The sequence below is a fragment of the Nocardioides sp. S-1144 genome, from assembly GCF_005954645.2.
Lineage (GTDB): Bacteria > Actinomycetota > Actinomycetes > Propionibacteriales > Nocardioidaceae > Nocardioides > Nocardioides dongxiaopingii.
Map to the genome: position 1 here is coordinate 1823715 of NZ_CP040695.2, position 113839 is coordinate 1937553.

Here is a 113839-nt window from a genome sequence, read left to right on the forward strand (position 1 = left end):
GCATGAGCCCACCGGAGGACACCATGACCCAGTCGGAGGCCGCACTCGCCGAGCGCCTGCGCCTCGGCGACCCCGAGGCCGTCGCCGAGCTGTTCGACCGGCACGCCGACCGCATCCACCGGCACTGCTTCCGGCTCACCGCCGACCGGGCCGACGCCGAGGACGCCACCGCGACGACGTTCCTCGAGGTCTGGCGGCACCGGCACCGGGTGCAGGTCCACGACGGCTCGCTCGCCCCGTGGCTGCACGGCGTGGCCACCAACGTGTGCCGCAACCTGACCCGCGGACGCCGTCGCCACCTGCGCGCCGTGGCCCGGCTGACCGCGCCGGGCGACCAGCCCGACCACGCCGACCGGGTCGGCGAGCGGCTCGACACCGAGCGGCGGATGCGGGTCGTGCTCGACGCCGTCGCGACGCTGCCGCCGCACGAGCGCGACGTGCTCGCCCTCGTCGTCTGGTCCGGCCTGTCCTACGAGGCAGCCGCGGCCGCCCTCGAGGTGCCGGTCGGCACCGTCCGCTCCCGACTCTCCCGGGCGCGCCGGCGCCTGACCGCCCTCGCCCCGACCGACGCTGGAGGAACCCCCTGATGGACGACGACCTCACCACCCCGCCCGACCAGCCCCTCGACGACGCCGCCCGGGCCCGCCTGCGCGGCCGCGTCCTCGCCGGGCTCGCCGAGCCCGCGGCGTCCGGCTCGGGACGGCGGTGGGCGGCGCCGGCGGCCGCGGCCGCCGCGGTCGTCGTCCTCGCGGGTGCGACCGGCTGGGCCACCCTGGCCCCGGGCGCCGAGGACGTCGCGCCCGCCGACCGCGGCACCTCCTCGCCCGAGGTGCTGCCGACCCCGACGCCCGCCGACGACGTCGCGGTCCCCGACCCGTCCGACGGGTCCGACCGGCCGGACGACCCGACGGGGCAGGGCGGGGTCACCCCGCACGAGGGCCCGGCGGTCGAGCCGACGCCGTCCGGCGCAGGACCCGCGGGTGGCCCGGCGGTGGCCTGCCGGCGCGACCTGGACGACGTCCTGCCCGGCGCCGTTCCCGCGCTCACGCTCGGGGGCACGCTCGGCGCGACGTCGTTCCTCGTCGGGGGTGACCGGTTCGTCCTGTGCGACACCGCCGGCGGCACCGTCACCCTGCACGGCGCCCAGCCGCTCGACGGCCGTCACGCGCCGGACGACACCACGCCGTGGCGCGTCAGCACCAACGCGGTCGACCCCCAGGACGGCACCGGGGGCCTCGACCTCGTCCTCGTCGCCGGCGGGATCGTCCCGCCACGCGCGGAGGGGTGGGGGATCAGCTACACCTTCCCCGACGGGCACGTCGAGGAGGCGACCACGGGCACGGACGCCGAGGGACGCACCTGGTGGCGGATGGAGCACGTCGCCACCGACGGCGTCCTGGTCGCGCGGGGCACCGACCAGACGACGCTCGAGCCGATCCTCGTCGACGTGCGGGTCGCCGGCACCAGCACCGAGCACGAGCTGCGCTGGGGCGAGGACACCTGCGCCCAGGTCAACCACGGCTGTTGAGGAGTGAGCCGCGGGTCGTCGGGTAGACACCGGTCATGACCCTCCTGATCGCTGTCGTCGTGGCCGCCGTCGTGGCCGTCGCCGTGGTGCTGACCGTGGTGGCGGTCGCGACGGGCTCGGGCCGTCGCCCCGGACGCCGGCCCACGAGCGGCGCCGCCGACGGCGGCGGCGACGTCGGTCCCTTCCCCCACGAGACCCGTGGTGACTCGGGCGGCGGCTGGTTCGGGGGCGGGTCCGACGGCGGCGGCTCGGACGGCGGGGGAGGCGGCGGCGACGGTGGCGGTGGCGACGGTGGCGGTGGCGGTGGCGGCGGTGGCGGCGACTAGCCTCCGAGGGTGCGGGTAGGACTCACCGGCGGCGTCGGTTCGGGCAAGAGCACCGTCTCGGCGATCCTGGCCGAGCTCGGGGCGGTGATCATCGACGCCGACGTGCTGGCCCGCGAGGTGGTCGAGCGCGGCACCCCCGGCCTCGAGCAGGTCGTCGCGGCCTTCGGGCCCGAGTTGCTCACCGCCGACGGCGACCTCGACCGGCCACGGATGGGCGCACTCGTCTTCGGCGACCCCGACAAGCGGAGGCTGCTCGAGTCGATCGTGCACCCGCTGGTCTTCGAGCGCTACGCCGCCCTGGAGGCCGCCGCCGGTCCCGACGACCTCGTGGTGCACGACATCCCGCTGCTCGCCGAGTCGGGCCGGGCGGGCGAGGACGGCGGCTTCGACGCCGTGGTGGTGGTCGACGTCCCCGACGAGCTCCGGATCGAGCGGATGCTGCGCGACCGCGGCTGGACCCGCGCGGACGCCGAGTCGCGGATCGCCGCGCAGGCCACCCGCGAGGAGCGCCTGGCCGTCGCGACCCACGTCATCGACAACAGCGGCACCCTCGACGAGCTCCGCGCGCGGGTCGAGGCGGTCCACGCCGAGCTCACCGCCCGTTGAGCGGGCCGTCGAGCGGCTCGCTGCGGGGGCGGGTGCTCGTCCTGGTCGGCATCGTCGTCCTGGCCCTCAACCTGCGGCCGGCGGCGGTCAGCGTCGGACCGGTGCTCGACGACGTCCGCGGCGGCCTCGGGATGTCGGGCACCGAGGCCGGCATCCTGACCGCCCTGCCCGTGGTCGCCTTCGCGCTCTTCGGCGCCCTGGCCCCGCGGATGGCCGAGCGGCTCGGCACGCACCGGCTGACCGCGCTGGCCCTCGGCTGCGTCGGCGTCGGACTCCTCGCCCGCAGCCTGGTCGACGACGTCGTCGTCTTCCTCCTGCTCTCGCTGCTGGCCCTGGCCGGGATGGCCACCGCGAACGTCGTCCTCCCGTCGCTGGTCAAGCAGCACTTCCCGGAGCGGGTCGGCACCCTGACCGCGGTCTACTCGACCGCGCTCGCCGTCGGCATCACCGGCTCCTCGATCCTCACCGTCCCGATCAGCGAGTCCGCCGGCGGGCCCGACGGCTGGCGCACCGGGCTGGCGGCCTGGTCGGTGCTGGCCGGCATCGCGCTGCTGCCCTGGCTGGCGCTGCTGAGCCGCGACCGCCACCGCCCACCTCTCGTGGCGGGCGAGCGCATCCCGCTGCTCGCCGTGGGTCGCACCCGGCTCGGCCGGCTGATGGCGGCGCTGTTCGCGCTGCAGTCGCTCCAGGCCTACGCGGTCTTCGGCTGGTTCGCCGACGTCTACCGCGAGGCCGGCTTCTCGAGCGGGTCGGCGGGCCTGCTGCTCGGCGTCATCACCGGCACCAGCATCCCGCTGTCGTTCCTGATCCCCTCGCTCGCCGGCCGGATGACCAACGTCGCACCGCTCGTGCTCGCCCTCGGTGCCTGCTACCCGGTGGGCTACCTCGGGTTGATCCTCGCCCCGAGCGACGGTGCGGTCGTGTGGGCGCTGTTCGTCGGCACCGGCACCTCCACGTTCCCGCTCGTGCTCACCCTGATCGGCCTGCGCGCCCGGACGGAGGCGGGCACGGCGTCGCTGTCGGCCTACACCCAGTCGGTCGGCTACCTGTTCTCCGCCGTCGGCCCGTTCGGCGTCGGCGTGCTGCACGACGTCAGCGGAAGCTGGACGCTGCCGCTGGTCGTGCTGACCGTGCTGGTCGTCCCGCTGGTCCTCTGCGGCCTGGCGGTCTCCCGCCCGGCCCACCTGGAGGACGAGCTCGCCGCGCGCGCGCCGTGACCGGGAATGACGCCGGCCCGCCGCAGGGATCTACGGCGGGCCGGCGGACGACGGTGGTGCGGGTGCTACGGGTGGTACGGGGTGCTGCGGGTCAGGCGGCGAGGTCGGGGTCGCCCAGGCGGCGCAGCTTCTGCAGCGCCTCCCGCTCGAGCTGGCGGACCCGCTCGGCGGAGATGCCGTGCTTGGCGCCGATGTCGGCCAGCTTGTGCTGGCGGCCGTCGGTGAGGCCGTAGCGGGAGCGGATGATGTCGGCCGCCCGCTCGTCCAGCGAGCCGACCAGCGTGTTGAGCCGGTCGCGGGACTCGACGTCGAGCACCGTCAGGTCGGGGGACGGGGAGGTCTCCTGGGCCATCAGGTCACCCAGCGAGGTGTCGCCGTCCTCGTCGACGGGCGTGTCGAGGCTGACGTGCTCACGGCCCCACGCCATCAGGTCGAGGACCCGCTCGACGGTGAGGCCGAGCTCGACGGCGATCTCGGCCGGCTCCGGGTCACGACCGAGCTGGCGCTCGAGCGTGCGGCGCGCGCCGCCGACCTGGTTCAGCTCCTCCACGACGTGCACGGGGAGCCGGACGACGCGGGCCTGCTGGGCGATGCCGCGGGTGATCGCCTGCCGCACCCACCAGGTGGCGTAGGTGGAGAACTTGTAGCCCTTGGTGTAGTCGAACTTCTCGACCGCACGGATCAGGCCGGTGTTGCCCTCCTGGATCAGGTCGAGCATCGGCATCTGTGCCCGCCCGTACTTGCGGGCGATCGAGACGACCAGCCGCAGGTTGGCGGTGATGAACGTGTCGACGGCCTTGCGGCCCTCCTCGGCGAGCCACTCGAGCTCCTCCTGGGAGGCCCGCATGGGGGCGCCGCCCTTGCGACGCCCGACCCGTCCCTCGGCCAGGAGGGCCTCGGCCATCAGGCCGGCCTCGATGGTCTTGGACAGCTCGACCTCCATGGCGGCGTCCAGCAGCGGGTTGCGGGCGATCTCGTCGAGGTAGAGGCCGACGCTGTCGCGGCCTTCGATCTCGCGCGAGACTCCGCCGGTCTTGGTTGCGGTCCGAGCTGCCATGGGGGACCCTCCTTCGATTCTGCGGCCGACCTTGCGACCACGTCTTGACCAACGTTCGCGGGGGGAGGTGGATTCCCACCTCACCCCGAAGGCTCGATAGGCCTTCGTCATCAAGGACGTACCGGATCGGTGCAGAGTTGCCATCCGCGGCAAGTCTCAGGGACTTCTCAGGGCGCCGGGTGAAACGTTCAGATAGAGGGCGTTCCCGGGGCGGTCTCGAGGCCCTCGGCGAGGCCCATCGTGTCCAGGATCCACGCCAGGGTGAAGGCACGGTCCTTCCAGGCCTGGTAGCGCCCGCTGACGCCCCCGTGGCCGGCGGCCATCTCCACGCGGAGCAGCACGTCGGGCTCGACCGCCCGCTCGCGCAGCCGGGCCACCCACTTCGCGGGCTCCACGTAGAGCACCCGGGTGTCCTGGAACGACGTCTCGGCGAGGATCCGCGGGTAGCGCTGGGCGCTGACGTTGTCGTAGGGCGCGTACGCCGCGATCGTCGCGTAGGCGTCCGGGTCGTCCTCCGGGTTGCCCCACTCGTCGTACTCGGTGACCGTCAGCGGCAGGGTCGCGTCCAGCATCGTCGTCAGGTTGTCGACGAAGGGCACCCCGGCCACCAGGCCGGCGAACGCCTCCGGGGCCTGGTTGGCGACCGCGCCGATGAGCAGGCCGCCGGCGCTCGCGCCCTCCCCGACGAGCCGGTCGGCCGTCGTCCAGCCCTCGGCGACGAGGTGCCGGGCGCAGGCGGCGAAGTCGGCGAAGGTGTTCTGCTTCTGGTCGAGCTTGCCGGTGTCGTACCAGCGGCGGCCCATCTCGCCGCCGCCGCGCACGTGCGCGATCGCGAACGCCGCGCCGCGGTCGAGCAGCGAGAGGCGGGCGATGGAGAAGGCCGGGTCGATCGAGGTCTCGTAGGCGCCGTAGGCGTACAGGTGCAGCGGCACCGGACGGCCCGCGGCCCGGACGTCGCGGCGCACGACCAGCGAGATCGGCACCGGCTCGCCGTCCTCGGCGGTGGCCCAGAGCCGGTGCTCCTCGTAGTCGGCCGGGTCGTAGCCGCCGAGCACGGGCGCGCGCTTGAGCAGCGTCAGCTCGCGGGTGCGCACGTCGTAGTCGTAGACCGACGAGGGCACCGCCATCGTCACGTAGCCGAGGCGGACGGTGGGCTGCTCGAAGCGCGGGTTGCCGCCGGAGCCGACGGTGTAGACCTCGTGGTCGAACTCGACGAGGTAGTCGTCGGACACGCCGAGGCCGTCCGCGGACCCGCCGAGCTCGAGGATCCGCAGCTGGGTGAGCCCGTTGCTGCGCTGGTGGACGACGAGGTGCCCGGCGAAGGCGTCGACGTCCTCGAGCCGGACGGCGGGGTCGTGGGCGACGAGCGGCACCCAGCCCTCGCGGGGTGTCGGCTCGGGCGGTGCCACGGCGAGCTCGAAGTCGGGCCCGGCCGCGTTGTGGAGCACCAGGAACCGGTCCTCGCCCGCGAGCACGGCGTGCTCGACGGAGTACTCCACGCCCTCGACCCGCGGCGAGAAGCAGCGGAAGCCGAGCTCGGGAGCGTCGGCGTCGAGCACGTGGTACTCCGACGTCGTCTTCGAGCCGCTGGCGATCACGAGGAAGCGGTCGCTGCGGGTGCGGCCGCAGCCGACCCAGAAGCGGCCGTCGGTCTCGTGGAAGACCAGCTCGTCGGCGTCCTGGGCGGTGCCGAGGCGGTGCCGCCAGATCTTGTCGGCGCGCCAGGCGTCGTCGACGGTCGTGTAGTAGAGGTGCTCGCCGGCGCGGTCCCAGGTGGCGCCGCCGAGCGCGCCCTCGATGACGTCGTCGAGCAGGTCGCCGGTGCCGACGTCCTTGACGCGGATCGTGTAGCGCTCGTCGCCGACGACGTCGGTGGCGTAGGCCAGCAGCCGGCTGTCGGGGCTCATCGCCGACCCGCCGAGCGAGAAGAACTCGTGGCCCTCGGCCAGGGCGTCGAGGTCGAGCAGCACCTCCTCGCCGGGCAGGGCCGGCTGGTCGGGCGCGGCGTCCTCGGCGGGCTGCGGCGGGGTCCAGTCGTCGGGGCCGGTGACCGGCACGCGGCACGACGCGCCGTACTCGCGGCCCTCGAAGGACCGGCCGTAGTACCAGTGCGCGCGGCCGCGGGTCGGCACCGACAGGTCGGTCTCGCGGGTGCGGGCCTTGATCTCGCCGAAGAGCCGGTCGCGCAGGTCGGCCAGGTGGGCGGTGCGGTCGGCGGTGAAGGCGTTCTCGGCCTCCAGGTGCGCGACGACCTCGGCCGAGTCCTTGGCGCGCAGCCAGTCGTAGTCGTCGACCCGGGTGTGGCCGTGGTGCTCGGTGGTGACCGGGCGGCGCGGGGCCACCGGTGGGGCCGCGGCGGAGGCGGGTGGCACGGGCGGGGCGTCGGGCATGTCGGGAACGGTAGCCAAGTGGCAGAGTCGCGGCGTGAGCGACCTGACCCTGCACCACGACGCCGCCCGCAGCACCGAGGCCCTGGTGCGCCGGCTCCAGCACCGCCGGTTCCTCCACGAGCACGCCGACCTCGACGCGGCGCACGGCGCCGCGACCGCCTTCGTCGAGCGCACCGCCGGGCGTGGCCGCCTGCTCGAGGTGCGCGACGGCGACGCGCACGCCGGCGAGCTGTGGGTGCTCTCGCGCGGCGACGAGCTCGCCGTCGTCGACCTCGCCCTGGTGCGGGCCCAGGACGCCGTCGCCACCCGCCTCCTGCTCGAGGAGCTCGCGCGCGCCGAGTCGGTCGCACGGCTGACCGTGACGGTCTCGCCCGGCGACCCGGTCGCGACCGCGCTCGTCGCGGGCGGCGGGTTCGAGCTCGCGGCGACCCAGATGCTGCTCGACCTCGACCACCGGCTCCCGGCCGAGCCGGACGTCGTCCTCGAGCCGATGGACGAGGCCACCTTCGCCCGGTGGGAGGCCGACGAGCTCGAGAACTACGCCCGGGAGCGGGCCCGGGCGGGGGAGTCGCCCGAGCGGGCGCGCGAGGTCTCGCGCCAGCAGCACGCCGAGCTGCTCCCCGACGGCGTCGACAGCGAGCACCACCACTTCTTCGTCGGCCGGGCGGCGGGCGAGGACGGCCGGCCGACGGTCGGCACGCTGTGGTTGAGCACCGAGCGGCCGATGGCCTTCGTCTACGACGTCGCCGTCCACGAGGAGCGCCGCCGCCGCGGTCACGGCGCCGGGTTGATGCGCGCCGGCGCGCTCTGGGCCCGCGAGCGGGGCGCGCACGCCCTGGGCCTGAACGTCTTCGGCCACAACCACGCCGCCCGGGCGCTCTACGACCGGCTCGGCTACCACGTGACCGAGGAGTTCCTGGGCAAGCGGCTGTGACCGTCGACCTCAACGCGGACCTCGGCGAGGAGGTCACCGACGACGCCGCCCTGCTCGCCGTCGTCACCAGCGCGAACGTCGCCTGCGGCTACCACGCCGGCACCGGTGCGATCATGCGCGCGGTCTGCGCGCAGGCCGCCGAGCGCGGCGTCGCGGTCGGCGCCCAGGTGTCCTACGCCGACCGGGCCGGGTTCGGGCGGGTGGCGCTCGACGTCCCCGGCGCGGTGCTGCGCGAGCAGGTGGCCGACCAGGTCGGCGTCCTGACCGCGATCGCCCGGGCCGCCGGCACCGACGTCCGCTACCTCAAGGCGCACGGCGCGCTCTACCACCGCACGATGGACGACGAGGAGCAGGCGGCCGCGGTCCTGGCCGGCTCCGGCGACCTGCCGGTGCTGGGGATGCCGGGCGTGCTGCTCGACCGGGCGGCGGCGTCCGGGCGGCGGGTCGTGCTCGAGGGCTTCCCCGACCGGGGGTACGGCTCCGACGGGCGGCTGCTGCCGCGCGACCGCCCCGGCGCCCTGGTCACCGACGCCGCCACCATCGCGGCGCGGGCCGTCGAGCTCGCCGACCCGCCGGCACCCGGGCGGCCGGTGGCCTCGGTCTGCGTCCACGGCGACAGCCCGGACGCCGTGGCCCACGCCGTGGCCTGCCGCACCGCGCTCGAGGCGGCCGGGCACACGCTGGCGCCGTTCGCCTGAGCCTGGACACCGACGTCCCGGGTCGACATCGTGGAGGTCATGCGTCGCACCCTCGGAACCCTCGCCGCCCTGCTCCTCGCCGTCGGGCTCGTCCCCGGCTCGACCTCGTCCTCGGTGGGGGCCGAGCCGGGCTCCGACCCCGCCCGCACCCGGTGGAAGCCGGTGCCCGTCGACACCGACCAGCAGCTGCGCGGCCTCGACGCCGTCAGCGGCCGGGTCGCGTGGGTCGGCGGGAGCGAGGGCGGGGTGTGGCGCACCACGGACGCCGGCGCGACCTGGCAGGACGTCAGCCCGCCCGGCGCCGACGGGCTGCTGTTCCGCGACATCGAGGCCGCCGACGCCCGGACGGCGCTGGCGATGACCATCGGCGAGGGACGCGACAGCCGGATCTACCGCACCGACGACGCCGGCCGCACCTGGACGAGGACCTTCGTCAACCGCGACCCGAGGGCGTTCTACGACTGCCTGGCGATGTGGCCCGGCGACCGTCGCGGGCTGGCCATGAGCGACCCGGTCAACGGCCGGTTCCGCATCCTGTCGACCACCGACGGCGGCCGCTCGTGGCGGGTGCTGCCGCGGGCCGGGATGCCGCGGGCCGAGGGCGAGTTCGGCTTCGCCGCCAGCGGCACCTGCCTGGTGACGGCCGGGCGGCACCGCGCCTACCTCGCCTCCGGCGGCGCCCGCGCCCGGGTGTTCGCGACGCGCGACGACGGCCGCACGTGGCGGGCGACCGACTCGACCCTGCCGGCGTCCGAGGCCGGGGGCGTCTTCTCGCTGGCCTTCCGCGGCCGCGGCGTCGGGGTCGCCGTCGGCGGCGACTTCGAGCTCGAGGACGACGGCGTCGACCGGGCGGCCCTCACCCGCGACGGCGGTCGCACCTGGACCAACGCCGGCGACCTCTCGGGCTACCGCAGCGGCGTCGACTTCTGGCGCTCGTGGGTCGTCGCGGTCGGGCCGGGCGGCGTGGACGTCTCCCGCGACCGCGGCCGCACGTGGAAGCCGTTCCGGGCCGGCCCGGCGGGCGGGTACGACAGCGTCCAGTGCGTGCCGGCCGCCTGCTGGGCCTCGGGACCGGCCGGCCAGGTCGCGCGCCTCGTCGTCCGGACCGGGCAGCCGGCCTAGACCACCGGGCGTCGTCGTCCACAGGGTGTGGCCGATCCTGTGGACGACGGGACGGGTGTGGTGGAGAGACCGTCGTTTCCTGTGGATGACCCCGGGGGGCACCGGTGGGTGGGAGATCGGTTGGCCCGAGCCCCTTGCGGCAGGCGGTCGCCCCCCGTAGAACTCTCCCTACCGAAGCCGAGGGAACCCGCGAGGGGGATCGGAGCGACGGGGATCGGCAGGCACGAAGACCCACCCCGCGAGGCAGCTCGCGGCGTCGGACCGGTGACGGGGACGGCGGGGTCGGAGGGTCCGCAGGTCGCCCGGCACGTCACCTCGCCAGGCACCCCGAGGGCCTCGTGGAGCTCATACCTACACGAGGCCCTCACCCATCTCCCTCCATCCCGGCGCCCCCTCGCGGAGCGCGCCCGCCGGCGGTCCCGGCCCGCCGGTGCCGCGGGGGTCGCCGCGTCGGGAACACTTCCCCCATGCCGCCCTCCCTGCTCCCGGTCGGACCGACCGCGCTGCTGGCCGAGGTCGCCGACGCCGGGCAGGCCCTGTCGCTGGCCCTCTTCGCCCGCGCCGCGGCCGTGCCCGCGCTCGAGGTGGTCCCGGCCGCGGCCACGGTGCTCTTCGACGGCCTCGCCGGGCCCGACGACGTGGCCGCGGTGCACCGCCTGGTCGCGGACTGGTCGCCGGCCGTGCCCGTGGCGGAGGGCGACCTGGTCGAGCTGCCGACGACCTACGACGGCGCCGACCTCGACGACGTGGCCGAGCGGTGGGGCACCGACCGCGACGGCGTGGTCGCGCGACACGCGGGGACGACGTTCGTCGCGGCGTTCTGCGGCTTCGCGCCCGGCTTCGCCTACCTCGACGGGCTGCCGGCCGACCTGGCCGTGCCCCGGCTCGACACGCCCCGGACCCGGGTGCCGGCGGGCTCGGTGGGGCTGGCCGGCGCCTGGTGCGGCGTCTACCCGACCGGCTCGCCCGGGGGCTGGCGGCTCCTCGGCCGCACCGACGCCGTGCTGTGGGACCCCGCGCGGGCCGGCGACCGGGAGGGCCGGGGGCGCGGACCGGCGCTGCTCGCACCGGGCACCCGGGTGAGGTTCGTGCCGGCGTGAGCACGTGGGAGGTCCTCGACGTCGGCGGGCTGGTCACCGTGCAGGACGCCGGCCGCCCGGGCCTGGCCCACCTCGGCGTCCCGCGGGCGGGCTGGCTCGACGCTCCTGCGGCCCGGCACGCGCACCGGCTGGTCGGCAACGACGACCGGCCGGTGGCGCAGGCGCTGCTCGAGGTCACCCTGGGCGGTCTCCGGCTCCGGTCGACGGCGTCGCGCTGGGTCGCGGTGACCGGGGCCGCGTGCCCGGTCAGCGTCGACGGGGCGGCCCGCGGCCACGGACGGCCCGAGTGGCTCCCGGCGGGCGCCGAGCTGCGGCTGGGCCCGGCCACGGCCGGGGTCCGCTCCTACCTCGCCGTCGCCGGTGGCCTGGACGTCGAGCCGGTGCTCGGCTCCCGCTCGACCGACACCCTCGCCTGGGTCGGCCCGCCGGTCGTCGCGGCGGGCACGGTGCTCGCGCTGGGCGAGCCGGTGGGGTCGCCGGTGCCGGTCGACGTCCCGGCCGTGGTGCGGCCCGGCCCGCTGCGGGTCCGCCCCGGGCCGCGGGCGGACTGGTTCGCCGCCGACGCCCTCGACCGGCTCTGCGCGACGTCGTACGTCGCCGGCCCGGCCTCCGACCGGGTGGGTCTCCGGCTCGAGGCGGGCACCGCGCTGGAGCGGGTCCGTCCCGGCGAGCTGGCCAGCGAGGGCATGGTGCTCGGTGCCGTCCAGGTCCCGCCGGACGGCCGTCCGGTGGTGCTGCTCGCCGACCACCCGACGACCGGGGGCTACCCGGTCCTCGCGGTCGTCGAGCGCGACGACCTGGCCCGCTGCGCGCAGGTGCGACCGGGCGGTGCGGTGCGCTTCGTAAGGGTGCCCTAAGTTGGTCCGGTGCCAGAGACCGGGTGGGGCGTCGTGCGCCGTGCGCTGCGCCGCAACCGGCGGCTGCTGAGCCCGTACGTCGCGCTGCTCGTCTCCTGGCAGGTCTGCGAGGCGCTGGTGCCGGTGGTGATCGGCCTGACCATCGACCACGGCGTCGCGACCGGCGACGGGTCGGCCTTCCTGGCCTGGGCGGCCGGGCTGTGCGTGCTGTTCGCGGTGCTCAGCTACAGCTACCGGTTCGGGGCGCGGTTCGGGGTGCGCGCCATCGAGGGCGAGGTCCACGAGCTCCGCTCGGAGGTCGCCGCGCACGCGCTCGACGCCCGCGGCCTGCGCACCGACCGACTCGCCGGTGAGACGCTGTCGTTGGCGACGTCCGACGCCGAGGAGGTGGGCTACGCGCTGCGGATGGCCGGCTACGCGGCCGGCTCGATCGTCGCGGTCGGCATCGCCGCGGTCGTCCTGCTGCGCACCGACCTGCTGCTCGGCCTGGTGATCCTCGGCGGCCTGCCGCTGTGCCTGGCCGTGACCCAGGTGGCCACGCCGCGGATCGGGCGCCGCAGCCGGGTCCAGCAGGAGCGCGCGGCCACCTCGGCCGGGCTCGCCGTCGACCTGGTGCGTGGGCTGCGGGTGCTCCAGGGCATCGGCGGGCAGTCGGCCGGGGCGGCCCGCTACCGCGTGGCCAGCGGCGAGACCCGCGACGCCGCGGTGCGCGTCGCCGGGGCCCGCGCCGCGCTGGCGGGCCTGGCGCAGGTGCTCAGCGGCCTGTTCCTCGCCGTGGTCACCCTCCTCGCCGGCCGGCTGGCGCTCGAGGGCGAGATCTCGGTGGGTGAGCTGATCGCCATCGTCGGGCTCACCCAGTTCCTCGCCGAGCCGATCGCGATCCTGGCCGACATGAGCGCCCAGCTCGCCTCCGCCGTCGCCTCGGGCCGGCGCATCGTCGACTTCCTCGCCTCGCCGCACCTCCCGGCCGGTGCCGCCGACCCGGCCGGCGCGACGTCCCACGGCGCGACCCGGGGGACCACGCTGAGCCTGGCCGGCGTCGCCCACGGCTCGCTGCGCGGGCTCGACCTGCACTCGCCGCCGGGTGAGCTCCTCGGCGTCGCCGTGGCCGACCCGGCCGACGCGCAGGCGCTGGTGCGGCTGCTGGGCGGCGACGCGCACCCCGACGACGTCGTCGGCGACGTCTGCCTGGGCGGCACGCCGCTGGGCGACCTCGAGGTCGGCGTGCGACGGGGCACGCTGGTCGTGGTGCCGCACCGCGTCGACCTGTTCGAGGGCACCCTGCGCAGCAACGTCGACCCCTGGGGCCGCCTCGACGACGACGCCCTGGACCGGGTGCTGCTCGCCTCGGCCGCCGACGAGGTCCTCGCGCTGCGGCCCGGCGGGCTCGACGAGCCCGTCTCGGCCTCGGCGACCACCTACTCCGGCGGGCAGCGCCAGCGCGTCGCGGTCGCCCGCGCCCTCGCCGCCGACGCCCCGGTGCTGGTGCTGCACGACCCCACCACCGCCGTCGACCCCGTCACCGAGCAGCGCGTCGCGGCCGGCATCCACGACCTGCGCGGCCCCGCGGCCGGTGACCTCACCACCTGGCTGGTCACGTGCAGCCCCACCCTGCTCGCGCGCACCGACCGGGTCGTCCTGGTCCGTGGCGGTCGCGTGGTGCTGGAGGGCACCCACCACGACCTGCTGGCCCACGAGAGCTACCGGGAGACGGTGCTCCGATGAGGTCGCGATGATCCTGCCGATCGCCCCGGCGCGGGAGTCCTGGCGGGTCTCGCGCGGCTACCTGGGCCGCCACCGCGGCGTCCTGACGCTGGCCGCGCTGGCCTTCGCCGTCGTCGGCCTGGCCCAGCTGGGCGGACCCTGGTTGATGGGTCGCACCGTCGACGCCGTCCTCGACGACTCCGGTGGCTCGGGGCCCTCGACCATCGCCCGGTACGCCGTCGGCATCGCGGTCGCCGGGCTGTTGGTCGGCCTGGCCACCTGGGCGGCCGAGTCGCTGCTGGCGCGCGCCGTCCAGCCCGCCCTCGCGGCGCTGCGCGAGGACGTCGTCGACCGGGCCCTGCACCTCGACCACGGCGTCGTCGAGGACGCCGGCGTCGGCGACGTCGTCAGCCGGGTCGGTGACGACGTCCGTGCGATCAGCCGCTCCCTGGAGCTGGTGGTGCCCACCGTCGTCGGGTCGGCGATCGCGGTGCTGTTCACCGTGGCCGGGCTGGTCGCCCTCGACTGGCGGCTCGGCCTCGCCGGCCTCGTGGCCGGGCCGGCGTACTGGCTCTCGCTGCGCTGGTACCTGCCGCGCTCGGGCCCCTACTACCAGCGCGAGCGGGTCGCCCAGGGGGAGCGGGCCGAGGCCCTGGTCACCGGGTTCCAGGGCGCCGCGACCCTGCGCGCCTACGGGCTGCAGGACCGGCAGGTCGGCCGGATCCGGGATGCGTCGTGGGCGGCGGTCCAGATCACCCTCGACGTCTTCGGCCTCCTGATGCGCTTCGGCGCGCGCAACAACCGGGCCGAGCTGGTGGGCCTGCTCGCGGTGCTCGGCACCGGCTTCCTGCTGGTGCGCTCGGAGGCGGCCACCGTCGGTGAGGTCACCGCGGCGGCGCTGTTCTTCCACCGCCTCTTCAACCCCATCGGCGCGCTGATCTTCCTCTTCGACGAGGTGCAGTCGGCCGGGGCGTCGCTGACCCGGCTGGTCGGCGTCGTGCTGGTGCCGCGTGCGGCGGAGCCGGCCGAGACCGCCCTCGAGCCGGGGCCGCTCACCGTGCGCGGGCTCAGCCACTCCTACGTCGCCGACCACCCGGTGGTGCGCGACGTCGACCTCACCGTGGCGCCCGGGGAGCGGGTCGCGCTCGTCGGTGCCAGCGGCGCCGGCAAGACGACCCTCGGGGCCGTGGCGGCCGGCGTCCTCGACCCGACGCGCGGCGAGGTCCGGGTGTCCGGGACGCCGCTCGCCGAGATCGGGCGGACCCGGCTGCGTCGGTGCGTGGCGCTGGTCAGCCAGGAGGTGCACGACTTCTCCGCCACCCTGCGCGACGCCGTCCTGCTCGCCGACCCCGGCGCCGACGACGAGCAGGTCCGCGCCGCCCTGGAGACGGTGCTGGCGTGGGGCTGGGTCGCGGCCCTGCCCGACGGGCTCGACACGGTGGTCGGCGAGCACGGCCACGCCCTGACCCCCACCCAGTCGCAGCAGGTCGCGCTGGCCCGCGTGGCCCTCCTCGACCCGTGGTTCGTCGTCCTCGACGAGGCCACCGCCGAGGCCGGGTCGGCCGGTGCCCGCGAGCTGGAGACGGCCGCGCTCGCCGTCACCGAGGGCCGCGGGGCCCTCGTGATCGCGCACCGGCTCAGCCAGGCCGTGGTCGCCGACCGGGTGCTGGTGATGGACGACGGCCGCATCGTCGAGCAGGGCACCCACGAGGAGCTGGTCGCCGCCGGCGGCCGGTACGCCGACCTGTGGTCGGCGTGGTCGGGCTGAGCCCGCCTGCGCTCACACCCGCTTGATCAGCTCGACCGAGGCCTCGACCGGCTCGAAGCCCATCAGCTCGTTGATGGAGACCATGTGGTCGTTGGTCTCGGCGTTCTGGGTGACGATCCGGCGCATCTCGGGGTGCGCCTCCTGCACGGTGCGCAGGTTGGCCGCCTTGACGGCGAGGCCGAGGCGTCGGCCGCGGTGCTCGCGGTGCACGAAGGTGCCCCACTGGGAGGCGTCCGTGCGCCCGCCGGCCGGCGGGACCGAGATGGTCGACTGCGCCGCGACGGTGCCGTCGGGGGCGATCGCGACGGTCTCGTAGATCCGGCGTCCGGCCGCGACGAGCGAGCGCTGGTTCTCGCGGTACCGCTCGGGGGTGATCAGCTCCTCCTCCCACTCGGCCTCGCCTGTGGGCGCGTCGACCGCCAGCTGGCCCAGCAGCACGCACAGCGACGGGACGAGGTCGTCGGGCACCTCGTCGAGGTAGGTCTCGAGGCGGTAGCCGTCGTGGCGGGGGGCGGCCTGCCCGGCCCAGGCCTCCAGGTCGCGGGTGGGGACCGGCAGCCGGAGGTGGCGCACGACCTCGACGTTGGAGAGCGTGAAGCCCGCCGCCTCGGCGAAGCGTCGCGCGCGGTGGCTGGCGACCTCGTCGAAGGGCAGCTTCACCTCGGCGAGCAGCTCCGTGCGGCCCTCGGCGACCGCGAGCGCGCACACGGCGTCGAGCATCTCCCGTCCCAGCCCGCGCCCCTGGTCGGCGGGCTCGACGGCCACGCCGAGCCAGCACTTGTCGGTGTTGTCGAGCAGCGGCATGAAGAGCACGGCCACGGCGACCACCCGGCCGTCCTCGGTGCCGTCGAGGAGGACCGCCCTCTCACCCGGGTCGGGGAGCTGCCACACGGCCGCCATCTCCGGCCACGACCAGTGCGGCATGTCCTCGCGACCGACCAGCACCGCCCGCCGCTCGAGGTCGAAGCACGCGCGCAGGGCGAGGTCGCTGGTCACGTCGACGGGTGAGATCTGCACGGGTCGACGCTACGGCGCGACGGGCTCCTCGGTCACCGGGTTATCGGGCAGCCACAGCCGCAGCGCCGCGTCGTCGACGGCGAAGGACCGCACCGGACCGGGGGGAGTCTCGGCGGTCTCGAACCGGACCGTGACGACGCCGCGCCCCGACCCCCACACCCAGCCCCGGCCCATCTCGTCGTGGACGACGTCGAGGCCGGGTGCGTAGACGACCCGGCGGGTGCTCGGTGCCTCGGGCAGGTCGAGCGGCTCGGGCTCGTCCTCGGTCTCGCCGAACAGGTCGTCCTGGATCCAGTCGGCCAGGCCGGAGACCCCGACGCCGAGCAGCCGCACGCCGCCGGAGGTGTCGAGGTCGGTGAGCAGCCGGCGCGCCAGCCGGGCGACCACGGCGGTGCTGTCGGTCGGCTCGGGCAGCGTGGTGGAGCGGCCGAGCGTGGTGAAGTCGTGCAGGCGCACCTTGATGGTCACCGTGCGCCCGGCGAGCCCGTGCTTGCGCAGCCGCGTCGCGACCTCGCCGGCCTGCCGGGTGAGCAGGCCCTCCATCAGCCTGCGGTCGGTGAGGTCGGTCTCGTAGGTGCCCTCCGAGCTGACCGACTTGGCCTCGCGCTCGGCCACGACCGGCCGGTCGTCGCGGGCCCGGGCGAGGGAGTGCAGCCCGGCGCCGTGGGCCTTGCCGACCAGGCCGACCAGGTCGTCGAGGCCGGTCGCCTCGATGTCGGCGACGGTGAGGATCCCGGCCCGGCGCAGCCGCTCGGCCGTCGCCGGACCGACGCCGGGGATGACGGTCGCGCTCATCGGGCGCAGCAGGTCGCGCTCGGTGCCGGGCGGGACGACGGTCAGCCCGTCGGGCTTGTCGAGCTCGCTGGCGACCTTGGCGATGAACTTCGACGTGCCGATGCCCACCGACGCCGTCAGCCCGCCGGTGACCTCGGCGACCCGCTCGCGCAGCCGCTCGGCGTAGGTCGTCACGCTGGCGACGCCGAGGTCGGGCAGCTCGGCGGGGTCGGCCTGCGCGAGGTCGACGAACGCCTCGTCGAGCGAGAGCGGCTCCACGAGCGGGGAGACCGAGCGCAGCAGCGTCATCACCTGGTGGCTGGCCTCGCGGTAGGCGTGGAAGCGGCCGGACAGGAAGGCCGCGTGCCCGCACCGCGAGCGCGCCTCCCGGGTCGACATGGCCGAGCGGACGCCGAAGACCCGGGCCTCGTAGGACGCCGTCGCGACCACGCCCCGCCCGCCGGTGCCGCCGACGACGACCGGCTTGCCGCGCAGCGACGGCTTGTCGCGCTGCTCGACGGAGGCGAAGAAGGCGTCCAGGTCCAGGTGGAGGACCGAGGCCGTGTTCCGCACGCCGCCGAAACTACCTCCGCCGGACCGGCGCGGTGCGGGGCAGGTACTAGGACCACCGGACATCTGGGAACCGCGACCCCCGCGGGCCTTGACTGAGGTCGTCGAGAGGGACGGCCCGCGGCCGTCCGCCACCCACCGAAGGAGCTCCCATGACCAGTAAGATTCGCACGGCCACCGCGACGGCCGCCGTCACCGCCGCCCTCCTCACCCCGCTCGTGGCGGGGTCGCCGGCGCACGCCGGGGACGACGACGACCGGGTGGAGCGCACCGGCACGTGCTCCGACGGCGCGCGGTGGAAGATGAAGGCCCAGCAGGACGACGGCCGGATCGAGGTCGAGGCCGAGGTGGACAGCAACCAGGCCGGCCAGCGCTGGACCTGGACGCTGCGCCACGACGGCGGTCGGGCGGCGAGCGGCGCCTCCCGCACCACGGCCCGCAGCGGCTCGTTCGAGGTCGAGCGGAAGGTCGTCGACCAGCCCGGCCAGGACACGTTCGTCCTCCGCGCCCGCCACGCCGGCCAGCGGTGCGTGGCCCGGGTCACCTACTGAGGCGTCATGATCGTCGGGACATGACGCGACTCGCCGGCACGGTGCGGAGCCCGGTGGCCCAGTTCCTGGCCGCCGGGCTCCTCGTGCTGGTGGTGCTGCTGGTCGTGACGAACGCCCTCGCCGGCCGCGCGGCGCGCGAGGAGGCGCTCTCCGACGCCGGCGCCACCACCGAGGTGCTGGCCCGGTCGGTCGCCGAGCGCTCGCTCCCGCGCGGTCTCGTCACCGGTGAGCCCGGGGCCGTCGACCGCTTCGACCACCAGGTGCGGACCCGGCTGGTCACCGACCAGGTGCGGCGGGTGAAGATCTGGAACCGCGAGGGTCGGATCGTGTGGTCCGACGAGGCCCGGCTGTTCGGTGAGGACTTCGCCCTCGACGAGGAGGAGCTCGACGTGCTCGACCACGGTGGCACCGACGCCGAGGTCTCCGACCTCGCCGAGCCCGAGAACCGCTACGAGCGCGACGGCGGGAGCCTGGTCGAGGTCTACACGCGCATCGAGTCGCCCGAGGGCGAGCCGCTGCTGTTCGAGGCCTACTTCGACGCCGACGAGATCCAGGAGCGCCAGGCCGAGCTCGTCGCGCCCTTCCGCACGATCACGGTCGGCTCCCTGCTCCTGGTGCTCGTGCTGGCCACGTCGCTGCTGTGGGTGCTGACCCGGCGCCTGACCCGGGCCGCCGTCGAGCGCGAGCGGTTGCTGGTCGCGGCCGCCGACGCATCCGACGCCGAGCGCCGCCGGATCGCACGCGACCTGCACGACGGCGTCGTCCAGGACCTGGCCGGGACGTCGTTCGCCCTGTCGGCCCTGGCCCGGCGCCCGGGGGACCCGGCCGAGCGCGAGCAGCTGCTGGACGCGACGACGAGCCTGCGGTCGAGCATGCGGAGCCTGCGCTCCCTGCTCGTCGAGATCCACCCGCCCGGGCTGGGCGCCGACGACCTGGAGGCCGCGCTGCACGACCTGACCGCCGGCGCCGCGGACCTCGGCGTCGAGGTCGCGATCTCCGTCGCGGGCCTCGGTGGCGTCCCCGACGACACCGTGGCCCTCGTCTGGCGGGTCGCGCAGGAGGCCACCCGCAACGCGCTGCGCCACGCACGGGCCCGGCGCCTCGAGGTCACCGTCGTCCGCCCCGGCGCCGAGGTGGTGCTGACCGTCAGCGACGACGGCGTCGGCTTCGACCCCGCCGCGGCCGGTGACGGGTCGTTCGGCCTGCGGGGGCTGGCGAGCCTGGCCCGCGACCACGGCGGTCGCCTCGACGTCGTGTCCTCGGTCGGGTCGGGCACGACGGTGCGTCTCGAGGTGGGCGCGTGAGCGGGCCCACGCCAGGGCGCGCGGTCCGGGTCGTGCTGGTCGACGACCACGCGGTGGTCCGGGGCGGGCTCGCGCAGCTGCTCGGCGCCGTCGACGACATCGACGTCGTCGGTCAGGCCGCGACCGGCGCCGAGGCGCTCGTGGTGGTCGCGGACGTCGCGCCCGACGTCGTGGTGATGGACCTGCAGATGCCCGACGTCGACGGCGTCACCGCGACGCGCCGGATCCTCGCCGAGCACCCCGTCACCCAGGTGCTGGTGCTGACGTCGTACTCCGACGCCGAGCGCATCGTCGCCGCGCTCGACGCCGGCGCCGTCGGCTACCTGCTCAAGGACGCCGATCCCGACGACCTCATCGAGGGCGTGCGTGCCGTCAGCCGGGGGGAGTCCCCGATCCACCCGCGGGCCGCACGGTCCCTGCTCACCGCCCGCGCGCAGGGCCCGGGCCGGGCGGGACGCGTCGAGCTCACCCCCCGGGAGACCGAGGTGCTCGCGCTCGTGCGCGACGGCCTGGCCAACAAGCAGGTCGCCCGACGCCTCGGCATCACCGAGCGGACCGTCAAGGCCCACCTGACCTCGGCCTTCGCCCGGATCGGCGTCCAGGACCGGACCCAGGCGGCCCTCTGGGCCGAGCGCAACGACCTGGGATGACCACGTCCGCGGGCGACGGCCTGTGGAGGAGCCCGTCGTCCACAGGGCCGCGTCGGCCCGGCGCGCGCCGGCGGGCCCGGGAGGGACCGTGGCCCATGACCCCGAAGCCCTCGCAGCCCGCGACTCCCTCCACCGGCGCCACCCGCACCACCCTCACCGCCCGCACCCCCGAGGACCTGCTGGCGGCCGCCGCCGTCGTCCTCGGGTTCTGGCCGACCGAGTCGGTGGTGCTGCTGACGCTCGACGCCCGGCACCGCTTCCACGCACGCGTCGACCTGCCCCCACCCGACGACCCGGTCGCGCTGGCCGAGGTGGCCGACTCGCTGCTGCGTCCCGCCACCCGTCACGGGGCCGGCCGGGTCGTCCTGCTGGTCTACACCGACGACGCCCGGGCGGCCGCCGCGGCGTGGACGGCGCTGCGCGAGGCCTTCGCGCGCAGCCCGGTGGTGGTCGTGGAGGCGGTGCGGGTGGCGGCGGCGCGCTGGTACCCGCTGCTCGCCCGCGACCCGGCCCTCCGCACGGCGGGGGTCGCCTACAGCACCGACGCGCTGGCCACGCACCCGTTCCTGGCGCACGCCGTCCTCGACGGCCGGGTCACGCACGGGTCGCGCGGCGACCTGGCCGCCACGCTCGCGCCCGACCCGGCCGGCGTCGCGGCGGTCGCGGCCCTGCTCGCCCCGGCCCACGACGACCCGGCCCACGACGACCCGTCCGGCGACGACCCGGCCGAGGACGCGTGGGCCGAGGTGCTGGTCCGCACCCACCTCGACGCCGGCACCTGCTGCAGCGACCCCGAGGCCGCCCGGCTGCTCCGGGGGATGCGGTCGCGCCGGGTGCGCGACGCGGCGTGGTCCGGGATCGCCCCCGGGCGGGCGCGGGCGGCCGTCGTCCTGCTGAGCGACCTGGTGCGACGCAGCCCCCCGCACCTGCGCTCCGCCCCCGCCGCGCTGCTCGGCTGGGCCGCCTGGCAGGCCGGCGACGGAGCGCTCGCGTGGTGCGCCGTCGACCGGTGTCGCGAGGTCGACCCCGGCTGCACGCTGGCCGACCTGGTGGCCGAGGCGCTCGAGCGCGCGGTCCCGCCGACGGCCTGGTCGGCGACGGCGCGCGACCCCGGCCGCGCGGAGGGCCTGGACTCGGCCTGAGCAGGCGGCGCGGATGGCTCTATTGTCTGGCCATGGGCGAAGAGGTCGACCTCCAGGAGTTCACCCCCGCGGACCGCACCCGGCACCGCGAGAAGGTGCGTCGGTGCCTCGACGTCTTCGCACGGATGCTGCGCGAGGCGGCGTTCGACACCGACGACCCGATGACCGGGCTCGAGGTCGAGCTCAACCTCGTCGACGAGGTCGGCGACCCGGCGCTGCGCAACGCCGAGGCGCTGGCCGCGATCGCCGACCCCGACTTCCAGACCGAGCTCGGGCAGTTCAACATCGAGATCAACGTGCCGCCCGCCAAGCTGCGCGAGGGCGGCCTGGAGACCTTCGAGGAGAACCTCCGGCGCAGCCTGAACGACGCCGAGGAGAAGTCGGCCGCGGTCGGCGCGCACCTGGTGATGATCGGCGTGCTGCCGACGCTGGCCGAGGGCCACATGGGCATGCACAGCATCAGCGCCAACCCGCGCTACAAGCTGCTCAGCGAGCAGATCCTGCACGCGCGCGGCGAGGACCTGATCATCTCGGTCAAGGGCGGCAGCGGCGCCGGCGCGGAGTCGCTCGAGACGACGTCCGACTCGATCGTCCCCGAGGCCGCCTGCACCAGCACGCAGCTGCACGTGCAGACCTCGCCGGACCAGTTCGCGGCGTACTGGAACGCCTCCCAGGCGATCTCGGCCATCCAGCTCGCGGTCGGCGCCAACTCGCCGTACCTGCTCGGCCGGCAGCTGTGGCGCGAGACCCGGATCCCGCTCTTCGAGCAGGCCACCGACACCCGCGGCGAGGAGCTCAAGGCCCAGGGAGTCCGGCCCCGCGTCTGGTTCGGGGAGCGCTGGGTGACCTCGGTCTTCGACCTCTTCGAGGAGAACGTGCGCTGGTTCTCGGCGCTGCTGCCGATCACCGACGAGGAGGACCCGCTCGCCGTCCTCGAGTCCGGCGGCACGCCGTCGCTGTCCGAGCTGCGGCTCCACAACGGCACCATCTACCGCTGGAACCGGCCCGTCTACGACATCAACAACGGCGTGCCGCACCTGCGCGTCGAGAACCGGGTCCTCGCCGCCGGCCCCACGGTCGCCGACACGATGGCCAACGCCGCGCTGTACTTCGGCCTGGTCCGCGCGCTCGCGGAGAGCGAGCGGCCGCTGTGGTCGCAGATGTCGTTCAGCGCCGCCGAGGAGAACTTCCACGTCGCCGCCCAGCACGGCATCGACGCCCAGGTCTACTGGCCCGGCGTCGGCCAGGTGCCGGCGACCGAGCTGGTGCTGCGCCGGCTGCTGCCGCTGGCCCACGAGGGGCTCGCGTCGTGGGGCGTCGAGACCGAGACCGCCGACCGGCTCCTCGGGATCATCGAGCAGCGCTGCCTGCTGCGCACCAACGGCGCGGAGTGGTTCGTCGACGCGATGCGCGCGCGGGCGACGTCGGGCGGCGACCGGTTCGACGACCTCCGGGCGACGCTGCTGGAGTACCGCGAGCGGATGCACACCAACGAGCCGGTGCACACCTGGTCGTGAGGCTCACGCGCCCGGGTGGCCGGCCCGCCGGGCGTCGGCGGCCCGCAGGCGCGACCAGCTGCGACCGACGCCGGTCGACGGGTCGCGCCAGCTGCGGCGGGTGACGACGACCATCGGCAGCGGCCGGTCGAGCTCGGCGGCCGCACCCCTGGCCGCGGCCAGCCAGGCGAGGTCGACGTCGAGGGCCTGGACCGGTCCGCAGCGGGCCAGCCACACCACCGGGGCGGTGCCGGGGCGCTCGACCGCGCGCAGCATGGCCTCGAGGACGTCGGTGCGCAGCGCGTGGTCGAGCCGGCCCACCCGCCGGTCGAGCTCGACCGCGGTCGACACCGCACCCGGGACGCCGACGTGCACGCTGGGCGGGTAGGCCCGCCGGGGCTCGTGGAGCACCTGGTGGACGACGGCGCGCCGCAGCTGCTCGCGCAGGTCGCGGGGGACCGGCTCGAGGATCGCGCTGGCGGTCGGCGGCAGCATCGGGCCAGCGTTCCACGGCGACGACACGTCCACCGGCGCCCTCCACAGGTGCCGCGAGGGCCGCGGGCGGTATAGCCTGCCCGACATGTCGACCGTGGTCGTGGGATACGTGCCCAAGCCCGAGGGCGAAGCTGCCCTCGACAAGGCCATCGAGGAGGCGCGGCTGCGGGGCTCCGACCTCGTCGTCGTCCACTCCTACCGGGCGCAGGGCGACGAGGGGGAGCCGGACCTCGTCGGCGCGCGCGCCAAGCTCGACGCGTCCGGCGTCGCCTACGACCTGCGCCAGCTCGTCCGCGGGCTGGAGGCCTCCGAGGACCTCGTCAGCGTGGCGGCGTCCAGCGACGCCGACCTGATCGTCATCGGGCTGCGCCGCCGCACGCCGGTCGGCAAGCTGATCCTCGGGTCCAACGCCCAGCGGGTGCTGCTCGACGCGCACTGCCCCGTGCTCGCCGTCAAGGCCTGACCTGGACGTCCCGGGCTCCGACCCCTGGTTGGCAGCCGAGCTCGCGCGGCTGCTGCGCTTCGGCGTCGGTGCCCGCCACCGCGACGGCGGCTTCGGCTGGCTCGACGACGACGGCGTCCTCGACCCCGACCGGCCCCGGGCGCTGTGGATCACCGCCCGGATGACCCACGTCCACGCACTGGCGACCCTGCTCGACGTCCCGGGCGCGGCCGCGCTTGCCGACCACGGGCTCGCGGCCCTGGCCGGCGTCTTCCACGACGACGCGCACGGCGGCTGGTGGGCCGGCCTGGACGCCGCCGGGGCGCCGACGACGCGGGACAAGACCGCCTACGAGCACGCGTTCGTCGTGCTGGCGGCGTCCTCGGCCGAGGCGGCCGGGCGTCCCGGCGCCGGCGAGGTGCTGGACGAGGCGCTCGAGGTCCTCGACCGCTTCGTCGACCACGAGCACGCGATGGTGGCCGAGCAGTGGGACGAGGGCTTCGAGCGCCTCGACGACTACCGGGGCCTGAACGCGACCATGCACGGGGTGGAGGCGCTGCTCGCCGCCGCCGACGTCCGTGGCGACGCCGTCCTGCGCGACCTGGCGACGCGGATCACCACCGCCGTCGTCCGCGACCTCGCTCCGGCCCACGCGTGGCTGCTCCCCGAGCACTTCACGCCGGCGTGGGAGCCGGTGCTCGACCACCACCGCGACCAGCCCGCCCACCCGTTCCGCCCCTACGGCGCCACCCTGGGCCACTCCTTCGAGTGGGCCCGGCTCGCGCTCCAGGTGCACGCCGGCGCCGGCCCCGACGCCGAGGCCTGGATGGTCGACCACGCGGTCGCGCTGGCCGACACCGCGACCCGGCTCGGGTGGGCGGTCGACGGGGCCGACGGTTTCGTCTACACCGTCGACTGGGACGGCACGCCGGTGGTGCGCGAGCGGATGCACTGGGTGGCCGCCGAGGCGGTCGCGGCCACGTCGGCGCTGCACCGGGCGACCGGGAACCCCCGGCACCGGGAGCGGTACGACGCCTGGTGGGCGCACGTCGAGGCCTGGTTCGTCGACCGCGACCGGGGCTCGTGGGTGCACGAGCGCTCACCGTCGGGTGGTGCGAGCACGCTCACCTGGACCGGCAAGCCCGACCTCTACCACGCCGTGCAGGCGACCTTGCTGCCCCGGCTGCCGCTCGCGCCCGCCCTCGCCGCCGCCCTGGCCGGGCGCGATGGGGGAGGATGAGCTCCATGGCGATCCACATCACCGGTGACGACACGGCCGACGACATCCTCACCTCGAGCCCGTTCGCGCTGCTCGTGGGGATGATGCTCGACCAGCAGTACCCGATGGAGCACGCGTTCCGCGGCCCGGCCAAGGTCGCGGACCGGTTCGGCTCGTTCGACCCGCACCGGATCGCGGCCGCCGACCCCGAGGAGTTCGCCGCGCTCTGCGCGGTCACGCCGGCCATCCACCGGTTCCCGGGCTCGATGGCGGCCCGGCTCCAGGAGCTCGCCCGGATCGTCGTCGACCGGTACGACGGCCACACGGAGCGGCTGTGGACCGAGGCGGCCGACGGCAAGGACCTCGGTCGACGGATCCAGGCGCTGCCCGGCTTCGGGGCGCAGAAGGCCAAGATCTTCGTGGCCCTGCTCGCCAAGCAGCTCGACGTCCGCCCGCAGGGCTGGGAGGCCGTCGCCGGCGACTACGCGCTCGAGGGCTACCGCTCCGTCGCCGACGTCGTCGACCCCGGCTCGCTGCAGAAGGTGCGCGACTTCAAGAAGGAGAAGAAGGCCGCCGCCAAGGCGCAGGCCTCCTGACCTGCGCCGCAGCACGCGAGGAAGGTCAGCGGCCCGCTGTTCGAGCCGCGGTCGACCTACCGTGCCAGCGTCGACCGGTGGCGCCGACGGGCCGTCGCCCGGACGCCGGTCGGGTCGTTCCTGCCCGTCCAGGCACCGGGGACGCCGACCGCCACGGACAGCAGCCCGTGCACGGAGCCCCAGACCGCGGCCTGCGACCGCGTGCGCGCACCGATCTTGCGGTAGCCGCTGCGGACGTGGGTCTTGACGGTGTTGAGGCCCAGGAAGAGCCGCTCGGCGATCTCGTCGTTGGACAGGCCCTGGGTGACCAGGACGATGACCTGCCACTCGCGGTCGGAGAGGTCGACCGGGGTGACGGCGGCCTCCACGGGATCGTGCTGCCAGGGCAGCGGGGGAGGGGCGGCCGGCTCGGCGGGAGGAGGCGGAGCGCAGATGACACGCGCGGTCGGGGGCTGAAGCACAACGTGCTCCTTCGAACGACAGTCGGCAGGCGGCTGTTGCACCACAGGCCGTCGATCTTGCCACAACCTGCCACCACCCGGGCCACTCGGGCGGGCGAGCCGTGTCGACGTCGCCGACGTGGGCACCGGGAGGGATCGCGACCACGAACGAGGAGGCTCTGATGGCTGTGGCTGCCCGCGACATCATGACCGGCGGCGTGCAGTGCGCCCGCGTCGACGAGACGGTCACCGAGGCCGCGCGCACGATGCGGGACCTGCAGGTCGGGTCGCTGCCGATCTGCGGCGCGGACGACCGGCTGCAGGGGATGATCACCGACCGCGACATCGTGCTCCGCTGCGTCGCCGAGGGCCTGGACACCACCCAGGCCGAGGTCCAGGACCACGCCGGCGCGGAGGTCGTCACCATCGGTGCCGACGACTCGGTCGAGGAGATGCTGAGGACGATGCGCGAGGCCCGGGTGCGGCGCCTGCCCGTGATCGACGGCCACGACCTCGTGGGCATGATCAGCCAGGCCGACGTCGCCCGGAACCTGCCCGACGAGCTGGTCGGCGCCCTCGTCGAGACGATCTCGGAGTTCCCGAGCAGCGGCTGAGTCCCGCGGGCGGCGCGGCGGGGCGGGCGCGACCGACCCCCGCGGGCGGGTCCGAGGACGAGGCCGATGGGGGGTCCGGGCGGGTCTGGGTCCGGACCTCACCCGGCGCGTGGCAGAATGTCGCAAGCGGCTCTTGACGACAGCGGTCCTTGTCGCGCCTTGAGTCCAGGTGGTGTCCACCGGCACCACCACCGCCCAGCAGCCAAGCGCATGTTCCACGAGAGGTGTTCGTGTCCTCGAACGCACGCAAGATTCCTTCGGAGGTGCTCGAGCACCCCGCCGTCCTCGCCCTCATCGAGCGCGCCACCCCGACCGGGGCGTTCAGTCCCGACGAGGTGCGTCTCGCCAGTGACCGGGCCGGCGTCGAGCCCCGCCACCTGAAGTCGCTCCTGGCGCACCTGAGCTCGCTCGGGCTGAGCGTGGCCCTGCCGGCCGAGGCCCGCGTCGCCGCGGCTGCCGGCACGACCCGCAAGACGGCCACGGCGGCCGCGAAGAAGGCGGCTCCCGCCGAGGCCGAGACCGCCGAGGCCCCTGCCCCGGCGAAGAAGGCCGCGCCCGCCGCCAAGAAGGCTCCGGCCAAGAAGGCCGCGCCCGCCGCGAGGACGACCGCGGCCGCGGCGAAGAAGGCGGCAGCGGCCGGGGCGGTCGGCACCATCGGCGCCGACGGCAAGAAGATCCTGCCCGACGTCCCCGACGAGCAGTTCGAGAAGGACGTCGAGGCCGACCCGACCATCAAGGCCGACGAGCAGGAGGCGACCGCCACCTCGTCGTTCGTGATCTCCGCCGCCGACGAGTCCGACGAGCCGGTCCAGCAGGTCATGGTCGCCGGCGCGACGGCCGACCCCGTCAAGGACTACCTCAAGCAGATCGGCAAGGTGCCGCTCCTCAACGCCGAGATGGAGGTCGAGCTCGCCAAGCGGATCGAGGCCGGCCTGTTCTCGGAGGAGAAGCTGGCCAAGGGCGGCAAGCTGACGCCGAAGGTCCACGAGGAGCTCGAGTGGATCTCCGAGGACGGCCGCCGCGCCAAGAACCACCTCCTCGAGGCCAACCTGCGGCTCGTCGTGTCGCTGGCCAAGCGCTACACCGGTCGCGGCATGCTCTTCCTCGACCTGATCCAGGAGGGCAACCTCGGCCTGATCCGTGCGGTCGAGAAGTTCGACTACACCAAGGGCTACAAGTTCTCGACCTACGCGACCTGGTGGATCCGTCAGGCCATCACCCGCGCGATGGCCGACCAGGCCCGCACGATCCGCATCCCCGTGCACATGGTCGAGGTCATCAACAAGCTCGCCCGCGTCCAGCGGCAGATGCTGCAGGACCTCGGCCGCGAGCCCACGCCGGAGGAGCTCGCCAAGGAGCTCGACATGACCCCGGAGAAGGTCATCGAGGTCCAGAAGTACGGCCGCGAGCCCATCTCGCTGCACACGCCCCTCGGTGAGGACGGCGACAGCGAGTTCGGTGACCTCATCGAGGACTCCGAGGCGATCGTCCCGGCCGACGCCGTGTCGTTCACGCTCCTGCAGGAGCAGCTGCACGCCGTCCTCGACACGCTCTCCGAGCGCGAGGCGGGCGTCGTCAGCATGCGGTTCGGCCTCACCGACGGCCAGCCGAAGACCCTCGACGAGATCGGCAAGGTCTACGGCGTGACCCGCGAGCGGATCCGGCAGATCGAGTCGAAGACCATGTCGAAGCTGCGCCACCCGAGCCGGTCGCAGGTGCTGCGCGACTACCTCGACTGACGGCTCGCCACCGGACGCCGCTCACCGCGAGGTGGGCGGCGTTCGTGCGTCCGGGGGATGCGCGGCCCGGAGACTCGAGCCGGACGCAGAGCGCCAGGTCGGTCCGACGGCTGGGGGGCAGTCCGTCGGCGCGACCTGGCGCTCGTCCAGGATGGCACGGCCGCGCGCCACGCGCACGGGATCCGCGAAGAATTTGCCTGGCCCGGTCGTCCGGGGACGACGACGGCCCCGGACCAGGAGGTCCGGGGCCGTCGGTCGTGCGCGACTACTCGGTGGGCGGGGTGGCCGCCGTCGGGGCGAGCTTGTGGGTCTCGTCCTGGACGGTGGCGGCCACCTCCTTGAGCTTGTCTCCGTGCTCGCGGGCGTGGTGGGCGCAGAAGAGCATCTCACCGCCGCTCTGGAGCTCGACGCGAAGGTAGGCCTGGGCACCGCAGCGGTCGCAGCGGTCCTCAGCAGTCAGTGCAGCGCTGGGGGCGGTTGCAGTCGTCATTTCCTGGCCTCATCTCTACTCGGTCTGTCGCCAACTCCAACGGTACGACCGGACCCAAGATTCCCGGCATCCGGTGTGACGCACGATCCCATCACGCGTGTCCTTCCCCCGTCGGACCGGTCCCACGCCCCGGACGACGGCGTCAGAGGGGTGAAGATCGTTCGGAGGTGTTGAGTTGTCGCTGGTGCGGAGGTGCTGCTGTCACGAGTGTGACGGCGGAACGGGCCCTGCGGATGCGGAACGCGACGAGCGCTGTCGGATCGTGTCCACATCGTGACGCGGTCGCCAGACTATGCGGGGCCGGGGGCGTGCCTGCACCGACGGGCGGCGTGTCGCTAGTAGATTCGACACCGTCCCCGTCCCGGATGGGGGCGAGGTTCCCGCAGGCCCCAGCAGCTCGTCCCAGGAGTCCCACGATCGCCGACAACACCTACAACGCCGCCCACCTCCTCGTCCTGGAGGGGCTCGAGGCGGTGCGCAAGCGTCCGGGCATGTACATCGGGTCGACCGACACCCGGGGCCTCATGCACTGCCTGTGGGAGATCATCGACAACGGCGTCGACGAGGCGCTGGCCGGCGCCGCGCGCCGCGTCGAGGTGACGCTGCACCCCGACGGCTCGGCCGAGGTGCACGACGACGGCCGCGGCATCCCGACCGACAAGGAGCCGAAGACCGGGCTCCCCGGCGTCGAGGTGGTCGCGACCAAGCTGCACGCCGGCGGCAAGTTCGGCGGCGGTTCCTACGTCGCCACCGGCGGCCTGCACGGCGTCGGCCTCTCGGTCGTGAACGCGCTCTCGGCGCGGATGGACATCGACGTCGACCGCTCGCCCAGCAGCCAGGGCCTCAGCTTCCGGCACGGGGCGGCCGGCGTCTTCGTTGGCGAGGGGCCCGACGCGGCGTTCGAGGAGCGCAGCGGCCTGACCCGCAAGGGCCGGCGCGTCGCCAAGGGCGCCTCGGGCACCCGCATCCGGTTCTGGCCCGACCGCCGGATCTTCACCAAGGACGCCACCTTCGAGCTCGAGGGCCTCGTGGGCCGGGCCCGCCAGACGTCGTTCATCGTGCCGGGCCTCGAGCTGGTCATCCGCGACCTGCGCGGCGAGACCCCCACGGAGGAGAAGTTCCGCCACGACGGCGGCATCGCGGAGTTCACCGAGTTCCTCAGCACCGACGCGCCGGTCACCGAGGTGCTGCGCATCCAGGGGTCGGGCTCGTTCACCGAGACGGTCCCGATGCTCGACGACAAGGGCCACATGACCCCCCAGGACGTCGAGCGCGAGCTCGGCGTCGACATCGCGCTGCGGTGGGGCACCGGCTACGACACCGAGCTGCGCTCGTTCGTCAACGTGATCGCCACCCCGAAGGGCGGCACGCACGTCGCGGGCTTCGAGGCCGCCCTGACCACGCCGTTCAACGAGGCGATGCGCGCCGCGAAGGTGCTCAAGGTCAACGACCCGCCCGTCGAGAAGAGCGACATCCTCGAGGGGATGACCGCGGTGGTCACCGTCCGGCAGGCCGAGCCGCAGTTCGAGGGCCAGACCAAGGAGATCCTCGGCACGCCGGCGGTGCGCTCGGAGGTCCGCAAGATCGTCGCCCGCGAGCTGACCGCGTTCCTCGGCTCGACCCGTGCCGCCGACAAGCGGCAGTCGCGTCCGCTGATGGACAAGGTCCACGGGGCCGCGCGCACCCGGATCGCGGCGCGCCAGCACAAGGACACGCAGCGCCGCAAGAACGCCCTGGAGTCCTCGACGCTGCCGTCGAAGCTGGCCGACTGCCGCTCGGGCGACAACGACCGCACCGAGCTGTTCATCGTCGAGGGCGACTCCGCCCTCGGCACCGCCAAGCTGGCCCGCAACTCGGAGTTCCAGGCGCTGCTGCCCATCCGCGGCAAGATCCTCAACGTCCAGAAGGCCTCGATCGGCGACATGCTCAAGAACGCCGAGTGCGCCTCGATCATCCAGGTCGTCGGTGCCGGCTCCGGCCGCACCTTCGAGCTCGAGGCCCGGCGCTACGGCCGGATCATCTTCATGGCCGACGCCGACTCCGACGGCGCCCACATCCGCTGCCTGCTGGCGACGCTGTTCTTCAAGTACATGCCCGACCTGATCACCGCCGGCCGGGTCTACACCGCCGTGCCGCCGCTGCACCGCATCGAGGTCTCCAACCCGCGCAAGGGCCAGGAGAAGTACGTCTACACCTACTCCGACGACGAGCTGCAGCGCAAGCTCGCCGAGCTGAAGAAGAAGAACATCCGCTGGAAGGACCCGGTGCAGCGCTACAAGGGTCTGGGCGAGATGGACGCCGACCAGCTGGCCGAGACCACGATGGACCCCCGCCACCGCACCCTGCGCAAGCTCACCGTCGACGACGCCGACGTCGCCGCCAGCGTCTTCGAGCTGCTGATGGGCTCCGACGTCGCACCGCGCAAGGAGTTCATCGTCCAGGGCGCCTACGAGGTCGACGTCGAGGCGCTCGACGCGTGACGCCGGGCGACGCCGCGGCGCGCACCGACCGCGTGTGGCACCGGGCGCTCGGGTGGCGACCGGCCTCCGAGCTGCCGGGGGACGTCGCGGCGCACGTCGCGCTCGAGTTCCACGGCCTGGTCATGAACGGCGGCGTCCTCAACGCCGTCGAGGACCGCGAGGACGCCCACCTCGCGTCCGTGGTGGCGGCCTACCGCTGGCTCCGCCTGGCGGGGGTCGCCGACCTCGTCGACGAGGTGCGCCGAGCCGTGGCGGAGGGAAGGACCGAGGTGCCGGCGCAGGCCGAGGCACTCGAGGTGGACGCCGACCGCCGCCACGACGAGCACCTCCCGGACGACAGCGCCCTCGAGGCCGCGCTGCACCGGCGCGTCGTGAACTCGCCGGAGGCGTTCAGCTGAGGGCAGGGGGCCTCAGTAGTGCTGCTCGAGCAGCCCGGAGTCGACGTCGTAGAGGAAGCCGCCGACCTGGACGTGGTCGGGCACCAGGTGGTGGGTGCGCACCTTCTGGACGTCGTCGGCGAGCGAGTCGAGCTGGTCGCGCACGACGTGCATCGGCTCCCAGGCGCCGATGTCGCCGGCCGAGGCCGCCACCCGCTCGCGGACCTCCTCCTGGGTGCTGGTGGCCACCGCGCACCGCGTGTGGGGCACCACCAGGATCCGGTCGACCCGCAGCAGGTGGACGCCGAGGACCAGGGCCTCCAGCGTGGAGTGGTCGACGCGGCCGCCGGGGTTGCGCAGGATCTTGGCGTCGCCGGGCTTCAGCCCGAGCATGCCGAGGGGCTCGATGCGCGAGTCCATGCAGGTCACGATCCCCACCCCGGCGTGGGCGATGCCGTCGAAGCCCCCGAAGTCGAACTCCGCGGCGAAGACGCGGTTGGCGGCCAGCAGGTCGTCGAAGTCGTGCACGGTTTGAAACGTATCGGATCAGCTCGGCGCGCGCAGCGCCCGGGCCGCATCGATCTCACGGGTGGGTGCCCCGCGGAACAGCACCAGGGCCAGGACGGCGGCGACCAGGGCGAAGACCGCGGCGCCCTGGAACACCTCCTGCTCCTGGAAGACGGCGGCGGCGCGGATGTCCTCGGCCAGGGAGGGGTCGTCCCGGATGGCCTCGGAGAGGCGGCGCAGGCCCCACGTGGTGAGCACCGAGATGCCGATCAGCATCCCGACCGTCCGGGCGGCCACCACGAGCGCGCTGGCGACGCCGTGGGCGTCGTCGGGGGTGCTGGCCAGGATGGCGGCGTTGACCGGGGCCAGCGCCAGGCCGAAGCCGAGACCGCCCACGACCAGCGCGAGGTTGCTCGCCGGGTGGTCGAGGCTGCCGGCGTCCCAGCCGGACATCACCTGGAACGCCGCGGCCGCCATCACCATCCCCGCGGCGGTGATGACCCCGGCCGGTGCGCGCCGCACCAGCCAGCCACCGACGACCGCGCCCACCGGGAGGGCGACGAGGAAGCGGAGCAGGAAGAGCGCCGCGTCGAGCTGGGTGCGGCCGCGCTGGGTCCGGGCGAGGAGCGGGATGTCGACCAGGGCGGCGATCAGGGCCCAGCCGACGAACAGGCTGACCAGGAGCGCACCCCACGCCGGCACCGCCGACAGGGCACCGCGGGGCACCAGCGGGGCCTCGGTCCGGCGCAGGTGCACCACGAGCGCGACCACCGCGACCGCGGACCCGAGCAGGAACCACGGACCCTGCGCGGAGAAGACCGAGACCTCGGGGTCGGCGGTGGCGAAGGCGAGCACGATGCCGCCCAGCGCCACCGCGAGGTACGTCGCGCCGACCAGGTCGGCCTCGAGCATGCTGCGGCCCCACGAGCGGACGTCGACGAGCGGGCGTCGGGCGAGGACGCACCGCAGGCAGAAGAGGAGGAAGGCGCCGATGGCGACCAGCCCGATCGGGCACAGCCAGCGGCCGCCGCCGTCGACGACCGGCACGTAGTACTCGCCGTAGGTGAGGTCGGTGATCAGCGCCTGCGGCGGGTAGACCACCAGCCAGGCCCCCACCGCGGCGACCAGGAGGGCCAGGGCGCCGACCAGGTCGGGCAGGCCGCGCCGGGCGCGGGGCTCGCCCTCCGAGGCCGCCGGCTCGCGGTTCCAGAGGACCCGCACGACGACGTACAGCAGGACGCCGGCGGCGACGTTGATCGCGAAGATGCCGCGCCACGTGGTGAAGGAGAGCACCGCGGCGCCGAACAGCGGACCGAGCACGCTGCCGAGCTCCTGGACGGCCGAGACCAGCCCGAGGGGGAGACCGCGCCGCTCGACCGGGTACAGCGCGGCCACCAGGGCCATCGTGGCCGGGACGAGACCGCCGCCGCCGAGGCCCTGGAGGAACCGGCCGACCACCATGCTCGCGAGGTCGTAGGAGACCGCGGTGACCACCGAGCCGACCGTGAACGCCGCCAGCGAGGCGGTCAGCACCGGCACCGGTCCGCGCAGGTCGGCGATCCGCCCGATCAGCGGGAGCATCGCGACGTAGCCGAGCAGGAAGCCCGAGATGATCGGCGCTGCCCGCTGCAGCTGGTCGACGCTGATCGAGACCGAGGCCATCATGTCGGGCAGCGCGAGCACCACGACGTAGGTGTCGACGGCGGCGAAGGCCACCGCGACCGCGCAGAAGACGAGCAGGGCCCGCGACCGTCGGTCGACCTCGGCCGGTCGGCCGCTCGCGCCCGTCACGGCTTGGCGATCTCCTGCTCCACGTCGTAGTCCTCGACGGTGATCGTGTAGGTGAGCTCGTCGGTGCCCTCGAAGAAGTCGCCGGTGAGGTCGATGCCGCGCAGCTCGCCGGCGTCGTCGACGGTGAACGTCGCGTCGAAGCTCGTGCCGGGCGCGCACGGCAGGATGTTCTTGATCGCCGGGCCCGGCACCGTCGCGGTGTAGGGGGTGAAGATCTCGTCGTTGTTGTCGCCGCCGCGCTCGGCGTCGCCCTGCTGGAGGTCGGTGGCCTGCGCCAGGATGCTCGAGATGCCGGTGTCGGGGTCGAGGAGGCCGGCCGGGTCGGGCACGCACCTCGGCCGGTCGAGCTCGGTGAAGCCGCCGATGATGTTGGCGTAGAAGACGCCGTCGACGGAGACCACGCCGACGTCGCTGGCCGACAGGCCCGCGAACCGCCCGGCCGCCTTGCCCTCGAAGGCCGGCGGGTCCACGACGATCACGCCGGCGGCCGAGCCGAGGTAGTCGCCCTCCGGCGTGGCGTCGGTGGCCAGCTCGAGCCGGACGCCGGACGTCTCGTCGATCCGGGTCTTGGCGGCCGCGAGGACGTCGGCCGGGCTCGCGTCGGGGTCGCCCCCCGGCGCCTCGGTCTCGTCGCCCCCGCAGGCGGCCAGGGTCAGGGACAGGGCCGTCGTGGCGGCCACGGCGGCGGCCCGGCGCGCTAGACGTCGGTAGGTCTTCACGGCGCTCACCCTTGCACAGCGGGGTCGGTGGACGTCGGTGGACCGAGCCGGGCGGCCAGCGGTCCGGCCACGGCGGCGACCGGCTGGCTGCCGGGCGTGCCCGAGCCGTCGCGACGGCCGTCGGCGGGCGGCAGGTCGACCGGTGCGCCGCTGGCGGCCGCGGCGCGCGCGGGTGCGGTGCCGGCCCAGGCGAGCACCAGGGTGTCCTCGCCCTTGAGGAAGCGGTGGCAGCGGACCCCGCCGGTGGCGCGCCCCTTCGAGGGGTACTCCGAGAACGGCGTCACCTTGACCGAGCCCGGCTCGGTGCCCGGCAGCGCCGTGGACGCGCCCGACGCCGTCACCACGACCGGGCGGTGCGGGCCCTCGGGCGCGGCGGGGTCGACGACCCCGAACCACGACACCCGCTCGCCGGCGCCGAGCTTGATGCCGGCCATGCCGCCGCCGGAGCGACCCTGGGGTCGGACCGCGGCGGCCGGGAAGTGAAGCAGCTGGGCGACGTTGCTGATGAAGCACAGCGACTCCTCGCCGGAGACCAGCTCGACCGCGCCGACGACCTCGTCGCCGTCCTTGAGGCCGATGACCTCCCACTCGTCGCGGTTGAGCACCTCCGGGTTGACCCGCTTGACGACGCCGTCGCGGGTGCCGAGCGCGAGGCCGGGTCCGTCGGTGGCCAGCGTGCACAGCGCCAGGGCCCGTTCGCCGGCGGCGAGCGACAGCACCTCGCTGAGCGGGTAGCCGCCCTGGAGGTTGGGGTCGTGGGCGCTCGGCGGCAGCGCGGGCAGCTCGAGGACGCCGAGGCGCAGCAGCCGGCCGGCCGAGGTGAGGACGCCGACCTCGCCCCGCACGGTGGTCGCCACCGCGGACACGACGACGTCGTGGTTGGCCCGGCCCTCGCCGGAGCCGAGCTCGTCGACGCCGCTGGTGCGGGCCAGCAGCCCGGTGGAGGAGAGCAGCGCGTAGCAGGGGTCGTCGGCGACCTCGACCGAGGTGGCGGACGCGATGACGGCGGTGCCGGCCGACTCGAGCAGGACGGTGCGCCGCGGGGTCCCGAAGGTCGTGGCGATCTCGGCGAGCTCGTCGGAGACGACCGAGCGGAGCAGGGTCTCGTCGCCCAGGATCGCGTCGAGGGCCTCGATCTCGCGCTCGAGCTCGTTCTTCTGCCGGTCGAGCTCGAGCTTGGAGAACTTCGTGAGCCGCCGCAGGGCCATGTCGAGGATGTAGTCGGCCTGCAGCTCGCTGAGGTCGAAGACCTGCACCAGGCGGGTGCGGGCCTCCTCGGCGTTCTCGCTGGAGCGGATCAGCGCGATCACCTCGTCGATGTCGAGGATCGCGATGAGCAGTCCCTCGACCAGGTGCAGCCGGGCGGCGGCCTTGGTGCGCCGGAAGGTCGTGCGCCGGCGGACGACGTCGAAGCGGTGGGCCAGGAACACCTCGAGGAGCTCCTTGAGCCCGAGCGTGCGGGGCTGGCCGTCGACGAGGGCGACGTTGTTGATGCCGAACGTGTCCTCCATCGACGTCTGGCGGTAGAGCTGCTCGAGGATCGCCTCCGGCACGAAGCCGTTCTTGATCTCGATCACGAGCCGCAGGCCGTTGTCGCGGTCGGTGAGGTCCTTCATGTCGGCGATGCCCTGCAGCTTCTTGCCCTGCACGAGCGTCTTGATCCGCTCGACGACCTTCTCGGTGCCGACGCCGTAGGGCAGCTCGGTCACCACGATGCCCTTGCGCCGGCCGATGGTCTCGATCCGGGCGGTGGCCCGCATCCGGAAGGTGCCGCGGCCGGTCTCGTAGGCGTCGCGGACGCCGTCGAGCCCGACGATCTTGCCGCCGGTGGGCAGGTCGGGGCCGGGGATGAACCGCATCAGGTCGTCGACGGTCGCCCTCGGGTGCTTGATGAGGTGTCGCAGCGCCTGGACGACCTCGACGAGGTTGTGGGGCGCGCAGTTGGTGGCCATGCCGACCGCGATGCCGGTGGTGCCGTTGACCACGAGGTTGGGGATCGCGGCGGGGAGCACCGACGGCTCGGTCTCGCGGCCGTCGTAGTTGGGCCGGAAGTCGACGGTGTCCTCGTCGATGTCGGCGGTCATCGCGACGGCGGGGCGGTCCATGCGGCACTCGGTGTAGCGCATCGCCGCCGGCGGGTCGTCGGGGGAGCCGAAGTTGCCGTGCCCGTCGATCATCGGCAGCCGCAGCGACCACGACTGGGCCTGGCGGACCAGGGCGTCGTAGATCGCGCCGTCGCCGTGCGGGTGCAGCCGGCCCATGACCTCGCCGACCACGCGGGCGCTCTTCACGTGCCCGCGGTCGGGGCGCAGGCCCATGTCGTTCATCGTGTAGAGGATCCGGCGCTGGACCGGCTTGAGCCCGTCGCGGGCGTCGGGCAGCGCCCGGGAGTAGATGACCGAGTAGGCGTACTCCAGGAACGAGTTGCGCATCTCCTCCCCGACGTCGATGTCGAGGATGTGCTCCTCGAAGTCGTCGGGGAGGTCCTGCTTCGTGGTGCGACGTGCCATGGGCCCATTCTCGGGGGTCGCGGCCCACGGAACGCGACGGCCACGCCGGTGGGCGCACCGGTAGCCTGTCCACGTGACCGCGGACCCCTCCACCGCAGTGCCGGACGCGCCCCGCCACTGGCAGGCCGACGTGCTGCTGCGCGACGGCCGGACCGCCCACATCAGGCCGATCCGCCCCGACGACGCCGAGTTGCTGGTCGAGTTCTACTCCCGGGTGAGCGACCGGTCGAAGTACTACCGGTTCTTCTCCCCGATGCCGACCCTGTCCGACCGCGACGTCGCGCGCTTCACCCAGGTCGACCACGACAGCCGGGTCGCGCTGGTGCTGCTGCTCCAGGGCCGGATGATCGCCGTGGGCCGCTACGACGTCGTCAAGCCCGGCGAGGCCGAGGTCGCCTTCCTCGTCGAGGACCAGCACCACGGCCGCGGTATCGCCCAGCTGCTCCTCGAGCACCTGGCGCAGGCCGCCCGCGAGCGGGGGATCGAGCGGTTCACCGCCGAGGTGCTGCCCGACAACAGCCGGATGATCCACACCTTCCGCGACGCCGGCTACCGCGTCGTCAGCGGCTACGAGGACGGCGTCCTCACCCTCGAGTTCTCGATCGACCCCACCGACACCTCGATCGGGGTGATGCGCGGGCGCGAGCACCGCGCCGAGGCCGCCTCGATCGAGCGGTTCTTCAACCCGCGCTCCATCGCGATCATCGGCGCCAGCCGGCGCCAGGACACCATCGGGCAGGTCCTGGTGCGCAACCTGGTCACCGCCGACTTCACCGGCCGGGTCTACGCCGTCAACCCCAGCGCGGCGGCGGTGTCGGGGCTGCCGGCGTTCAAGACCGTCGGCGACATCCCCGACGACGTCGACGTCGCGATCGTGGCGGTGCCGGCCGAGTCGGTCACCGACGTCGTCCTCGACTGCGCGGCCAAGGGCGTGCACGGGATGATCGTGATCTCCTCGGGCTTCGCCGAGACCGGCGAGGAGGGGCGCCAGCGCCAGCGCCACCTCGTGGGGTTGTCGCGCTCCTACGGGCTGCGGCTGATCGGCCCGAACTGCCTCGGCGTCATCAACACCGACCCCGCGGTGTCGGTCAACGCCTCGCTCTCGCCGGTGATGCCGCCGCGCGGGCGCGCCGGGTTCTTCTGCCAGTCCGGCGCCCTCGGCTCCGCGATCCTGGAGAAGGTCCAGAACCGTGGCCTCGGCCTGACGACGTTCGTCTCCGCCGGCAACCGCGCCGACGTCTCCGGCAACGACCTGCTCCAGTACTGGGAGGAGGACGACGCCACCGAGGTCGTGCTGCTCTACCTGGAGTCGATCGGCAACCCCCGCAAGTTCTCCCGGATCGCCCGCCGGGTCTCGCTGCGCAAGCCGATCATCGCGGTCCGCTCGGGACGCACCACGCAGGGCGTGCCGATGGGCCACGCGGTGCGCCGGATCGCCGCGCCCGCCGAGGCCCTCGACGCGATGTTCCGCCAGGCCGGCATCATCCAGGTCGGCACGCTGGAGGAGATGTTCGACGTCGCCCAGCTGCTCGCCCACCAGCCGCTCCCGCGCGGGCGCCGGGTCGCGATCGTCGGCAACTCCGACGCGCTGGGCCTGCTGGCCGCCGACGCCGCCGCCGAGGTCGGGCTGCTGGTGACCCGCTCGGTCACGCTGAGCGCCGAGCCGAGCGCCGAGGACTTCGAGGACGCCCTCGACGACGTCATCGACGACCCCGAGGTCGACTCGGTGATCGCGGTCTACATCCCGCCCCTCAACGTGTCCGGCGAGGACGTCGCCAACGTGCTCGCCGCCGTGGGGGAGCAGTCCGACAAGCCGCTCGTGTCGTCGTTCCTCGGCGCCGAGGGCGTGCCCGAGCTGCTCCGCGTGCCCGACGTGGCCGGCTCCGCGGCCGGTCGTGGCTCGGTGCCGTCCTACCCCGCGGTCGAGTCGGCGGTGCGGGCGCTGGCCAGCGTCGTCGAGTACGCCGTGTGGCTGCGCACCCCCGACGGCCCGGCCGCCCTGCTCGACGACGTCGACACCCTCGCGGTGAAGCGGATCGTCAACGAGGCGCTCGCCGCCGAGCCCGAGGGCTGCGAGCTCACGCCGGAGCAGCTCGCCGGGGTGCTCGCCGCCTACGGGATCGAGCTGTGGCCGTCGTACCCGGTCGCGAACGCGCGGATGGCGCAGGCCGCCGGCAAGCGGCTCGGCTGGGACGTCGTCCTCAAGGCCACGGCGGAGGGGCTGCGCGAGCGGCCCGACCTGGCCCACGTGTGGCGCAACATCGACTCGCCCGCGGAGATGCGCCAGGCCTGGGAGGCGCTGACCGAGCTGGTCCGCGACCCGGCCAACGCCGGTTTCGTGGTGCAGAAGAAGGCGACGCCCGGCGTGCCGGTCTCGATCCGCAGCCTGGAGGACCCGCTCTTCGGCCCCGTGGTCTCCTTCGGCATCTCCGGCCCGATCATCGACCTGCTCTCCGACCGCTCCTACCGGATCCCCCCGCTCGGCTCCCGCGACGTCGCGGCCATGGTGCGCGAGATGAAGAGCTCGCCGCTGCTCTTCGGCTACCGCGGCGCCGAGCAGGTCGACGTCGCCGACGTCGAGCGGCTGATCAGCCGGGTCGCGCAGCTGCAGAACGACGTCCCGCAGCTGAGCTCGCTCGAGCTGTCCCTGGTGCTCGCCGGGCCCGAGGGCACCACGGTGCTCACCGCCGCCGCGCGGGTCGCCAACATCGCCGAGCCCCGCTCCGACCTGTTCGTGCGCCGGATGGCCGACCACCCGGGCGACACCATCCCGGAGTAGCCGGGCTGGTCGCACAATCCGGGCGCGCGAGGTGCCCGTCGGGTGCCACACTCCTCCCGTGCCCAGCTCGAGCCAGTGGATCGCGTTCCTGGTCGCCTCGATCCTCTTCATCCAGGTCCCCGGCCCCAGCCTGCTGTTCACGCTCGGGCGCGCCCTCACCGTCGGGCGGCGCGACGCCCTGCTCTCGGTGGTCGGCAACGCGCTCGGCGTCGTGGTGCAGGTGCTGCTCGTCGCGGTCGGCCTCGGCGCCGTGGTGGCGGCCAGCGCGACGGCCTACACGGTGCTCAAGCTGGTCGGCGCGGCCTACGTCGTCCACCTCGGCGTGCAGGCGATCCGGCACCGCGGTGACGCACGGGCGGCGCTGCTGAGCGACCACGCACCGGCTCCTGAGCAGGGCCGCCGGTCCGTGCGCACCGGGTTCGTCGTCGGCGTCACCAACCCGAAGACTATCGTCTTCTTCGTGGCGTTCCTGCCACAGTTCACCGCCGACGGCTCGGCCGCCGGCCCCCAGCTGGCCGTGCTCGGCCTGGTCTTCGGCGTGCTGTGCGTGCTGTCCGACGGCGCCTGGGCACTGGTCGCGGGCTCCGCGCGCACCTGGTTCTCGAGGCGGCCGGAGCGGCTCGACGGTCTCGGCGTCGCCGGCGGCACGATGATGATCGCCCTCGGCGCGGGGATGGCCGCGCAGCAGTAGGCCGGCAGTGACAGACTGCCGCCATGCGTCCCGCCCGTCCCGCCACCCCGGTGGACCCCCACGACCCCGTCGACCACTCGCGCGGCCTCCGCAAGGCCATCGACCGCACGGGCTACTACCCGGAGGTCGTCACCGACGCCGTCACCGGGGCGGTGGCCGGTGAGCAGGTCGTCTCGTTCTACGTGCACCACGAGCCGACGTTCGAGAACGACGAGGTCCGCCGGCACCAGAGCGTCGTGGTGCTGACCCCGACCCGGCTGATCCTGGCCCACACCGACGAGCACGCCGGCGACGACCTGCTCCCGGAGCCCTACACCTCGACCTCGACCGAGGCCGTCAGCCTCACCTCGGTGAAGTCGGTGGTCGTCACCCGGATGACCGCCAACCCGACCAAGGGCCCCAACCCGCCGGCCGAGGCCGTGATGACGATCGGGTGGGGCGGCGTCAGCCGGCTCGACCTCGAGCCCGCCGGATGCAGCGACCCCGACTGCGACGCCGACCACGGCTACACCGGCGTCCTGGCCTCCGACGACTTCTCGCTGCGCGTCTCCGCGGCCGCCGACGGCCGCGACGCCGTGGGCGGGCTGCTCTCCTTCGCGGCGTCGCTCTCGGCCCGCACCCAGCACTGAGCGCCGCGCCCCCGATGACCGCCGAGTTCGTCGAGCCCGCCTACGGACGACGCTCGCTCGCCGACGTCGTCCCCGCCGTCGCGCAGGCGCTCGGCGTCGCGACCACGCCACCGCCGAGCGGGCTGGCGCTGCCACCGGCGGCGGCCTACGTCGTGCTCCTCGTCGACGGCCTCGGCGCCCGGCTCCTCGAGCGCTACGCCCACGCCGCGCCGTACCTCTCGGGCCTGCTGGGCGACAGCGGGGGAGCCGGCACGGCCGGCGTCCCGTCGACCACGGCCACCAGCCTGACCTCGCTCGGCACCGGTCTGGCGCCGGGAGCGCACGGGCTGGTCGGCTTCACCGCCCGGGTGCCGGGCACCGGCCGGCTGCTCAACCACCTGGCCTGGGACGCCGACGTCGACCCGCTCGAGTGGCAGCCGCACCCCACGGCGTTCGGCACCCTCGCCGCGGCCGGGGTGTTCGTCACCGTCGTCAACAAGCGCGAGTTCCGCACCTCCGGGCTGAGCGTGGCCTCCATGCGCGGCGCCGAGTACGTCGGCGCCGACCGGACCGGTGAGCGGATCGCCGCCGCCGTCACGGCCTCGGCCCAGCGGCCCTCGCTCACCTACCTCTACGACAGCGACCTCGACTGGACCGGCCACAAGCTCGGGGTCGCCTCGAGCGCCTGGCTCCAGCAGCTCGCGATGATCGACGCCGAGGCCGAGCAGCTGCGCGAGGCGCTGCCCGCGGACCGGCGCCTCGTGGTGGTCGCCGACCACGGGATGGTCGACTCGCCCGAGGCGAGCCGCGTCGACGTCGACCGGCACGACGAGCTGCTCGACGGCGTCGCGCTCCTCGGCGGCGAGGCCCGCTTCCGGCACCTCTACTGCCGCACCGGCGCGGTCGACGACGTCCTCGCGACCTGGCGCGACGTCCTCGGCGAGCGGGCCGACGTGCTGAGCCGCGACGAGGCGATCCGGCGCGGCTGGTTCGGGCCGGTCGACGCCGCCGTCGTGCCCCGCCTGGGCGACGTCCTGGTGGCGGCGCGCGGCGACGCCGGCATCTTCTCCTCGGAGCGGTTCGCCTACGAGACCACCCTGGTCGGCCTGCACGGCTCCCTCACCGCCGACGAGATGCTGATCCCGATCCTCGTCGACTGAGTCGGGCCCGGCCGGGCCCGGCCGGCTACCTCAGCTGCATCCGCGGCTCACCGTTGACGAGCCCGGTGCCGGAGATCGTGCACGAGCCGCCGCGCGGCGCGCCCCCGTTCCAGACCTGGCGCACGCACGAGCGGGCCGCCAGCTGGCCCCAGTAGTTCGGGTGGATCGACTCCTGGATGTAGTAGGGGCTGCTGGCGCAGCAGGTGGAAACGGTGCGGATCTGGTTGACCCACTCGGTCTGGTCGACCGCGCCGGCCGTGCGCCAGCTCGCGATGCCGCGCTCCTCGTAGAGGCCGACGCCGCTCTCGCACAGGCGACGTCCGTTGAACGCCGCGGCCAGGTCGAGCACCGTGCCGCCGGCGACGCCGGACTGGGTCAGCGCGGCGCGCACGGTGTTGTTGATCGTCGGCAGGGCGACGTCGTTGGCCCACGTGGCGTCGGCGTTCCAGAAGCCGCAGCCCCCGACGGACTGGCGGGTGTAGCCGCCCTGGGCGTAGCGGAAGCCGTCGCCGCGGGGGATCGGGGAGGGGTAGGTCTGCGCGACCAGGGTCCAGGTGCCGTCGGCGTACCCGGCGTTGCGCATGGCGGTCCGCACGTTCTGGAAGGCGCCGGCGATCCGGTCGCGGACGGCGGCGACGTTGGCGGGGGTGAAGTTCGCGGTCACCGACCGGTCGTCGTTGCAGTAGTTCTTCCACCAGCTGGGGGAGGTGAGGAAGTTGGTGACGCAGCTGGTGACGACGTCGGCGAAGCCGAAGTCGTTGCCGCCGATGGAGACGACGACCATCTCCACGTTCCGGGTGGACGCCGCCTGCTGCAGCGCCCGGGCCTGCCCGACCCGGCCCGCGCCGTCGTCGTAGAAGTCGATGCCGGGCTTGAAGGTGCTGCCGGCGCTGGTGGCCGTCGTCGCGCCGGAGCACGCGAGGTTGAGCCCGTTGACGCCACCGCCGACGTAGGCCTCGGCGGACCTGCTGCGGTGGCACCGGGGGATCTGCTCGCCGGTGCCGGCGGCGTTGTCGAAGTAGGCGGTGGGGCCGAGCGCGTCGGCGCGGCTGCTCGAGGCGTTGCTGCTGCCGGCCCACCGGCCGGCCTCGCCGCTGATGTAGGAGTCGCCGAGGGTGACCACCCACGGCGCGCCGACGCCCGGCCCGTCGGCCGCGGCCGGCGGGGCGGTGCCGGCGACGACCGCCAGCAGCGGGGCGGCCAGGGTGAGCAGGACGGCCGGGAGCCAGGAGCGGCGCTGGGTGCGGGATCGGGTCACGTCCCGAACCTAGGGGTGACCGGGGTCACAGCGGAAGGGGTCGCGCTCAGCCGAACGGCAGCGGCTCCGGTGCCAGGCTGACCGCCTGGGCGCGGGCGGCGGTGAGCCGCCGGCGGTGGTGCTGGCGGCACAGCACCTCGTAGGCGACCTCGGCGGGTGGGCCGGCCGGGCCGCCCGGCGTGCCGGTGTCCTCGACGTCGCCGACGACGATCACCTCGCCCTCGACGACCATCGCGCCGTCCTCGGTGCGGGCGTTGTGGGTGGCCCGCTTGCCGCACCAGCACAGCGCCTCGACCTGCAGCACGTGCATCCGGTCGGCGAGCTCGACCAGCCGCTGGCTGCCGGGGAACAGGTCGGTGCGGAAGTCCGTCAGGATGCCGAAGGCGAAGACGTCGACCTGGAGCTCGTCGACGACCTTGGCGAGTTGGTCGACCTGGGCGCGGGTGTAGAACTGGGCCTCGTCGCAGATGAGGTAGTCGATCCGGGCGCCGTGGGTGAGCGAGTCGACGACGTAGTGCCAGAAGTCGAAGTCGCCGGCCACCTCGATCGCCTCGTGGGTCAGCCCCAGACGGCTGGAGAGCGTCGCCTCGCCGGCGCGGTCGTGGGTGGTGAAGATCCGCCCGCTGCGGTGCCGGGCCGCGTGGTTGTGGTTGGTCTGCAGCGCCAGGGTGCTCTTGCCGGAGTCCATGGTGCCGGTGAAGAACTGGAGCTCGGCCACGGCGAGATCATCCCACGCCGCCCCGGTCCGCTGTGCAGGAGAGGGTCGGCCGGCCGGGTCGCTCGGCCCGGTTTCAGTCCTCCGGGTCGTCGAGCCTGGCCAACCAGGTCGCGAACCGCTCGACGGCCGTCTCGAACTCCGGGTGGGCGTCGGTGAAGGCCTGCAGCTGCTCGGCGACCCAGGCGAGCGTGACCTCCTCGTCGCCGCGTCGCTTGTCCAGCTCCTCGATGCCCCGGTCGGTGAAGTACATGGTCCGAGCCTAGGTCCGCGGCCGCGGCGGAGGGCACGCGACCCACGGGGGCCGGACGCACCCGTGGCCGCCCTCGCCCGGGGGCGACGACGGCCACGGCCGGGTGACTCACCCGTCAGTGATCACCGACGGGTGAGCGGGTCAGGCGAAGGCGCGCTCGAGGAGCTCCTTCTGCTCGGCCAGGTGCCGCTTGACGGTGCCCACCGACGGCGAGGACGACTGCGGGCGCATGATGCCCTCGACCTGCGCGTCGAGGTCGGCCCAGACGTTGAGCGCGTAGTGCGGCCACGGCCCCATGTTCTCGGGCTCGTCCTGCACCCAGCGGACCGCCTTGAGGTGCGGGAACCGGGCGATCTCGGCCTTGATCTCGTCGACCGGGCGCGGGTAGAGCTGCTCGACCCGCGCGATCGCGAACCGCTCCGAGTTCTCGCGCTTGGCGCGCTCGACCATGAGGTCCCAGGTGATCCGGCCCGAGCACAGCAGCAGGGTGTCGACCTTGTCCTGGTCGGCGCCGGCGTCGCTGATGAACGGCCGGAAGGTGCCCTCGGTGAAGTCGGCCGGCTGCGAGGCCGCCTCCTTGCGCTTGAGCATCGACTTCGGCGTGAAGACGATCAGCGGACGGTGCGCCTCGCCCAGCGCCTGGCGGCGCAGCAGGTGGAAGTACGACGCCGGGGTCGACGGCTGGGCCACCACGAAGGCGTCGTCGGCGGCCATCTGCAGGAACCGCTCGATCCGCGCCGAGGAGTGGTCGGGACCCTGACCCTCGTAGCCGTGCGGCAGCAGCAGGACGACGCCCGACTGCTGGCGCCACTTGGTCTCGCCGGCGGAGATGAACTCGTCGATGACGGTCTGGGCGCCGTTGACGAAGTCGCCGAACTGGGCCTCCCACAGCGTCAGCGCCTCGGGCCGGGCCACCGAGTAGCCGTACTCGAAGCCGAGCGCGGCGTACTCCGAGAGGAGCGAGTCGTAGACGTAGAAGCGGCCCTGGTCCTCGGTGAGGGAGGACAGCGGCGTCCACTCGTCGGCGTTCTTGCGGTCGATGATGGTGGCGAAGCGCGAGACGAACGTGCCGCGGCGCGAGTCCTGGCCGGCCAGGCGGACCGGACGGCCGTCCATCAGCAGCGAGCCGAAGGCCAGGATCTCACCGGTGCCCCAGTCGATCGGGCCCTCGGTGATCGCGGTGGCGCGGCGCTGCAGCTGCGGCATCACCTTCGGGTGCACGGTGAAGCCGTCGGGCGGGGTGACGTAGGCGTCGGCGATCCGCTTGAGGCACTCCGCCGGGATCGCGGTGGTGGTCTCGGCGGCCGGCTTGTCCGGGTAGTCGGGGACCGTGGTCCACTCCGAGGGCTGGGAGGAGGCCTCCTTGACCTCGGTGAAGACCCGCTCGAGCTGCTGCTGGTAGTCGGCCAGCACCTGCTCGGCCTCCTCGATCGTGATGTCGCCACGACCGATGAGCGACTCGGTGTAGAGCTTGCGCACCGAGCGCTTCTGCTCGATCAGGTCGTACATCAGCGGCTGGGTGTAGGACGGGTCGTCGCCCTCGTTGTGGCCGCGGCGGCGGTAGCAGACGAGGTCGATGACGACGTCCTTGTTGAACGCCTGGCGGTACTCGAAGGCGAGCTGGGCGACCCGGATGCAGGCCTCGGGGTCGTCACCGTTGACGTGGAAGATCGGCGCCTGGACCATCCGGGCGACGTCGGTGCAGTAGAGCGAGGAGCGCGACGAGCCGGGGGAGGTGGTGAAGCCGACCTGGTTGTTGACGACGACGTGGATCGTGCCGCCGGTGCGGTAGCCGCGCAGCTGGCTGAGGTTGAGCGTCTCGGCGACCACGCCCTGACCGGCGAACGCGGCGTCGCCGTGCACGAGCAGCGGCAGCACCGGGTACTCGTTGCCCCGGTCGAGGACGTCCTGCTTGGCGCGGGCGATGCCCTCCAGGACCGGGTCGACGGCCTCGAGGTGCGACGGGTTCGCGGCCACCGACACCTTGATGGTGTCGCCGGAGCCGGCGACGAACTCGCCCTCGGCGCCGAGGTGGTACTTCACGTCGCCGGAGCCCTGGACCGTGCGCGGGTCGATGTTGCCCTCGAACTCGCGGAAGATCTGGCTGTACTTCTTGCTCACGATGTTGGCGAGCACGTTGAGCCGGCCGCGGTGGGCCATGCCGATGGTGACCTCGTCGAGGTCGCCCGCGGCGGCGGCCTCGCAGATCTCGTCGATGACCGGGATCGTGGTCTCGCCGCCCTCGAGGCTGAAGCGCTTCTGCCCGACGAACTTGGTCTGCAGGAACGTCTCGAACGCCTCGGCCTGGTTCAGCTTGAGCAGGATCCGCAGCTGCTCCTCGCGCGGGGTCTTCTCGTGCGGGCGCTCGACGCGCTCCTGGATCCAGCGGCGCTGCGCGGGGTCCATGATGTGCATGTACTCGATGCCGGTGGTGCGGCAGTAGGAGTCGCGCAGGATGCCCAGGATGTGGCGCAGCTTCATGAACCGCCGGCCCTCGCCACCGAAGGAGCCGGTGGGGAACTCGCGGTCGAGGTCCCACAGGGTCAGCCCGTGCGACTCGATCTGCAGGTCGGGGTGGCTGCGCTGGCGGTACTCCAGCGGGTCGGTGTCGGCCATCATGTGGCCGCGGACCCGGTAGGCGTGGATCAGCTCGAGGATCCGCGCCTGCTTGTCGATCTCGTCGTCGTGCGACGTCGCGATGTCGTTGTTCCAGCGGATCGGCTCGTAGGGGATCCGCAGCGAGCGGAAGATGTCGTCGTAGAAGCCGTCGGCGCCGAGGAGCAGCTGGTGCAGGCGCTTGAGGAACTCGCCCGACTGCGCACCCTGGATGACGCGGTGGTCGTAGGTCGAGGTGAGCGTCATGACCTTGCTGATGCCGTTGCGGGCGATGACTTCCTCCGAGGCGCCCTGCCACTCGGCGGGGTACTCCATCGCGCCGACGCCGATGATCGCGCCCTGCCCGGCCATCAGGCGCGGCACCGAGTGCACGGTGCCGATGCCGCCGGGGTTGGTGAGGCTGATCGAGGTGCCGCGGAAGTCCTCGACGGTGAGCTTGTTGTCGCGCGCCTTGCGGACGATGTCCTCGTAGGCGGTCCAGAAGCCGGCGAAGTCCATGTTCTCGGCGGCCTTGATCGAGGGCACCAGGAGCTGGCGGCTGCCGTCGGGCTTCGGGACGTCGATGGCCAGGCCGAGGTTGACGTGGGCCGGGGTGATCAGGTTCGGCTTGCCGTCGACGACCTCGAAGCCGACGTTCATCTCCGGCATCGACGTCAGCGCCCGCACCAGGGCGTAGCCGATGAGGTGGGTGAAGGAGACCTTGCCGCCGCGGGCGCGGGCGAGGTGGCTGTTGATGACGATCCGGTTGTCCCACAGCAGCTTGACCGGCACCGAGCGGACCGACGTCGCGGTCGGCACGGTCAGCGAGGCGTCCATGTTGGCCGCGGTGCGGGCCGGGGCGCCGCGCAGCACGGTGTAGGTCGGCTGGTCGGTCGCCGCCGACTTCTCGGTCGGCTTCGACTCCTTGGGCGTGGGGTTGCTCGTCGCCCCGGCGGGCGCGGGCTTCGCCTTCGCCGGCTCGGCCGCGGGCTTTGCCTCGGTCTTCGGCTCGGCCTTGGCCTCGGTCTTCGGCTGTGCCTTCGGCTCGCTCCTCGGCTCGCTCCTCGGCTCGCTCTTCGGCTCGGCCTTGGCCGCGGGGGCGGCCTTCACCGGGGCGGGCGTGCCGTTCGAGGTGCCGTTGGTGCTGCTCGCGCCGTTGGTGCCACTCGCGGCGGCGCCGTCGCCGCCGTCCTTGAAGTAGGCGACCCACGTCGGGTCGACGCTCGCCGGGTCGGCGTCGTACTGCTCACGCATCGCCTCGACGAGCCACTCATTGGCTCCGAAATCGCTGTCGGAGGGTTCGGTGGAGCTGGTGGACGGGCCTGACGACTGCGGCACGACTGGGTTCGCCTCTTCCAAGGTGAGATGACTGCATGATGGGTGCTGTCAAGGCTAGACCCACACGCCAGCAAATGCGCGTCAGGTAGTGGTCTTTCGTGCACCCTGTTACCGGAGCCACAGCACGAGGGCTCGTCCGCCCACCGCCGACCCACCCCGGGAGCCGCTCCACCATGACCGAACACCGCCGCCGCCGCCGAGCGCGGCTCGCCGCCCTGGCCGCGACCGGACTCCTGGCGGGCTCGGTCCTGGCCGGTTGCTCGGGCGACGACGAGCCCGGGCCGGCGCCCGCCTCGTCGTCGGCAGCGCCCTCGGAGGAGGCCGCGCCGCTCACCACGAAGGCCTCGCTGGGCACCGTGACCGGCAAGCTCCCGCCGGCCGCGCGCCGGTCGCTCCGCACCGACGTCGGCGCGGCCGTCGACGCCTGGATCGACGGCGCCTACGGCGGCGACTACCCGCGCACCGACTTCGACGGCGCGTTCACCACGTTCACCGCCGGGGCGCGCCAGCGCGCCGAGGCCGACCGCCGGCTGATGACCAACTCCGGGGTGGGCGACTCGGTCGACGCCGTCGAGCTGACGGCGCGGCGCGTGCGGGTCGACGCGCTGGCGCGCGGTGGCCGCGCGGCCGCCGCGACGGCCCACGTGCACGTCGGGCTCCGGGTCACCGGGACCGACGGCGAGGTGCGCCGCGACCGGGTGGTCGGCTCGCTCTTCCTCACCCGGGAGCGCGGGGGCTGGAAGGTCTTCGGCTACGACGTCAAGAGAGGACGCGTCTGATGCGCCGTGCCAGGAGGTGGGCCTCGTTGCTCGCCGTGCTGCTCACCGTGGGGCTGGTCGTCCCCGACTCCCAGGTCGCGGTCGCCCAGGCCTCGCTGGTGAAGTTCGAGCACGCCGAGGGGGTGGCGCTCGAGGACGACATGGTCTGGATCCTGGCGGTCGGCTCGGACGCGCGGGTCGGGGAGGACATGACCCGCGTCCGCGGCGACGCGCTGCAGCTGGTCGGGATGAACACCCGCACCGGCGCGGCGACGTCGATCGGCATCCCGCGCGACTCCTACGTCTCGATCCCGGGACGCGGCTCCGACCGGATCAACGCCGCCCTCTACCACGGCGGTCCGCAGCTCCTCGGCGAGACCGTCGGCGAGCTGGTCGGCATCGAGCCCGACTACGTCTTCGTGACCCGCTTCGAGTTCATGGCCGCGATGGTCGACGACATCGGCGGCATCACCGTCGACAACCCGCGCCAGTTCTCCGACCCCTACATCCGGCCGAAGGGTTTCGAGGAGGGACGCCTCGAGCTGAACGGCCAGGGCGCGACCGCCTTCTCCCGGGTCCGCAAGGCGCTGCCCGGGGGCGACTTCGACCGCTCCGCCAACCAGCAGCGGGTGTTGAAGGGCATCCAGGCCAGGATCGCCGAGCGGGCCGCCCGCCCCGGCTTCATCGAGGGCGGCGTGCTGTCGGTCATGAAGCACACCAGCACCGACCTCGGCCCCGGGGAGCTGTTCCGCATCGCCCACGCGGTGGCCCAGGTGGACCCCCGGAAGATCACCGGGTGCGTCGTCCTCGGCGGCTTCGCGACCATCGGCGGGGCCAGCGTCGTCACGCCCGACACGGCAGCGGCGCGACGCTACGGCGACGACGCGCGCAAGGACGCCACGATCGAGCGGTGCTGAGGGATCGGGCCGCGGGCCGGGGACCCGGCGTGCGGCCCGACCGCGGTGGTGGCGCCTCCGGCAGGATTCGAACCTGCGACACCTGGTACCGGAAACCAGTGCTCTATCCCCTGAGCTACGGAGGCCTGCGTCTCGCGACGCCCAGCGGACACTACCGGGCCCCGCTGGTGAGAAGGAAACCGGCCTGCGCCGATACCCTTCAGGGGTGAATCCCGCTCAGCTCTCCGCCACTGTCGTCGACGCCCTGGCGTCGCTCGTCGACCAGGGTGCGCTCACCCTGCCCGACGGCGTCCCGGCCGAGGTGACGGTGGAGCGACCGCGCGACAAGTCGCACGGCGACTACGCCACGAACGTGGCGCTCCAGCTGGCCAAGAGGGCCGGGACGAACCCGCGCGCCCTCGCCGAGCTGGTGGCCGAGCGGCTGCGCGCCTCCGACGGCGTCGCGCAGGTCGACATCGCCGGACCGGGGTTCCTCAACATCACCGTCGAGGCCGGGGCCCAGGGACGGATCGCGGCCGACATCGTCGCCGCCGGTGCGTCCTACGGCCACACCGAGACACTGGCCGGGCAGCGGATCAACGTCGAGTTCATCTCCGCCAACCCGACCGGCCCGCTGCACCTGGGCCACACCCGGTGGGCGGTGCTGGGCGACGCGATCGGACGCGTGCTGAGCGCGGCCGGGGCCACGGTGACCCGCGAGTTCTACATCAACGACCGCGGCAACCAGATGAACCTCTTCGGTGCCTCGATCCAGGCCGTGGCCCTCGGCGAGCCGGTGCCCGACGACGGCTACCACGGCGCCTACGTCGCCGACCTCGCCCAGCAGGTTCTCGCCGCCCACCCCGGCATCCTCGACCTGCCCGCCGACGAGCGGCTGGTGGCCTTCCGGGAGGCCGGCTACGCGCTCCAGCTCGCCGAGCAGCAGGCCCAGCTCGAGGGCTTCCAGACCCACTTCGACGTCTGGTTCTCCGAGCGCAGCCTGCACGACGCCGACGACGTCACCGCCCAGCTGGAGAAGCTGCGCGCGCAGGGCCACCTCTTCGACGCCGACGGAGCGCTGTGGATGCGCACCACCGACTTCGACGACGACAAGGACCGGGTGCTGATCCGGTCCAACGGCGAGCTGACCTACTTCGCCAGCGACACCGCCTACTACGTCAACAAGCGCGAGCGCGGCTTCGACCGTTGCATCTACCTGCTCGGTGCCGACCACCACGGCTACGTCAACCGGCTGCGGGCGATGGCCGCGTGCGCCGGCGACGACCCCGACAACAACATCGAGGTCCTCATCGGCCAGCTGGTCAAGATCCTCCAGGACGGCGAGGAGCTGCGGCTCTCCAAGCGGGCCGGCAACATCGTCGCGCTCCAGGAGCTCGTCGACGTGATCGGCGTCGACGCCCTGCGCTACTCCCTGGCGCGCTACCCGGCCGACTCGCCGCTCGTCCTCGACGTCGCGGAGATCACCCGGGCCTCGAACGACAACCCGGTCCACTACGTGCAGTACGCCCACGCCCGCACCTGCCGGATGATGGCGAACGCCGCCGACCTCGGCATGGCCCTGCCGGACGACTTCGACCCCGCGCTGCTGGCCCACGAGCGCGACCGCGACCTGCTGCGGGCCCTCGCGGAGTTCCCCCGCGTGGTCGCGAGCGCCGCGGAGCTGCGCGAGCCGCACCGGGTCGCGCGCTACCTGGAGGACACCGCCGCGACGTTCAACCGGTGGTACGACACCAAGGAGTGCCGGATGCTGCCGCAGGGCGACGAGCCGGTGACGCCGGCCAACGAGGCCCGGCTGGTGCTCGTGGTGGCGAGCCGGACGGTCCTGGCCAACGGCCTCGGCCTGCTCGGCGTCTCGGCCCCGGAGCGGATGTAGTCGATGAGCACGACCCACGAAGCAGGGTGGGCGCACGCGCCCGGAGCACTGCGCGGTCCCGCCTGGCTGGAGCCGCCCGCCGACCCCAACGCGCTGGTGCCGTCGCTGTGGAGCAGCACCGCCCACAAGCGCGACGGCGACCTGGTCGTCGGCGGCGTCGCGGTCGCCGACCTCGTCGCCGAGCACAACACGCCGGCCTACGTCCTCGACGAGGACGACTTCCGGGCCCGGGCCCGTGCGTTCCGGGACGGGTTCGCCGACTACGACGTCTACTACGCCGCCAAGGCGTTCCTGTGCACCGCGGTGGCCGGCTGGGTCGCCGAGGAGGGCCTGCACCTCGACGTGTGCTCCGACGGCGAGCTGACCGTCGCGCTGCGCGCCGGGGTCGACCCGTCGCGGATCGGCTACCACGGCAACAACAAGTCGCACCCCGAGCTGCGCCGTGCGGTCGCCGCCGGCGTCGGCCGGATCGTCGTCGACTCCTTCGCCGAGATCGAGCGCCTCGCGCAGGTCAGCGCCGACCTCGGCACCACCCAGGCCGTGATGGTCCGCGTGACCGCCGGGGTCGAGGCGCACACCCACGAGTACATCGCCACGGCCCACGAGGACCAGAAGTTCGGGTTCTCGATCACCAGCGGCGACGCCCTCGAGGCCGTGCGCCGGGTGCTGGCCGCCCCGGGGCTGGACCTGCGCGGGCTGCACTCCCACATCGGGAGCCAGATCTTCGACTCCTCCGGCTTCGAGGTCGCCGCGCGCCGCGTGCTGCGCCTGCACGCCCAGGTCGCCGACCCCGAGGCCGGGCCGGGCGTCACCATGCCCGAGATGGACCTCGGCGGCGGCTTCGGCATCGCCTACACCACCCAGGACGACCCCACCGAGCCCGCCCAGCTGGCCGCCGAGATGACCTCGATCGTCGCCCACGAGTGCCGCGCGCTCGGGCTCGAGGCGCCGCGGCTCTCGATCGAGCCCGGCCGCGCGATCGTCGGCCCGTCGATGTGCACCGTCTACACCGTCGGCACCGTCAAGGCCGTCGCCCTCGACGGCGGCGCCGTGCGCACCTACGTCTCGGTCGACGGCGGGATGAGCGACAACATCCGCACCGCCCTGTACGACGCCGACTACTCCTGCACCATCGCGGCGCGCGCCTCGAGCGCGCCGCCGGTGCTGGCCCGCGTGGTCGGCAAGCACTGCGAGGCCGGTGACATCGTCGTCCGCGACGAGTTCCTCCCCGGCGACGTCGCCCCCGGCGACCTCCTGGCGGTCCCGGCCACCGGGGCCTACTGCCGCTCGATGGCCTCCAACTACAACCACGCCCTGCGCCCGCCCGTGATCGCGGTGCGGGACGGGGCCGCGCGGACCCTCCTGAGGCGCGAGACTGTGGACGACTTGCTGGCGACGGACGTGGGTGTGTGATGGGCGACAGGCCGCTGAAGGTGGCGATCCTCGGGTGCGGTGTCGTGGGCTCGCAGGTGGTGCGGCTGCTCGAGGAGCAGGCCGACGACCTGGCCGCCCGGGTGGGTCGACCGGTCGAGCTGGCTGGGGTGGCCGTGCGCCGCATCGACGCACCCCGTGACGTCGAGCTGCCCGCGGGGCTGCTGACCACCGACGCCGAGGCGCTGGTCGCGCGCGACGACGTCGACCTGGTGGTCGAGGTGATCGGCGGCATCGAGCCGGCCCGCACCCTCATCCTCTCCGCGCTCGAGCACGGCGCCAGCGTCGTCACCGCCAACAAGGCGCTGCTGGCCGAGGACGGCCCGACCCTGTTCGAGGCCGCCGAGAAGGCCGGGCGCGACCTCTACTACGAGGCCGCCGTGGCCGGCGCGATCCCGATCCTGCGCCCGCTGCGCGAGTCGCTCGCCGGCGACCGGGTGACCCGGGTGCTCGGCATCGTCAACGGCACCACCAACTTCATCCTCGACAAGATGGACACCTCGGGGGCCGGCTTCGCCGAGGCGCTCGAGGAGGCCCAGGACCTCGGGTACGCCGAGGCCGACCCGACCGCCGACGTCGAGGGCTTCGACGCCGCCGCGAAGGCCGCCATCCTCGCCTCGCTCGCCTTCCACTCCCGGGTGACCGCGGCCGACGTGCACCGCGAGGGCATCAGCGACGTCACCGCCGCCGACATCGCCTCGGCGCGCGAGATGGGCTGCGTCGTCAAGCTGCTCGCGATCTGCGAGCTCCGGCCCGGCACCGACGGCCCCGGCGGCGGCGACGAGACCGTCGCGGTCCGCGTCCACCCCGCGATGATCCCGCGCAGCCACCCGCTGGCCAGCGTCCGCGAGGCCTACAACGCCGTGTTCGTCGAGTCCGACGCCGCCGGCCAGCTGATGTTCTACGGGCCCGGGGCCGGCGGCGCGCCGACCGCGAGCGCCGTCATGGGCGACCTCGTCACCGTGGCGCGCAACCTGGTCGCCGGCACCCGCGGCGTCGGCGAGTCGGCCTACGCCGACCGGGCCGTGCTGCCGATGGGGGAGACCCGCACCCGCTACCACGTCGGCATCGACGTCGACGACCGCGCCGGCGTCCTGGCCGCCATCGCGCAGGCCTTCGCCGAGCACGACGTGTCGATCCAGACCATGCGCCAGGACGGCCGCGGCGACGACGCCCAGCTCGTGCTGGTCTCGCACGGCGCGACCGACGCCCAGCTCAGCGCCACCGTGGAGCACCTGCGGGGCATGGACATCGTCCGCGACGTCACCTCGGTGATGCGCGTCGAAGGAGCCGACGACCAGTGAGCACCCGAACCCACCAGTGGCGCGGCGTCGTCGAGGAGTACCGCGACCTCCTCGACATCCCGGCCGACACCCCGGCGGTCACCCTGCGCGAGGGCGGCACCCCGCTGGTGCACTCCGAGTGGCTCTCGGGGCTCACGGGCGCCACGGTGCACCTCAAGGTCGAGGGCAACAACCCGACCGGCTCGTTCAAGGACCGCGGGATGACCGCGGCGATCTCGGTCGCCAAGGCAGGAGGTGCCGAGGCCGTCGTCTGCGCCTCCACCGGCAACACCTCCGCCTCGATGGCCGCCTACGCCGCCAAGGCCGGCCTCAAGCCGCTCGTGCTGGTGCCGGAGGGCAAGATCGCGGCCGGCAAGATGGCCCAGGCGATCGTGCACGGCGCCCAGGTGATCATGGTGCGCGGCAACTTCGACGACTGCCTCGCGATGGCCCGCGGCCTGGCCGCCGAGTACCCGGTGGCGCTGGTCAACTCGGTCAACCCGGTGCGCCTCGAGGGTCAGAAGACCGCCGCGTTCGAGATCGTCGACTTCCTCGGCGACGCCCCCGACTACCACCTGCTGCCGGTCGGCAACGCCGGCAACATCTCCGCCTACTGGCTCGGCTACACCCAGTACGCCGAGCTCGGTCTCGCGTCGCGTCGTCCGGTGATGCGCGGCTTCCAGGCCGCCGGCGCCGCGCCGCTGGTCACCGGCGAGCCGTTCCCCGACCCGGAGACCAAGGCCACCGCGATCCGGATCGGCAACCCGGCGTCCTGGCACCTCGCCGAGCAGGCCGCGAAGGAGTCGGAGGGCCGCTTCGCCTCCGTCACCGACGAGCAGATCCTCGCCGCCCAGCGCGAGCTGGCCTCGCGCGACGGCGTCTTCGTCGAGCCGGCCTCGGCCGCCGGCATCGCCGGCATGCTGCAGGAGCTCGCCCACGGCGACACCTACGCCGGCAGCACCGTGGTGGTCACCGTGACCGGTCACGGGCTCAAGGACACCGCGACGGCGCTCGAGGGGGTCGGTGCGCTCGTCGACACCGTCGTCGACGCCGACGTGACGGCGGCCGCGGCGGCCGCCGGCCTCGCGTGAGCGGGTCCCTCCGGCCCCTGCGCTTCGTCGACGGCCCCGTGCGGGTCTCGGTGCCGGCGACCTCGGCCAACCTCGGGCCCGGCTTCGACGCGCTCGGCCTGGCCCTCGACCTGCGGGACCGGCTCGAGGCCGAGGTGCTGCCCGAGGGCCGCGCCGGGGTGGAGATCACCGTCGAGGGCGAGGGGGAGTCCTCGGTCCCGCTCGACGAGACCCACCTCGTCGTCCGCGCGATGCACGCGGCGTTCGACCTGCTCGGCGCCCGGCCGGCCGGGCTCCGGCTGCACTGCCGCAACGTCGTCCCGCACGCCCGCGGACTGGGGTCGTCGTCGGCGGCGATCGTCGGCGGCGTGGTCCTGGCCCGGGCACTCGTGGTCGACGGGGTCGCCCTCCTCGACGACGACGCGGTCTTCGCCCTGGTCGCCCGGATCGAGGGTCACCCCGACAATGTCGCCCCGGCCCTGTTCGGGGGCCTGACGATCTCCGGGCGCGACGACGACTTCTGGAGCGCCTCGGCGCCCGTCGACCCCCGGGTCGGCGTCGTCGTCCTCGTGCCGCCCACCGGGCTCTCGACCGAGCTGGCCCGCGGCCTGCTCCCGGACCGGGTCCCGCACGGCGACGCCGCCGCCAACGGTGCCCGGACGGCCCTGGTGGTCGCCGCGCTCGCCGGGCAGCCGCGGTGGCTGGCGACGGCGACCCGCGACTACCTGCACCAGGACTACCGGGAGCCGGCGATGCCCCACTCGCTGGCGCTGGTCCGTGCGCTGCGCGCCGACGGCGTCGCCGCGGTCGTCTCCGGCGCCGGACCGACGGTGCTGGCCTTCACGCTCGACGGCCCGGACGGCGAGGACACCCGGTCCCTGCTCGCCCGGTGTCCCGAGGGTTGGGCCGGTCGCCACCTCGCCGTCTCGACCGACGGCGCCGTCGTCGGATGAGCCACCGGACCGGGTCCGCGTGGTGCTAGCCTGGCCGCGCGCCGGGTCCCGGCGCTCGACCGCGGTCCACCCCACCGCGGCACCCACCACTCATCCTCGGAGCCGGTGCGGGCACCGCCCGTGATCCGACCGCTGCCGGCGGGCCACCCGGCCCGCGGCACGTGAACGTGCGAAGGACCCCCGTGACCGAAACGCCCGACACCGCCCCGACCGCCTCGGCCAAGAAGCGGACCGGCGGACTCAGCGCGATGCTGCTCGCCGACCTCAAGTCGATGGCGGGCGGGATGGGCATCGCCGGCGCCGGCTCGATGAAGAAGGCGCAGCTGATCGACGCCATCAAGGGCGCCCAGGCCTCGGCCGTGCCCGGTGGGTCCGGTGGGTCCGGCGACGGGGGAGCGGCACCCGCCGCCGCCCGGCGCCGCAAGCCGGCCGCGCAGGCGGAGGCCCAGGCCGAGCTCCCGGTGACCCCGTCGGAGGAGACCGCCGCGCCCGCCCGGGAGCGGCAGCCGCGGCGCCGCCGCGAGCAGGACCCGGCCGCCGGGGCGGCGTCGACGGAGCCGCAGCGACCCGGTTCGGCGCCCGCCGAGGCCCAGCCGGCCGAGCAGCGGCAGCCCGAGCAGGACCAGGCCGGGTCGAGGCGGTCCGAGCGCCAGGCCGAGCGCCAGGCCGACCGCGAGGCCGACCGCCAGGACGACCGCCCGGACGACCGTCAGTCGGACCGGCAGGGCGAGAAGAAGCAGGGCAAGCAGAACCAGGTCGAGAAGCCGGAGCAGAAGCCGGCCCAGAAGAGCGAGCCGAGGCCCGACCAGCAGTCCGACCAGGGCGACGGCGACGGCGACGGCGAGGGCCGCACCGGCCGCAACCGGCGTCGTCGCGGCCGTGACCGCAACCGCGTCGCCGGCGACGCGGGCGGCCAGGGCGGTGGCCAGGGCGGCCAGGGTGGAGCACCCGCGAGCCAGGGCCCGAAGCAGAACGCCGGCAACCAGGGCAACCAGGGCAACCAGGGCAAGGACGGCGGCGGCCAGGGCGGCGGGCACCGGCACGAGCCGGACACCACGATCCTCGAGGACGACGTCGTCGTCCCGGCGGCCGGCATCCTCGACGTCCTCGACAACTACGCCTTCGTCCGCACCAGCGGCTACCTGCCGGGCGCCGACGACGTCTACCTGTCGCTGTCGATGGTCCGGAAGTTCGGGCTGCGCCGCGGCGACGCGATCGTCGGCCAGGTGCGCCAGCCGCGCGAGGGCGAGCGCCGCGAGAAGTTCAACCCGATGGTGCGCATCGACAGCGTCAACGGCCACGACCCCGAGCAGTCGAGGTCGCGGGCCGACTTCGACCGGCTCACCGCGCTCTACCCGTCCGAGCGGCTGCGCCTCGAGACCGAGTCGGCCAACCTCGTCGGCCGGGTCGTCGACGTCGTGGCGCCGATCGGCAAGGGCCAGCGCGGCCTGGTCGTCGCGCCGGCGCGCTCGGGCCGCACGACGGTGCTGCAGTCGATCGCCCAGTCGGTCAGCGTCAACAACCCGGAGTGCCACCTGATGGTCGTCCTCGTCGACGAGCGGCCCGAGGAGGTCACCGACTACGAGCGCTCGGTCAAGGGCGAGGTGATCTCCTCGACCTTCGACCGCCCGGCCGGTGACCACACCGTCGTCGCCGAGCTCGCGATCGAGCGCGCCAAGCGCCTCGTCGAGCTCGGCCACGACGTCGTCGTCCTGCTCGACGGCCTGACCCGGCTGGCCCGTGCCTACCACCACTCCACCCCCGCGTCCGGGCGGCTGCTCGCCGGCGGCGTCGACGCCGCGGCGCTGCACCCGACGAAGAAGTTCTTCGGGGCGGCCCGCAACATCGAGAACGGCGGCTCGCTGACCATCATCGCCACCGCCGTCGTGGAGAGCGGCTCGGTGATGGACGAGGTGATCTTCGAGGAGTTCGCCGGCACCGGCAACATGGAGCTGCGGCTGCGCCGCGACCTCGCCGACAAGCGGGTCTTCCCGGCCATCGACCCCGTGCAGTCGGGCACCCGGCGCGAGGAGCTGCTGATGAGCGAGGAGGAGCTGGCGATCGTCTGGAAGCTGCGCCGGGTCCTGTCCAACCTCGACGGCCAGCAGGCGCTCGAGCTGCTGCTGGAGCGGCTGCGGCGGGCCGGCACCAACATCGAGTTCCTGATGAACGTGCAGAAGGCCACCCCGAAGAACGGGCAGGCGGCGATCTGATGGCACGGATCGTGGTCGCGGACGACGACGTCGACATCCGCGAGCTCGTGGAGTTCAAGCTCTCCACGATGGGGCACGAGATCGTGGCCGTCGGCGACGGCGGCGCCGCCCTCGCGGCCTGCCGCGCCCAGCGCCCCGACCTGTGCGTGCTCGACGTGATGATGCCCGGCGTCTCGGGCCTCGACGCGATCGCGATGATCCGCGCCGACCCCGACCTGGTCGGCCTGCCGGTGATCCTGCTGACCGCGCGCGCCCAGGAGGCCGACGTGGAGAGCGGCTTCGACTCCGGCGCCGACGACTACATCACCAAGCCGTTCAGCCCGCGCGAGCTGGCCTCGCGCGTCGAGGCGCTGCTGAGCCGCTGAGCGGGAATGTGCGTGAACCCCCACGGGTTCACTACAGTGCACCCGGTTCCGGTTCACGTCGCGCGCCGTGCGACGACCCGGAGCACCTGAGAGGACATGCCATGAAGAAGGACACGCACCCCGACTACGTCGCCACGCAGGTCACCTGCACGTGCGGCGCGTCGTTCGAGACCCGCAGCACTGTCGCGTCGGGCACCATCCGCTCCGACGTCTGCTCGCAGTGCCACCCGTTCTACACCGGCAAGCAGAAGATCCTCGACACCGGCGGCCGCGTCGCCCGGTTCCAGGCCCGCTACGCCAAGAAGGCCGCTGACTCCTCGAAGTAGCGACGCCGCCGACACCGACCTCCGCCCTCGAGCGGGGGTCGGTGTTCGCTTTTTCGTCGATCCGTCGCCCACGCCCCACCCGGTCGCAGCAGCCAGGAGCAGCCCATGTTCGAAGCAGTCGAGGGGCTCGTCGACGAGCACCGCGAGATCGAGGGTCGGCTCGGCGAGCCCGAGACCCACGCCGACGCCCGCCTGGCCAAGCGGCTGAACCGCCGCTACGCCGAGCTGAACGCCGTCATCGGCGCCTGGCGCGACTGGACCGCGCTGGGCGAGGACCTCGAGGCCGCCCGCGAGCTGGCGGGGGAGGACCCGGCCTTCGCCGAGGAGGCCGACGACATCGCGCGCCGCCTGCCGGTCGCCGAGGAGCGGCTGCGGCGCCTGCTGGTGCCGCGCGACCCCGCCGACGCCAACGACACGCTGCTCGAGGTGAAGTCCGGCGAGGGCGGGGAGGAGTCGGCGCTGTTCGCCGGCGACCTGCTCCGCATGTACACCCGGTACGCCGAGCGCCGCGGCTGGTCGGTCGAGGTGCTCGACGCGACCGAGTCCGACCTCGGCGGCTACAAGTCCGTGACCGTCGCGGTCAAGGCCAAGGGCACGCCCGAGCCGGGCGGGGCGCCGTTCGGCCTGCTCAAGTACGAGGGCGGGGTGCACCGCGTCCAGCGCGTCCCCGTCACCGAGTCGCAGGGGCGGGTGCACACCAGCGCCGCCGGCGTCCTGGTGCTGCCGGAGGCCGAGCAGGTCGACGTCCAGGTCGACGACAACGACCTGCGCATCGACGTCTACCGCAGCAGCGGGCCGGGCGGGCAGAGCGTCAACACCACCGACTCTGCCGTCCGGATCACCCACGTGCCGACCGGCATCGTCGCGAGCTGCCAGAACGAGAAGAGCCAGCTGCAGAACAAGGATCAGGCGATGCGGATCCTGCGGGCCCGGCTGCTGGCCGCCGCCCAGGAGGAGGCCGACGCCGAGGCCAGCGAGGCCCGGCGCAGCCAGGTGCGCACCGTCGACCGCTCCGAGCGGATCCGCACCTACAACTACCCCGAGAACCGGATCTCCGACCACCGCACCGGCTACAAGGCCTACAACCTCGACGCCGTCCTCGACGGCGACCTGCAGCCGGTCGTCGACTCGTGCGTCGAGGCCGACCTGGCCGCGCGCCTCGACGCGCTCGAGCAGTGACCCCGGCGCCGCGGAGCGCCCGTCGCGACGTGCTCGCCGGCGCCGTCGCGCGCCTGCGCGAGGGCGGCGTGGGCAGCCCGGAGCACGATGCCGCCGAGCTGCTGGCGCACGTGCTCGGCACCAGCCGGGGTGCGCTGGCCCTGGTCGACGACGTCGCCGCCGACGACCTGGCCGCGTACGGCGACTTCGTGGCCCGGCGCGCCGCGCGCGAGCCGCTGCAGCACCTCACCGGCGTGGCCGGGTTCCGCCACGTCGAGCTCGCCGTCGGTCCGGGGGTGTTCGTGCCGCGGCCCGAGACCGAGCTGCTGGCCGGCTGGGCGATCGAGCAGGCCCGGCTCGTGACCGGTCGGCGGCCCGTCGTCGTCGACCTGTGCACCGGCTCGGGCGCGATCGCCCGCTCGGTCGCCGACGAGGTGCCCCAGGCCGTCGTCCACGCCGTGGAGCTCGACGAGGCGGCCCTGGTGTGGGCGGCCCGCAACCTGGCCGGCACCGGGGTCGACCTGCGGGCCGGCTCGATGGCCGACGCCTTCGACGACCTGCTGGGCACCGTCGACGTCGTGGTGTGCAACCCGCCCTACATCCCGCTCGAGGCGTGGGAGTCGGTGGCGCCCGAGGCTCGCGACCACGACCCCCACCTCGCGCTCTTCTCCGGCGACGACGGTCTCGACGCGCTGCGCGTGCTGGAGCGGCGGGCGAGGGTCCTGCTGCACCCCGGCGGGGTCGTCGGCGCGGAGCACGCCGACGCCCAGGGCGCCTCCGCGCCGGCGGTGTTCGTCGACGCCGGCGGGTGGCTCGACGTCCGCGACCACCGCGACCTGGCCGACCGTCCGCGGTTCCTGACGGCGCGGCTGGCAGGATGAGTCGGGTGCGCTACCCCACGAAGACCGACGAGGAACGCGAGACGGCGGTCGAGGCCGCCACCGTCGCTATCCAGCGCGGCGACCTGGTGGTGCTCCCGACCGACACGGTCTACGGGATCGCCGCCGATGCCTTCGACGCCGACGCCGTCGCCGACCTGCTCGCCGCCAAGGGCCGGGGCCGCGAGATGCCGCCCCCGGTGCTGGTCGGCAACGCGACCACCATCGACGCGCTGGCCCGCGACGTCCCCGCGTGGGTCCGGGCCCTGGTCGAGGAGTTCTGGCCGGGGCCGCTCACCATCGTGTGCCACCAGCAGAGCTCGCTGATGTGGGACCTCGGGGAGACCCGCGGCACCGTCGCGGTGCGGATGCCCGACCACGCGATCACCCGCGCCGTCCTCGACCGCACCGGACCGCTCGCGGTCAGCTCGGCCAACGTCACCGGCGAGCCCGCGGCGACCGACGCCGACCGGGCCGAGTCGATGCTCGGCGACAGCGTCGCGGTCGTCGTCGACGCGGGGGAGTCACCGGTCGGGGAGGCCTCCACGATCGTCGACGCCACCAGGGCCCGCGGGCGCGTGCTGCGCCGGGGCGCACTGTCGCTCGCCCGGCTCAACGCCGTGCTCGAGCCGCTCGGCACGTCGCTGCTCGACGTCGGCGCCGACGAGACCTCCGCACCGTCGCTGGGGAAGAGCCCCGACCCGACCCCCGACCCGACTCCCGACCCGACCTCCGACGCGGGCACCGACGAGGGCTGATGCGCGAGTACCTCGTCGTCTTCCTGGTCGCGGCCTCGGTCACCTACCTGCTGACCGTCGTGGCCCGCGAGATCGCGCTGCGCACCGGAGCCGTCGCCGCGGTCCGTGACCGCGACGTGCACGCCGAGCCGATCCCGTACCTCGGTGGCATCGCGATGCTCGGGGGACTGGTCGCCGCCTACCTGGTGGCGCGCGAGCTTCCGTTCCTCGCGACCAGCCAGACCTTCGTCTTCGAGGACGCCGGCGCCGTGGTCGTCGCGGGCGCCCTCATCTGCGGGGTCGGGGTGCTCGACGACATCTTCGACCTCGACGCGCTCACCAAGTTCGGCGGCCAGGTGCTGGCCGTCGGGCTGCTCATCTACTCCGGCATCCAGTTCCGCTTCTTCTACCAGCCCGACGGCGTCCAGTTCGCGCTCGACGCCGGGCAGGGGGCGCTGCTGACGGCGCTCATCGTGCTCACCAGCGTCAACGCGGTGAACTTCGTCGACGGCCTCGACGGGCTCGCCGCCGGGGTCGTCGGCATCACCGCGATCGCGCTGTTCGTCTTCTGCTACCAGCTGAGCGTCTCGAACGGCGCGACCCGGGCCACCACCGGCGCCCTGCTCTCGGCGGCGCTCGCCGGCATCTGCGTGGGGTTCCTGGTGCACAACTTCCACCCGGCCCGCCTGTTCATGGGCGACAGCGGCTCGATGCTGCTGGGCCTGGTGCTGTCGGCCTCCGCCATCTCGGTGACCACCCAGTTCTCCAGCGACGACGTCGCGTTCGGCGCCGACGGCACCCGCGCCAGCCTGCTGCCGATGCTGCTGCCGGTCGCGCTGCCGATCCTGATCCTCGTCGTGCCCCTGGCCGACCTGGTGCTGGCCGTGGTCCGGCGCACCCGTGCCGGGCGCTCGCCGTTCGCCCCCGACAAGCAGCACCTGCACCACCGACTGCTGGAGATCGGCCACTCCCACCGCCGCGCGGTCCTCATCATGTGGGCCTGGGCGGGCCTGATCGCCTTCGGCACCGTCTACGCGAGCCTGCAGACCGGCACCGTGGTCTACGCGACCATCGCGGCGGCGTTCGCGGTGACGCTGGGGCTCACCTTCGTGCTGCCGGTGGTGCGGGCGCCCCGGCTGCTCGACGACCTCCCCGACGAGCCCCGCGAGGAGGCCCGGGACGAGCCCCGCGACGACGCCGTGGACGGCGCGTCCCCGGCGGTTGGCGGGGCCCCCGGCGCGGCACCGGGGACGACTTTGTGATAGTTTTCACGAGCACCTGACGGGCACCTGAGACAGTCCCACCGACGAGCAGAAACGGCCGCCGACGATGACGACCGCCACGACCCCCCCGCACCGGGAGGCACGCCCCCACGGCGTCGCCGCCCTCGGCATCGCGGTGCTCGCGGGCTCGGTCTGCGGTGCCGCCGCGGCGCTCCTGGGCCTCGCGCTCGACGGGTCCGCCGGGGCGCTCGGCGCCCTGGTCGGCGCGGGCGTGACCCTGCTCGTGCTCGCCACCGGCTTCGCGGTCGTCGACCTGGTCGCCGGGCTCATGCCGGCGGCGTCGCTCATGGTCGCCGTCCTCACCTACACCCTGCAGCTCGGCCTCCTGGCCCTGCTGCTGGTCGCCCTCGGTCGCGCCGAGAACCTCGAGGCCACGATGTCGCCTCCGTGGTTCGCGGTCGGTGTGATCGCGGTCGCCCTGGCGTGGACGGTGTGCCTGGTGGTGCACGCGACGCGCGCCCGCATCCCGCTCTACGACGAGCCCGCGCCGGCGAGGCCCGCGACGCGGGCCGTGACGCCCGAGGGGAGTGAGCGATGAGCAGCGCGCACTGCTATCGTCACGACCGCGATGAGGCAGTCAGACGACACACCTCGAGGCGATCCGTGGAATGCCTTCGGATACCTCGTGGCCGGTGTCCTTCTCTACGGAGTGATCGGGTGGCTGCTCGATCGCTGGTGGGGGACGGGCTTCATGGTGGCCGTCGGGATCCTCGTCGGGGCCTGTCTCGGGTTGTACATGACCTGGGCACGGTTCGGCAGCTTCGGCTCACCGGCCCCCGACGACGAGCCGGACGGATCCGGCAGCAACAGCACGAGTACATGACAGCGACCAACGTTCAGGAGACACGGTGAGCCGACTCATCACCGAAGACCCCTTCGTCCCACCGGGCCCTGGGGACTTCAACCTGCCGCCGATCGGGGGCGACTTCGGGACGTTCCACCTCTTCGGCCAGGAGTGGGTGCTCGGCGTCACCAAGCCGATGCTCCAGATCGTGCTCGCGGGCATCCTGGTCTTCGTCGTCTTCTACCTCGCCTCGCGCAAGCGGGCGATGGTGCCGGGCAAGTTCCAGTACGTCGGCGAGCAGGGCTACGGCTTCGTGCGCAACTCGCTGGGCCGCGACATCATCGGCAGCCACGACTTCCAGCGCTTCGTGCCCTACCTGTTCGCGCTGTTCTTCTTCGTGCTGTTCAACAACTTCATGGCCTCGATCCCGTTCCTGCAGTTCCCGACGTTCTCGCGCTCGGGGATGGTCTACTCCCTGGCGATCATGAGCTGGGTCGTCTACAACCTGGTCGGCATCCGCAAGCACGGGTTCGCGGGCTACTTCAAGCTCCAGTCGGTGCCCTCGGGCGTCGGCGGACCGATCCTGCTGCTGCTGATCCCGCTCGAGTTCATGTCGAACATCCTGGTGCGGCCGGTCACGCTGGCCCTGCGTCTGTTCGCCAACATGTTCGCCGGCCACCTGCTGCTCATCCTGTTCGCCCTCGGCGGTGAGTACATCCTGGTCCACCAGCCCCTGGGGTACGCCCCGGTCGGCATCCTGGCCTGGCTGATGTTCATCGCCGTGGCCATCCTCGAGGTGCTGATCCAGTTCCTCCAGGCCTACGTCTTCGTCCTCCTGAACGCCATGTACATCCAGGGCGCGCTCGCGGACGAGCACTGATCCACCCCACTGACCTGCACTGAGTAGTACCAACCGAAAGGAAATCGCCGTGGACGGCAACCTCAACATGATCGGCTACGGCCTGGCCGCCATCGGGCCGGGCATCGGCATCGGCCTGATCTTCGCCGCCTACATCAGCGGTGTCGCTCGTCAGCCGGAGGCCCAGGGCCGCCTGCAGTCGATCGCCATCCTGGGCTTCGCGCTCGCCGAGGCGCTCGCCATCATCGGTATCGCCCTCGCCTTCGTGCTCTGACCGAGCTCTGACGACGCCACGCCGTAGGACCCGGAAGGACCAGGCATGCAGTCACTGATCGCACCGTTCGCGGTGCAAGCTGCGGGGGGAGAGGAACTCAACCCCCTCGTCCCCCACGCGGTCGAGATCGTCCTCTCGATCGTCGTGTTCGGCATTCTCTTCTTCGCCGTGAAGAAGTTCGTCGTCCCGAACTTCGAGGCGACCTACACCGAGCGCACCCAGGCGATCGAGGGTGGTCTCGCGGCTGCGGAGACGAAGCAGGCCGAGGCCGACGCCAAGCTCGCCGAGCTCGAGAAGCAGCTCGCGGACGCCCGCCACGAGGCGGCACGCATCCGTGAGGAGGCCCGCGAGCAGGGCGCCGTGATCATCACCGAGATGCGGGAGCAGGCCCAGGCCGAGTCCTCGCGGATCGTCGAGCACGGCAAGGCGCAGATCGAGGCCGAGCGCCAGCAGGCGGTCACCTCGCTCCGCACCGAGGTCGGCACGCTCGCCACCACGCTGGCCGGTCGGATCGTCGGGGAGAGCCTCGACGACGACGAGCGGCAGAGCCGGGTCGTCGAGCGCTTCCTGGCCGACCTCGAGACCGGCACCCCGGGCCGGAGCTGATGATGGACCTGCGCGGAGCATCGGCGGATTCCGCCGCCGTCCTCACCGACGAGCTCGGGGGCAACCTCGGCGACTCGACCTCGGCCGCGACCGTGGCCGACGGGCTGTTCACCATCGCCTCGACGCTGCGGTCCGAGGCCGCGCTGCGGCGCTTCGTCACCGACGCGTCGATCCCCGCCGAGGCCAAGAAGGGTCTCGTCGGGGAGGTCTTCGGCTCCCGGGTGGCCGCGGGCGCGCTCACGGTGCTCACCTCGGCCGTCGGCCGCCGGTGGACCGCACCGCGCGACCTGGCCGACACGCTCGAGCACCTGAGCGTGGTCGCCCTCGTCAAGGCGGCCGGCACCGACTCGGGTCGGCTGGCCGACGAGCTGTTCGCCTTCGCCCAGGCGGTCAAGGACAACCCGGAGCTGCGCGACGCGCTCTCCGACCCGGCGCGCTCGGCCGGCGACAAGGGCGGCCTGATCGCCGCCCTGCTCGGCGGCAAGGCGCTCCCGTCCACGATCACCCTGGCCCAGCAGGCGCTCTCGGGCAGCTACCGCACCGTCTCGGTCGCGCTCGCCGCCTACCAGCGCACGGCGGCCGAGGTCCACGGTGAGGGTGTGGCGACCGTCCGGGTCGCGCGCGAGCTCACCGACGCCGAGACGCGTCGCCTCGCCGACGTCCTGTCGGCGCAGTACGGCCGGCCGGTGCACCTGAACCTGCTGGTCGACCCCACCGTCCTCGGCGGGATCCGTGTCGAGATCGGTGACGACGTCATCGACGGCACGGTCGCCAGCCGCCTCGACGACGCCCGCCGCAAGATCTCCGGCTGACCCAGCCACCTGCCCCACTGGCCGCCACGTCCCTGGTCCGGCCCACACACGACGTACGAACCAAGAGAGAAGGAACCACGATGACGGAGCTCTCCATCCGTCCGGAGGAGATCCGCGACGCGCTGCAGAAGTACGTCGCCGACTACCAGCCGGACGCGGCCAGCAAGGAAGAGGTCGGCACGGTCGCCTCCGCCGGTGACGGCATCGCCCGGGTCGCCGGTCTGCCGTCGTGCATGGCCAACGAGCTGCTCGAGTTCGAGGACGGCACCCGTGGCCTGGCCCTCAACCTCGACACCCGCGAGATCGGCGTCGTCATCCTCGGTGACTTCGACGGCATCGAGGAGGGCCAGACGGTCCGCCGCACCGGCGAGATCCTCTCCGTCCCCGTGGGCGACAAGTTCCTCGGTCGCGTCGTCGACCCGCTCGGCAACCCGATCGACGGCCTCGGCGACATCGAGGCCGAGGCGCGTCGCGCCCTCGAGCTCCAGGCCCCGACCGTCATGCAGCGCAAGTCGGTCCACGAGCCCCTCGCCACGGGCATCAAGGCGATCGACTCGATGACCCCGATCGGCCGCGGCCAGCGCCAGCTCATCATCGGCGACCGCGCCACCGGCAAGACCACGATCTGCATCGACACGATCATCAACCAGAAGCAGAACTGGGAGACCGGCGACCCGACGAAGCAGGTCCGCTGCATCTACGTCGCCATCGGCCAGAAGGGCTCGACCATCGCCTCCGTGCGTGGTGCCCTCGAGGAGGCCGGCGCGCTGGAGTACACGACCATCGTCGCGTCCCCGGCCTCCGACAGCGCGGGCTTCAAGTACCTCGCCCCCTACACCGGCTCGGCCATCGGCCAGCAGTGGATGTACGACGGCAAGCACGTCCTCATCGTGTTCGACGACCTCACCAAGCAGGCCGAGGCCTACCGCGCGGTGTCGCTGCTGCTGCGTCGCCCGCCGGGCCGCGAGGCCTACCCGGGTGACGTCTTCTACCTGCACAGCCGGCTGCTCGAGCGCTGCGCGAAGCTCTCCGACGACCTCGGTGCCGGCTCGATGACGGGCCTGCCGATCATCGAGACCAAGGCCAACGACGTCTCGGCGTTCATCCCGACCAACGTCATCTCGATCACCGACGGCCAGATCTTCCTGCAGTCGGACCTGTTCGCGTCCAACCAGCGCCCGGCCATCGACGTCGGCGTCTCGGTCTCCCGCGTGGGTGGCTCGGCGATGACCAAGGCCATGAAGGCCGTCACCGGCTCGCTCAAGGTCGACCTGGCGCAGTTCCGCGCCATGGAGGCCTTCGCCATGTTCGCCTCCGACCTCGACGCGGCCTCGCGCCAGCAGCTCGAGCGCGGTCAGCGACTGATGGCCCTGCTCAAGCAGCCGGCCTACTCGCCGTACCCGCTCGAGGAGATGACCGTCTCGCTGTGGATCGGCACCACCGGTCGCCTCGACCGCGTGCCCACCGGCGACGTGCTGCGCTTCGAGCAGGAGTTCCTCGACTACCTGCGTCGCAGCCACGAGGGCATCCTCGCCGCGATCCGCGAGTCGCAGAAGTTCGAGGACGAGGCCGGGCTCGAGGACGCCTACAACTCGTTCCTCGACCAGTTCGAGACCTCCGAGGGAGGCTCGATCAAGGTCGGCCACGAGGCTGCCGCCGAGGCGCTCGAGGACGACGAGCTCGAGCAGGAGCAGATCGTCAAGCAGAAGCGGGGCTGACGTGGCCGTATCGCTGCGCGAGTACCGCGCGCGGATCAAGTCGACGGAGTCGATGAAGAAGATCACGCGCGCCATGGAGCTCATCGCCGCGTCGCGCATCATCAAGGCGCAGCAGCGGGCCCAGGCGGCAGCGCCGTACGCCCGTGAGCTGACCCGCGCGGTCTCGGCGGTGGCGACGTTCTCGAACGTCGACCACCCGCTGACGACCGAGCAGGAGGACGCCAAGCGCGCCGCCGTGCTCATCGTCACCAGCGACCGCGGTCTGGCCGGCGCCTACTCCTCGAGCGTGCTCAAGGAGGCCGAGCGACTGGCCGAGAAGCTGCGCGACGAGGGCAAGGAGATCGACTTCTACATCGCCGGTCGCAAGGGCGAGGCGTACTTCAAGTTCCGCAACCGCTCGATCGTGCGGTCGTGGACCGGGTTCTCCGACCAGCCGTCCTACGACATCGCCGCCGAGGTCGGGGAGGCGCTGATCGAGGCCTTCCTCAAGGAGCGCGAGGAGGAGGGCGGCGTCGACGAGGTCCACGTCGTCTACACCCGCTTCCGCTCGATGCTGCTGCAGGAGCCCACCGCGGTGCGCCTGCTGCCGCTGGAGGTCGTCGAGGGCACCGAGGCGCCCGAGAAGGGCGACGTCCTGCCGCTCTACGAGTTCGAGCCCTCCCCGGAGGCCGTGCTCGACGGACTGCTCCCGCAGTACGTGCAGAGCCGGATCTTCTTCGCGATGCTGCAGGCGGCCGCCTCCGAGCTGGCCGCACGCCAGAAGGCGATGAAGTCGGCGACCGACAACGCCGAAGAGCTCATCAAGAAGTACACCCGCGTTGCCAACCAGGCCCGCCAGGCCGGGATCACCCAGGAAATCAGCGAGATCGTCGGTGGCGTCAACGCGCTGGCCGATGCCAGTGCAGGGAGTGAGTAGACCAATGACCGCAACGGTTGAAGAGACCACCAACAACACCGGTGCCGGTGGCACTGGCCGCATCGCCCGGGTGATCGGGCCCGTCGTCGACATCGAGTTCCCCGTCGACAACATGCCCGACATCTACAACAAGCTCGAGACCACCTTCGACCTGTCGGGGGAGTCCAAGCTGCTCTCGCTCGAGGTCGCCCAGCACATCGGCGACGGCGTCGTGCGGGCCATCTCGCTGCAGCCGACCGACGGCCTCGTGCGCGGCGCCTCGGTGCAGGACACCGGCGGCCCGATCACGGTGCCGGTCGGCAACGTGACGCTCGGCCGCGTGTTCAACACCCTCGGCGACTGCCTCAACCTCGAGGAGGGTGAGGAGCTCGGCGAGACCGAGCGGTGGGGCATCCACCGCAAGTCGCCGGCCTTCGACCAGCTCGAGTCGAAGACGCAGATGTTCGAGACCGGCATCAAGGTCATCGACCTGCTCGCCCCGTACGTCAGCGGCGGCAAGATCGGCCTGTTCGGTGGTGCCGGCGTCGGCAAGACCGTGCTCATCCAGGAGATGATCGCCCGCGTGGCGAAGGACCACGGCGGTGTGTCGGTGTTCGCCGGCGTCGGCGAGCGCACCCGTGAGGGCAACGACCTCATCGTCGAGATGGAGGAGGCCGGCGTCATCGGCCAGACCGCCCTCGTGTTCGGCCAGATGGACGAGCCGCCGGGCACCCGCCTGCGCGTCGCGCTGTCGGCCCTGACGATGGCGGAGTACTTCCGCGACGTGCAGAACCAGGACGTGCTGCTCTTCATCGACAACATCTTCCGGTTCACCCAGGCCGGTTCGGAGGTGTCGACGCTGCTCGGCCGGATGCCGTCCGCCGTGGGTTACCAGCCCAACCTCGCCGACGAGATGGGCACGCTCCAGGAGCGGATCACCTCGACGCGCGGTCACTCGATCACCTCGCTGCAGGCGATCTACGTGCCGGCCGACGACTACACCGACCCGGCGCCGGCGGCGACGTTCGCCCACCTCGACGCCACCACGGAGCTGTCGCGCGAGATCGCCTCGCTCGGCATCTACCCGGCCGTCGACCCGCTGACGTCGACGTCGCGGATCCTCGACGCCCAGTACATCGGGCAGGCGCACTACGACTGCGCGATCCGGATCAAGCAGATCCTGCAGCGCAACAAGGAGCTGCAGGACATCATCGCGATCCTCGGTGTCGACGAGCTGTCCGAGGAGGACAAGATCATCGTCTCCCGGGCCCGCCGGATCCAGCGGTTCCTGTCGCAGAACACCTACGTGGCCAAGCAGTTCACCGGCCTCGAGGGCTCGACGGTCCCCGTCGCCGACACGATCGAGGCGTTCAACAAGATCGCCGACGGTGACTACGACCACGTGGCCGAGCAGGCGTTCTTCATGTGCGGTGGTCTCGACGACGTCGAGGCCAAGTGGGCTGAGATCCAGAAGAACCTCTGACATGGCTGCTGACACCCTGCAGGTCGAGCTGGTCGCCGCCGACCGGACCGTGTGGTCCGGCACGGCGACGATGGTCATCGCCCGCACCGTCGAGGGCGACGTCGGTGTGCTGCGCGGACACGCGCCGCTGCTGTCGTTGCTCACCGACGCCGTCGTGGAGATCACCGGCGACGAGGGCGACGTGGTCGTCGCCGCCGTCGACGGTGGCTTCCTCTCGGTCGCCGGTGACCGGGTCTCCATCCTCTCCGAGCACGCCGTCCTGGCCGAGGACATCAACGTCGACCAGGCTCGCGCCGACCTCGACGAGGCCCGCGGCGGCGACGCCGCCCCGGACGAGACCGAGCGGCGGATCCGCCGTGCGGAGGCTCGGATCAGGGCGGTCGAGAAGGCCCGCTAGCCCACCGCTAGGCTGAGCGCTCCGAGGCAGAGGGAGCGGCTCAGCGACATGGCGTGGTGGCAGTGGGTGGTCGACGTCGCCGGCGCGATCCTGATCCTGATCCTGCTCTACGGCCTCGCCCTCGTCATCCGGCGCCGCGTCATCACGCGCAACCACGGCACCATCGAGCTCTCACACCGCGTCCGTCCCTCCGGGGACGGGCGCGGTTGGGTTCTCGGGGTCGGTCGCTACTCCGGGGAGCGCCTGGAGTGGTTCCGGCTCTTCTCGCTCTCGCCCCGCCCGAAGAAGGTCTGGGCGCGTGAGGCCCTCAGCTACGACGGCCGCCGGGCTCCGCTCGGGGTCGAGCAGATGTCGCTGTACCCCGACCACGTCGTCATCGTGTGCCAGTCGGCCGACGGTGAGGTCGAGCTCGCCCTCGGGGCCGCCTCCCTGACCGGCTTCCAGTCCTGGCTGGAGGCCAGCCCGCCCGGCACCGACTGGGACCGGTGAGCAGCACGGTGTCCGCGCCGGCGTCGCTGCTGCGCGCCCGGACCGCGGTCGGGCTCGCCTTCGGGCTCAACGGGGCCCTGTTCTCCACCTTCGTCTCCCGCGTCCCCGATCTGCGCTCCGGTCTCGACCTCGGCAACGGCGGCCTCGGGGTGCTGCTGCTGATGATCGCCGTCGGCTCGCTGGTGGCGCTGCCCACGAGCGGCGCCCTGGTCGCGCGGTTCGGGGCGGCCGCCGTCGTCCGATCCGCAGCGGTGCTCAGCGTGTCCGGGATGGCGCTGGCCGCCGTGGCCGCCGACGTCGTCGGCTCGGTGCCCGTCGCCGCGGTCGGCCTGGTCGCCCAGGGGGCCGGCATCGGCGCCTGGGACGTCGCGATGAACCTGGAGGGTGCCGAGGTCGAGCGGCGGCTGGGCCGCACAATCATGCCCCGCTTCCACGCCGGGTTCAGTCTCGGCACGGTGCTCGGGGCGTTGCTCGGCGTCGCCGTGGTCGCGCTGGGGGTGAGCATGGCGCCGCACCTGGTGGTGCTGGGCGCGGCCGTGCTCGGCGCGGTGCTGCTGGCCACCCGGACGTTCCTCCCGGTCGAGCCCGAGCCGGCGCCGTCGGGCAGCGCGGCGGCGTGGCGCGAGCCCCGCACGCTCGCCGTCGGGGTGATGGTGCTGGCCTTCGCCGTGGCCGAGGGGTCGGCCAACGACTGGCTGACCCTGGCGCTGGTCGACGGCTACGACGTCGAGCACTGGGTCGGCGTCGGGGGCTTCGCGCTCTTCGTGTCGGCGATGACCCTCGGCCGGCTGCTCGGCCCGGTGGTGCTCGACCGCTGGGGGCGCGCTCCCTGCCTGTGGGCGACCGCGGCGCTGTCGGCGGTGGGGCTGCTGCTCGTCGTGCACGGCCAGGTCTGGCCGGTGGTCGTGGTCGGGATCGTCGCGTGGGGGATGGGCGCCTCGCTGGGGTTCCCGGTGGGGATGAGCGCGGCCGCCGACGACCCCGCGCGGGCCGCCGCCCGCGTCAGCGTGGTCTCGACGATCGGGTACGCGGCCTTCCTCGGCGGGCCGCCGCTGCTGGGCTCCCTCGGCGACCGGGTCGGGACCCTGCCGGCGCTCCAGGTCGTGGCGGTGCTGATGGTGCCGGCCGCGGTCGCCGTCCTGGCGACGCGTCCGGTCCGGGCCTCCTAGGCGGCGCTCGCGCCGTCGCGCGCGGTGGCCCGGTCGTCGTGGTCGCCCCGCCCGCCGCCCCCGGTGGCGGACGGCGTCCGGCGACCGAGGACCCAGGGCAGGGTCAGCAGCGCCCAGACCCCGGCGATCACCACGACCTCGATCGCGACGTAGCCCGGCCACGGACCGAGCAGGTCGAGCGGGGAGCTGACCGACGGCTTGCGGTTGAGGTAGCCGTAGTTGGCGCCCGAGATCGCGTTGAACCCCATCATGGTGAGCACCCAGCCGAACGTCACCGCCACCGCGACGCGGTAGCCGCGCCAGGTGGGCCGCTCGCCGAGCGCGACGAGCAGGACCATCGCCCAGACGCTGGCCAGGTGCATCCCCCAGAACATCCACCACCGCGGGTCGGGGAACGCCTCCTGCAGCGACGGCGTCACGATCGCCTGGGTGACGAGCGTGGTGGCCCAGAAGTAGAGCAGCGCGCAGGCGCCGGGGTGCCGGGTCCACAGCGCGAAGGCCGCCAGCATCCAGCTGAGGTCGCAGACCTGGAGCGGGAGCGACGTGCCGAGGTCGAAGTCACCCGGGAGCAGCTGGAGGACCTGCAGCGGGATCGTGAAGGCGAGGATCGCCAGCGCGAGCCCCCGGCGCACGCGGGTCTCCGTGCCGGCTCCACCGCGGGCGAGGTGGCGCCCGAGGGCCATCGCGGCGACACAGCCGAGGACCGCGAGCCCCATCAGGAGGAGGTGCTCGGTGCTGAAGGACTGGAAGCGGTCGGCGGCCAGCGGCGCGATCATGGGCATGGACCTACCCTCGCCGGACCGGGCCGACACCGCCTGAGTACGCGGGCCCGGATCGCCCCGGGAGCCCGCCGTCGGGGCCGGACTCAGTCGAAGAGGGCGCGGATGTCGTCGGCGTCGATCGCCCGTGCCGTGGTGCCCTCGCCGTCGACGACCCGGGCGAACAGGGCGGCCTTGCGCTCCTTGAGGGCCATCACCTTGTCCTCGATGGTGTCGTCGGCGACGAGCCGGTAGACCATCACGGTCCGCTCCTGACCGATGCGGTGCGCCCGGTCGACGGCCTGGGCCTCGGCGGCGGGGTTCCACCAGGGGTCGAGCACGAAGACGTAGTCGGCCTCGGTGAGGGTGAGCCCGGTGCCGCCGGCCTTGAGGCTGATGAGGAAGACCGGGGCGTCGCCCTGCCGGAACCGGTCGATCACCGCGGCCCGCTCGGTGGTCGAGCCGTCGAGGTAGGTGGTCGCGACGCCCTCGGCGGCCAACCGGTCGCGCACCCGGCGGAGGTAGCCGGTGAAGGAGGAGAACACCAGCGCGCGGTGGCCCTCGGCGACGAGCTCGTGGACGTGGTCGAGGAGCAGGTCGAGCTTGGCCGAGCCGAGCTCGCCGTGGGCCTCGTCGACCAGCGCGGGGTCGAGCGCGAGCTGGCGCAGCTTGGTGAGCGCCGCGAGGATGGCGACCCGGTTGCCGTCGAAGTCGGCGTCGACCAGGCCGAGGATGCGCTGCCGCTCCTTGGCCAGGTGGGTGTCGTAGACCTTGCGGTGGCGCGGGGTGAGCTCGACGGTCAGCACCTGCTCCTGCTTGGGCGGGAGGTCGGCGGCGACCAGCTCCTTGGTGCGGCGCAGCACGAAGGGCTTGATGCGCTGGGTGAAGCGGCGCAGCGCGGCCTCGTCGCCGTCGTCCTCGACCGGGCGGACGACGTGCTCGACGAACGAGCGGGGGTGGGGGTAGATGCCCGGGGCGACGATGGACAGCAGCGACCACAGCTCGAGCAGGCGGTTCTCGAACGGGGTGCCGGTGACCGCCACGCGGAACCGGGCGTCGATGCGCCGCACCACGCCGTAGGCCTTGCTCCGGTGGTTCTTCACCTGCTGGGCCTCGTCGAGCACCAGGCCCTCCCAGGCGACGGCGGCGTAGTCGTCGCCGTCGAGGCGGAGCAGGGTGTAGCTGGTGACCACGACGTCGGCGTCGGCGGCGAGCTCGGCGATGGTCTCGGGGCGGCGGGCCGCGGACGCCGAGACCGCGCGCACCCGGAGTCCCGGGGTGTGGCGTGCGGCCTCGTCGACCCAGCCGGGCACGACGCTGGTCGGTGCCACGACGAGGAACGGGCGTGCGGTGGGGTCGGTGGCGCGGGCGTGGGCCACCAGGGTGAGCACCTGGAGGGTCTTCCCGAGGCCCATGTCGTCGGCGAGGATCCCGCCGAGCCCGTGCTGCCAGAGGAAGGCGAGCCAGTGGAAGCCGTCGCGCTGGTAGCCGCGCAGCGTGGAGACCACGCCCGTGGGCTCGGGACGCGGCAGGTCGACCAGGTCGCGCAGGGCCCGCGCGCGGCGCACCCACTCCTCGGCCTGGTCGTCGACCACGCCGAGGTCGGCGAGCTCGGCCCACGTGCCGAGGTCGTGCTGGCCGACGCTGATCCGGTCGTCGTCGTCGTCGCGCTCGCGCAGCGTGGCGGCGTCGTGGACGAGGGCGGCGAGCCGGGCGAACTCGGGCCGGTCGGTGCTGAAGAACAGGCCGCTCGGGAGGATCACCAGCTCGTCGCCCAGGGTGAGCGCGGCCAGGACGGCGGCCAGCGGCACGTGCTCGCCGTCGACGGTGATGGAGACCGCGAGGTCGAGCCAGTCGGTGGTGGCGGCGAGCGCGGCGTCGCCGGGGGGCGCGACGTCGAAGCGGATCTCGGGCTCCGCGACCGACTCCCGGAGGCTGGGCGCACCGACCTCCACCACGTCGACGTCGTCGCAGTCGCGCCAGGACGGGAGCTCGAGCAGGGTGAGGTGCAGGGCGTCGACGCCGCTGACCTCGTGGCGCCCGGTGTCGGGGGGCTGGGGGAGCGCGGCGAGCAGGTCGCGCTCGGCGCGGTGGTCGCGGACGGCGTCGGGCTGGTCGAGGGCGACGTCGTGCTCGCCGTAGCGCCACGACCAGGCGAGGTCGGCCCGGTCGGCGCCGTGCCAGACGACGGTGAGCCGGAGGCGCGGACGGACCGGCTCCGGCACCTCGACGCTGCCGTCGCGGGACCCGAGCGGCACCAGGCGCCGCAGTCGCTCGACCCCCGTGGCCAGCTCGCCCGCGGCGCCGACCGGGATCTCGAGCGGGTCGCCGGTGATGGCGCGGACCGGGCCACGGGGCAGGCGCCGCGCGAGGCGCGCCAGCGCGATGGCGCCCTCGCCGGTGTGCAGGAGGGCGGTGTGGGCGGGCTCGCCCCAGAACCGGACGCGGTCGCCGTGCCAGACCCGGCCGTCGTGGTCGAGACCGACCACCAGCCGGGTCGTGCCGTCACCGGTGGCGTCGGCGGGGTGGCCGGCGGACAGGTCGGCGACCGGGGCCACCGGCTTGTCGACCAGGTCGACGACGTCGACGCCCTCGAGCAGCAGCCGGACGCCGGCCGAGCGGGCCTCGACGAGCAGGGGGACGACGTCGGGCCCGAAGTCGCCCGCGCTCGGCTCGCGTCCGGCGTACCAGTAGCCGCCGTGCCGCTCGAGCCCGCTCGCCATCGAGGCCAGGACGTCGAGGTGCGCGGCCAGGTGCTCGCGCCGCACCCGCGCGCCCGGGAGGTCGGACCACCCGATGCCGGACTTGATCCACCGGCCGCGCTTCCCCAGCCGCATCGGGCGCAGGCGGAGGTCGGGCGCCTGCGAGTAGCGGTAGCGGTCGTGGCTGACCCCCCAGGTCAGCTGGAGTGCGAGCGGCGTCGGGTCGACCGCGGGCGGGGCGAGGTCGCCGAGCTCGTCGAGCAGGACGTCGAGGCGGTGGCGCCAGTCGTCGGCGACCGGCTCGTCGGACCCCGCGGCCAGCACCATCGCCAGCGCGGCGCCGTGCTTGCAGTCGAAGCGCACCGGGCAGCTGCAGATGGTCGACAGGTCGAGGACGCCGGGAGCCAGCCGGACGGTGAGGCGGGTCAGGTACGGCGCGCCGCCGGAGGAGTGCACCCGAGCGGTGGCGGTGAGGTGCGTCTCCGACTCCGCCACGATCGTGGGGGCCGACACCAGTCGCTCGTCGACGTAGACCTGGGCGCGGTGCAGCGTGCCCCGGTCGAAGAGTCCGTCGAGGTGCTCGTGGATGAGCTGGCGCAGGAGGTCCATGTCGTCGTCCATGCTGCCACCCGACGCCGACAGGGCGGGCTGCTCGTCCCCAGGGACGCCGGGTCCGGCGCCCCGGGCTCAGCCGCGCTCGCCGCCCGGCACCCACAGCACGTCGCCGTTCTCGCGGTTGGCGTGGCGGGCGAGGATGAAGACCAGGTCGGAGAGCCGGTTGAGGTAGGTGATGGCGAGCTTGTTCATCGTCGCCTCGCCGTGGACCTCGTAGGCGGCCCAGGCCGAGCGCTCGGCCCGCCGGACGACCGTGCGGCACACGTGCAGGTGGGCGGCGCCGGGGGTGCCCCCGCTGAGGATGAACGAGCGCAGCTTCTCCAGGGGCTCGTTGTACTGGTCGCACCAGGCCTCGAGCCGGTCGACGTAGTCCTGGGTGATCCGCAGCGGCGGGAACTCCGGGTCGGGCACCACGGGGGTGCAGAAGTCGGCGCCGACGTCGAAGAGGTCGTTCTGCACGTGCACGAGGATCCGCACCACGTCGTCCTCGAGCCCGCCCTGCGCGACGGCCAGGCCGAGGTTCGCGTTGGCCTCGTCGACGTCGGCGTAGGCGTGCAGCCGCAGGTCGTTCTTCGTCGTCAGGCTCATGTCGCCCAGGCGGGTCTCGCCGCCGTCGCCGGTCCGGGTGTAGATGCGGGTGAGGTTGACCATGGGGTGAAGGTAGCGGGCGGTGCCGCGGCCGGGGCGGGGCGGCGACGAAACTCGCTGGCACCACGGTGCAACCTCTGGGACGTTCGGAGCGTCATAGTGGGTGACAGGACGACGTGTGACCTGCGCTACACCGGGAGGCCCAGCGATGGACATCGTGAGCGACGGACCCGCGCTCGTGCTGAGCGGCGACTTCGACGTGCGCAGCACCTGGGAGGTCCGGATCGCCGTCTACGACCACCTCGCCGCCCACGACCACGTGGTCGTCGACCTGACCGACGTCGACTCGGTCGACGTCACCGCGCTCCGGGTGCTCGCGGCCGCCTCGCGGCACGCGGTCCACGAGGGTCGGCACCTCACGCTGCGCGGGTGCAACGGCGCCGTGCGCCGGCTGCTGCACCTGACCCACCTCTACCGGCTGGTCGAGGTCGAGCGCGCCGCCGTCCCCGCCTAGGTGCGCTGGCAAGGCCCCGGGGTGTCGGATATGCCACTCCGGACGTAGTTACCAGCGAGTTAACTTCCGCCTACCCTCGGTCCATGACCGAGACGGACAGCGCGGGACGCCGGCCGAGGGACACGCCGTGGGTGATGCGGACCTACGCCGGGCACTCGACGGCGACGGCGTCGAACGCCCTCTACCGGACCAACCTCGCCAAGGGGCAGACCGGGCTCTCGGTCGCCTTCGACCTGCCGACGCAGACCGGCTACGACCCCGACTCGCCCCTGGCGCGCGGCGAGGTCGGCAAGGTCGGCGTGCCGGTGCCGCACCTCGGTGAGATGCGGCGGCTCTTCGACGACATCCCGCTGACCGGGATGAACACCTCGATGACCATCAACGCCACCGCGATGTGGATGCTCGCGCTGTACCAGGTGGCCGCCGAGGAGCAGAACCCCGGCCTGGAGCCCTCCGAGGTCGCCCACCAGCTCGCCGGCACCACCCAGAACGACATCATCAAGGAGTACCTCTCGCGCGGGACCTACGTCTTCCCGCCGCAGCACTCGCTGCGCCTGATCAGCGACATGATCGCCTACACCGTGCACGAGATCCCGAGGTGGAACCCGATCAACATCTGCAGCTACCACCTGCAGGAGGCCGGCGCGACGCCGACGCAGGAGATCGCCTACGCGCTGTGCACCGCGATCGCCGTCCTCGACCAGGTCAAGGGGTCGGGCCAGGTCTCCGAGGCCGACTTCGGCAGGGTCGTCGGGCGGATCTCGTTCTTCGTCAACGCCGGCGTCCGCTTCGTCGAGGAGATGTGCAAGATGCGCGCCTTCGTGCGGATGTGGGAGGAGATCACCCGCGACCGCTACGGCGTCGAGGACCCGAAGATGCGCCGGTTCCGCTACGGCGTGCAGGTCAACTCCCTCGGCCTGACCGAGGCCCAGCCCGAGAACAACGTGCAGCGGATCGTGCTCGAGATGCTCGGCGTGACGCTGTCGAAGGACGCCCGCGCCCGCGCCGTCCAGCTGCCGGCGTGGAACGAGGCCCTCGGCCTGCCGCGCCCGTGGGACCAGCAGTGGTCGCTGCGCCTCCAGCAGGTGCTGGCCTTCGAGTCCGACCTCCTCGAGCACGAGGACATCTTCGACGGCTCCCACGTGGTCGAGGCCAAGGTCGCCGAGCTCGTCGAGGGCGCGACGGCCGAGATGGACCGGGTCCAGGCCCTCGGCGGCGCGATCGTCGCGGTCGAGTCCGGCTACATGAAGCAGGAGCTGGTCTCCGCGCACGCCGCCCGCCGGGCCCGGATCGAGAACGGCGAGGAGGTGATCGTCGGCGTCAACCGCTTCGAGACCACCGAGCCGTCCCCGCTGACCGCCGACCTCGACGGCGCCATCATGGCCGCCGACCCGCTGGCCGAGCGGGCGGCGCTCGACTCGGTGGCGGCCTGGAAGGAGCAGCGCGACGAGGACGGCGTCCGCGCGGCCCTGCAGCGGCTCGCCGAGGACGCCAGGACCGACACGAACCTCATGGTCGCCACCCTCGCCGCGGCCCGCGCCGGCGCGACGACGGGGGAGTGGGCCGGCACCCTGCGCGAGGTCTTCGGCGAGTTCCGCGCGCCGACCGGCGTCGGCGGCGCCGTCGGGGTCGCCGAGGCCGGGGCCGAGCTCACCGACGTCCGGGAGCGGGTGCGCGCCACCGGCGAGGAGCTCGGCGGACGGCTGCGGCTGCTCGTCGGCAAGCCGGGTCTCGACGGGCACTCGAACGGCGCCGAGCAGGTCGCCGTCCGAGCCCGCGACGCCGGTTTCGAGGTCATCTACCAAGGGATCCGGCTCACGCCCGAGCAGATCGTCAGCGCCGCCGTGGCCGAGGACGTGCACTGCGTCGGCCTCTCGATCCTGTCCGGCAGCCACATGGAGCTGGTGCCGTCGGTGCTGGAGGGCCTGCGCGCGGCCGGGCTCGACGACGTCCCGGTGATCGTCGGCGGGATCATCCCGGACTCCGACGGCCGGCTGCTGAGGGAGGCGGGGGTCGCCGCGGTCTACACGCCGAAGGACTTCGGCCTCACCGCCATCATGGGCGGCATCGTCGAGGTCATCCGGGCCGCCCACGGCCTCGACCCCCTCGCCTCCGACGCTGGGCTCGCAGCCCGGGGGTGAGGCGCAGGAGAGGGTAGCCTCACCTCATTCTGCTAGCCTGGTCGACGTGGGCAAGGGCAACGTCGCGAAGCTTCCGAAGATGAAGTGCTGCGAGTCGAGGAAGAAGTGCGGTCGGTGCCCGCTGCGCATGCTCAAGGAGGGCACGCTGCCCCCGGGGTATACCGTGAAGCGTCGCCATCTGGTCCGTCTCGACGGCAAGAAGGTCACCAAGAAGAAGCTCACGAAGGCGGCCTGACAGCCTTCTCTGACCCGGAGGCTCCCGTGCCCGCACCCCGTTTCGTCGACCTGCTCAACGCCCAGATCGGCAACGAGCTGTCTGCCCACAACCAGTACCTCTCGGTCGCGGTCCACTACGACGCGCTGACCATGCCGCAGATGGCCGCCCTCTTCTACGGGCAGGCGCTCGAGGAGCGCGACCACGCGATGATGATGGTGCAGTACCTCCTCGACACCGACGCCGACGTCGTGATCCCGGGCGTCGAGGCACCGGTGCCGACCTTCGTGGGCGTCGTCGCCCCGGTCGAGCTCGCGCTGGCCCAGGAGAAGAAGGTCACCGAGCAGATCAACCAGCTGCTGCGGGTCGCGCGCGAGGAGGGCGACTTCGCCTCCGAGCAGTTCATGCAGTGGTTCATCAAGGAACAGGTCGAGGAGGTCGCCACCATGAGCGACCTGCTGGCCGTGGTCAACCGCAACGCCGACGACATCGACGACATCGAGGACTACGTGGCCCGCGAGCAGGGTGGCGAGGGCGCCGACGCCACCGCCCCGAGGATCGCCGGCGCGTAGGCGCCAGCCCGATGAGGGTCATCGTCGTCGGGGCCGGCGTGGTCGGCCTGACCTGCGCCGTGCGGCTGCTCGAGGCGGGCCACCGCGTCGACGTCGTCGCCCGCGACCTGCCGCTGGAGACGACGTCCGCGGTCGCGGCCGGGCTCGTGCACCCGCACCGGGCCGGGCCTCCCGACCTCGTCGAGGCGTGGACGGCGCGGTCGGTCGCGGCCTACGAGGCCCTGAGCCGGGTCGGGACCGGCGTGCCGCACGGCGTCGTGCTGATGGAGGGCACCGACGTCGAGCACGGCGTCCGGGTCGCCCCGGTCGTGGACCTCCCGGTCCACCTGCGCTGGCTGGTCGCGCGGGTCGAGTCGCTCGGCGGCACGCTGACCCGGCTCAACCTGTCGGCCCTGGCGCACCTGGGCGGTGCCGACCGGGCCGAGCGCGGCGACGTGGTGGTCAACTGCTCGGGCCTGGGCGCCCGGCTGCTCGGCGCCGACCCGACGGTGGTGCCGGCCGCCGGCCAGGTGGTCGTCCTCGAGCAGGTCGGCCTCGACCGGTGGTGGCTCGATGCCCGGGGGCCGACCTACGTCGTGCCGCGCGAGCGGGAGATCGTGGTCGGCGGCACCGACGACGTCGGCGAGTGGAGCCGGACGCCGTCACCCGCGACGGCCGACGACATCGTCGCGCGCGCCGCGCGGCTGGTGCCGGCCCTGGCCCACGCGCGGGTGCTGCGGCACAAGGTCGGCCTGCGCCCCACGCGGCCCGAGGTGCGCCTGGAGCGGGTCGGCGGGATCGTGCACTGCTACGGCCACGGCGGCGCCGGGGTGACGCTCTCGTGGGGGTGCGCCGACGACGTCGTCGCGCTGGTCGGGCCGGTCAGCGCCGACTGAGCGCGCACGCCGGGGCGCTCCCGGCGGGGCTCACGGTGCCGAGGCGTCGCCGCCGGCGACGGCGCGGTCGGCGAAGTACTGCTCGCAGGTGTCGGTCATGTACGAGATGAACGCGTCGCCGTCGGCGACGTCGTCCCTCGGGACGGCCAGGGTGTTGCGCGCCTCGTCGTAGGCCTCGTCGCCCTTGTCGTCGAGGGCGTCGACGTAGATCTCGAACCCGTCTCGGACCTGCTCGCTCACGCCGGCCGGCGTCCCGGTCTCGGCCAGCCCGGCGGCGAAGTCGCCGGCGGTGCGGTCGATGGCCGCGCTCGCGGTGCAGAAGCCCTCGAGGGAGGCGTCGGTGGGGGAGTCCGCGGCGATGCTGCCGCAGGCCGTGAGGGCCAGCAGCGTCGTGGTCGCCACGCCGGTCGTCACGGCGAGGCGGGAGCGCGGGGTCACGCCCCGAACCTACCGGGACGACGACGGCCCGCCCCGACCGAGGTCGGGGCGGGCCGTGCGCGGTGGATCTGGTCGTCAGTTGCCGAACTCGGTGTCCTTCAGCTTGGTGCCGTCGTCCTCGCCCTCGCAGATCGTGCCGACGAACGCGTCCTGGTACGGGCCGCGCTGGTCGTCGGGCAGGGCCTCGAGACCGTCGACGAGCTCCTTGGCGTCGTCGGAGCCGTCGTCCTCGGCGGCGTCCTTCATGAAGTCGAAGAACTCGTCGGTCGACATGTCCTTGATCTCGCCACAGGTGGCGTTGTCGAGGTCGTTGCCGCCGCAGGCGGTGAGCGTCGTGCCGAGGACGACGGTCATCGCGGCCAGGCCGAGGAACCGGGTGCGCTTGCGGTTGCGGGTACGGGGGAGGGTCGATGTAGTCACGAGCGGAACATATCCAGGCAGGTGACCGAGGAAACCTCCCGGCCCCGCCGGTCTGGTCAGGATCCTCGGCGGGCCGCGACCCGGCGGGCCACCAGCACGCCGACGACCAGCCCGAGCACGGCTCCGGTGACCGGGCCCCAGTCGTCGTCCAGGGCCTTGCCGGTGAGGGTGGCGGCCACCACGAGGGCCAGGACGAGGCTGGCCACCAGCAGGTTGCGGAACAGCTCCTCGAAGTAGATCCGGCTGAAGGACGGCTCGGGGACGGCGTCCGTGACCGGGGCGGCGTCCGTGACCGCGGCGGGGACGGCGGGGGCCGGGTCCGGCGCGGGGGCCGGCGTCAGCGGGATCGTGCGGACGACGGCGTCCGGGGTGATCGCGCCGTACACGTGGGGGAACGTCTCGCTGCCGGGGGGCGCCCCCTCGACGGTCTCCTCGACCACCGGCGAAATGAGTAGGTCGGTGTCGAGCACGAGGAGCAGGAGCGGCTCGGTCACGCCGGCGTAGAACCGGTCGAGCACGCCCTGCCACTGGTCGCCGCGGCTGGCGTGGATGAAGCCCTCCTCGGCGAGGGTGCGCCCGAGGGTCGACGTCGTGTAGCGCCCCGAGAGCAGGGCGGCCTCCCAGTCGGCGACGGTGGCGATGTGGAAGATCCGCACGGGGGCCTAGAAGAGCCGGTGCTCGGAGTCGTCGATGCCGCGCAGGGCGTCGTAGTCGACCACGGCGCAGGCGATGCCCCGGTCGGTGGCCAGCACCCGCGCCTGCGGCTTGATCTCCTGGGCCGCGAAGATGCCGCGGACCGCGCCCCTGCGGGTCAGCGCGGGGTCGCGGTTGAGCAGCTCGAGGTAGCGGGTCAGCTGCTCGACGCCGTCGATCTCGCCGCGACGCTTGATCTCGACGGCGACGCTGAGGCCGCCGGCGTCGCGACACATCAGGTCGACCGGGCCGATCGCCGTCGGGAACTCGCGCCGTACCAGGCTCAGGCCCTCGGCGAGGGTCGCGGGGTGCTCGGCCAGCAGCTCCTGGAGGTGCTTCTCGACGCCGTCCTTCTGCAGGCCGGGGTCGACCCCGAGGTGGTGGGTCGTCTCGTGGAGGATCTCCTCGATCAGGATCCGCAGGGTGTCCTCGGGCCCCTTCGCGGTGCTGCGCGCGGTGACGGTCCACTCGACCTGGCCGTCGTCGGTGGTGCCCTCGCGCAGGGTGCACGGCGGGCTCATCCAGTTCAGCGGCTTGTAGGAGCCGCCGTCGGAGTGCACCAGCACCGAGCCGTCGGCCTTGATCATCAGCACCCGCGTCGCCATCGGCAGGTGGGCGGTGAGCCGACCCGCGTAGTCGACCTGGCAACGGGCAACGACGAGTCTCACGGGAACCGAATGTAGCGGTCGTGGATCCAGGGGTGTCGACCCGACCGCTTGCGGGAGTGGCGCGTCTGGGGTTGAGTGACGGGGCATGACAGCACCTGGGCCGCTCGCGACGCAATCACCCGGCTGGTTGGCCGACACGTAGAAGGCGATCAACGACGCCTTCGAGCCGGTCGCCACCGCGGTCAGCGACGTCATCTTCTACGCCCCGGAGATCGGCGGCGTCACGATCCCGCTGATCGTGCTGTGGCTCGTCGTCGCGGCCGCCGTCTTCACCGTCTACTTCCGCGGCATCCAGCTCACCGGGGTCAGGACCTCGATCGCGCTGGTGCGCGGCAGGTACAGCCGCGACTCCGACCCGGGCGAGGTCACCCACTTCCAGGCGCTCTCCTCGGCCGTCTCCGGAACCGTCGGCCTCGGCAACATCGCCGGCGTCGGCGCCGCCGTGGTGATCGGTGGGCCGGGCGCGACCTTCTGGATGATCCTGGCCGGCCTGCTGGGCATGTGCACCAAGTTCGTCGAGTGCACGCTCGGGGTGAAGTACCGCGAGATCCACGAGGACGGGTCGGTCACCGGTGGTCCGTTCCGCTACCTGCCGATCGCCTTCGAGAGGTTCGGGGCGCTCACCACCAGGGTGCTCACCACGATCTTCGCCGTCGCGCTGCTGCTCTTCGGCGCGATCGGCGGCAACATGTTCCAGGCCAACCAGACCTTCGCCCAGGCCCAGGAGGTCACCGGCGGCGAGGACGGCCTGCTGAGCTCGGCCGGGTCGGCGCTCGTCTTCGGCATCGTCCTGGCTGCGCTCGTCGGCTCGGTCATCCTCGGCGGCATCTCCTCGATCGCCAAGGTGACCTCGCGGCTGGTGCCCACGATGGCGGTCATCTACCTCGTCGCCTGTCTCCTCGTGATCGGCGGGAACGCCGTCCAGATCCCCGACGCCATCGGCGCGATCGTCTCCGGCGCCTTCAACCCGACCGGCGTCGCCGGCGGGGCGGTCGGCGTGCTGATCGTCGGCTTCCAGCGCGCTGCCTTCTCGAACGAGGCCGGGGTCGGTTCGGCCCCGATCACGCACTCGGCGGTCAAGACGAGGCACCCGGTCAGCGAGGGCTTCGTCGCCCTGCTCGAGCCGTTCATCGACACCGTCGTGATCTGCACGATGACCGCCCTGACCATCGTCATCGCCGACACCGCCTACTACAGCGAGGCCCGGGAGACGGTCGCGGCGGGAGGCGACGCGCCCGACGGGGTCGTCGTCACCTCCCGCGCCTTCGAGACGTTCCTGCCGTCGTTCCCGGTCGTCCTGGCCATCGCGGTGGCCCTCTTCGCGTTCTCGACCCTCATCACCTGGAGCTACTACTCGATGAAGGCGTGGACGACGCTGTTCGGGCGCTCGGCCCGCAGCGAGCTGCTCTTCAAGTTCCTGTTCTGCCTCTTCACCGTCGTCGGCTCGGTCATCACCTTCACCTCGGTGATCGCGTTCGCCGACGCCGTGCTCTTCGTCTGTGCGATCGTCAACCTCCTCGCCTGCTACCTGCTGCTCCCGAAGGTGCGCGACGAGCTCCGCAGCTTCCGCGAGGGACTGCGCAGCGGCGCGATCGCCGAGGTGCCGGAGGACGAGCGCGCCTCCTGACCGGGTGCACCCCCTCTCGTCCCGCTCCCTACAGTGGCGCTCGTGGACATCTCGATCCGGCGGGCCCGACCCTCCGACCTGCGCCGGATCGCGGCGGTCGAGGACGCCGGCGTCGCGCTCTTCGAGCAGCACCTCGGCGCCGCCGTGCTGGCCAGCGTGCCCGCGCTGAGCGCCGGCGCGACGAGCGGGGCCGAGCGCGACGGCGTCGGCACCCTGCTGGTGGCCGTCGACGACCGGCGGCTCGTGGGGTTCGCGCACGTCGTCCCGCACGACCTGCACGCCCACCTCGAGCAGGTCTCGGTCCTGCCGGCGTACGGGCGGCGGGGGATCGGGGCCCGGCTGGTGCGCGAGGCGATGGAGGAGGCCCGGTGGGCCGGCTACGGCGTGATGTCGCTGTGCACCTACCGCGACGTCCCCTGGAACGGCCCGTTCTACGCCGCGCTCGGCTTCACCGAGGTGAGCGACCTGGAGCCGTTCCAGCGCGACCTGCGCGCCCACGAGCAGGCGCTGGGACTCGACGACGCCGGCGTCCGCGTGGTCATGCAGGCCACCCTGTCCCGCCCCACGCGCCGACCCGTCAGTGATCACTGACGGGTCAGCGTGCCCGACGCGCCGACCCGTCAGTGATCACTGACGGGTCAGCGGGGTGGGCCGAAGTTACCGACGGGTGAACATCGGGTCCGGTGCCCGTGACACCGTGTCATGATGCGGTGCCATGACCTCGATGAGCCCGGCAGCGCCCGCAGCAGGTAGTCAGTCCCGCACGTTCACCACGATCGGGGTCGTCGGCCTCGGCACCATGGGCGCCGGGATCGCCGAGGTCTTCGCCCGCAACGGCCACGCCGTGGTCGGCGTCGAGCTGAACGACGAGGCCGTCGAGCGCGGCCGCCAGCACCTCGAGCACTCGACCGGCCGCGCGGTGCGGCGCGAGAAGATGACCGAGGCCGAGCAGGCCGAGCTGTTGGGCCGGATCACGTTCACCACCGCGCTGGCCGACCTCGCCGACGCCGGCCTGGTGGTGGAGGCGGTCGTGGAGTCGATGGAGGTCAAGAAGGCGATCTTCCGCGAGCTCGACGGCATCGTCTCGCCGGACGCCGTGCTGGCGACGAACACCTCGTCGCTGTCGGTCACCGAGCTGTCCTCGGCGACGTCCGGGCCGGGCCGGGTGGTCGGCGTGCACTTCTTCAACCCCGCGCCGGTGCAGGACCTGGTGGAGGTGGTGCGGACCGTCGTCACCGAGCCCGACGTCCTCACCGACGTCCAGGCGCTGCTGGCCTCGCTCGGCAAGAGCCCGGTGGTCTGCGGCGACAAGGCGGGGTTCATCGCCAACACCCTGCTCTTCGGCTACCTCAACCACGCCGCGTCGATGTACGAGGGGCGCTACGCCAGCCGCGAGGACATCGACGCCGCCATGCGCTTCGGCTGCGGCTACCCGATGGGCCCGCTCGCCCTGCTCGACCTGATCGGCCTCGACACCGCCTACGAGATCCTCGAGACGATGTACCGCCAGGGCCGCGACCGGCTGCACGCGCCCACCCCGGTCCTCAAGCAGATGGTCACCGCCGGGCTGCTCGGTCGCAAGACCGGTCGGGGCTTCTACACCTACGAGGGACCCGACAGCCCCGTCGTGGTCCCCGACGACCGGACGCCCTCCGACGACGACGCCCCGCAGCTGCGCCACGACGTCCGGCTGGTCGGGGTCGTCGGGACCGGCACGATGGCGGCGGGGATCGTCGAGGTCTTCGCCCGCGCCGGGTACGACGTCCGCTGCGTCGGGCGCAGCGCCGACAAGGTCGCCGGGGTGGTGGCCACGATCACCCGGAGCCTCGACAAGCAGGTCCAGCGCGGCCGGGCCACCGAGGAGACCAAGGCCGAGGTGCTCGCCCGGGTCGCAGGCACCACGTCGCTGGAGGACCTGGCCGACGTCGACCTGGTCGTCGAGGCGATCGCGGAGGACCTCGCGATCAAGACGACGCTGTTCGAGAACCTCGACGAGATCTGCAAGGAGGGGGCCATCCTGGCGACCACGACGTCCTCGCTGCCGATCATCGCGCTTGCCTCGGCCACCCGCCGCGCGCAGGACGTCGTCGGCATGCACTTCTTCAACCCGGCCACGGTGATGCGACTCGTGGAGGTGGTCTCCACGGTGTCCACCGACGACGACGTCACCGAGACCACCCGGGCGCTGTGCGCGCGGGTGGGCAAGGTGGCGGTCTCCTGCGGTGACCGGGCCGGCTTCATCGTCAACGCGCTGCTGTTCCCCTACCTCAACGACGCCGTCAAGATGCTGGAGGCGCACTACGCCACCGCCGACGACATCGACCTGGCGATGAAGCAGGGCTGCGCGCTGCCGATGGGGCCCTTCGAGCTGCTCGACGTCGTCGGCAACGACGTGTCGCTGGCCATCCAGCGCGAGCTCTACCAGGAGTTCCGCGAGCCGGGCTTCGCGCCGGCGCCGCTGCTCGAGCACCTGGTCACGGCCGGCTACCTGGGCCGCAAGACCAGGCGTGGCTTCCGCGACCACTCGCGGCGCTGATGGACCACGATCCCGCGGGGCACCCGGGGCACCCGGGGCTGGGCGACCTCGTCGACGCCTGGCTCGACGGTTACGCCGTCGCGCGGCAGCTGCCGGTGCTGCGGCACGACGGGGTCGCGGAGATCGAGATCGCCAGCGGGGGACGGCGCCTCGAGGTCGTGGTCGCCGAGCCGGCTCCGGCCCTGCTCGAGGCGACGCTGCGCCGTCTCGTCGGGACCACCGACGTCTGGGTCACGGTCCTGACCGCCGGGCAGTGGGCGCCCGACCCGCCGGACGGCGTCCGGGTGCAGGTCGACGACGAGGTGCTGATGACGCTCGACCTGGCCCCGGCCGCACCGTCGGGGAGCGGCAGCCGCGTCGTCGTCGAGGAGCACGGGGACCGGGCCCGGGCCGTCGTCCTTGAGCACGAGGCGGTGACGGCGGTCGGCTGGGTCGCGCTGACCGGACCGCCGGCGACGCCGACCGCGGTGGCCGACCGGGTGTGGACGGCCGAGACCCACCGCCGCCGCGGGCTCGGCGGCGCGGTGATGGGGGCGCTGCAGGGCTGGGCGCACGCCCACGGGGCCCGTCGTGCCGTGCTCGCGGCCTCCGTCGAGGGACAGGCGCTCTACGCCGCCCTCGGCTGGCGGGTCGCGGCGCGGATGACCTCCTTCGCCGGCGCGGACGGACCTCCGTAGGCTTCGCGGGTGCACCGTCCCCTCCTCGCCCTGACCGCCGCCGTCCTCGGCCTCGTGCTCGGGCTCACGGCCCTGCCGGCCCACGCCGCCGACGTCACGCCGCTGCCGACCGGCACCGACGTCGACTACCAGCTCGGCGGCCCGGTCGACCGGCCGGCGCACGTCGGCATCGTCGTCCGCGACCGCACCGCCGCGGCCGACCCCGACCGCTACAACGTCTGCTACGTCAACGGCTTCCAGACCCAGCCCGACGCGAAGCGGTTCTGGCGCCAGCGGTGGAACCTGGTGCTGAAGCAGGACGGTCGCCCGGTCGTCGACGAGAACTGGGGGGAGTGGCTGCTCGACATCGCCACGCCCGCCAAGCGGCGTCGGCTCGCCGCGATCGTGGGCCGCTGGGTCGACGGCTGCGCGCGCGACGGCTTCCAGGCCGTCGAGTTCGACAACCTGGACTCCTTCACCCGCAGCCGCGGTGAGCTGTCGCGACGCGACGCCACGGCGTTCGCCAGGCTGCTGGTGCGCCGCACGCACGCCGCCGGCCTCGCGGCCGGGCAGAAGAACCTCGCCGGGTACGACGGCACCCGGATCGGCTTCGACTTCGCCGTCAGCGAGTCGTGCGCGCAGTACCGGGAGTGCGGTCGCTACGTCGAGGACTTCGGCACGCAGGTGCTGATGGTGGAGTACCGGCGCGTCGACTTCCGTCGCGCGTGCGCCGACCACGGCGCCACCCACGCGATCGTGCTGCGCGACCTGGCGCTGCGCCCGGGCCACCGGGCGCGCTACTGCTGATCGCTCAGGAGTAGCGGTGGCTCTTCGCCGCGTGGCCCTGCTCGCGGGTGCAGGTGCGCCCGCCCATGTTGCGGTGTCCGCACAGCGCCTCGTCGGCGGCGGCCCCGGTGTCGGCGCCGGTGTCGGGGGCGGCAGCGAGAGCAGCCGCGGCCTTGGCCGCCTTGGCGGCCGGGGGCGCGACCGGGGCCTTGGCGGCCGGGGTCGTGGGGGAGGGCGTCGCCCTCGTGGCGCCGCGGGCGGCGGCCGATCGTGCGTACTTGGCCTCGCGCATCGCGCGCAGCTCGTCGGTCTTGCTCATCGTCGGATCACGGGTCCGACCCTACGGGGCGCCACCGACACCCCGGTGCTGACACTCCCGCCCCGGCCCGTGAGGTAGGTCCCTCCGGCTCAGGCGCCGGCCTGCCGCGCCCGGTAGGCGGCGACGGCGTTGCGGTTGCCGCACGTCGTCGAGCAGAACCGTCGCGACCGGTTGCGGGACAGGTCGAGGACGACGCCCTCGCACTCGTCGTCGCCGCAGACGCCGAGCCGCGACATCTCGTCGCCGCGGATGACGTCGATCATCGCCATCGCGAGCTCGACCCGGAACCGGGTCGCCCACGGGGCGTCGGGCGACACCGCGTGCAGGTGCCAGTCGAACTCGTCGTGCCGCATCAGCTGGGGCAGCGCCTGCTCCTCGGCGAGCATCCGGTTCACGAGCCCGACGGCGTCCTCGCGGCTGGCGGTGAGCAGGGTGCGGAACTCCGCGCGCAGCGCCAGGACGGCGTCCCGCTCGGCGGCGTCCCGGTCGTGGCGACCGCTGAAGTGGTGCTTGCGGTAGAAGTCGCTCAGCTCCTCGACCGTGGAGATGGTGACGGGGTCGAGCGCGCTGTTGGCGAGGACGACCGCGGACTGCAGCGACAGCTCGACGTCATGAGCGAAAACCATGTTGACAGATTACCAAACGGGTCCCTACTGTCATGAGTCATGAGCACCTTGGCCAATGACACCACCGCTCCGACCCGCCGGGTGGCCACCCCCGCCGGCTTCGTGCTGGCGCTGACCTCGGCCGTGGCGTTCGGACTCTCCGGGGCGCTCGCGCGTCCGCTGCTCGACGCCGGGTGGACGCCGGGGTCGGTGGTGCTGGTCCGGATCGCGGTGGGTGCGCTGGTGGTGGTGCCGTTCGGCGTGCGCGCCCTGCAGGGACGGTGGTCGCTGGTGCGCCGCAACGCCCGCCTCATCGCGCTGTACGGCGTCCTGGCCGTCGCCGGCGCGCAGTTCTGCTACTTCGCGGCGGTCCAGCACATGGAGGTCGGCCCGGCCCTGCTCATCGAGTACACCGCGCCCGCGGCGGTCGTGGTCTGGTTCTGGCTGCGTCACGGTGAGCGGCCCGGCCCGGTGACCCTCGGCGGCGCCGCGGTCTGCGCGCTGGGGCTGGTGCTCGTGCTCGACCTGTTCTCGGGCGCCGGGCTGAGCGCCGTCGGCGTCCTGTGGGCGCTCGGCGCGATGGTCGGGTGCGCGACCTACTTCATCGTCAACGGCGACGACTCCACCGGGCTGCCGCCGCTCTCGCTCGCGGCCGGTGGCCTGGTCGTCGGCGCGGCCGCCCTCGGCCTGCTCGGCCTCGTCGGGCTGATGCCGGTGCGCGCCGAGACCGCCGACGTCTCCTACGCCGGCACCACGGTCGCCTGGTGGGTGCCGCTGGTGCTGCTCGGCCTCGTGACCGCCGCCGTCGCCTACGTCACCGGCATCGCGGCCAGCCGGGTGCTCGGGTCGAGGCTCGCGTCGTTCGTCGCCCTCAGCGAGGTCGTCGCCGGCGTGCTGTGGGCCTGGCTGCTGCTCGACCAGCTCCCGGCCCTGGTGCAGCTGCTCGGCGGCGCGCTGATCCTGCTCGGCGTCCTCGGGGTCAAGCTGGGCGAGCGCGGGATGCCGGTCGGCGACGCGGTCCCGGAGCCGCTGCCCGCCCCGCTGCCGGACCCGACCGTTACCGCGTGTCCTGCCGCTTCACGACGACCTCGCGCATGATGAGCAGGAGGGCGGCCGCCGTCGGGATCGCCAGCAGCGCGCCGACGACGCCGAGCAGCGCGGCGCCCACGAGGGCGGCGATCACGGTGACCGCGCCCGGCACGTCGACCGACTTCTTCATCACCCGCGGGTAGATCACGTAGTTCTCGACCTGCTGGTAGACCACGTAGAAGACGATGCAGACGATGCCGGTGTTCACGTCGGTCGCGAACGCGATCGCGACCACGACGACGGCGCCGATCGTGGCGCCGATCATCGGGATGACGTCGAGCAGCGCGACCACGAAGGCGAGCGCCACGGCGTACTCACCGAGGCCGACGACGAACAGGAACACCAGCGAGGACAGCCCGGCGCACAGCGCCACGATGAACGCGCCCGAGACGTAGCCGCCGATGTTGCGGATCACCCGGTCGCCGAGCCGGGTCACCCGGTCGCGGCGCGAGGCCGGCGCGAGGCGGTACATCGCGTTCTTGGTGGTCTCGAGGGAGGCCAGGAAGTAGAGCGTGAGCACGACGACGATGAAGGCGTTGAACAGCGCCGAGAGGATGCGCAGCCCGAAGCCGAGCGCGCCGCCGAAGAGCCCGCTGACGAAGTCGCCGTTGGCGACGTAGTCCTGGATCTTCGAGATGATGTCGTACTCGTCGTCGAGCTCCTGGATCTTCCTGTTCGCCTGCAGCTGGTCGAGCCAGCCGGGCACGTTGTCGGTGAGCTTGGTGACCTGGTCGGTGATGACCGGGACGATCGCCACGACGAAGAGGGCCACGGCGCCGAGCGCGGCGACGATGACGGCCGTGCACGCCCACGAGCGGCGCAGGCCGCGGCGCTCGAGCAGCTCCACCGACGGGTTCAGGCCGGCGGCGAGGAAGAGGGCGACCACGACGAGCATGAGCACCGAGCCGATGCCGACGATCGCCTCGAACAGGAACCAGGCCAGCAGCGCGCCGAGCGCGCCGACGAAGCCCAGGTAGAACGGGTTGCGCTTCTCGAACGGCTCGCCGGACTGACCGAAGTCGTCGTCGTCGACGACGGCGACCACGGCAGCCGCGACGTCCTCGGCCTGGGTGGCGGAGGCCTCAGCGCGCTCCGCCGCGTCCTCGGCCCGGTCGGCCGCCTCGGCGGCGGCCTCCGGATCGGGGTCGCGTGGCGTCAACGGCCGTCCCCGCCGGCGTCGCCCGCGTCGGCCGAGTCGTCGGCGAAGCCCGCGACGACGTCGCGCAGCGAGGCCAGCTGGGCGGTGATCGAGTCGCGGCGCTTGACCAGGCGGCCGAGCTCGGCGCGGGTGGCGGCGATCTCGCGCTGGGCGGCGTCGTCGCTGCTGGTCTGGATCGACTCGGCCTTCTGGCGTGCGGCGGCCACGATCTGCTCGGCCTCGCGGCGGGCCCGCTGCAGGGCGCCCTCGGCCTCGGCCGCGGCGGCGGTGCGGTGCTCGCTGGCCTGCTTGGTGGCCTCGGCGGCCCGCAGCTCGGCGGCGTCCGCGCGCTGCTCGGCCTCGGCGACCAGCCGCTTGGTCTCGGCGACCGCGGTGTTGTGGTGGTCGGTGGCCTCGCGGGCCAGCCGCTCCTTCTCCACCGCCAGCGTGCGACGGGCCTCCTGGACCTCGCGGTCGGCCGCGGCGCGGGCCTGCTCGACCTCGCGGGTGGCGCCGGTGCGCATCTCGCTGGTCTCCTGCTGGGCAGCCAGGCGGACCTGGTCGGCCTCGCGCCTGGCGGAGGCGAGGATGTCGGCAGCCTCGGCCCGGGCCAGGGTGCGCTCCTGCTCGGCGTCGGCGGCCAGGCGGGCGCGGGTCTCGTCGAGCTCGCGCAGCTGGACGACCTTCATGTCCTCGATCTCGCGCAGGGCGTCGGACCGGATGGCCTTCGCGTCGCGGTCGGCCTGGGCGCGGATGTCGCCGGCGTCGCGCTGGGCGACCTCGCGGATCTCGTCGGCCTCCTCCTCGGCCAGGCGCAGCATCGTGCTGGCGCGGCCGCCGAGGCCGGCGTAGGACGGCGACTTCTGCTCGTCGAGCTCCTGCTGGGCGGCGTCGAGCTGCTCCTGCAGGGCGGCGACGCGCTGCTCGGTGTCGGAGAGGGTGGCGCTGAGCCCGGCCTTCTCGCTGCTGAGCTGGCGGACCCGCGCGTCGACGACGGCGCGGTCGTAGCCGTTGCGGCGCACCACCGGGAACGGGTCGGTGCCCGAGGCCGACGCCGCCGCGGGTGCCGCGGCCGGGGGCAGCACGGGGCGCGACGGCGCGGGCTGGGGCGCCCGGGCCGGCGGCGTCCGCGGGTTCGACGGCGGCTTCGGGGTCGAGCCGGCCGTCGGGATCACCTGGGTGCGCTGCCCGTCGGGATCGGCCGGGGTCGACTTCGCCCGCGGCGCACCGGTGGTCGCCTGGGGGGTGTCGTTGTCCTCGGGCTCCTCGTCGAAGATGGACAGGCCCTGGTCGTTCATGAAGTGTGACCTCGCTCGCGTCGGGGTGGGATGGGGGGAAGGCGTCCCGGACCCATGATCGCTGATCGGGCGCCCCGATCCCACCCCGCCCGCGCGCGTCGGACGATGAACTTTCGGCTCCGGCGCCGCACGGCCCCGAGCGGTGCCGCGCGTGGCCGCGCGGTGGCTACACGCCGCGGAACCGGTTGATCGCGGTGAGGTGCTTCTCACGCAGCTCGTGGTCGCGGACGCCGAGCCCCTCCTCGGGGGCCAGGCACAGGACGCCGACCTTGCCCTGGTGGAGGTTGTGGTGGACGTCGAGCGCGGCCTGGCCGACGTCGGCCAGCGCGTAGGTCCTCGAGAGCGTCGGGTGGATCATGCCCTTGGCGATGAGCCGGTTGGCCTCCCACGACTCGCGGTAGTTGGCGAAGTGGCTGGAGATGATCCGCTTGAGGTTCATCCACAGGTAGCGGTTGTCGTACTCGTGCATGTAGCCCGACGTCGACGCGCAGGTGGTGATGGTGCCGCCCTTGCGGGTCACGTAGACCGAGGCGCCGAAGGTCTCGCGGCCCGGGTGCTCGAAGACGATGTCGATGTCCTCGCCGCCGGTCAGCTCGCGGATCCGGGCGCCGAAGCGCTTCCACTCGCGCGGGTCCTGGGCGGTGCCCTCGTCGTTCCAGAACCGGTAACCCTCCTCGGAGCGGTTGATGATCAGCTCCGCGCCCATCGAGCGGGCGATGGCGGCCTTCTCCTCGTTCGAGACCACGCAGACCGGGACGGCACCGCCGTTGAGCGCGTACTGCGTCGCGAAGCCGCCCAGTCCGCCGGACGCGCCCCAGACCAGGACGTTGTCGCCCTGCTTCATGTTGCCGCCGTTCCTGGACACGAGCTGGCGGTAGGCGGTGGAGTTGACCAGGCCGGGGGAGGCGGCCTCCTCCCAGGTGAGGTGCGCGGGCTTGGGCATCAGCTGGTTGGACTTGACCAGCGCGATCGTCGCCAGCCCGCCGAAGTTGGTCTCGAAACCCCAGATCCGCTGCTGCGGGTCGAGCATCGTGTCGTCGTGGCCGTCGGAGTCCTCGAGCTCGACCGACAGGCAGTGGGCGACGACCTCGGTGCCGGGCCTCCACCGGGTCACGCCGGGCCCGGTGCGCAGCACGACGCCGGCCAGGTCGGAGCCGACCACGTGGTAGGGCAGGTCGTGGCGGCGGGTCAGCTCCGAGAGCCGCCCGTAGCGCTCGAGGAAGCCGAACGTCGAGACCGGCTCGAAGATCGAGGTCCACACGGTGTTGTAGTTGATCGCCGAGGCCATCACCGCGACGTAGGCCTCGCCCGGGCCGAGCTCCGGCAGGGCGACGTCCTCGACGTGGAGCGACTTGCGGGGGTCCTTGTCGCGGGCCTCGAGGCCCTCGAACATGTCGACGTCGTCCTTGTGGACGGTGACCGCGCGGTAGGCCTCCGGGAGCGGGAGGCTCGCGAAGTCCTCGCTGGTGGCGTCTCCGGCCTGCCCGGCCGTGATGGCGTCGAGGATCTGCTGCATGAGGTGGGTCTCCTGCCGTCGAGGGGTTCCGCGCAAGATACCGGTGGGTAACCGGTCGGGCGGCGGCATGTGCCGGACGTCACGCCGCCGCGTTCCTCACGGGGCGGCGGGCTCCACCAGCTCGACCAGGACGCCGCCGGCGTCCTTGGGGTGCACGAAGTTGATGCGCGAGTCGCTGGTCCCGCGCCGCGGGGCGTCGTAGAGCAGGCGCAGGCCGCGCTCGCGCAGGACGGCGCTGACCTGCTCGACGTCGGTGACCCGGTAGGCGACCTGCTGGCAGCCCGGGCCGTTGCGCCCGATGAACGTGGCGATCGTCGACGTCTCGTCGATCGGGGCCAGCAGCTGCACGTGGGAGCCGGAGTCGCCGACGGCCATCATCGCCTCCCGCACGCCCTGCTCCTCGTTGGTCTCCTGGTGGGCCAGGCGCATGCCGAGGGTGTCGCGGTAGAACGCGATCGCCTCGTCGAGGTCGGGGACGGCCATCCCGACGTGGTCGATGGCGGTGAAGAGGTGGTCGGGGATCTGGAGCGTCATGGCCGTCATTGTGCTGCCCCGCGGCCCGGGGTCGGTGTGATCCTCGCCTCACGGAGGGCGACGGACACCCGTGGCTGGTCAGGTGAATGATCGGTAACCTGGGCGGGACCATCCACCAGTACTGCGGAGGCACACCCATGTCCGGATCCGTCATCGTCGCCGGTGCGCGTACGCCGATCGGCCGCCTGCTCGGCGGCCTGAAGTCCCTCAAGGCGACCGACCTCGGTGGCGTGGCCATCGCGGGCGCGCTCGAGAAGGCCGGTGTCTCCGGCGACCAGGTCGACTACGTGGTCATGGGCCAGGTCATCCTCGCCGGTGCCGGGCAGAACCCGGCGCGCGAGGCCGCCGTCGCGGGCGGCGTGCCGATGGGCGTCCCGTCGATCACCATCAACAAGGTGTGCCTGTCGGGCCTCAACGCGATCGCGATGGCCGACCAGCTCATCCGCGCCGGCGAGTGCGAGATCGTCGTCGCCGGCGGCATGGAGTCGATGACCAACGCGCCGCACCTCCTCATGGGCTCGCGCGAGGGCACCAAGTTCGGCGACACCAAGCTCGTGGACTCGATGGCCTACGACGCGCTCTTCGACCAGGTCACCCAGCAGGCGATGGGCCTGCTGACCGAGGAGGTCAACGCCGCCGGCGCCAACCTGACCCGCGAGGAGCAGGACCACTTCGCGGCGCTGTCGCACCAGAAGGCCGCGGCCGCCTGGAAGAACGGCGTCTTCGACGACGAGGTCGTCCCGGTGTCGATCCCGCAGCGCAGGGGCGAGCCGGTCGTCGTCAGCCAGGACGAGGGCGTGCGCGGCGACACGACCGCCGAGTCGCTGGCCGGCCTGCGCCCGGCGTTCTCCAAGAGCGGCACCGTCACGGCCGGCTCGTCCTCGCAGATCTCCGACGGCGCCGCCGCGGTGGTCGTGATGAGCCGGGCCAAGGCCGAGGAGCTCGGGCTCGAGTGGCTGGCCGAGATCGGCGCCCACGGCATGGTCGCCGGCCCCGACTCCTCCCTGCAGCTGCAGCCGGCCAACGCCACGGCGCTGGCCTGCCGCAAGGAGGGCATCGAGCCCACCGACCTCGACCTCGTCGAGTTCAACGAGGCCTTCGCCGCCGTCGGCATCTCCTCGGCCCGCGAGCTCGGCCTGCCCGACGAGAAGGTCAACGTCAACGGCGGGGCGATCGCCCTGGGCCACCCGGTCGGCATGTCCGGCGCCCGCGTGGTCCTGCACCTGGCGCTGGAGCTCAAGCGCCGCGGTGGCGGCGTCGGTGCCGCGGCGCTCTGCGGTGGTGGCGGCCAGGGCGACGCCCTGATCGTCCGTGTCCCGAAGGGCTGAGGGTCGTGGAGGTCGGGGACCCGACGTCCCCGACCTCGTCGCGCGGGCCCGCGCCGGTGAGGCCCGGGCGGTCGCGCGGCTGATCTCCCTCGTCGAGGACGGCTCGCCGAGCCTGCGCGAGGTGACCGCGGCCCTGGCCCCGCACACCGGCCGGGCCCAGGTCGTCGGCGTCACCGGAGCGCCCGGCGTCGGCAAGTCGACGTCGACCAACGCCCTGGTCCGCGCGCTGCGGGACGACGACCGGAGTGTCGGCGTGCTCGCCGTCGACCCGTCCTCGCCGTTCTCCGGCGGCGCGCTGCTGGGCGACCGGATCCGGATGGGCGACCACGCCCTCGACCCGGGCGTCTTCATCCGCTCGATGGCCGCGCGTGGCCACCTGGGCGGGCTGTCGTGGTCGACCCCGCAGGCGATCCGGGTGCTCGACGCGGCCGGCTTCGACGTCGTCCTGGTGGAGACGGTCGGGGTCGGGCAGAGCGAGGTCGAGGTGGCCGGGCTCGCCGACACCACGCTCGTGCTGCTCGCGCCCGGGATGGGCGACGGCATCCAGGCCGCCAAGGCCGGGATCCTCGAGGTCGGTGACGTCTACGTCGTGAACAAGGCCGACCGCGACGGCGCGGCCCAGGTCGCCCGCGACCTGCGCTCGACGCTGAGGCTCGCGGACCGGCGGGACGACGCCTGGGCGCCGCCGGTCCTGACGACCGTCGCCCAGACCGGCGAGGGCGTCGGAGGGGTCGTGGAGGCACTCGCCGAGCACCGGGCGTGGTCGCTGGCTTCCGGCGAGCTCACCCGCCGCCGCGAGCGCCGGGCCCGCGCGGAGGTCGAGGCGATCGCCGTGGCCGCGCTGCGCCGGAGGTGGGCCGACGTCGGCGGGCACGCCGAGCTCGGCCGGCTGGCGGCCGCGGTGGCCGCCGGGGAGTCCGACCCCTACGCCGCCGCCGACCGGCTGCTCCAGCCCGAGCCCTGACCCGCCCCCCGACGACCTGGGGCCTCAGCGCACCCGCAGGTCCACCCACACCGCGCGGTGGTCCGACGACGGGAACGGGTACTCGCCGGTGAGCCGCGACAGCGGGTCCGACGGCGTCGGCCAGAAGACGCCGGCGCCACGGACCCGCAGGTCGCGCGAGGGCAGCACGTAGTCGGCGCGCAGGTTGCCCGGGGCGGGGGAGTCGCTGAAGTCAGCGGTGTCGAGCGCCGGGTCGCCGCGGTGGGTCGTGTTGGCCCCGCCCTGCCGGGCGGCCGCCTCGGGGCCGCCGGCCGAGGTCGGCAGCGGGTCGCGGACGGCGCGGTGGTCGAGCAGCTGGTCGATGGCGGCCGCGACGGAGTCACCGTCGAGCGGGTCGGCGTTCTGGTCGCCGGCGATCACGAACGACGCGCCGCGGGCCAGGCCGCCGCGACGCCCGCGGTCGTCGTAGACGTAGCGGGCGCCCGAGACGTAGTCGGCCCAGAACCGGATCTCGTCGTGGTTGCGCCGGCCGTTGCGGTCCTCGGGGCCGTCGAAGGTCGGCGGCGTCGGGTGCGAGGTCAGGAAGTGCGCCGTGTCGCCACCGATCCTGATCGGCACGTCCCAGTGCGACTTGCTCGACAGCCGCAGGACGGCCTGCTCCTCGGGGGAGTAGAAGTCGGTCGGGATCAGGTTGCCGGGCATGTCCTGCCAGCGGAACTCCTGGAAGGTCCGCACCCGGCGCTGGTCGATCGGGTACCTGCTGAGCACGACCATGCCGTACTGGCCCTCGAAGTCGCCGAAGCCGAACGCGTCGTTGCCGCCGCCGACGGTGCCGTTGCCGTCGAGGTCGAAGCCGCTCGGCACCCCGGTGTTGGACGGCGCGAGGTAGGAGTAGCGGTAGTGGATCGGGCGGGCGCCCTGCTGGCCGACCTCCAGGTAGTTGCGGCGGAACAGGTCGACCGCCGAGCCGTCGGCGACGTGGTCGAACTCGTTGAGCAGCAGCACGTCGGGGCGGGTGCGCTGCACGACCTCGGCCACCGTCGCCGCCTGGACGTCGTCGCGGGTCGACAGGTCGCGCACGAGCTCGCCCGCGGTGGCGCGGTTGAGGGAGGCGTTGAACGTCTGGAACCGCACGGTCCTCCCCGCGTGCCCGTGCGGGCCGCCGCCGTGGTGCCCGCCGGGCCCGCCGTGGTGCCCGCCGTGGTGCCCGCCGTGGTGCCCGGGACCGGCGGTGGCCGGCGGGGTGGCGGTGGCCACGAGGCCGGAGGTGAGGAGGAGCAGGGAGGGCAGGGCGATCAGTCGCGCCCGAGAAAGCGTCGTCATGCCGGTCACCCTGCCACGGCGGCAGCCGCCGACGGGCGAACGGCGGGTGAAGGTTCGCGGGCGAGCACTCCTAGGATTGCGCCATGACGCAGCAGCCCTTCACCCGTCGAGGCGCGATCGACCTCTCCGCACTCAAGCGTCCGGCCACCCCGCCCCCCGGCGCGGGCGCGCCGGCGGGCGCACCCGCCGGTGGCGCGCCGGCCGGTCCGTCGTCCTACGCCGTGTCGGTGACGGCCGAGAACTTCCAGCAGGTCCTCGAGACGTCGATGACGGCGCCGGTCCTGCTGGTGCTGTTCTCGCGCGGACGGATGCCCGAGAGCGGCCAGCTCGCCGACGACCTCGTCACCCTCTCGGCCGAGTTCGAGGGCCGGTTCCTGGCCGGGCTCGTCGACGTCGACGTCTCGCCGCAGATCGCGCAGGCCATGCAGGTGCAGTCGATCCCGCTCGTGGTCGCCGTCCTCGACGGGCGCCCCGCGCCGCTGTTCCAGGACGTCGTCCCGATCGACGAGCTGCGCACCGCGCTCACCCAGGTCATGCAGCAGCTGACCTCGCAGGGCATGACCGCCCGGCACCAGCCGCTGAGCGGCGCCGCGCCCGCCGAGGACGGCGAGGAGCCGGCCGCCGACCCGCGCTACGCCGCGGCCGAGGAGGCCCTGGCGCGCGACGACGTCGACACCGCCGTCGCGGAGTACCAGAAGCTCGTCTCGGCCAACCCGGCCGACGCCGAGGCGGTCGCCGGGCTGGCGATGGCGAAGGTGCTGCAGCGCACCCACGACGTCGACCCGGTCGCCGTGCGGGCCGCGGCCGACGCCGCCCCGGCCGACGTCGACGCCCAGACCCTGGCCGCCGACGTCGACCTCGCCGAGGGCCGACCGGTGGAGGCCTTCGGGCGGCTCGTGGAGCTCGTCCGCGTCACGGCCGGCAAGGAGCGCGACCGGGCCCGCGAGCACCTGATCGGCCTCTTCGCCGCCGTCGGCAACGACGACGCCACGGTCCTGCAGGCTCGTCAGCGGCTCGCCTCCGCCCTCTTCTGAGGTCACGGGACGATGGCGGTGGTGCGCGACTTCGGCTACGGCGCCCAGTGCCTCGGGCGGGGGTGGCGGCTGCTGCGCACCCGCCCGCGGCTGCTGCTGCTCGGCATGGTGCCGGCGCTCCTCGTCTTCTGCCTGCTCGGGGCCGCGTTCGTCGTGCTGCTCCTCAACGTCGGCGGGCTCGCGGCGTGGCTGACGCCGTTCGCCGACGGGTGGGTCGAGCCGGTGCGCTCGCTGCTGCGCGTCCTGCTCGCGGTCGTGATCGTCGTCGCCTCGGTGCTGCTGTGGACCGCCACGTTCACCGGCCTCACCCTCACCGTCGGCGACCCGTTCTACGAGCGGATCTGGCGCGCCACCGAGGACATGATCGGCCCGGTGCCGCTGGGTGACGGCCTCGGCTTCTGGCGCTCGGCGCTCGACGGGCTCAAGCTCGCCGCCGTCGGCCTCTCGTTCTCGGTGCTGGTGCTGCTCAGCGGGTTCATCCCGGTCATCGGGCCGGTGCTCGGCATCGTCCTGGGCCTGACGCTGTCGGGCCGGATGCTGGCCCGCGAGCTGGTCAGCCGGGCGCTGGAGGCCCGGGGGATGGACGCCGCCGCGCAGAAGCAGCTCCTGCACCCCTACCGGCGCTCCGTGCTCGGCTTCGGCGTCGTCACGCAGGCCTGCTTCCTCGTGCCGCTCGGTGGCGTGCTGGTGATGCCGGTCGCGGTCGCCGGCGCGACCGTGCTGGCCCGCGAGATCCTCGACGACGTCCCGGCGCTGCCGTACCCGGTGGTCAAGCAGGGGTAGCCGGGGCGACCGCGTGGCGGCGTCCCCACACCAGGAGCGCCTCGACGACCGGCACCAGGTCCCGCCCGGCCGGGCTCAGTCGGTAGTCCCACCGCGTGGGGGAGTCCTGGTAGGCCTCCCGGACGACGACGCCGGCGTCCTCGAGCGAGCGCAGGCGCGCCGCGACCCGGTCGCGCGGGGCGCCGGTCCCGCGGACGATGTCGCCGAACCGGGTGACCCCGAGGGAGAGCTCGCGGACGACGAGCAGCGACCAGCGCTCCCCGACCAGCTCGAGCGCCGCGGCGGCCGGGCACGGGCGGCCCGGGAGGTCGGTGAGCACGATCTTCGTCATGGTGCTGCTAGCCTGCCGCGGGTGAGTTTGAATATCAAACCGACACGCGCCGACGTCGGCGCCCGCCCGGTCCTGCCCGTCGCCCTCGGGACGGTGCTGGTGCTCGTCGCCTACGTCACGCCGATCGTCTCGCTCCCGGTCACGGCGCCCGACCTCGACGCCGGCGCCGGGGCCCGGGCGTGGATCCTCAGCTCGATGAGCGTCGGGCTGGCCGCGGCGCTGCTGGCCAGCGGCGTCCTCGGGGACCGCTACGGCCGCCGCGCCACCTACGACGTGGGGCTGCTGCTGCTCGCAGGCGGGGCGGTGGCGTGCGCGGTCGCCGGCTCGCCCGCGGTCCTGGTGGCGGGCCGCGTCGTCCAGGGCGTCGGCGGGGCCGCGATCCTGGCGTGCGGGCTGTCCCTGCTCGCCGCGCACCACCCGCCCGGGCCCGAGCGGCTGCGGGCCACCTCGCTGTGGGGCGCGAGCGTCGGGCTCGGCATCGCCGTCGGGTCCGTCCTGGCCGCGGCGGTCGGCGAGGTCGGCTCCGGGTGGCGCGAGACCTACGCCGTCACCGCCGCGGCCGCCGTCGCCCTGCTGGCCCTCTCCTCCCGGCTCGGCACCTCGCGCGCCGAGCACCCGCGCCGCGTCGACGGGCCGGGTCTGGTGCTGCTGGTCGCGCTGCTGACCCTCGTGGTGAGCGCACTGACCCAGGGCCGCGACGGCGTCGACCGGCCCACCGTGGCGCTGGCGGTCGCCGCGCTGGCCTGTCTGGCGGCGCTGGTCGTCGTCGAGCCACGGGTCCGGGAGCCGCTCGTGGACCCGGCGCTGCTGCGCCGCCCGGCCTTCGTGGCGGCGACCCTCGGCTCGCTCTGCCTGGGAGTCAGCATGATCGGGCTCGCGTCCCTCACCCCCACCGTGGCCCAGGTGGGCCTCGGCGCGGGGGTCTGGGCCGCGAGCCTGCTCGCCGCCCTCTGGTCCGGCGTGAGCGTCGTGGCCTCCCTGTCGCTGCGCCGGCTGCCGTGGAGCTTCGCCGGCCCCCGCGGCATCGCCGTGCTGCTCCTCCTCGTGGCCCTCGGCCAGCTCACCGGCCTGGGCCTCGACGAGGGGTCGGGCCTGTGGCGGCTCGCGGTGGTGATGGCGGCCACCGGCGTCAGCACCGGGTTCCTCAACGCGGTGCTCGGCCGCGAGGCGGTGGCCAGCGTCCCGCCCGACCGCACCGCGATGGGCAGCGGCGCCAACAACACCGCCCGCTACCTCGGCGCCGCGATCGGCATCACGCTCCTCGTGACCCTGGCCACCCACGCCGGTGACACCGTCGTCGACGGCTGGAACGTCGTGGTGCTGGCCTGTGCCGCCGTGAGTGCGACCGGCGCGATGCTCGTCGCCGTCGTCGGACGGCCGGGGCGGCGCGACTGAGGGCCGCGCGACCGGTCAGCCCGCGCGACCCCGGTCGGTCAGCGCGTCCAGCAGCACGGCGACGGCGGGGGAGTCGCTCATCGTGCGGCGGTGCACCGCGACGACGTCGCGGGTGGGCGCCGGGTCGTGCGCGCCGACCGCGACCAGCGCGTCGCCGAGCGGCGCGCGGCCCAGGCGCGGCACCAGCGCGATGCCGAGGCCGGCGCGGACCATCGCGAGGTGGGAGTCGAACTCCATGGACTCGTGCGCGATCCGCGGACGACGGCCGGTGCCGTCGTACATCCGGCTGAGCCACTGCCGGCAGATCGTGCCGTCGGGGGTGGCGATCCAGCCCTCGTCGACCAGGTCGTGCGGGGTCACGCGGCCGCGACCGGCCAGGGGGTGGTCACGGTGCACGACGACGTCGGCCTCGTCGGCGGCGACCGAGGTGCGCACCAGGTGGTCGGGGATCTCGAGGGGCACGTCGCCCCAGGTGTGGACCAGCCCGAGCTCGAGCTCGCCGGTGGCGACGAGGTCGACGGTGTCCCACGGCTCGCGCTCGACGAGGGTGAGCCGCAGGTCGGGGTGCTCGTCGAGCACGCGGCGCGCGACCGGTGCGACCAGTCCACGCATCGCGGTCGAGAAGGCCGCCAGCCGCACGTGGCCCGACACCCGGTCGGCCCGGCGGTGCAGCCCGGCCTCGACCTCCTCGAGGTCGGCGAGCAGCCGGCCCCCGGCCTCCACGAGGTGCCGGCCGTGGCCGGTGAGCATCACGCCGCGGCCGACGCGCTCCAGCAGGGCGACGCCGGTCTGTCGCTCCAGCCGCTTGACCTGCTGGGAGACCGCGCTCGGGGTGAAGCCGAGGGCGTCGGCCGCGCCCACCACCGAGCCGTGGGTGTCGACGGCGCGCAGCGAGCGGAGGGCGTCGAGGTCGATCATGCAGCGACCCTACCGAGTCAGGTGCAGAATCGTTCGCTGGTGCTTCATCGTCGGGCGCACGAGGATGGCGGTGTGAACCGCCGTGACTCGCTCCTCGCCGCCCTCGTCGCGACGATCTGGGGCTTCAACTTCGTCGTCATCGACTGGGGCATGGACGGCGTCCCGCCGCTGCTCTTCGTGGCGATCCGCTTCGTCGTGGTCCTGCTGCCGGCCGTGTTCCTCCTCCCGCGCCCCGACCTGCCGTGGCGCACGCTCGCCGCCGTCGGGGTGTTCATGTCGCTGGGCCAGTTCGGCTTCCTCTACGTCGCGATGGACGCCGGCATGCCGCCCGGGCTCGCCGCGCTCGTGCTCCAGGCGCAGGTGATCTTCACCGTCGTCATCGCGGCCGGCGTGCTCCGTGAGCGACCCACGGCGGCCCAGGCGCTCGGCGTGCTCGTCGGGTCGGCAGGACTGGTGGTGGTCGCGCTCGGGCGCGGCGGGCAGGTGCCGGTGCTGGCGCTCGCGCTGTGCCTGCTCGGTGCGCTGTCGTGGGGTGTCGGGAACGTCGTCTCCCGGGCCTCCGGCGCGCGCGGCGGGCTCGCGCTCACCGTGTGGTCGGCGCTCGTCGTCCCGGTGCCGCTGCTGGCGCTGTCGCTGCTGGTCGACGGGCCGGCGGCGGTCGCCGACGGGCTCGCGGCGTTCGGGTGGGAGGCCGGGCTCTCGACCTTGTACACCTCCGGCCTGGCCTCGCTGGTCGGCTACGGGATCTTCAACACCCTGCTCTCGCGCAACCCCTCGGCCGCGGTGGTGCCGTGGGTGCTGCTCGCCCCGGTGGTCGCGATGGCCTCGGCCGCCCTGCTGCTCGGGCAGCGCCCCAACGGCGCCGAGGTCGGGGGCGGCGCGGTGATGGTGCTCGGCGTGCTGGTCGCGCTACGCGCGCCCGCTCTCGGTGTAGGACGCTCCCGGCGCGGGGCCGTCGCCGGTCCCGAGGGTGGCGAGGGCCGCGGCGACCCGGCGCGCGGTGAAGTCGGCGCACCGCTCGGCGACCTGCTCGGCGGTGCAGAACTCCGCGGTCCGGATCTCGCGGGCCTGGTGCACGATCCGCTCGGTGATCGAGGCCGGGTGGGCCCCGCCGTCGAAGACCAGGCAGAGGGCGTCGTCCCAGCCACCCCACGGCGGTAGCCAGTCGGTGAGCAGGAGCCGCCCCGGGGCGAGGGTGAGGGCGAGCTCCTCCTCGACCTCGCGGCCGACCGCCACCTGCGGTGACTCGCCGACCTCGACGACGCCGCCGGGCAGGTCCCAGTCCTGCTTGTAGGTGAGCTGGCACAGCAGCACCCGCGGCACGGGCGTCGCCTCGTCCCGGATGAGCATCTGGGCGATGGCGCGCTTGCGCGGCAGGAACGAGTTCAGCAGCGAGCGGAACGCGCCCGGCTCGCTCAGCGGCGGGTCGCTCGCCAGCCGGGCCAGGACGACGTACTCCTCGGCCTCGGCGCGGTCACCGGTGCCGGGCGCCACCCGCTGCACGCCCTCGCGCCGCAGCCCGCTGCGCGTGGCGACGCGCAGGGAGGACTCGTTGCCGGGCTCGACCCGGGCCTGGACCCGGGTGAAGCCGCGGCCGCCCTGGTCGGCGCCGGTGAGGGCCCAGTCGGTGGCGCTGCGGACGGCGCGGGTCGCCCAGCCGTGGCCGCGCCCGCCGGCGTAGAGCCAGTAGGACAGCTCACCGGTGTGCTCGTCGACCGGTCGCAGCTCGACGGTGCCGACGGGCTCGCCGTCGACGTCGATGACGAAGCTGGTGCGGCCGGCCTCGGCGTGCTCGCGGCGCCACGTGTCGACGATCTCGCGCCACTGCTCCAGCGAGGGTCGCTCGCGCTCGCCGTACCAGTGGCGCACCTGCTCGTCGTGGCCCTCCCACGTCGGCCGGACGTCGCTGTCGCGCCAGGGCCGGAGCGTGACCGTCCCGTCCGTGAGCGTGGGCTGGGGCAGGGGATCGGTGCTCACGTCGTCAGGCTAGTAGGGGCCAGTAGGGGCCGGGCGGGCAGGCGTGGGCGGTGGCCGGGCCCCGGTGGTCCGGGGCCCGGCCGGGCGCCGTCAGACCCGGCTCGTTCCCGCGTCGCGACGCAGCCAGACCGTCGCGAGCGGCGGCACGACCATGTCGGCGTGGGCGGGCATCGAGCCGTGCTCGCCGTCGACGGCCAGCACGGCGCCGAGGTTGCCGACGCCGGAGCCGCCGTAGGCCTGGGCGTCGGTGTTGAGGACCTCGCGCCAGAGCCCGGCCGAGGGCAGGCCGACGCGGTAGCCGTCGTGCGGGGTGGCGGCGAAGTTGCTGATGCAGACCAGGTCGGGGTCGCCGGAGCCCTCGGGCGCGCGTCGCACGAACGAGTAGGTGTTGCGGCCGGCGTCGTCGGCGTCGATCCAGCTGAAGCCGGCGGGGGAGACGTCGTTGGCCCAGGCGGCGGGGGTGGCGACGTAGGTGCGGTTGAGGTCGCGCACCAGGTCGCTGAGCCCGCGGTGCTCGGGGTGCTCGAGCAGCCACCAGTCGAGCTCGCGCGACTCGGCCCACTCCGACTCCTGGCCGAGCTCGCAGCCCATGAAGAGCAGCTGCTTGCCCGGGTGCGCCCACATGAAGGCGTAGTAGGCGCGCAACGAGGCCAGCTGCTGCCAGCGGTCGCCGGGCATCTTGCGTAGCAGCGAGCCCTTGCCGTGCACGACCTCGTCGTGCGACAGCGGGAGCACGAAGTTCTCCGTCCAGGCGTAGGTGATCGCGAACGTCAGGTCGTGGTGGTGGTACTGCCGGTAGACCGGCTCGCGCGCCAGGTAGTCGAGCGTGTCGTGCATCCAGCCCATGTTCCACTTGAAGCCGAAGCCCAGCCCGCCCTGCGACGTCGGTCCGGAGACCCCCGGCCACGACGTGGACTCCTCAGCGATCGTGCAGACGCCCGGGACGCGGCGGTAGACGGTGGCGTTCATCTCCTGCAGGAACTGCACCGCCTCCAGGTTCTCGCGGCCGCCGTGCTTGTTGGGCGACCACTCGCCCGCCTCGCGGGCGTAGTCGAGGTAGAGCATCGAGGCGACGCCGTCGACGCGCAGGCCGTCGCAGTGGAACTCCTCCAGCCAGTACAGCGCGTTGGCGTAGAGGAAGTTGCGCACCTCGGGGCGGCCGAAGTTGAAGATGTGGGAGCCCCACTCCTTGTGCCAGCCGCGCTGGGGGTTGGGGTCCTCGTACAGGGGCGTGCCGTCGAAGTTGACCAGCGCCCACTCGTCGGTGGCGAAGTGGCCGGGCACCCAGTCGAGGATGACGCCGATGCCGGCCTGGTGGAACCGGTCGACGAGGCGGCGGAAGCCGTCGGGGTCGCCGAAGCGCGAGTCGGGTGCGAAGTACGACGTCACGTGGTAGCCCCACGACCCGCCGAAGGGGTGTTGCATGACCGGCATCAGCTCGACGTGGGTGAAGCCGAGGTCCTTCAGGTACGGGACCAGGTCCTCGGCCATCTCGTCGTAGGACCAGAACCGGCCGCCGGGGTGCCGCTTCCACGAGCCGAGGTGCATCTCGTAGATCGACATCGGCTCCTCGACCGGACGCCGCTCGGCGCGCGCGGTCATCCACGCCGCGTCGCCCCACTCGTGGGTGGAGTCGAAGACGCGCGAGGCGGTGTCGGGCGCGACCTCGGCGTGCGCCGCCATCGGGTCGGCCTTCTCGCGCCAGGTGTGGTCGGCGCCGAGCACGACGTACTTGTAGGCCGAGCCGGCGCCGGCGTCGGGCACGAAGAGCTCCCAGACGCCGGACTGGCCGAGCTGGCGCATCGGGTGCTCGCGCCCGTCCCAGCTGTTGAAGTCGCCCTTGACCCGGACCGCGCGCGCCGAGGGCGCCCAGACGGCGAACGACGTGCCGACGACCTCGCCGCCGAGCGGCTCGGTGTAGCGGTGCACGCGCGCGCCGAGCACCTGCCACAGGTTCTCGTGGCGGCCCTCGTTGACCAGGTGCAGGTCGACGGAGCCGAGGGTGGGCAGGAACCGGTAGGGGTCGTCGACGACGACCTCGCCCTGCCCGTAGTCGACGCCGACCCGGTAGCCGGGCACGTCGCCACCGGGGGTGGTGCCGACCCAGATGCCGCCGTGCTCGTGCTCGAGCGGCACCACGGTGTCGCCGAAGCGCACCACGACCCGCTCGGCGAGGGGACGCAGCACCCGGAAGGTGACCTGGGGGCCGGCCGGGCCCTCGCTGACGTGCGGGCCGAGGACGGCGTGCGGGTGCCCGTGCTCGCCGCGGACGAGCTGGTCGAGCTCGTCGCGGGGGATGGGGACAGGGGTGGGGGTGGGCGGTGGCGTGGGTGTGCTCGTCATCGTGCTCCGATCCTGGCCACGGCGGCGAGTGGGATCTCCACCCACGCGGGTCTGTTGCGGGTCTCGTACACGGTCTCGTAAACCGCCTTGTCGGCGACGTAGGCGTCGACGAGGACCTGCTGCTCGGCGGTCAGGTCACCGCCGGCGTAGGCGGCGAGGAAGTAGCGCTGGTTGCGCGCGGACCACTCCTGGCCGCGCCGGCGTCGCTCGGCGAGGGCCTCGGCGTCGCCGCTCTCCTGGCGCTGCCGCTCCCCGGCGTGCGGGGCGTAGTCGAAGGAGCGCAGCATCCCGGCGACGTCGCGCCAGGGGGAGTCGGGCAGCAGCCGCTCGGCGAGCGGCTTGGCGGGCTCGCCCTCGAAGTCGACGATCTTCCACCCCGCCGCGGTGCGCAGGGTCTGCCCGAGGTGCAGGTCGCCGTGCACGGTCTGCACGTCGATGCTCGCGAGCGCGCCGAGGGCGTCGTAGGCCGCGCGCAGCCGGTCGGCGTGGGGCGCGAGGCCGGGGACGACGGTCAGGGCGGCCTCGAGCCGCGACCGCATCGCCGTCGCGATCGCCGCGGGCGTCGGCACCGACGCCGGGTCGGTCGGCACCTGCTCGTGCAGCGTCGTGTGCACCTCCCGCAGCGCCTCGCCGAGGCGCCCGGCCTCGCCGGAGAAGTCGCCGCCGGCCTCGCGGGCCTCCACCTCGGGGTCGGCGTACAGGTCGCGCACGCTGGTCAGCGCGAGGTCCCAGCCGTCGGTGGCGGTGCGCAGGAACTGCTGGAGCATCCCGAGGTGGGTGGGCAGGCCGCCGCCCTCGGGCGCGAGCTCGACCCAGCCGTAGAGGTGCGCGACGTGGGTGGAGCCGGCGCGGGTCAGCGCGTCGTGGGTGGTGATGTCGGGGTTGGGGCCCGGCGTCACCTTGCGGAAGATCTTGAGCACCGAGTCGTCGCCGTAGAGCACCGAGGAGTTCGACTGCTCCCCGGAGAAGAGGCTGCCGGTCGCGGTGGTGTCGATCTCCTCGCCGGGGACGCGGTGGAACCGCAGCCCGCCCAGCTCGGCCGTCCCGGCCTCGGCGGCGCCGAAGGCCCGCAGCCACAGCCCGGTGGCCTGCTTGTCGTGCAGCGCGTCGTAGGCGTGCACCCAGCCGAGGTCGGGGTCCTCCCACCAGCCGACGAAGGCGTGGTCGAGGCGGTGCTGCGGCTCGGTGTAGTAGCTCAGCGGCACCTGGTACAGCTCGGGGGAGCCGCCGTCGGCGTAGGTGAGCTCGACGAGCAGGACGTCGAGGGTCGGCTCGCCGTCGCCGAGCCGGCCGATGCGCCGGCCGGCGGTGACCTCGAAGTCGCGTCCCTTGCCGCCGAACCAGCGCGTCTTGACCAGGTACGGCGCGAAGACCGACAGGTCGAGGTGGCCGCTGCCCGCGTCGGGCGTCCCGGCGCTCACAGCAGGTGCCCCTCGTCGGGCCGCTCGCTGGGCACGAGGCGGAACCAGTAGAAGCCGTAGCCGCTCAGCGTGAGCAGGTAGGGCAGCTCGCCGACGGCGGGGAACTCCACCCCGCCGAGCAGCTCGACCGGCACCATGCCCTCGAAGCGGCGCAGGTCGAGCTCGACCGGCTGCGGGAAGCGCGAGAGGTTGTTGACGCACACGATGACGTCCTTGTTGCCCTCGTCGTCGGTGTGCTCGCGGGCGTAGGACAGCACGGTGGAGTTGGTGCCACCGAGGTCGTGGAAGGTGCCGAGCCCGAACGCCGGGTGCTGGCGCCGGGCGTGGATCATCCGGCGGGTCCAGTGCAGCAGCGAGGACGGGTTCTCCAGGTGCGCCTCCACGTTCACGCTCTGGTAGCCGTAGACCGGGTCCTGGATGGCCGGCAGGAACAGCTTGCCGGGGTTGGCCGAGGAGAACCCGGCGTTGCGGTCGGGCGTCCACTGCATCGGCGTCCGGACGCCGTCGCGGTCGCCGAGCCAGATGTTGTCGCCCATCCCGATCTCGTCGCCGTAGTAGAGCACCGGCGAGCCCGGCAGCGAGAGCAGCAGGGCGGTGAACAGCTCGATCTGGTTGACGTCGTTGTCGAGCAGCGGGGCCAGCCGGCGGCGGATGCCGATGTTGGCCTTCATCCGCGGGTCCTTGGCGTACTCGTCCCACATGTAGTCGCGGTCCTCGTCGCTGACCATCTCGAGGGTGAGCTCGTCGTGGTTGCGCAGGAAGATGCCCCACTGGCAGCCCGACGGGATGGCCGGGGTCTGCTCGAGGATCTCCGAGATCGGGAAGCGCGACTCGCGCCGCACCGCCATGAAGATCCGCGGCATCACCGGGAAGTGGAAGCACATGTGGCACTCGTCGCCGCCGGACTCGAAGTCGCCGAAGTAGTCGACGACGTCAGAGGGCCACTGGTTGGCCTCGGCGAGCAGCACCTTGCCGGGGTACTTCTCGTCGACGAAGCGGCGCACCTTGCGGAGGAACTCGTGGGTCTCGGGCAGGTTCTCGCCGTTGGTTCCCTCGCGCACGTAGAGGTACGGGACGGCGTCGAGGCGGAACCCGTCGAGCCCCATGTCGAACCAGAACGAGATGGCCTCGAGGATCGCGTCGTGGACCTTCGGGTTCTCGTAGTTCAGGTCGGGCTGGTGGGAGAAGAACCGGTGCCAGAAGTACTGCTGGCGCACCGGGTCCCAGGTCCAGTTCGACGGCTCGGTGTCGACGAAGATCACCCGGGCGTCCTGGTACTTCTCGTCGGTGTCGGACCAGACGTAGAAGTCGCCGTACGGACCGTCGGGGTCCTCGCGGGAGGACTGGAACCAGGCGTGCTGGTCGCTGGTGTGGTTGGCGACGAAGTCGATGATCACCCGGATGCCGCGGGCGTGGGCCTCGTCGAGGAAGTGGTGGAAGTCCTCGACCGTGCCGGCCTCGGGGAGGATGTCGGTGTAGTCGGAGACGTCGTAGCCGCCGTCGCGCAGCGGCGAGGAGAAGAACGGCGGGACCCACAGGCAGTCGACGCCGAGCCACTGCAGGTAGTCGAGCTTCTCGGTCAGGCCCTTGAAGTCGCCGGTGCCGTCGCCGTTGGAGTCGCGGAAGCTGCGGACCATGACCTCGTAGAACACCGCGGTCTTGAACCAGTCGGGCGTCTGGTTGATCGGCTCGCCGGGACCGGCCGGGAGCACCGGCTGCTCGACCGGCTCGCCGGTCGTCGAGGCGCCGACCGCGCCGGTGGCGTCGGGGCCGGTGGGGTGGGACGTCGTCATGCGGGCCTCCTGACGACCAGCACGTGGGCCGGTTCGTGGTGCGGGTCGAGCCGGACGTAGTCGTGCTCGCCCCAGGTCCAGTCGGCCCCGGTGATCTCGTCGTGGACGACGAACGAGTCGTCCCACCCGAGGCCGAGGGCCGGCATGTCGAGGTGCACGGTGGTCTCGCGGGCGCCGTGCGGGTCGAGGTTGATGACGACGATCACCGTGTCGTCCTCGCCGTCCGCGGTCGTGGCGCGCTTGGAGAAGACGAGCACGTTCTCGTCGTCGGCGGAGTGGATGGTGATGTTGCGCAGCCGCTGCAGCGCCACGTGGTCGCGGCGCACCTGGTTGAGCCGGGTGAGGTACGGCGCCAGGGTGCGCTCCTCGGCGTCGGCGGCGGCCCAGTCGCGGATCCTGATCTGGAACTTCTCCGAGTCGAGGTACTCCTCGCTGCCCGGCTTGACCGCCACGTGCTCGAAGAGCTCGTAGCCGGCGTACACGCCCCAGCTCGGGACGCTCGTCGCGGCCAGCGCGGCGCGGATCTTGAAGGCCGGCGGGCCGCCGTACTGGAGGAACTCGTGGAGGATGTCGGGGGTGTTGACGAAGAAGTTCGGCCGCATGACGTGGTCGGACTCCGAGCTCACCTCGCGCAGGTACTCCTCGATCTCCCAGCGCTGGGTGCGCCAGGTGAAGTAGGTGTAGCTCTGCTGGTAGCCGACCGAGCCGAGGCCGTGCATCATCGGCGGCTTGGTGAAGGCCTCCGAGAGGAAGATGACGTCGGGGTCGGTGCGCCGGACCTCGGCCAGCAGCCACTCCCAGAAGGCCAGCGGCTTGGTGTGCGGGTTGTCGACGCGGAAGATGCGGACGCCGTGCTTCATCCACAGCCGCACGATCCGCAACACCTCGCGGCAGATCCCCTTGGGGTCGTTGTCGAAGTTGACCGGGTAGATGTCCTGGTACTTCTTGGGCGGGTTCTCGGCGTAGGCGATGGTGCCGTCGGCGCGGGTGGTGAACCACTGGGGGTTGCTGGTCACCCACGGGTGGTCGGGCGCGGCCTGCAGGGCGAGGTCGAGGGCCACCTCGAGGCCCAGCTCGCCGGCGCGCGCCACGAAGGCGTCGAAGTCGTCGAAGTCGCCGAGCTCGGGGTGGATGGCGTCGTGGCCGCCGTCCTTGCTGCCGATCGCCCACGGCGACCCCGGGTCCTCGGGACCGGGGGTGAGGGTGTTGTTGGGTCCCTTGCGGTTGACCTCGCCGATCGGGTGGATCGGCGGCAGGTAGATGACGTCGAAGCCCATCGCGGCGACGGCGTCGAGCCGCTCGGCCGCGGTGCGGAAGGTGCCGCTGGTGACCTTGCCGGTCACCTCGTCCTGGGTGGCCCCCTCCGAGCGGGGGAAGAACTCGTACCAGCTGCCGTACAGCGCGCGCTCGCGGTCGGCCCACGCCGGGAAGGGCCCGGCGACGGTGAGCAGCTCGCGCAGCGGGTGGGCGGCCAGGACCGCGGTGACGTCGTCGGACATGAGCTGGGCGAGGCGGGCCTCGGGCGGGCGGGCGGTGTCGGCGGCCGCGCTGAGCGCCCCGGAGAGCACCGACTTCTCGGCCTTGGTGCCC

105 protein-coding genes, 1 tRNA gene and 1 pseudogene (1 of these 107 running past the window's edge) are annotated in these 113839 nt (G+C 73.4%); 70 read left to right on the plus strand and 37 right to left on the minus strand.

Features of this window, described 5'->3' with window-relative positions; translation table 11 throughout:
- Positions 1–2: 2 nt before the first annotated feature.
- From FE634_RS08580 to FE634_RS08600, 5 genes are read left to right on the plus strand one after another with little or no spacing between them, the layout of a single operon-like run.
- Positions 3–587, plus strand: coding sequence for an RNA polymerase sigma factor (locus tag FE634_RS08580; RefSeq protein WP_137292149.1), 585 nt, complete (start codon positions 3–5; stop codon positions 585–587).
- On the plus strand, positions 587–1528 hold the full coding sequence (locus FE634_RS08585) for a hypothetical protein (protein WP_137292148.1): 942 nt from the start codon (positions 587–589) through the stop codon (positions 1526–1528). Before FE634_RS08580 ends, FE634_RS08585 begins: the two co-directional genes overlap by 1 nt.
- 35 nt (positions 1529–1563) lie before the next feature.
- A complete protein-coding gene (locus FE634_RS20985) occupies positions 1564–1854 on the plus strand; it encodes a hypothetical protein (RefSeq protein WP_170981423.1) in 291 nt (96 codons plus the stop codon).
- 9 nt (positions 1855–1863) lie between these two features.
- On the plus strand, positions 1864–2460 hold the full coding sequence (gene coaE / locus FE634_RS08595) for a dephospho-CoA kinase (protein ID WP_137292147.1): 597 nt from the start codon (positions 1864–1866) through the stop codon (positions 2458–2460).
- Positions 2457–3677: an MFS transporter gene (locus tag FE634_RS08600; RefSeq protein WP_262347625.1), complete on the plus strand. Its 1221-nt coding sequence runs from the start codon at positions 2457–2459 to the stop codon at positions 3675–3677. Before coaE ends, FE634_RS08600 begins: the two co-directional genes overlap by 4 nt.
- Positions 3678–3768: 91 nt before the next feature.
- Here the strand turns inward: FE634_RS08600 and FE634_RS08605 are convergent, their stop codons facing one another.
- Both FE634_RS08605 and FE634_RS08610 read right to left on the minus strand, forming a co-directional pair.
- Positions 3769–4734 (minus strand): sigma-70 family RNA polymerase sigma factor, encoded by a 966-nt coding sequence (locus FE634_RS08605; protein ID WP_137292146.1) that lies wholly within the window; start codon positions 4732–4734, stop codon positions 3769–3771.
- Between the two features lie 188 nt (positions 4735–4922).
- Entirely contained in the window at positions 4923–7124 is a 2202-nt protein-coding gene (locus tag FE634_RS08610) for a S9 family peptidase (protein ID WP_138875642.1), read from the minus strand.
- A gap of 34 nt (positions 7125–7158) precedes the next feature.
- Here FE634_RS08610 and FE634_RS08615 point away from each other — a divergent pair, with 34 nt between their 5' ends.
- The 7 genes from FE634_RS08615 (at position 7159) to FE634_RS08645 (ending at position 15307) form a co-directional block, all read left to right on the plus strand.
- Entirely contained in the window at positions 7159–8058 is a 900-nt protein-coding gene (locus FE634_RS08615) for a GNAT family N-acetyltransferase (protein ID WP_170981422.1), read from the plus strand.
- Positions 8055–8756 (plus strand): 5-oxoprolinase subunit PxpA, encoded by a 702-nt coding sequence (locus tag FE634_RS08620; protein WP_138875643.1) that lies wholly within the window; start codon positions 8055–8057, stop codon positions 8754–8756. Before FE634_RS08615 ends, FE634_RS08620 begins: the two co-directional genes overlap by 4 nt.
- Before the next feature lie 39 nt (positions 8757–8795).
- The gene (locus FE634_RS08625) at positions 8796–9878 is read left to right on the plus strand and encodes a WD40/YVTN/BNR-like repeat-containing protein (RefSeq protein ID WP_148240515.1); all 1083 of its coding nucleotides are present in this window, start codon (positions 8796–8798) and stop codon (positions 9876–9878) included.
- 467 nt (positions 9879–10345) lie between these two features.
- Positions 10346–10978 (plus strand): 5-oxoprolinase subunit B family protein, encoded by a 633-nt coding sequence (locus tag FE634_RS08630; RefSeq protein WP_138875646.1) that lies wholly within the window; start codon positions 10346–10348, stop codon positions 10976–10978.
- Entirely contained in the window at positions 10975–11835 is an 861-nt protein-coding gene (locus FE634_RS08635; protein WP_138875647.1) for a 5-oxoprolinase subunit C family protein, read from the plus strand. The genes FE634_RS08630 and FE634_RS08635 overlap by 4 nt, the downstream gene beginning before the upstream one ends.
- A gap of 9 nt (positions 11836–11844) precedes the next feature.
- Positions 11845–13560, plus strand: a complete 1716-nt coding sequence (locus tag FE634_RS08640; protein ID WP_138875648.1) for an ABC transporter transmembrane domain-containing protein — start codon at positions 11845–11847, stop codon at positions 13558–13560.
- 7 nt (positions 13561–13567) lie between these two features.
- Positions 13568–15307, plus strand: a complete 1740-nt coding sequence (locus FE634_RS08645) for an ABC transporter ATP-binding protein (RefSeq protein ID WP_148240516.1) — start codon at positions 13568–13570, stop codon at positions 15305–15307.
- Positions 15308–15319: 12 nt separating this feature from the next.
- Here the strand turns inward: FE634_RS08645 and FE634_RS08650 are convergent, their stop codons facing one another.
- Positions 15320–16324, minus strand: a complete 1005-nt coding sequence (locus tag FE634_RS08650; protein ID WP_138875649.1) for a GNAT family N-acetyltransferase — start codon at positions 16322–16324, stop codon at positions 15320–15322.
- Positions 16325–16333: 9 nt separating this feature from the next.
- Complete coding sequence (locus FE634_RS08655; protein WP_138875650.1) at positions 16334–17671, minus strand: DNA polymerase IV; 1338 nt, start codon at positions 17669–17671, stop codon at positions 16334–16336.
- 149 nt (positions 17672–17820) lie between these two features.
- Between FE634_RS08655 and FE634_RS08660 the strand changes: the two genes are divergently transcribed.
- The 5 genes from FE634_RS08660 to FE634_RS08680 all read left to right on the plus strand — a co-directional run bounded on the left by FE634_RS08660 (position 17821) and on the right by FE634_RS08680 (position 22832).
- Positions 17821–18219 carry a hypothetical protein gene (locus tag FE634_RS08660; protein WP_138875651.1) on the plus strand — a complete coding sequence of 133 codons (399 nt, stop codon included), beginning with the start codon at positions 17821–17823 and terminating at the stop codon, positions 18217–18219.
- A gap of 20 nt (positions 18220–18239) precedes the next feature.
- The gene (locus FE634_RS08665) at positions 18240–19523 is read left to right on the plus strand and encodes a sensor histidine kinase (RefSeq protein WP_138875652.1); all 1284 of its coding nucleotides are present in this window, start codon (positions 18240–18242) and stop codon (positions 19521–19523) included.
- The gene (locus tag FE634_RS08670) at positions 19520–20173 is read left to right on the plus strand and encodes a response regulator (protein ID WP_138875653.1); all 654 of its coding nucleotides are present in this window, start codon (positions 19520–19522) and stop codon (positions 20171–20173) included. Before FE634_RS08665 ends, FE634_RS08670 begins: the two co-directional genes overlap by 4 nt.
- 95 nt (positions 20174–20268) lie before the next feature.
- Positions 20269–21315 (plus strand): DUF4192 domain-containing protein, encoded by a 1047-nt coding sequence (locus FE634_RS08675; protein ID WP_187366861.1) that lies wholly within the window; start codon positions 20269–20271, stop codon positions 21313–21315.
- A gap of 32 nt (positions 21316–21347) precedes the next feature.
- Entirely contained in the window at positions 21348–22832 is a 1485-nt protein-coding gene (locus tag FE634_RS08680) for a glutamate--cysteine ligase family protein (RefSeq protein WP_137292132.1), read from the plus strand.
- Positions 22833–22835: 3 nt separating this feature from the next.
- Here the strand turns inward: FE634_RS08680 and FE634_RS08685 are convergent, their stop codons facing one another.
- Positions 22836–23306: a hypothetical protein gene (locus FE634_RS08685; RefSeq protein ID WP_137292131.1), complete on the minus strand. Its 471-nt coding sequence runs from the start codon at positions 23304–23306 to the stop codon at positions 22836–22838.
- 85 nt (positions 23307–23391) lie between these two features.
- On the opposite strand from FE634_RS08685, the gene FE634_RS08690 reads away from it, so the two are divergent.
- From FE634_RS08690 to FE634_RS08700, 3 genes are read left to right on the plus strand one after another with little or no spacing between them, the layout of a single operon-like run.
- Positions 23392–23769 carry a universal stress protein gene (locus FE634_RS08690; protein ID WP_137292130.1) on the plus strand — a complete coding sequence of 126 codons (378 nt, stop codon included), beginning with the start codon at positions 23392–23394 and terminating at the stop codon, positions 23767–23769.
- Positions 23770–23797: 28 nt separating this feature from the next.
- Positions 23798–24988 carry an AGE family epimerase/isomerase gene (locus tag FE634_RS08695; protein ID WP_262347626.1) on the plus strand — a complete coding sequence of 397 codons (1191 nt, stop codon included), beginning with the start codon at positions 23798–23800 and terminating at the stop codon, positions 24986–24988.
- A gap of 5 nt (positions 24989–24993) precedes the next feature.
- Positions 24994–25563: an HhH-GPD-type base excision DNA repair protein gene (locus tag FE634_RS08700; RefSeq protein ID WP_138875656.1), complete on the plus strand. Its 570-nt coding sequence runs from the start codon at positions 24994–24996 to the stop codon at positions 25561–25563.
- A 56-nt stretch (positions 25564–25619) separates the two neighbouring features.
- Here FE634_RS08700 and FE634_RS21320 read toward each other — a convergent pair whose 3' ends face one another.
- The gene (locus FE634_RS21320) at positions 25620–25931 is read right to left on the minus strand and encodes a response regulator transcription factor (RefSeq protein WP_222847694.1); all 312 of its coding nucleotides are present in this window, start codon (positions 25929–25931) and stop codon (positions 25620–25622) included.
- A 254-nt stretch (positions 25932–26185) separates the two neighbouring features.
- Between FE634_RS21320 and FE634_RS08710 the strand changes: the two genes are divergently transcribed.
- Together FE634_RS08710 and FE634_RS08715 are read left to right on the plus strand one after the other, a co-directional pair.
- Positions 26186–26617, plus strand: coding sequence for a CBS domain-containing protein (locus tag FE634_RS08710; RefSeq protein WP_138875658.1), 432 nt, complete (start codon positions 26186–26188; stop codon positions 26615–26617).
- Positions 26618–27036: 419 nt separating this feature from the next.
- Positions 27037–28356, plus strand: coding sequence for an RNA polymerase sigma factor (locus FE634_RS08715; protein WP_396954641.1), 1320 nt, complete (start codon positions 27037–27039; stop codon positions 28354–28356).
- A 265-nt stretch (positions 28357–28621) separates the two neighbouring features.
- On the opposite strand, the gene FE634_RS08720 is transcribed toward FE634_RS08715, so the two are convergent.
- Positions 28622–28846 carry a DUF7455 domain-containing protein gene (locus tag FE634_RS08720; RefSeq protein ID WP_148240518.1) on the minus strand — a complete coding sequence of 75 codons (225 nt, stop codon included), beginning with the start codon at positions 28844–28846 and terminating at the stop codon, positions 28622–28624.
- A gap of 365 nt (positions 28847–29211) precedes the next feature.
- On the opposite strand from FE634_RS08720, the gene FE634_RS08725 reads away from it, so the two are divergent.
- Together FE634_RS08725 and FE634_RS08730 are read left to right on the plus strand one after the other, a co-directional pair.
- Positions 29212–31326, plus strand: coding sequence for a DNA gyrase/topoisomerase IV subunit B (locus FE634_RS08725; RefSeq protein WP_138875659.1), 2115 nt, complete (start codon positions 29212–29214; stop codon positions 31324–31326).
- Positions 31323–31724, plus strand: a complete 402-nt coding sequence (locus tag FE634_RS08730) for a hypothetical protein (RefSeq protein ID WP_148240519.1) — start codon at positions 31323–31325, stop codon at positions 31722–31724. Before FE634_RS08725 ends, FE634_RS08730 begins: the two co-directional genes overlap by 4 nt.
- Positions 31725–31736: 12 nt before the next feature.
- Here FE634_RS08730 and FE634_RS08735 read toward each other — a convergent pair whose 3' ends face one another.
- Genes FE634_RS08735 through FE634_RS08750 form a run of 4 tightly spaced genes read right to left on the minus strand, consistent with a single transcriptional unit; the run spans position 31737 to position 37230 of the window.
- Entirely contained in the window at positions 31737–32231 is a 495-nt protein-coding gene (locus tag FE634_RS08735; protein ID WP_148240520.1) for a beta-class carbonic anhydrase, read from the minus strand.
- A gap of 18 nt (positions 32232–32249) precedes the next feature.
- On the minus strand, positions 32250–34001 hold the full coding sequence (locus FE634_RS08740; protein ID WP_148240521.1) for an MFS transporter: 1752 nt from the start codon (positions 33999–34001) through the stop codon (positions 32250–32252).
- On the minus strand, positions 33998–34720 hold the full coding sequence (locus tag FE634_RS08745; protein WP_170981419.1) for an LppX_LprAFG lipoprotein: 723 nt from the start codon (positions 34718–34720) through the stop codon (positions 33998–34000). The genes FE634_RS08740 and FE634_RS08745 overlap by 4 nt, the downstream gene beginning before the upstream one ends.
- Positions 34721–34725: 5 nt before the next feature.
- Positions 34726–37230, minus strand: coding sequence for a DNA gyrase/topoisomerase IV subunit A (locus tag FE634_RS08750; RefSeq protein WP_138875661.1), 2505 nt, complete (start codon positions 37228–37230; stop codon positions 34726–34728).
- Positions 37231–37303: 73 nt separating this feature from the next.
- Between FE634_RS08750 and FE634_RS08755 the strand changes: the two genes are divergently transcribed.
- Genes FE634_RS08755 through FE634_RS08770 form a run of 4 tightly spaced genes read left to right on the plus strand, consistent with a single transcriptional unit; the run spans position 37304 to position 42468 of the window.
- Positions 37304–40009: a bifunctional acetate--CoA ligase family protein/GNAT family N-acetyltransferase gene (locus FE634_RS08755; protein WP_246060498.1), complete on the plus strand. Its 2706-nt coding sequence runs from the start codon at positions 37304–37306 to the stop codon at positions 40007–40009.
- A 58-nt stretch (positions 40010–40067) separates the two neighbouring features.
- Entirely contained in the window at positions 40068–40700 is a 633-nt protein-coding gene (locus tag FE634_RS08760) for a LysE family translocator (RefSeq protein WP_138875662.1), read from the plus strand.
- Between the two features lie 23 nt (positions 40701–40723).
- Complete coding sequence (locus FE634_RS08765) at positions 40724–41329, plus strand: DUF5998 family protein (RefSeq protein WP_137292116.1); 606 nt, start codon at positions 40724–40726, stop codon at positions 41327–41329.
- A 14-nt stretch (positions 41330–41343) separates the two neighbouring features.
- Positions 41344–42468: an alkaline phosphatase family protein gene (locus tag FE634_RS08770; RefSeq protein ID WP_137292115.1), complete on the plus strand. Its 1125-nt coding sequence runs from the start codon at positions 41344–41346 to the stop codon at positions 42466–42468.
- A 25-nt stretch (positions 42469–42493) separates the two neighbouring features.
- Here FE634_RS08770 and FE634_RS08775 read toward each other — a convergent pair whose 3' ends face one another.
- The 4 genes from FE634_RS08775 to FE634_RS08785 all read right to left on the minus strand — a co-directional run bounded on the left by FE634_RS08775 (position 42494) and on the right by FE634_RS08785 (position 48543).
- Positions 42494–43726: an SGNH/GDSL hydrolase family protein gene (locus tag FE634_RS08775; protein ID WP_262347627.1), complete on the minus strand. Its 1233-nt coding sequence runs from the start codon at positions 43724–43726 to the stop codon at positions 42494–42496.
- A gap of 46 nt (positions 43727–43772) precedes the next feature.
- Positions 43773–44444, minus strand: a complete 672-nt coding sequence (locus tag FE634_RS08780) for a thymidine kinase (protein WP_137292114.1) — start codon at positions 44442–44444, stop codon at positions 43773–43775.
- A gap of 73 nt (positions 44445–44517) precedes the next feature.
- A complete protein-coding gene (locus FE634_RS20990; protein WP_167736547.1) occupies positions 44518–44694 on the minus strand; it encodes a DUF6104 family protein in 177 nt (58 codons plus the stop codon).
- 141 nt (positions 44695–44835) lie between these two features.
- On the minus strand, positions 44836–48543 hold the full coding sequence (locus FE634_RS08785; protein ID WP_262347628.1) for a multifunctional oxoglutarate decarboxylase/oxoglutarate dehydrogenase thiamine pyrophosphate-binding subunit/dihydrolipoyllysine-residue succinyltransferase subunit: 3708 nt from the start codon (positions 48541–48543) through the stop codon (positions 44836–44838).
- Between the two features lie 257 nt (positions 48544–48800).
- Between FE634_RS08785 and FE634_RS08790 the strand changes: the two genes are divergently transcribed.
- Together FE634_RS08790 and FE634_RS08795 are read left to right on the plus strand one after the other, a co-directional pair.
- Positions 48801–49406: a hypothetical protein gene (locus FE634_RS08790; RefSeq protein WP_138875664.1), complete on the plus strand. Its 606-nt coding sequence runs from the start codon at positions 48801–48803 to the stop codon at positions 49404–49406.
- Entirely contained in the window at positions 49406–50302 is an 897-nt protein-coding gene (locus FE634_RS08795; RefSeq protein WP_137292112.1) for an LCP family protein, read from the plus strand. The genes FE634_RS08790 and FE634_RS08795 overlap by 1 nt, the downstream gene beginning before the upstream one ends.
- A gap of 49 nt (positions 50303–50351) precedes the next feature.
- On the opposite strand, the gene FE634_RS08800 is transcribed toward FE634_RS08795, so the two are convergent.
- Positions 50352–50427: transfer RNA gene (locus FE634_RS08800), tRNA-Arg, on the minus strand.
- Between the two features lie 80 nt (positions 50428–50507).
- Here FE634_RS08800 and argS point away from each other — a divergent pair.
- The 23 genes from argS (at position 50508) to FE634_RS08920 (ending at position 73358) form a co-directional block, all read left to right on the plus strand.
- Positions 50508–52175, plus strand: coding sequence for an arginine--tRNA ligase (gene argS, locus FE634_RS08805; protein ID WP_137292111.1), 1668 nt, complete (start codon positions 50508–50510; stop codon positions 52173–52175).
- A 3-nt stretch (positions 52176–52178) separates the two neighbouring features.
- Positions 52179–53588 carry a diaminopimelate decarboxylase gene (gene lysA, locus FE634_RS08810; protein ID WP_138875666.1) on the plus strand — a complete coding sequence of 470 codons (1410 nt, stop codon included), beginning with the start codon at positions 52179–52181 and terminating at the stop codon, positions 53586–53588.
- Positions 53588–54910, plus strand: a complete 1323-nt coding sequence (locus FE634_RS08815; protein WP_137292109.1) for a homoserine dehydrogenase — start codon at positions 53588–53590, stop codon at positions 54908–54910. The genes lysA and FE634_RS08815 overlap by 1 nt, the downstream gene beginning before the upstream one ends.
- Entirely contained in the window at positions 54907–55980 is a 1074-nt protein-coding gene (gene thrC / locus FE634_RS08820) for a threonine synthase (RefSeq protein ID WP_137292108.1), read from the plus strand. Before FE634_RS08815 ends, thrC begins: the two co-directional genes overlap by 4 nt.
- The gene (gene thrB / locus FE634_RS08825; RefSeq protein ID WP_262347629.1) at positions 55977–56912 is read left to right on the plus strand and encodes a homoserine kinase; all 936 of its coding nucleotides are present in this window, start codon (positions 55977–55979) and stop codon (positions 56910–56912) included. Before thrC ends, thrB begins: the two co-directional genes overlap by 4 nt.
- Before the next feature lie 248 nt (positions 56913–57160).
- A complete protein-coding gene (gene rho, locus FE634_RS08830; RefSeq protein WP_222847729.1) occupies positions 57161–59125 on the plus strand; it encodes a transcription termination factor Rho in 1965 nt (654 codons plus the stop codon).
- Positions 59125–59490 (plus strand): response regulator transcription factor, encoded by a 366-nt coding sequence (locus FE634_RS08835; RefSeq protein WP_137292106.1) that lies wholly within the window; start codon positions 59125–59127, stop codon positions 59488–59490. The genes rho and FE634_RS08835 overlap by 1 nt, the downstream gene beginning before the upstream one ends.
- Before the next feature lie 101 nt (positions 59491–59591).
- Positions 59592–59816, plus strand: a complete 225-nt coding sequence (gene rpmE / locus FE634_RS08840) for a 50S ribosomal protein L31 (RefSeq protein WP_137292105.1) — start codon at positions 59592–59594, stop codon at positions 59814–59816.
- Between the two features lie 105 nt (positions 59817–59921).
- Positions 59922–60995, plus strand: coding sequence for a peptide chain release factor 1 (gene prfA / locus FE634_RS08845; RefSeq protein ID WP_138875669.1), 1074 nt, complete (start codon positions 59922–59924; stop codon positions 60993–60995).
- A complete protein-coding gene (gene prmC, locus FE634_RS08850) occupies positions 60992–61855 on the plus strand; it encodes a peptide chain release factor N(5)-glutamine methyltransferase (RefSeq protein WP_187366862.1) in 864 nt (287 codons plus the stop codon). Before prfA ends, prmC begins: the two co-directional genes overlap by 4 nt.
- A gap of 5 nt (positions 61856–61860) precedes the next feature.
- Entirely contained in the window at positions 61861–62610 is a 750-nt protein-coding gene (locus FE634_RS08855) for an L-threonylcarbamoyladenylate synthase (RefSeq protein ID WP_396954634.1), read from the plus strand.
- Entirely contained in the window at positions 62610–63851 is a 1242-nt protein-coding gene (locus FE634_RS08860) for a glycosyltransferase family 4 protein (protein ID WP_138875671.1), read from the plus strand. Before FE634_RS08855 ends, FE634_RS08860 begins: the two co-directional genes overlap by 1 nt.
- Before the next feature lie 67 nt (positions 63852–63918).
- Positions 63919–64410 (plus strand): hypothetical protein, encoded by a 492-nt coding sequence (locus tag FE634_RS08865; protein WP_138875672.1) that lies wholly within the window; start codon positions 63919–63921, stop codon positions 64408–64410.
- Positions 64411–64720: 310 nt separating this feature from the next.
- A complete protein-coding gene (gene atpB, locus FE634_RS08875) occupies positions 64721–65536 on the plus strand; it encodes a F0F1 ATP synthase subunit A (RefSeq protein WP_138875673.1) in 816 nt (271 codons plus the stop codon).
- Positions 65537–65585: 49 nt separating this feature from the next.
- The gene (gene atpE, locus FE634_RS08880) at positions 65586–65789 is read left to right on the plus strand and encodes an ATP synthase F0 subunit C (RefSeq protein WP_280633646.1); all 204 of its coding nucleotides are present in this window, start codon (positions 65586–65588) and stop codon (positions 65787–65789) included.
- Positions 65790–65834: 45 nt separating this feature from the next.
- A complete protein-coding gene (locus FE634_RS08885; protein WP_137292099.1) occupies positions 65835–66395 on the plus strand; it encodes a F0F1 ATP synthase subunit B in 561 nt (186 codons plus the stop codon).
- Positions 66395–67207, plus strand: coding sequence for a F0F1 ATP synthase subunit delta (locus FE634_RS08890; protein ID WP_246060494.1), 813 nt, complete (start codon positions 66395–66397; stop codon positions 67205–67207). The genes FE634_RS08885 and FE634_RS08890 overlap by 1 nt, the downstream gene beginning before the upstream one ends.
- Positions 67208–67287: 80 nt before the next feature.
- On the plus strand, positions 67288–68925 hold the full coding sequence (gene atpA, locus FE634_RS08895) for a F0F1 ATP synthase subunit alpha (RefSeq protein ID WP_137292097.1): 1638 nt from the start codon (positions 67288–67290) through the stop codon (positions 68923–68925).
- Between the two features lies 1 nt (position 68926).
- Positions 68927–69841 carry a F0F1 ATP synthase subunit gamma gene (locus tag FE634_RS08900; protein ID WP_137292096.1) on the plus strand — a complete coding sequence of 305 codons (915 nt, stop codon included), beginning with the start codon at positions 68927–68929 and terminating at the stop codon, positions 69839–69841.
- Between the two features lie 4 nt (positions 69842–69845).
- Positions 69846–71303: a F0F1 ATP synthase subunit beta gene (atpD, locus tag FE634_RS08905; RefSeq protein WP_137292095.1), complete on the plus strand. Its 1458-nt coding sequence runs from the start codon at positions 69846–69848 to the stop codon at positions 71301–71303.
- A gap of 1 nt (position 71304) precedes the next feature.
- Complete coding sequence (locus FE634_RS08910; protein ID WP_137292094.1) at positions 71305–71700, plus strand: F0F1 ATP synthase subunit epsilon; 396 nt, start codon at positions 71305–71307, stop codon at positions 71698–71700.
- 48 nt (positions 71701–71748) lie between these two features.
- Entirely contained in the window at positions 71749–72189 is a 441-nt protein-coding gene (locus tag FE634_RS08915) for a DUF2550 domain-containing protein (RefSeq protein WP_148240522.1), read from the plus strand.
- Positions 72186–73358 carry an MFS transporter gene (locus FE634_RS08920; RefSeq protein ID WP_262347630.1) on the plus strand — a complete coding sequence of 391 codons (1173 nt, stop codon included), beginning with the start codon at positions 72186–72188 and terminating at the stop codon, positions 73356–73358. The genes FE634_RS08915 and FE634_RS08920 overlap by 4 nt, the downstream gene beginning before the upstream one ends.
- Here the strand turns inward: FE634_RS08920 and FE634_RS08925 are convergent.
- The 3 genes from FE634_RS08925 to FE634_RS08935 all read right to left on the minus strand — a co-directional run bounded on the left by FE634_RS08925 (position 73355) and on the right by FE634_RS08935 (position 78084).
- Entirely contained in the window at positions 73355–74140 is a 786-nt protein-coding gene (locus FE634_RS08925; RefSeq protein ID WP_138875674.1) for a YwaF family protein, read from the minus strand. The genes FE634_RS08920 and FE634_RS08925 overlap by 4 nt on opposite strands.
- An 83-nt stretch (positions 74141–74223) precedes the next feature.
- A complete protein-coding gene (locus FE634_RS08930; protein ID WP_138875675.1) occupies positions 74224–77439 on the minus strand; it encodes a DEAD/DEAH box helicase in 3216 nt (1071 codons plus the stop codon).
- 66 nt (positions 77440–77505) lie between these two features.
- The gene (locus tag FE634_RS08935; RefSeq protein WP_137292089.1) at positions 77506–78084 is read right to left on the minus strand and encodes a cob(I)yrinic acid a,c-diamide adenosyltransferase; all 579 of its coding nucleotides are present in this window, start codon (positions 78082–78084) and stop codon (positions 77506–77508) included.
- Positions 78085–78229: 145 nt separating this feature from the next.
- Here FE634_RS08935 and FE634_RS08940 point away from each other — a divergent pair, with 145 nt between their 5' ends.
- The 5 genes from FE634_RS08940 (at position 78230) to FE634_RS08960 (ending at position 82337) form a co-directional block, all read left to right on the plus strand.
- Positions 78230–78535: an STAS domain-containing protein gene (locus tag FE634_RS08940; RefSeq protein ID WP_148240524.1), complete on the plus strand. Its 306-nt coding sequence runs from the start codon at positions 78230–78232 to the stop codon at positions 78533–78535.
- A gap of 83 nt (positions 78536–78618) precedes the next feature.
- Positions 78619–80676 carry a protein meaA gene (locus FE634_RS08945; RefSeq protein WP_137292087.1) on the plus strand — a complete coding sequence of 686 codons (2058 nt, stop codon included), beginning with the start codon at positions 78619–78621 and terminating at the stop codon, positions 80674–80676.
- Positions 80677–80722: 46 nt separating this feature from the next.
- The gene (locus FE634_RS08950; RefSeq protein ID WP_134766251.1) at positions 80723–80911 is read left to right on the plus strand and encodes a hypothetical protein; all 189 of its coding nucleotides are present in this window, start codon (positions 80723–80725) and stop codon (positions 80909–80911) included.
- A 26-nt stretch (positions 80912–80937) separates the two neighbouring features.
- Positions 80938–81462, plus strand: coding sequence for a ferritin (locus FE634_RS08955; protein WP_138875677.1), 525 nt, complete (start codon positions 80938–80940; stop codon positions 81460–81462).
- A gap of 11 nt (positions 81463–81473) precedes the next feature.
- The gene (locus FE634_RS08960; RefSeq protein WP_148240525.1) at positions 81474–82337 is read left to right on the plus strand and encodes an FAD-dependent oxidoreductase; all 864 of its coding nucleotides are present in this window, start codon (positions 81474–81476) and stop codon (positions 82335–82337) included.
- Positions 82338–82367: 30 nt separating this feature from the next.
- Here the strand turns inward: FE634_RS08960 and FE634_RS08965 are convergent, their stop codons facing one another.
- The 4 genes from FE634_RS08965 to nucS form a co-directional block, all read right to left on the minus strand.
- Complete coding sequence (locus tag FE634_RS08965) at positions 82368–82775, minus strand: hypothetical protein (protein WP_138875678.1); 408 nt, start codon at positions 82773–82775, stop codon at positions 82368–82370.
- Between the two features lie 75 nt (positions 82776–82850).
- The gene (locus tag FE634_RS08970) at positions 82851–83195 is read right to left on the minus strand and encodes a hypothetical protein (protein WP_138875679.1); all 345 of its coding nucleotides are present in this window, start codon (positions 83193–83195) and stop codon (positions 82851–82853) included.
- A gap of 56 nt (positions 83196–83251) precedes the next feature.
- Complete coding sequence (locus tag FE634_RS08975; protein WP_138875680.1) at positions 83252–83851, minus strand: DUF952 domain-containing protein; 600 nt, start codon at positions 83849–83851, stop codon at positions 83252–83254.
- A 6-nt stretch (positions 83852–83857) separates the two neighbouring features.
- Positions 83858–84556, minus strand: coding sequence for an endonuclease NucS (gene nucS / locus FE634_RS08980; protein WP_187366863.1), 699 nt, complete (start codon positions 84554–84556; stop codon positions 83858–83860).
- Positions 84557–84794: 238 nt separating this feature from the next.
- Between nucS and FE634_RS08985 the strand changes: the two genes are divergently transcribed.
- The 5 genes from FE634_RS08985 to FE634_RS09005 all read left to right on the plus strand — a co-directional run bounded on the left by FE634_RS08985 (position 84795) and on the right by FE634_RS09005 (position 90182).
- Positions 84795–86183, plus strand: a complete 1389-nt coding sequence (locus FE634_RS08985; protein WP_262347631.1) for an alanine/glycine:cation symporter family protein — start codon at positions 84795–84797, stop codon at positions 86181–86183.
- Between the two features lie 42 nt (positions 86184–86225).
- Entirely contained in the window at positions 86226–86774 is a 549-nt protein-coding gene (locus FE634_RS08990) for a GNAT family N-acetyltransferase (RefSeq protein ID WP_187366864.1), read from the plus strand.
- A gap of 124 nt (positions 86775–86898) precedes the next feature.
- Positions 86899–88719 carry a 3-hydroxyacyl-CoA dehydrogenase family protein gene (locus FE634_RS08995; protein WP_138875683.1) on the plus strand — a complete coding sequence of 607 codons (1821 nt, stop codon included), beginning with the start codon at positions 86899–86901 and terminating at the stop codon, positions 88717–88719.
- Positions 88719–89396, plus strand: a complete 678-nt coding sequence (locus FE634_RS09000; RefSeq protein ID WP_138875684.1) for a GNAT family N-acetyltransferase — start codon at positions 88719–88721, stop codon at positions 89394–89396. Before FE634_RS08995 ends, FE634_RS09000 begins: the two co-directional genes overlap by 1 nt.
- A 9-nt stretch (positions 89397–89405) precedes the next feature.
- Positions 89406–90182, plus strand: coding sequence for an endo alpha-1,4 polygalactosaminidase (locus tag FE634_RS09005; RefSeq protein WP_138875685.1), 777 nt, complete (start codon positions 89406–89408; stop codon positions 90180–90182).
- 4 nt (positions 90183–90186) lie between these two features.
- Here the strand turns inward: FE634_RS09005 and FE634_RS09010 are convergent, their stop codons facing one another.
- On the minus strand, positions 90187–90480 hold the full coding sequence (locus FE634_RS09010; protein ID WP_138875686.1) for a hypothetical protein: 294 nt from the start codon (positions 90478–90480) through the stop codon (positions 90187–90189).
- A gap of 89 nt (positions 90481–90569) precedes the next feature.
- Entirely contained in the window at positions 90570–91106 is a 537-nt protein-coding gene (locus FE634_RS09015) for a CGNR zinc finger domain-containing protein (RefSeq protein WP_138875687.1), read from the minus strand.
- Positions 91107–91145: 39 nt separating this feature from the next.
- On the opposite strand from FE634_RS09015, the gene FE634_RS09020 reads away from it, so the two are divergent.
- On the plus strand, positions 91146–92183 hold the full coding sequence (locus FE634_RS09020; RefSeq protein WP_138875688.1) for an EamA family transporter: 1038 nt from the start codon (positions 91146–91148) through the stop codon (positions 92181–92183).
- Here FE634_RS09020 and FE634_RS09025 read toward each other — a convergent pair.
- The 4 genes from FE634_RS09025 to mce all read right to left on the minus strand — a co-directional run bounded on the left by FE634_RS09025 (position 92143) and on the right by mce (position 96669).
- Positions 92143–93333, minus strand: coding sequence for an AI-2E family transporter (locus tag FE634_RS09025; protein ID WP_138875689.1), 1191 nt, complete (start codon positions 93331–93333; stop codon positions 92143–92145). The two genes, FE634_RS09020 and FE634_RS09025, sit on opposite strands and share 41 nt — an antisense overlap.
- Entirely contained in the window at positions 93330–94610 is a 1281-nt protein-coding gene (locus FE634_RS09030) for a coiled-coil domain-containing protein (RefSeq protein WP_138875690.1), read from the minus strand. The genes FE634_RS09025 and FE634_RS09030 overlap by 4 nt, the downstream gene beginning before the upstream one ends.
- 166 nt (positions 94611–94776) lie before the next feature.
- Positions 94777–96126 carry a crotonyl-CoA carboxylase/reductase gene (gene ccrA, locus FE634_RS09035; protein WP_148240526.1) on the minus strand — a complete coding sequence of 450 codons (1350 nt, stop codon included), beginning with the start codon at positions 96124–96126 and terminating at the stop codon, positions 94777–94779.
- Positions 96127–96222: 96 nt separating this feature from the next.
- On the minus strand, positions 96223–96669 hold the full coding sequence (mce, locus tag FE634_RS09040; protein WP_137292068.1) for a methylmalonyl-CoA epimerase: 447 nt from the start codon (positions 96667–96669) through the stop codon (positions 96223–96225).
- Between the two features lie 128 nt (positions 96670–96797).
- Here mce and FE634_RS09045 point away from each other — a divergent pair, with 128 nt between their 5' ends.
- Both FE634_RS09045 and meaB read left to right on the plus strand, forming a co-directional pair.
- On the plus strand, positions 96798–97988 hold the full coding sequence (locus tag FE634_RS09045) for an acetyl-CoA C-acetyltransferase (protein WP_138875691.1): 1191 nt from the start codon (positions 96798–96800) through the stop codon (positions 97986–97988).
- Complete coding sequence (gene meaB / locus FE634_RS09050) at positions 97972–98952, plus strand: methylmalonyl Co-A mutase-associated GTPase MeaB (RefSeq protein ID WP_138875692.1); 981 nt, start codon at positions 97972–97974, stop codon at positions 98950–98952. Before FE634_RS09045 ends, meaB begins: the two co-directional genes overlap by 17 nt.
- Before the next feature lie 24 nt (positions 98953–98976).
- Here meaB and FE634_RS09055 read toward each other — a convergent pair whose 3' ends face one another.
- The gene (locus tag FE634_RS09055; protein ID WP_138875693.1) at positions 98977–100254 is read right to left on the minus strand and encodes an endonuclease/exonuclease/phosphatase family protein; all 1278 of its coding nucleotides are present in this window, start codon (positions 100252–100254) and stop codon (positions 98977–98979) included.
- A gap of 83 nt (positions 100255–100337) precedes the next feature.
- On the opposite strand from FE634_RS09055, the gene FE634_RS09060 reads away from it, so the two are divergent.
- Both FE634_RS09060 and FE634_RS09065 read left to right on the plus strand, forming a co-directional pair.
- Positions 100338–101288 (plus strand): tetratricopeptide repeat protein, encoded by a 951-nt coding sequence (locus tag FE634_RS09060; RefSeq protein WP_137292064.1) that lies wholly within the window; start codon positions 100338–100340, stop codon positions 101286–101288.
- Between the two features lie 21 nt (positions 101289–101309).
- Positions 101310–102071 carry an EI24 domain-containing protein gene (locus FE634_RS09065; protein ID WP_187366865.1) on the plus strand — a complete coding sequence of 254 codons (762 nt, stop codon included), beginning with the start codon at positions 101310–101312 and terminating at the stop codon, positions 102069–102071.
- On the opposite strand, the gene FE634_RS20995 is transcribed toward FE634_RS09065, so the two are convergent.
- Positions 102058–102402: a winged helix-turn-helix transcriptional regulator gene (locus FE634_RS20995; protein WP_187366866.1), complete on the minus strand. Its 345-nt coding sequence runs from the start codon at positions 102400–102402 to the stop codon at positions 102058–102060. The two genes, FE634_RS09065 and FE634_RS20995, sit on opposite strands and share 14 nt — an antisense overlap.
- Before the next feature lie 21 nt (positions 102403–102423).
- Here FE634_RS20995 and FE634_RS09070 point away from each other — a divergent pair, with 21 nt between their 5' ends.
- Complete coding sequence (locus FE634_RS09070) at positions 102424–103797, plus strand: MFS transporter (protein ID WP_187366867.1); 1374 nt, start codon at positions 102424–102426, stop codon at positions 103795–103797.
- Positions 103798–103812: 15 nt separating this feature from the next.
- On the opposite strand, the gene FE634_RS09075 is transcribed toward FE634_RS09070, so the two are convergent.
- The gene (locus FE634_RS09075; protein ID WP_138875696.1) at positions 103813–104715 is read right to left on the minus strand and encodes a LysR family transcriptional regulator; all 903 of its coding nucleotides are present in this window, start codon (positions 104713–104715) and stop codon (positions 103813–103815) included.
- A 150-nt stretch (positions 104716–104865) separates the two neighbouring features.
- Here FE634_RS09075 and FE634_RS09080 point away from each other — a divergent pair.
- Positions 104866–105567, plus strand: a pseudogene (locus FE634_RS09080) (EamA family transporter); the annotation flags it as partial.
- A 57-nt stretch (positions 105568–105624) separates the two neighbouring features.
- On the opposite strand, the gene FE634_RS09085 reads toward FE634_RS09080, so the two are convergent.
- The 5 genes from FE634_RS09085 to FE634_RS09105 all read right to left on the minus strand — a co-directional run.
- Entirely contained in the window at positions 105625–106692 is a 1068-nt protein-coding gene (locus FE634_RS09085) for an NUDIX hydrolase (protein WP_138875697.1), read from the minus strand.
- 90 nt (positions 106693–106782) lie between these two features.
- Positions 106783–109035: a 1,4-alpha-glucan branching protein GlgB gene (gene glgB, locus FE634_RS09090; RefSeq protein WP_148240527.1), complete on the minus strand. Its 2253-nt coding sequence runs from the start codon at positions 109033–109035 to the stop codon at positions 106783–106785.
- A complete protein-coding gene (locus tag FE634_RS09095; RefSeq protein ID WP_137292058.1) occupies positions 109032–110456 on the minus strand; it encodes a maltokinase N-terminal cap-like domain-containing protein in 1425 nt (474 codons plus the stop codon). The genes glgB and FE634_RS09095 overlap by 4 nt, the downstream gene beginning before the upstream one ends.
- Entirely contained in the window at positions 110453–112249 is a 1797-nt protein-coding gene (gene treS, locus FE634_RS09100) for a maltose alpha-D-glucosyltransferase (RefSeq protein ID WP_138875698.1), read from the minus strand. The genes FE634_RS09095 and treS overlap by 4 nt, the downstream gene beginning before the upstream one ends.
- Positions 112246–113839: the 3' portion of an alpha-1,4-glucan--maltose-1-phosphate maltosyltransferase gene (locus tag FE634_RS09105; RefSeq protein ID WP_138875699.1), read on the minus strand. Its footprint extends 395 nt past the window's final position; the window shows 1594 of its 1989 coding nt (coding positions 396–1989); its start codon lies off the right edge, out of view; the stop codon is at positions 112246–112248. Before FE634_RS09105 ends, treS begins: the two co-directional genes overlap by 4 nt.

Excerpts from the sequence above, each read along its gene's own strand:
- FE634_RS08925 (WP_138875674.1), bottom strand. The coding sequence starts at position 74,140 with ATGCCCATGATCGCGCCGCTGGCCGCCGACCGCTTCCAGTCCTTCAGC.
- FE634_RS08765 (WP_137292116.1), top strand. The coding sequence starts at position 40,724 with ATGCGTCCCGCCCGTCCCGCCACCCCGGTGGACCCCCACGACCCCGTC.
- FE634_RS20990 (WP_167736547.1), bottom strand. The coding sequence starts at position 44,694 with ATGTACTTCACCGACCGGGGCATCGAGGAGCTGGACAAGCGACGCGGC.
- FE634_RS08625 (WP_148240515.1), top strand. The coding sequence starts at position 8,796 with ATGCGTCGCACCCTCGGAACCCTCGCCGCCCTGCTCCTCGCCGTCGGG.
- FE634_RS08580 (WP_137292149.1), top strand. The coding sequence starts at position 3 with ATGAGCCCACCGGAGGACACCATGACCCAGTCGGAGGCCGCACTCGCC.
- FE634_RS08885 (WP_137292099.1), top strand. The coding sequence starts at position 65,835 with ATGCAGTCACTGATCGCACCGTTCGCGGTGCAAGCTGCGGGGGGAGAG.
- FE634_RS09000 (WP_138875684.1), top strand. The coding sequence starts at position 88,719 with ATGGACCACGATCCCGCGGGGCACCCGGGGCACCCGGGGCTGGGCGAC.
- FE634_RS08795 (WP_137292112.1), top strand. The coding sequence starts at position 49,406 with ATGCGCCGTGCCAGGAGGTGGGCCTCGTTGCTCGCCGTGCTGCTCACC.
- FE634_RS08945 (WP_137292087.1), top strand. The coding sequence starts at position 78,619 with ATGACCGAGACGGACAGCGCGGGACGCCGGCCGAGGGACACGCCGTGG.
- FE634_RS08725 (WP_138875659.1), top strand. The coding sequence starts at position 29,212 with ATGGGGGCGAGGTTCCCGCAGGCCCCAGCAGCTCGTCCCAGGAGTCCC.
- FE634_RS09020 (WP_138875688.1), top strand. The coding sequence starts at position 91,146 with ATGAGCACCTTGGCCAATGACACCACCGCTCCGACCCGCCGGGTGGCC.
- FE634_RS09055 (WP_138875693.1), bottom strand. The coding sequence starts at position 100,254 with ATGACGACGCTTTCTCGGGCGCGACTGATCGCCCTGCCCTCCCTGCTC.
- FE634_RS08685 (WP_137292131.1), bottom strand. The coding sequence starts at position 23,306 with ATGCTGCCGCCGACCGCCAGCGCGATCCTCGAGCCGGTCCCCCGCGAC.
- rpmE (WP_137292105.1), top strand. The coding sequence starts at position 59,592 with ATGAAGAAGGACACGCACCCCGACTACGTCGCCACGCAGGTCACCTGC.
- atpA (WP_137292097.1), top strand. The coding sequence starts at position 67,288 with ATGACGGAGCTCTCCATCCGTCCGGAGGAGATCCGCGACGCGCTGCAG.
- ccrA (WP_148240526.1), bottom strand. The coding sequence starts at position 96,126 with ATGCAGCAGATCCTCGACGCCATCACGGCCGGGCAGGCCGGAGACGCC.
- FE634_RS09075 (WP_138875696.1), bottom strand. The coding sequence starts at position 104,715 with ATGATCGACCTCGACGCCCTCCGCTCGCTGCGCGCCGTCGACACCCAC.
- rho (WP_222847729.1), top strand. The coding sequence starts at position 57,161 with ATGCTGCTCGCCGACCTCAAGTCGATGGCGGGCGGGATGGGCATCGCC.
- FE634_RS09015 (WP_138875687.1), bottom strand. The coding sequence starts at position 91,106 with ATGGTTTTCGCTCATGACGTCGAGCTGTCGCTGCAGTCCGCGGTCGTC.
- FE634_RS08785 (WP_262347628.1), bottom strand. The coding sequence starts at position 48,543 with ATGCGTGAGCAGTACGACGCCGACCCGGCGAGCGTCGACCCGACGTGG.
- FE634_RS20985 (WP_170981423.1), top strand. The coding sequence starts at position 1,564 with ATGACCCTCCTGATCGCTGTCGTCGTGGCCGCCGTCGTGGCCGTCGCC.
- atpD (WP_137292095.1), top strand. The coding sequence starts at position 69,846 with ATGACCGCAACGGTTGAAGAGACCACCAACAACACCGGTGCCGGTGGC.
- FE634_RS08960 (WP_148240525.1), top strand. The coding sequence starts at position 81,474 with ATGAGGGTCATCGTCGTCGGGGCCGGCGTGGTCGGCCTGACCTGCGCC.
- FE634_RS08750 (WP_138875661.1), bottom strand. The coding sequence starts at position 37,230 with ATGGCACGTCGCACCACGAAGCAGGACCTCCCCGACGACTTCGAGGAG.
- FE634_RS20995 (WP_187366866.1), bottom strand. The coding sequence starts at position 102,402 with ATGACGAAGATCGTGCTCACCGACCTCCCGGGCCGCCCGTGCCCGGCC.
- mce (WP_137292068.1), bottom strand. The coding sequence starts at position 96,669 with ATGACGGCCATGACGCTCCAGATCCCCGACCACCTCTTCACCGCCATC.
- FE634_RS08660 (WP_138875651.1), top strand. The coding sequence starts at position 17,821 with ATGACCAGTAAGATTCGCACGGCCACCGCGACGGCCGCCGTCACCGCC.
- FE634_RS08890 (WP_246060494.1), top strand. The coding sequence starts at position 66,395 with ATGATGGACCTGCGCGGAGCATCGGCGGATTCCGCCGCCGTCCTCACC.
- FE634_RS08690 (WP_137292130.1), top strand. The coding sequence starts at position 23,392 with ATGTCGACCGTGGTCGTGGGATACGTGCCCAAGCCCGAGGGCGAAGCT.
- FE634_RS08930 (WP_138875675.1), bottom strand. The coding sequence starts at position 77,439 with ATGGACGACGACATGGACCTCCTGCGCCAGCTCATCCACGAGCACCTC.
- FE634_RS09010 (WP_138875686.1), bottom strand. The coding sequence starts at position 90,480 with ATGAGCAAGACCGACGAGCTGCGCGCGATGCGCGAGGCCAAGTACGCA.
- FE634_RS08835 (WP_137292106.1), top strand. The coding sequence starts at position 59,125 with ATGGCACGGATCGTGGTCGCGGACGACGACGTCGACATCCGCGAGCTC.
- FE634_RS08790 (WP_138875664.1), top strand. The coding sequence starts at position 48,801 with ATGACCGAACACCGCCGCCGCCGCCGAGCGCGGCTCGCCGCCCTGGCC.
- FE634_RS08630 (WP_138875646.1), top strand. The coding sequence starts at position 10,346 with ATGCCGCCCTCCCTGCTCCCGGTCGGACCGACCGCGCTGCTGGCCGAG.
- FE634_RS09060 (WP_137292064.1), top strand. The coding sequence starts at position 100,338 with ATGACGCAGCAGCCCTTCACCCGTCGAGGCGCGATCGACCTCTCCGCA.
- FE634_RS09045 (WP_138875691.1), top strand. The coding sequence starts at position 96,798 with ATGTCCGGATCCGTCATCGTCGCCGGTGCGCGTACGCCGATCGGCCGC.
- FE634_RS08915 (WP_148240522.1), top strand. The coding sequence starts at position 71,749 with ATGGCGTGGTGGCAGTGGGTGGTCGACGTCGCCGGCGCGATCCTGATC.
- FE634_RS08995 (WP_138875683.1), top strand. The coding sequence starts at position 86,899 with ATGACCTCGATGAGCCCGGCAGCGCCCGCAGCAGGTAGTCAGTCCCGC.
- FE634_RS08645 (WP_148240516.1), top strand. The coding sequence starts at position 13,568 with ATGATCCTGCCGATCGCCCCGGCGCGGGAGTCCTGGCGGGTCTCGCGC.
- FE634_RS08935 (WP_137292089.1), bottom strand. The coding sequence starts at position 78,084 with ATGGTCAACCTCACCCGCATCTACACCCGGACCGGCGACGGCGGCGAG.
- FE634_RS08710 (WP_138875658.1), top strand. The coding sequence starts at position 26,186 with ATGGCTGTGGCTGCCCGCGACATCATGACCGGCGGCGTGCAGTGCGCC.
- treS (WP_138875698.1), bottom strand. The coding sequence starts at position 112,249 with ATGACGACGTCCCACCCCACCGGCCCCGACGCCACCGGCGCGGTCGGC.
- FE634_RS08770 (WP_137292115.1), top strand. The coding sequence starts at position 41,344 with ATGACCGCCGAGTTCGTCGAGCCCGCCTACGGACGACGCTCGCTCGCC.
- FE634_RS08940 (WP_148240524.1), top strand. The coding sequence starts at position 78,230 with ATGGACATCGTGAGCGACGGACCCGCGCTCGTGCTGAGCGGCGACTTC.
- FE634_RS08585 (WP_137292148.1), top strand. The coding sequence starts at position 587 with ATGGACGACGACCTCACCACCCCGCCCGACCAGCCCCTCGACGACGCC.
- FE634_RS08910 (WP_137292094.1), top strand. The coding sequence starts at position 71,305 with ATGGCTGCTGACACCCTGCAGGTCGAGCTGGTCGCCGCCGACCGGACC.
- FE634_RS08665 (WP_138875652.1), top strand. The coding sequence starts at position 18,240 with ATGACGCGACTCGCCGGCACGGTGCGGAGCCCGGTGGCCCAGTTCCTG.
- FE634_RS08700 (WP_138875656.1), top strand. The coding sequence starts at position 24,994 with ATGGCGATCCACATCACCGGTGACGACACGGCCGACGACATCCTCACC.
- glgB (WP_148240527.1), bottom strand. The coding sequence starts at position 109,035 with ATGACGAGCACACCCACGCCACCGCCCACCCCCACCCCTGTCCCCATC.
- FE634_RS08605 (WP_137292146.1), bottom strand. The coding sequence starts at position 4,734 with ATGGCAGCTCGGACCGCAACCAAGACCGGCGGAGTCTCGCGCGAGATC.
- FE634_RS09030 (WP_138875690.1), bottom strand. The coding sequence starts at position 94,610 with ATGAACGACCAGGGCCTGTCCATCTTCGACGAGGAGCCCGAGGACAAC.
- FE634_RS08720 (WP_148240518.1), bottom strand. The coding sequence starts at position 28,846 with ATGACGACTGCAACCGCCCCCAGCGCTGCACTGACTGCTGAGGACCGC.
- FE634_RS08675 (WP_187366861.1), top strand. The coding sequence starts at position 20,269 with ATGACCCCGAAGCCCTCGCAGCCCGCGACTCCCTCCACCGGCGCCACC.
- FE634_RS08860 (WP_138875671.1), top strand. The coding sequence starts at position 62,610 with ATGCGCGAGTACCTCGTCGTCTTCCTGGTCGCGGCCTCGGTCACCTAC.
- FE634_RS08815 (WP_137292109.1), top strand. The coding sequence starts at position 53,588 with ATGGGCGACAGGCCGCTGAAGGTGGCGATCCTCGGGTGCGGTGTCGTG.
- lysA (WP_138875666.1), top strand. The coding sequence starts at position 52,179 with ATGAGCACGACCCACGAAGCAGGGTGGGCGCACGCGCCCGGAGCACTG.
- FE634_RS08865 (WP_138875672.1), top strand. The coding sequence starts at position 63,919 with ATGACGACCGCCACGACCCCCCCGCACCGGGAGGCACGCCCCCACGGC.
- FE634_RS08680 (WP_137292132.1), top strand. The coding sequence starts at position 21,348 with ATGGGCGAAGAGGTCGACCTCCAGGAGTTCACCCCCGCGGACCGCACC.
- prfA (WP_138875669.1), top strand. The coding sequence starts at position 59,922 with ATGTTCGAAGCAGTCGAGGGGCTCGTCGACGAGCACCGCGAGATCGAG.
- FE634_RS08610 (WP_138875642.1), bottom strand. The coding sequence starts at position 7,124 with ATGCCCGACGCCCCGCCCGTGCCACCCGCCTCCGCCGCGGCCCCACCG.